The sequence below is a fragment of the Pseudomonas sp. S1_E05 genome, assembly GCF_056337105.1.
Genome location: NZ_JBFRHM010000001.1, coordinates 1,939,315 through 2,052,030, shown reverse-complemented (window position 1 = coordinate 2,052,030; position 112,716 = coordinate 1,939,315). Strand labels below are relative to the sequence as shown.

Below are 112,716 nucleotides of genomic sequence, written 5' to 3'. Positions count from 1 at the left end.
ACGCCCTTGCGCCTTGGCGGTATAGAGCGCCGCATCGGCCACCTCGATCACCCCTTGTAGAGGCTCCAGCTGGGCGCCCGTTGCCGTGACGATCCCAATACTCACGGTTACCCGTCCAAAAGGACTGGCGTCGTGGGCAATGTTCTCGAACTGCAATCGTTGGAGAATGCTGTGTGCCACGACCACGGCACCTTCTGTGCTGGTGTTGGGCATGATGACGGCTATTTCTTCTCCGCCATAGCGTGCCACCAGATCGGAGGGCCGCCTGACACACTCTTCAAGGATACGACCCACTGTCTGCAGGCACGCGTCGCCGGCGACATGCCCGTAGGCGTCGTTGAAACGCTTGAAGTAATCGATATCGAGCATCAGCAAAGCCAACGACGTGCCTTCGCGCTGCGCCCGCCGCGCTTCCTTGGCCAGGCTCTCGTCAAAACAGCGCCGATTGGCGAGGCCGGTCAGCGCGTCCTTCATCGCCAGCAATTCAAGCTGCCCGTTCGAGGAAAGCAATTGCTGCTGAGTCGTCAGCAGTTGGGCCTCTACCTGGGTTCGACGACGGATATCCAGGATCAAAAACCACCCGATGAGGCCGGTAAGACCCAGAAGCCCGGTCACGACGACTGCCGACAGCAAAGCCTCCATGCGCCACGCCGCCAGGGACTCTTGTTTACCAAGCGCGACAGTCGTGACCAGCGGCAATACGTCACTCTTTCGGAAGGCATAAAGCCGCTCTACGCCATCCAGGCTGGAGGTAAACGAGGCGGTGCCGACAGATTGATCGACAAGATACTTCGCATAGATGGGCGACTTGGAAAAGTTGCGGCCCATGTCCTGCTCTCGGAAGGGATAACGCACCAGCATCGTACCGTCGGTATAGGACAGCCCGATGGCCCCATCCTGGCCTACGTCGATCTTTCCAAACAGTCGAAGAAAGTTCTCGATGCCCAGGGTGACTGCGACGACTCCGGCAAACTGGCCTTGAGCATCATTGAAGCGTCGACTGACGGTGATGACCCATTCCTGGTTGGAACGGCTTTGGATCGGCGGGCCAATAAAGGTCTCACGGGAGGGATCGTTGCGATGATGAACGAAATAGGCCCGATCACGGCTGTTCGCCCCAGCCGGAATCGGCCTGTTGGAAGACATCAGCCAGTTTCCCTGATTATCGTAGACCGTCACGCCACTGAGCTGTGGCATCAGTGGCTGCTGTCGATTGATCAGCGAAGTGAATCGCTCTATCTGGGCCGGCCCGCTGCCTTCGGTTTCCAGGCGTTCGACGAGGCCAAGCAGCAGGAGCGAGCTCTGGCGGACAATGCCTTCGGAGTAGGTTTCCAGCGCCTGGGTGAGGTTCAACCCCTGGATGTTCACTGCTTCCAGCACTTTTTCTCGGGACGCTATTACCTTCCAGATAGTCAGCGACGCCAGAGAAAAACCGATCACCAACATCAAAAGCACTACAAGCCGGGTATCACGCTTCACGTCACTACCTTATGGAAAGTCCTTTTCACATCCCAACAACAGTATGGAACAGGTTAATAGCTGCGGCTGTTTGCCCTCATGTTGCCAAGGATACAAGCTGCGATACGTTGCTGCAGCAACAGATTCAGAGCAAGGCAAGTGCGCCCTGACTCATGCCTTGGTCGTTGTAACGAACGCCCCCCCACTTGCGCAATCCGATCGAATCCTTGCCTGATCCTATGAACATGCAGGGTAATGGATAGGAATGATGGGACTCAAAGGCTACAGTCTGGCCATCAGGAGTCCTTCATCATGCGCCATGTCAATCCCAGCCATGAATCTTCACTGGCCTTGAATATCGACCCGCGTGTCACTCACACGGGTGATTTTGCAACGTCGATTCCCGGGCTGGCTTTGTTTCGTCGCGACCAACCGATGGCACCTGCCGTGTGCATGGTCGAGCCAAGCCTGATTCTGGTGGCCCGGGGCGAAAAGCGTTTGTGGGTGGGCGGCGAGAGCTACCGTTACGACCGTAGCGGCTTTCTGATTACCTCTCTGGACTTACCGGCCAATTCCGAAGTGCTGGTTGCCAGCCGCGAGGAGCCCTGTGTCGGGCTGGTCCTGAAACTGGATGTGCCGATGCTGGCCGAAGTCATCGCCAAGGGCGGTATGCCTGCAACCCGCAGTCGTACGATCGACAAGGGCGTCGGCATCGGCACCATGACCACGGCGCTGGACGAGGCGCTCAATCGCCTGGTGGCGCTGCTCGATGAGCCCGAGGCGATTGCGGTGCTCGCGCCGTTGATCCTGCGTGAGGTTCATTACCGTTTGCTCAAGAGCGATCAAGCCGCGCGGTTGCGTCAGATCACGGCGGTGGACGGGCAGGGTTATCGCATTGCCAAGGCCATCGACTGGCTCAAGCTCAACTACACCATTCCTTTGCGGATCGACGAACTGGCGGCCCGGGTACAAATGAGCGCGCCGACCTTTCACCACCATTTCCGTCAACTGACTGCCATGAGCCCGTTGCAATATCAGAAATGGCTGCGCCTGAACGAAGCGCGGCGATTGATGCTCAGTGACCGCCTGGATGTGTCGCGGGCGGCATTTGCGGTAGGTTACGAAAGCCCGTCGCAGTTCAGTCGTGAGTACGGGCGGATGTTTGGCAGTGCACCCAGAAATGACATAGCCAGCCTGCGCGGCCAACCGGAGACCTTGTAGGAGCGAGCTTGCTCGCGATAGGGCCGTCAATTCCTGCAACAACATTGCCTGACACACCGCCATCGCGAGCAATCGAGCGTCGACCGGCTGCTCCTACAGTGGATTGGCGGTGTTTTAAAAACATAACTAGCCACACCAACCGATGATCAGCGGGTGAACCATGGAACTACGAATCAACCAGAAGACTTATCAGGTCGACGCCGACGCCGATACGCCCCTGCTGTGGGTGATTCGCGATGACCTGGGCATGACCGGCACCAAATATGGCTGCGGGCTGGCGCAGTGCGGTGCGTGCTCCGTGCTGGTGGACGGCAACGTCGTGCGCTCCTGCGTGACGCCGGTGGCCGGTGTGGTCGGTCGCGAAGTGACCACGATCGAGGCGATCGAGGCCGATGAAGTCGGCAAACGCGTGGTGGCGACCTGGGTCGAACACCAGGTGGCCCAGTGCGGCTACTGCCAGTCCGGCCAGGTCATGGCCGCCACGGCACTGCTGAAAAACAACCCCAACCCCAACGATGCCCAGATCGAGGCAGCGATGGTCAACCTCTGCCGCTGCGGCACCTATAACGCCATCCAGGCCGCCGTCCATGATCTGGCGGGCCAGCCTGCAACGAAGGGGGATGCCTGATGAACGCGCCTATCGATTCTGCACAAGCGTCCTTGCTGACCGACCCGGTCAACGTCTCCCGGCGCCGCTTCCTTGCCGGCACGGCCGTGGGCGCGCTGGTACTCGGTTTCGGCCTGCCGCTCGGTTCGGCGCGTGTTCAGGCGGCTGCCACTGTCGCCGGAGAACGTGGCACCCAGGTGCCGGCATTCCTGGAAATCCGTCCCGATAACACCGTGCGCCTGCTGTGCCCCTTCATGGAAGGCGGGCAGGGCACCTACACCGCCATGGCGCAGATCGTTGGCGAAGAACTGGATGCCGATCCGGCGACTTTCCTGGTTGAAGCCGCGCCACCGGGCGAGGCTTATGTGGTGATGGAAAACGGCATGCGCATCACTGGCGGCAGCATGTCGGTGCGCATGAGCTACCCGACGATGCGTCGCCTGGGTGCTTTGGCCCGGGCCATGATGCTGCAGGCCGGTGCCGAAAAACTCGGTGTACCGGTGGGCGAATTGACCACCGAGCCTGGCAAGGTGGTACACGCCGCATCGGGTCGGTCAGTGGCCTACGGCGAGCTGGCCGAGCGCGCCATGGACCTGCCGGTGCCGGATCCTGCGAGTGTGAAATTGCGCGACCCGAGCCAGTTCCGTTGGATCGGCAAACCCGTCAAGCGCGTCGACGCCTACGACAAGTCAACCGGCAAGGCGCTCTACAGCATCGACCTGAAAGTCGACGACATGCTGCACGCTGCGGTGCAACACGCGCCGCGCCTGGGCATGACCATTGGCAACCTGCGTAACGAAGAGCAGGTCAAGGCCATGAAAGGCGTGCACTCGGTGCATCGCCTGCCCGGCGCGGTGGCGGTGGTGGCCGAGCGCTGGTGGCATGCCAAACGCGCGGTGGAAGCGGTGCAAGTCGACTGGCTGGAACCGGGCGCCGACTCCAAGGTGCGGCCAATGCCGGCGGATTTTTCCAGCGATGATTACATCAAACGCCTGGCTGCCGAGAAGGGGCCGGCTCGTGACAGCGAAAACGAAGGCGATGTTGCCGGGGCTTTGGCCAGCGCCAAGAGCAAAATCGAGGCGACGTACCACAATCAGTACCTCAACCACGGTCAGTTGGAGCCACCTTCGGCGCTGGCACGCTATAACCCGGATGGCTCCCTGGAAGTCTGGCTTCCCAACCAGGCACCGGACATGTTCCGCGCCGACATCGCTAAGCGCACCGGCCTTGATGCTTCGCGCATCACCTTGCATTCGCCGTTGCTGGGTGGTTTTTTTGGCCGGCATTTCCTTTACGACTCGGCCAATCCTTACCCGCAGGCCATCGAGCTGGCCAAGGCCGTAGGACGCCCGGTCAAGCTGATCTGGAGCCGGGAAGAGGAGTTCGTCCGTGATGCACTGCGGCCCGTCGCGGCGGTCAACTTCCGCGCTGCGCTGGACGCTGACGGCCTGCCGATCGCCATCGAAGCGATCAGCGCCACCGAAGGCCCCACCGAAGCCCTCGCCGGCAAGCAGGGCGAGAAAAACGACCCGACGGCCCTCGAAGGCCTGGCCGGCAAGTCGTACGCGATCCCCAACAAGCGGATTGCGCAGATTTACGTCAAAGGCCCGATGATGCTCGGCTACTGGCGGTCGGTGGGCAATTCGCTCAATGACTTCTTCTACGAAGCGTTCCTCGATGAAATCGCCGACAAGGGGGGCAAGGACCCGTTCGAACTGCGCCTGCACCTGCTGCGCGACAACCAGCGCCTGACCACGCTGCTTAACGCCGTGGGCGAGTTGTCCGGTGGCTGGAAACGCGGCCCGTTCACCGCCGAAGACGGCAGCAAGCGCGCCCGTGGCGTGGCCATGGCTTCGCCGTTTGGCACGCAGACGGCTGTGATCGCCGAAGTATCGATCGAGAACGGCCAGGTCAGGGTTCACGATATCTGGCAGGCGATCGACCCGGGCAGCATCGTCAATCCGGCCATTGTCGAGGCCCAGGTCAATGGGGCGGTCGCATTGGGGCTGTCGCAGACGCTGGTGGAGGAGGCGGTGTACATCGACGGCAAGCCTCGTGCACGCAACTACGATTTGTATCCGATCCTGCCGCCTTCACGGATGGCCCGGGTGCACGTGCGCATTGTCGAAAGCGGGGAGAAAATGGGGGGCATCGGTGAGCCGCCGTTGCCGGCGGTAGCGCCGGCCGTGGCCAATGCGGTGGCAACGCTCACGGGGCAGCGTATCCGCAGCATGCCGTTAAGCCGATACACCTTCACTTGACCCGCCCGGAGCGCCCATGAATAACCGCCGATTCGCAAGAACCGCTTGCTGGTTGGCCGTGCCGTGCCTGATCGCGGCCGGCCTGCTGGCCTGGTATGTCACCCGCGAGCCTGCCTCGCCTTTGCCAAACGAGCCGGCCGCTGTGGCCGATATCGACCCGGCCCTGGTCACCCGTGGCGAGTACGTCGCCCGGCTCAGCGACTGCGTGGCCTGCCACAGCGTGCCCGGTGGCGCACCGTTTGCCGGCGGCCTGGAAATGGCCACGCCGCTGGGCAACATCCACGCCACCAACGTCACCCCGGACCGCGACACCGGCATTGGCGGCTACAGCCTCGCCGACTTCGACCGCGCCGTGCGCCACGGCGTCGCGCCGGGTGGTCGGCGGTTGTACCCGGCCATGCCATACCCGTCCTACGCCAAGCTCAGCGACGATGATGTACGCGCGTTGTATGCGTTCTTCATGAAAGGCGTGGCGCCGGTCAAGCAAGCGAATATCCCCAGTGACATTCCCTGGCCTTTGAACCTGCGCTGGCCCATCGCTCTGTGGAATGGCGTGTTCACCGACTCCGCGCCCTACGTGGACAAGCATGCCAAGGACGAACTGTGGAACCGCGGCGCCTACATCGTCCAGGGTGCCGGCCATTGCGGCAGTTGCCATACACCTCGTGGCTTGGCGTTCAACGAAAAGGCACTGGATGAAAGCGGCACGCCGTTTCTCGCCGGCGCCTTGCTCGATGGCTGGTACGCGCCGAGCCTGCGCGACGATCACAACACCGGTCTGGGTCGCTGGAGCGAGCCGGACATCGTGCAGTTCCTCAAGACTGGCCGCAATAAACATGCGGTGGTCTATGGCTCGATGACCGAAGCGTTCAACAATTCCACGCAGTTCATGAGCGATGACGATCTGGCGGCGATAGCGCGTTACCTGAAATCGTTGCCCGGCGACCCTCAGCGCGACGGCACGCCCTGGCAATACCAACCGGTGGCCGCCACCGCGCTCGAGACGCCGGGAGGCCATACCTATGCGACCCGCTGCGCGTCCTGTCACGGTGCCGATGGCAAGGGGCAGCCGGAGTGGATGCCGCCGCTGGCCGGTGCCACGTCCGCCTTGGCCAAGGAAAGCGCGTCGGCGATCAACATCACCCTCAACGGCTCGCAGCGCGTGGTCGCCGCCGGTGTGCCGGACGCCTACCGCATGCCGGCGTTTCGCGAGCAGTTGTCGGACCAGCAGATTGCCGAAGTCCTGACGTTCATGCGCAGCAACTGGGGCAACCAGGCGGGGGCGGTGGATGCACAGGCGGTCGGCAAGCTGCGCGAGCACACCGACCCGGCCAGCAGCACCCCGATCATCCTGCAGATGCGCTAAGGAGAGCGAGCTTGCTCGCGATGAACGATCAGGCACCGCGGGCGTTCAGGCATCCCGCGTCATCGTTGATGTCCAACGCGACGGTGCGACGATTCGACAAGCCCGCTCCCACAGTTGACCGCATTCCCCTGTAGGAGCGGGCTTGCCCGCGATGAACGCCCAGGCACCGCGTTGATTCAGGCATGCCGCGTCAAGGTTGGCGACCCTCGTGGCGGTGCGACGACTCGACAGGCTCCTCCCCGCAGGTCTGCGCCAATATGAGGTCGGCGGCGCGCTCGCCGATCACGACGCATGGCGCCATGGTGTTGCCGGCCGTGATGCGCGGCATGATGGATGAGTCCGCGATCCGCAAGCCTTCGATGCCATACACTTTGAGTCGATGATCAACCACGGACAACGCATCTCGACCCATCTTCGCGGTGCAGGACTGGTGCCAGTAGGTCACCGCTGATTGGCGGATGAACCGCTCCATCGCGCGTCGATCACGCTGGCCGGGGACCACCTCTCGCTGCACGAGGCCAGCGAGGGCCTGGCTGTTGCCAAGCTCGCGGCACAATTGGATGGACGCGAGCGCAGCGGTCATGTCCTCGGGAGCGCTGAGCGAGTTCGCCTCGATCAGCATGTCGTCCAGCGGGCCCGCACCGGACAGACGCAAGCGCCCCCGGCTCGCCGGGCGCGCAAGGCCGGCGAACATCGTCCAGCCATGCGCCGGCGCCTCGACACCCACCTCACGCGGCGAGGGAACCGCAAATTCCAATTGGCACTGCAGCAAATCCGGTGCATCCAGACGGGCATCGCTTTTCCAGTACAACGTTGTCTCGCAACCACTACCACCGATGGCCTGAGGCTGTCGATAAGCCCAGGTGCAGCCGAAGGCCACATGGTCCTGGTGATTCTGTCCGACCCCAGGCAGGTGATTGATCACTTCGATACCATGGGCGCGAAGCTCATCATCCGGCCCTATGCCCGATTGCATGAGCACCTTCGGAGTGTTCACCGCGCCCATCGACAGCACAACTTCGTGTTCAGCGTAGAAGCAGCGACGCTGGTTTGCGCTCACGACCTCCACGCCGATCGCTCGGGTCCCCCTGAACAGCACACGCGACACCAGTGCCCCGGTGAGGACGGTCAGGTTTGGCTGGTGCAGCCGAGGCTTGATGTACGAGTCATACACCGACTCGCGCTGGCCCTGGTTGATGCGCAGATCCGCAATCGCGATCCCGCCGTGGCCCTCCATCATCTCGCCGTTGGCACTGTCGAACCGAGGAATACCGAGTCCGCTCGCCGCCTCCAGGGTCGCCCAGGCCAGTGGCTGCGGGGCGGTTGGCTGAGACACATGAACCGGGCCTGTCGTACCCCGGCGCTGCGCATCGGGCCGGCCTTGCCAGTTTTCGATGCGAGCGTAATAGCGCAGTACCGAGTCATAGCCCCAGCCCAGGTCCCCCGACTCGGCAGCGAAGTGATCCCAGTCCGAGCGATGCCCCCGCGCCCAGACCATCACGTTGATGCTCGAACCGCCACCCAGTCCCTTGCCCATATTCAATGGCAGGCGTCGGCCATCCAGATGGGCATTGGGTTGTGCTTCGAACCCCCAATCGCGTTCCGTACCCAGGTTCAATGGCCATTGTCCAGGCTCTGTGACCTCGGGACCGAAGTATCCCTGTCCGGCTTCGATCAACAGGACCCGAAGGTCGGGTCGGTCGGCCAGTCGGGCGGCGACGACGCAACCGGACGTACCGGCTCCGCAGACGATGAAATCGTAATGGCTCATGCGTCACCTCCGCTGAAGGTGATGCTGATGCGTGTTGATCTGATTGTTTGCATGGTTGAGCTCCCTTTGAGGAAGCCCGGATTCTGCTGCCCCGTCTGGTCGCCCGGTATCGGTTGTTTATCCGACCCCTGGAGAGACCGGGTTGGCGCGTGCCAGGGCGGTGAATGCCTTGAGCGCGGCGCTGGGATTGCGTCGGTTGGGGTAGTACAGGCAGAGGTCGTCCCGGGGTGGCGTCCAGTCTTCCAGCACCCGCTCGAAGGTGCCGTTCTCGATTTCTTCCAACACATCCTGCTCCATGAAAAAACCCAGCCCCACACCAGCCTTCACGGCGGCCTTGGCCACGCCAGGCTCATCGAGCGTGAGGGGGCCGTTGACTTCAAGCCGGGTCACTTCACCTTCGTACTCGAAATGCCAAGGATAGATCGCACCGTTGGGTAAACGGATTCGCAAGCACGGATGGCTGACGAGATCGGCGGGTGTGCGAGGTCGGCCGTGTTCGGCGAAGTACGCGGCGGAGCCGACCACCGCGTAGCGTTGCCGTTGCCCCAGCGAAATCACGATCATGTCGCTGGGCACCAGGTTCGCGGACCGTACGCCGAAATCGAAACCCTCAGCGACGATATCGACCAGTCGGCCCTCGGTCACGATGTCGATGTGTACCTGGGGGTACTGCCGCAAGTACTCCAGCACCAGCGGCAGCAGTGCGGCGCGGGCGGCACTGGCAAAGGCGTTGATGCGCAGTACCCCCGAAGGTCCGGAACTGTGGGATTGCACCGCGTCGAGCGCGGCGCGCACATCCTGCAAGGCCGGGCCAACCTGCTCCAGAAACAGCCTGCCGGCTTCGGTCAGCGACACGCTGCGTGTGGTGCGATTGAACAGGCGCGTGGCGAGATGGGCTTCCAGACGAGCGATGGTGTTGCTCAACGCAGTCGTTGAAACGCCCAGGTCGATCGACGCCTGCCGAAACGATGCCCTGCGTGCCACGGCGATGACGGCGTCCAGGTCGTTGAGGCAGAGGCGCGGGTCTGACATTGGATAGTCCTGTCTGGCGGGATAGGTCATTCATATTTGTCCCAGTTGAGCAAACTATCCCGCGAGCGGCAAGATCCGGGGTATTCAATCAGTGAGACAGGAGAGCAAGTCATGAACCTCGAATTGAACGGCAAACGAGTCCTTGTCACCGGCGGAACACAAGGGGTCGGCCAGGCTGTCGTCAAGCTTCTCGTGGCCGAAGGTGCCAAGGTCGTGACGTCGGCGCGGCATCCGACCGATGAGGTCCCGAATGTTTTGTTCGTCCCGGCCGACCTCTCGACCCGCGAAGGTTGCGCCGCGCTGGTCACCGCCATCCAGCAACACCTGGGTGGTGTGGACATCATCGTCCACGTGCTGGGTGGCTCCTCATCACCCGGTGGCGGCTTTGTGGCGCTGGGCGAAGAACAATGGCAGCGTGAGTTCGACCTCAACCTGCTGCCGGCCGTACGCCTGGATCGAGCCTTGCTGCCGGACATGATCGAGCGCAAAACGGGCGTGATCATCCACGTGACGTCGATCCAGAGTCGCCTGCCGCTGCCCGAAGCCACCACCGCTTATGCCGCCGCCAAGGCGGCGCTGTCGACCTACAGCAAAAGCCTGTCGAAGGAAGTTTCGCCAAAAGGTGTGCGGGTGGTGCGGGTGTCGCCGGGATGGATCGAAACCGAGGCCTCTGTGGCCCTGGCGGAGCGACTGGCCCTGGAGGCCGGCACGGATTACGAGGGCGGCAAGCAAATCATCATGGACTCACTGGGCGGCATCCCGCTGGGCCGACCCTCGACGCCGTCGGAAGTGGCTGACCTCGTCGTTTTCCTGGCTTCGTCCCGTGCGGCGTCCATTACCGGGAGTGAGTTCGTGATTGATGGGGGGACGGTGCCGACGGTTTAACGGGAGACCTGCCACTGACTGAACGCCGTGTTCATCGCTTGCCACGTCTCACCATCAGCCGGGATCAAATGTTCGATACGCAACGACTCGACCGTAATGTCCAGCGGCATGCCGAACGTGGTGAACGTGGACAGGAAATTCAGCTCGCCGTAGCTCGAGCGCACGCGGGTCAGTACCACGGGCGCAGGCGTGGTGTTCAACGCCACGGCCGGCGCGCCCGGCATGTCCCGCAGCCGCCGCGCCAGCTCGGGGTTGCTCAGCGCCTCTCTGGCGGCGCGCTGCCAGGCGATGGCACGGATCTCGTCGGCGTTGACCAGATGATCCCCCAGGCCACCGGGGCGTAACAGCGTGTCCAGCAAGTTCAGGCCCGACAGGCCGTTGGCGTCGATACCCACCATCGCCAGCAGCAGGCCGGTGCTGGCATTGGCGGCGGTGACATTCCAGTGGCTGTCGATGACGATGGCGGGCGCCGGGTTGTTCGCCTGCAAAATGTGCTCGACCGCATCAGACACCATCTTCAGCGTCGGCGCGTTGGCCCCGGATGCGACGTAGCGCGGGGCAAAACCTGCCGCGAGGAAAATCTCATTGCAGTGCTCCAGCGGTACATCCAGCGCCGAAAGCAGGGCGTGCAGCGTGCTGGGGCTCGCCTTGGCGCGCGCGGTTTCCACGCAGCTCAAGTGGCGCTGGGAAACCCCGGCGAGCAGTGCGAGCTGCATTTGGCTCAGCCCCGCCTGACGACGCAGCCTGCGCAGTTGCTCACCCGCGCAGGTGCCTGTCGCCGGGCCGGTTGGGTGGAAAGGTAGGTGGCTCATGCTTGAACTCTGACTGTCCTTGTGAAGAGCGTCCATGACCTGTGAGGTCATTGAGGCATGGCGGACTCTAACACTACCTTGGCGCAACCACTCACCAGGGAGAACAGGATGAGAGTCAACTACCTCGCGCTGACCGTACTGATCATATTCACGCTCTATACCGGCTGGACGATGACGATCGCACAGCAATCGCTCGTGGCGTTCGGCCTTCAACTGCTGGCGCGCCCCGATACCGCACAGGTGGTCATCGACCTGTACTTGATGGCAGCACTGGCCTGTATCTGGATGGTTAACGACAGCCGATCGCGAGGCGGTAGCTGGCTCGGCGTAGTGCCGTATCTATTGATCACGGCAGTGTTCGTCTCGGCGGGCCCTTTGTTGTACATCGCGTTGAGGAAGCGCAGGCCATGAGCATCGTCCTGTCGGTCATCACAGTGCAAGTGTGTGAGGGACCTGTTCGGGAAGCTGTCGTTTGAGGCGGCTCAGAAATGCCTGAACACCGCCGCCGCCAACACCCCAGCAGCAATGGCCGGCAACGGTTTCTTCAACACCAGCATGGTTGCCGCCGTAGTCAGCAGTGCCAGGCGTGCGGCGTTGTCGCCTTCCAGTGCCATGGGCGCGAGGAGGGCGACCAGTACCGAGCCGGACATCGCGCCGATGAACTGCTTGACCCGATACCCGATGGGCACGAAGGACATCACATAGACGCCTCCCCAGCGGGTGGCCAAAGTCACCACGGCCATGATCAGCACGACGATGAAGGCGCCAGAGCCTGCGGTTTCAATGTTCATGCTTGTGCTCCGTCCACAGGGTCCCGGTAATGCCGCCGGCAACCGCGCCGACCACCACATGGCTGTTTTCCGGCAGGTACCGGTAGGCCAGCAACGACGCGCAGGCGGCGACGAACCAGATCACCAGCAGGCGCAGGTTCTTGTCGCCGCCCACCACCATCGCCAGCAGGAAGCAGCCCATCACCATGTCGAGGCCCAGCGCCTTGGGGTCGTGCAGGGTCCCGGCAAAAACCACGCCCAGCCAGGTGCCGATCACCCACGACAGCCACAATGCCAGCCCGCCGCCGAGTAACAGGCCCAGCCCAGGTTGACGGTTGCCGAAGGCTTGCATCGACAGCGCCCAGTTGGCATCGGAAGCCACCAGCATCACCGCGTAACGCTTCCTGGGTGGCACATGTTGCAGCCACTCATAGAGTGTGGCGCCCATGAGCAGGTGTCGGGCGTTGATGGCGAAAACGGTGATGGCCAGGGTGATCAGCGACACATCCGGCCCCCACAATTCCAGCGCGGCGAATTGCGAGGCGCCGGCAAACACCAGGGTGCTCATGGCCACGATGATCGACTCGCTGAGGCCCGCCTGGCTGGCCGCCAGGCCGAAAGCAGCGCCGAACACCACCACGAACAGGGAGATGGGCGCCAGTTTGGTGAATCCGACCCACACCATCTGGCGGTTGAATTCGTGCAGGTTGTCGTCGGCGTGTGTCATGCCGTGGGTATGTCCTTGTTGGGAGATTGTTCAGGGTCAATATGCCTGTTTCCCGGCATTAAGAAAAACGTATAAATCACTGATAAGCTATTCGCTAATCGAATAGTTGGGTGAGGCGATGAATTTCCAGGATTTGCAGATTGACTGGCTCAAATGCTTCGTGGCCGTGGTTGATGCGGGCTCCCTGTCGGGGGCAGCGCCTGAAGTGCATCGCAGCCAGTCGGCAGTCAGCATGCAGATCAAGAAGCTGGAAGCAGCCCTCACGTGTCAGTTGCTGGTACGCGGCCCGCGCCAGCACCAGCTCACGCCCCAGGGGCAATTGCTGCTCGGTTACGCCCGGCGCATGCTCGACCTGCATGCAGAAACCCAGGCGGCCTTTCATGGTGAAGAGCTGAGCGGGCGGATTCGCCTGGGCGTGCCCGATGACTACGCGGCACGTTACCTGACGCCGGTGCTCAAGCGCTTCGCACCGAATTTCGGTGCGGTGGAGATCGAGCTGAACTGCGAGCAGTCGACGTCCTTGATTCCCCGGGTCAGGAGTGGCGACCTCGATCTGGCCCTGGTGTCCCGCGACAGCCCGCGCCATGGCACGCTGCTGTTCCATGAACCGATGGTGTGGGTCGGTGACCCGCAGTTCCAGGTCTGGCGCCGTGACCCGCTGCCCATCGCCGTGTACGAGGACGCCAGCCTGGCCAAACGCACGGCCTTGCATTCCCTGGCGCTCCAGGGGCGGCGCTTCAAGGTGGTCTACAACAGCTCCAGCCTCGCCGGGCAGATTGCCGCCGTCGAAAGCGGCCTGGCCGTGGCCGTGCTGACCCATTGCAGCGCGCCGGCGCACTTGCAGATACTGGGCAGTGAACAGGGCCTGGGCCCGCTGGAACCCATGGAAGTCTCGGTGTTTCGCAGCCGCGCCTCGCGGGGCTCGAAGGCCGTGGACAGCCTGCATGACCTGCTGATCAGGACGCTGCGGCTGTCCGCGCCTGCCTGACCCAAATCGCAGCCAATCCACACTGCGCTCATGCATTCGGTCGCACCCCCGTGCCGTCCGGCCATTTGGCCGGTACAATGCGCAGTTCAACCGTGCCGAACCAGATAAAAAAACCTATGTCCTTGCCCAAGCATCACTTGGAACTGCTCAGCCCCGCCCGTGACGTGAGCATTGCCCGCGAAGCCATCCTGCATGGCGCTGACGCGATCTATATCGGCGGTCCGAGTTTCGGCGCCCGCCACAATGCCAGCAACGAGGTGAGTGACATCGCCGGGCTGGTGGAATTCGCCCATCGCTATCATGCCCGGGTGTTTACTACCATCAACACCATCCTGCACGACAACGAGCTGGAGCCGGCGCGCAAGTTGATCCACCAACTGTACGATGCCGGGGTCGATGCGTTGATCGTCCAGGACCTGGGCGTGATGGAGCTGGATATTCCGCCCATCGAGCTGCACGCCAGCACCCAGACCGACATCCGCACCCTCGAGCGGGCCAAGTTCCTCGATCAGGCCGGTTTCTCGCAGTTGGTGCTGGCCCGTGAGCTGAACCTCAAGGAAATTCGCGCCATTGCCGACGAAACCGAGGCGGCCATCGAGTTTTTCATCCATGGTGCGTTGTGCGTGGCGTTCTCCGGCCAGTGCAACATTTCCCACGCGCAGACTGGCCGTAGCGCCAACCGTGGCGATTGCTCCCAGGCTTGCCGCCTGCCGTATACCCTCAAAGACGAAAAGGGTGGCGTGATCGCCTACGAAAAACACCTGTTGTCGATGAAGGACAACAACCAGAGCGCCAACATCCGCGCCCTGGTCGAAGCGGGTGTGCGTTCGTTCAAAATTGAAGGTCGCTATAAGGACATGGGCTATGTGAAGAACATCACCGCCTATTACCGTCAGCGCCTCGACGCCGTGCTCGAAGACCGCCCGGACCTGGCACGAGCCTCCAGTGGCCGCACCGCACACTTCTTCGTGCCCGATCCGGAAAAGACTTTCCATCGTGGCAGCACCGATTATTTCGTCAGCGATCGCAAGATCGATATCGGCGCCTTTGATTCGCCGACGTTCACCGGTTTGCCGGTAGGCGTGGTGGAAAAGGTCGGCAAGCGCGACATGCAGGTCGTGACCACCGAGCCTTTGTCCAACGGCGACGGTCTCAACGTGCTGGTCAAGCGCGAAGTGGTAGGTTTCCGCGCCAACATCGCAGAGGCCAGGGGTGAGTTCGAGGAGGAGGGCGAGAAGCGCTATCGCTACCGCGTCGAGCCCAACGAGATGCCGGAGGGCATGTACAAGCTGCGGCCTAACCATCCGTTGAGCCGCAACCTGGACCACAACTGGCAGCAGGCTTTGCTCAAGACCTCCGCTGAGCGACGCATCGGTTTGAGCTGGGTTGCCCAACTGGATGAGCAACGCCTGCACCTGACCGCGACCAGCGAAGAAGGCATCAGCGCCAGTGTGTCGCTGGACGGCCCATTCGGCCTGGCCAACAAGCCGGAACAGGCGCTGGAGCAATTGCGTGACCTGCTGGGCCAACTCGGCACCACCGAGTACCACGCCACTGATGTGAAGCTCGATGCGCCGCAGGCGTTCTTCATTCCCAACTCGCAGCTCAAGGCCCTGCGCCGTGAAGTGATCGAAGCCCTGACAGCCGCGCGTCTGGCGGCCCATCCACGGGGTGGTCGCAAGGCGGAAACCAACCCACCGCCCGTGTATCCGGAGTCGCACCTGTCTTTCCTGGCCAACGTCTACAACCAGAAGGCCCGCGATTTCTATCATCGTCACGGCGTGAAGTTGATCGACGCAGCGTATGAGGCGCATGAAGAAACGGGCGAAGTGCCGGTGATGATCACCAAGCACTGCCTGCGTTTCTCCTTCAATCTGTGCCCCAAACAGGCCAAGGGCGTCACGGGTGTGCGCACCAAGGTCGCGCCGATGCAGCTGGTGCACGGCAACGAGGTGCTGACCCTGAAGTTCGACTGCAAGCCGTGCGAAATGCATGTGATCGGCAAGATGAAAGGGCACATTCTTGGCCTGCCGTTACCGGGGAGCGTTGCGGAACCGGTGGTGGGTTACATCAGCCCCGAAGACCTGCTCAAGACCATTCCCCGCGCTCCGCACTGATGAAAACAAACCGGCCGAAATGGCCGGTTTTTTGTGCCCCTGTGGTAGGGGTTGCCTGGATGCCTGCGGTGTCTGGACTTGCATCGCGAGCAGAGCCGCCGGACCTGTAGGAGCGGGCTTGTCGAGGCGTCGAACCGCCGCGATGGTCGTTAACGATGACGAGGGGTGCCTGGATGTAAGCGGTGCCTGGACTTGCATCGCGAGCAAGCTCGCTCCTACAGGTCCTGCGGTGGCTCGGCTTCACAACGAAGAAGGGGCAGATTGTCTTTCAACAAGTCTGCCCCTTTTTTCGTGTACTGCGGTGAAGCGATGCATTCACGCGACACGGCGTTCGATCAGGCGATCCGAGCCACCTTCGGCCACGGCATCACTGAACAGTTTGTCAGTTTCGGTTGCTGCAACGGCGTCGCTGAACAACTTGTCAGTTTCGGTCGCGGCAACAGCATCACTGAACAGTTTGTCAGTCTCAGCCGCCGCTACGGCGTCGCTGAACAGACGGTCGGATTCAACGGCGGCAACGGCATCGCTGAACAGCGGATCAGTGTTGGTAGAAGCAGCGAAGGCGTTAAGTGCGAAGATCGAGAAAGCGATGCCGATGATGGTTTGGCGTTTCATGGTGTGTGCTCCAAGCGGTGGTCAGTGGGTATGGAGCTGATGTTACGCCGACGCGCCGATAAGAGAACTTCATTGAATTAATGGCTGTTATTAATTCGATCAATGATTGTCAGGTATTCAATGACATGGGTTTCTCACCTCCGGACGGGAGCCCGAAGCGATGCCGGACGAAATTCAGGAACGCGCCATAAGGTCGCCCCAGCGCCAGCATGATCACCGTCACACCGAGCGCCCCACGCAGCAATTCGTCGACGTTGGCACCAGAAATGGCCAGGATGGCGGCATAGATCGGCACTTGGAAACTGACCAGCGCGAGGGAGTCCCATGCGATCTGCGAGAACCGAGTCGTACCGGCATAGTGCATGATCCAGTCACGCCACAACCCATAGGGGCGGCCCGAAACCACCATCAACGCGGCGCCCAGCAGGCGCGCGTGCAGCACCTGCTCCCAGCTCATGCCGGCCACGAAACGTTCGTTGAGGATGCCGGTCACGGTGAAGAAGAGGATCAATGCCAGTGTATCTGCAGCGAAGGATCGCCACGTGGTGTTTCCAGACAACCGATTGTTCCTCCCGGCAGATATGAGGGTGACGCCGCCTCAGCGAGCATCACCTTTACCACATTCAGCGAACTGAGGGTCGCCGATCACTCGTCAGGCATTCTTTTCTGCGTTGAAACCGTCGAAGTTCTCGAACACGCCCATGAATCCAGGAACGGTCGCCTCTCGTGCCCAGTCGCGTTGCAGTTCGCAATACATCTGCACTCGGCTGATAAGTTTTGCGCCGGCCTGTTCCATGCGACGCAACGCCGCCTCGTGCGCGGCGAGCGAAGTGCCGCCGACCGCATCCACCGGCACATAAACCTCATAACCTTCCTGGATGGCGTCGAGTACCGGGAACGTCAGGCAAGCTTCGGTCCATAGTGCGGTCATGATCAGCTTTTTGCGGCCGACCGCCTTCACCGCCTGCTTGAACTCGGTGTCTTCCCAACTGTTGATCGAGGTGCGGTCATAGGTGGGCAGGTGGCCGAGCACATCTTGCAATGGCTGAATCGGAGGCTTGTTGCGACCGGTAGCGACGTTCACGGTGGAGTGGATGATCGGAAGGTTGTAGTTCACCGCTGCCTTGGCGACGCTGGTGATGTTGAACACCAACTCATCGCGGGACATCGAGCGGATCGAGGAGACCTGGATGGGCTGGTAGTCGATGACGATGAGCATCGAGTTTTGCGGCGACAGCAACTGGTCTGTGTGCGGGTTGCGAAGAGTCTCGCTGGCCATGTGTACGTCCTTTTTTTTGGTTTTTTTTACGTCTTTTCCCAGGCGCCATCGCCCAGGGACTGGCATTGTGTCGTTGCCAAAATCGACACGGTAGTGCCATTCTCGGACTAACTGTGTTGCACAATGAGGAACCCTGATTTGGATATCGAAGAACTGCAGACCTTCGTGGAGGTGGCTGATAGCGGCGGTGTTTCATCCGCTGCGTTGCGGCTCGGGGTGTCCAAGTCGATCGTCAGTCGCAGACTTGCCAGACTTGAGCAGGAACTGGGCGTGCAACTGCTGGCGCGATCCACCCGGGGGGCTGCACTGACGGAAGCCGGCGCCACGTTTCGCGAGCATGCGGCCAAGGTTTGCACCGAGATAGACCTGGCCAGGGAAGCGATCCTCCCCACTGGCCCGCTTCGCGGTCGCCTGCGTATTGCCGCGCCTCTGTCTTTCGGCCCGACGCACTTCGCCCCGTTGATCGCGGAGATGGCGCGGCGTCATCCTGGGCTGCAAGTCCAGGCGTGTTACAGCGACCGCTTTGTCGATCTGATCGGGGAGGGGTATGACTGTGCGATTCGTGTCGGCTACCTTCAGGATTCCAACCTGATCGCTCGATGCATAGGCCCGATCAATGGCAAACTCGTGGCCAGTCCGACCTACATCCAGACGCACGGTTCACCGCAAGTGCCGGACGACATCATCGCCCATCAGGCGCTGATGCAATCCACAGAGGCCTGGCAGTTCATGGACGGTGACAAGATCATCTCGGTTCGCCCCCAGGGGCGATTCAAGGCCGACAATGGCACTGCGCTGGTGGCGGCTGCCGTCGCCGGACTCGGCGTCGCTTACCTGCCGGATTGCCTCACCCACGCGCATCTGGAATCGGGTGCGCTCGTGCCGATCATGACCCGCTACCCACCACCGCCGGCGGGCGCCTATGTGGTACGCCCTCCCGGACAGCATCCGGCGCGCAAGATACGCTTATTGACTGAACTGCTGATTGAGTATTTCGGCGAGGCCCCACACTTTGCCGGCGACGTACTCCCCCTATAGGAGGGAGCACGGTCGCGCTTGTGTCTACAGGTCATCCGGCAGGCTGAAATCGTTTCCTTCCAGGTGATGAACCGTCGGTTCCCCGCAAAAGTACTCCTCCAATGCCAGCATGAACACCCGATGGTCTTCACTCGCCTCGAAGCCTGGTGTGTGATCCTCAAGCGTTTGCCAGCGCACGATCAGGTTGAAGTGCTCAGGCGTTTCGATGCCTTGTGCAAGCACGTGGCCAAGGTAACCCTTCGCACGGCGAAGCAGTGGAACCACCTCGGCAAATGCTTCCCTGAAGCGTTCAACCTGGTGCTTGTAAACGGGGAGTACGGCGATCTCGTAAATCATGATGTTCCCTCGCGTGGGTTCAGACAGCCGACGGCTCGACGGCAATTGCAATTTTTCCTTGAAGGCCATTGTTAGGGCTCTCCAGGTGGGCATGGGCGGCGCCAATGTCGGCCAGTGAATAAACCGCACCCACATGCGGCCGCAACTGACCACGCTCTACCAGGGCACTCAACTCATCGAGCTTGCCGCGGTTTTGCCGGGTGAATACGAAGTGATAACTGGCGTTCTTGCCCCAGGCGTTGATCACGTTTTGCGGCTGGGCAATGTCAACAATCGACACCACGCGGCCCAGTTGTGCGAGCACGTCGGGGCTACGCGACAGTGTGTTGCCGCCGATAGTGTCGAACACCACATCGACGCCGTGGCCATCGGTTTCACGCAGGATAACGTCGACGTAATCTTCCTTTTCGTAGTCGATCATCACATCGGCACCCAGGCCTTTCACGAAGTCGAAGTTCGCTTCGCGCACGGTCGTGAACACCTTGGCGCCCATGGCTTTGGCCACCTGGATCGCGACATGCCCGACGCCACCTGCGCCACCGTGTACCAGAATGCTTTCGCCCACCCTGAGCACGGCTCTCACGGTCAGGGCCTCCCACACGGTTCCGCCCACCAGTGTCAGGCTTGCCGCCTCAAGATGGCTCAGGGAAGCAGGTTTTTTTGCAACGATGTTTTCGGCCGCGACGTGATATTCGGCGTAGCTGCCGGAACCTTCGAATATCTGCGGGGTGTACCAGACTTCGTCTCCTGCAGCGAAGGCGGTCACACCGGGGCCCACCGCCTCGACGACGCCGGATATGTCGTGTCCGGTAATCGCTGGCAAGGGGACCAGGTCAGCGTAGTCACCGCGTCGCACTTGATAGTCCAACGGGTTGATCGAGGTGGCGTGCACTCGCACCAGCACCTGTCCCGCGTGTGGCACGGGCTTGGGAACTTCGCGCAGTTCGAACGACTCGGGACCACCAAATGAGTTAAGGATCATTGCTTTCATGGGGAATTCTCGCTTCGGTAAAAAGGAATATCGGGAAAACTCGATGTATAAACTGAAAATTTTTACGACGTTTAGGCTAGGTCTTGATGGTCATGGCGGATCCTTGTTTCTGGAAAAAGGGATATCGGGAATTATCGATATAATAGGGTAAAAAAGTTATAGCTCTTTACCGATAATCTCGGCCAGGGCGCTGATGGTTGCTTCATTGCGTTTGTAGTACGTCCATTGGCCAATGCGCCTGACTTCAACCAGTCCCGCGCGTTGCAGGGTGGCCAGGTAATCAGACACCGTCGACTGAGACAGTCCGACGCCTTCTTGAATGCTGCTGACGCAGACACCCACGGTATGCACGTCCCCTTCGTCCTGCGCCGGGAAGCTGTTCACGGGGTCTTTCAGGCCTTTGAGGATGTCAAGGCGAGTCCGGTTCGAAAGGGCTTTGAAGATGTCGAGTAATTCCATGGAGGTGAAGATATCGGAATTTACCGATATGTCAATCCGTCAATGCATGAATGACCGACCAACGGTAAATCAGGGACTGTGAACTTGATCTCCTTCTGCCGAGGCCGACCGGTGGTGCCAATGGGCGAACGACCCGACCGAGTGCGCCCATCGCGAGCAGGCTCGCGCCTACAGGAGAATATTCGGATTCGCTGTATGACGTATTTAAGTGACGTCTGTGTCTATCGGCAGGAATATCACGACGTTAGCGTGTGTGCACCATCGATTGAATGAGGCCGCCATGGAGCTGACAGCTATCCCGTTTGGCACGACCGACTGGTCGAGCATTGAAGTCACCTCGCACCCGGGAGAGACCGGCACGGCCTACTGGCGCACATGCCAGTTCGGGAAGATTCGTGTTCGGCAGGTGGAATACAGCCCCGGCTACCTTGCCGATCATTGGTGCCACAAGGGGCATATCCTGCTTTGCCTGGAAGGCCGGCTGGAGACCGAACTGGAAGATGGGCGGGTGTTCACGCTGACCGCAGGCATGAGTTATCAGGTCGGCGACAACGCCGAAGCGCACCGCTCATCCACGCTCGTCGGTGCCAAACTGTTCATTGTGGATTGACCGGCCTGCTCAGTTCCCACCTATCCCGAGTGGCTGTTCTCGAGATAACAGCCAGTTGCCCAGTCATACCAAAGCATAAAAAGACAGCGTTGAAGTATGAGTGTCGGCCACTTGTTGAAGATTTAGAGTTTGCGGACAACAGTCCCCCAACTTGAGGTTGCCATGAACATCAAACAGATCTTGTGCGTGCTTTCCCTTGGAGTCTCCTTCATCGCCCAGGCGCAGTCGTTTTCCCTGACCAGCGACGACATCGCTCAAGGTGAATCGCTGACCCAGCGTGAGGTATTCAATGGCTTTGGCTGCGACGGCGCTAACCTGTCGCCGCAGCTTTCCTGGCGCAACCCGCCCGCAGGCACGAAAAGCTACGCCATCACTGTTTTCGATCCTGACGCACCCACCGGCAGTGGTTGGTGGCATTGGACCGTGGCCAATTTGCCGGTGACGGTCACCAGCCTGCCGCGGGGCGCGGGTTCAAACCTGCCTGTCGGAGCGGTCCAGGGGCGCACCGATTATGGCCAGGCTGGATTCGGCGGTGTTTGCCCGCCTGCGGGTGACCCACCTCATCATTACCAATTCACTGTCTGGGCATTGAAGGTCGATTCCTTGCCGGTGGATGCGCAGGCGAGCGGGGCGCTGGTGGGCTATTTGCTCAATGCCAACGTCCTGGCCAAAGCGACGATTACCTCAACGTATCAGCGGTGACATTGAGTGACGCACGACGAACCACTTCGTGCGATGCCGCCTGTCTCATGATGCACTGCGCGCTTGGCCGGGCAGGGAGAAACACATGTTCGTCCCGTGCCCCGGCGCGCTTTCAGTCCAGATGCGCCCTCCATGGGCTTCGATGATCGACCGACATATCGACAGGCCCATTCCCATCCCTTCCGGCTTGGTGGTGAAAAAAGGACTGAACAGTTTGGGCAGATTCTGCGCAGGGATGCCTGGACCATTGTCCTGAATGCGCAACAGCACGTCATTACCCGATGCCGTCTCCAGCAGGATGGAAATCCGTCGTCCTTTAGGTGGCATGCATGACAATGCCTGTAACGCATTCAACAGCAGATTGATGATGACCTGCTGCAACTGAATGCGATCACCCTGGACCCATAAACCGTCGTTCCGTGGCTGAAACTCGATGTTGACCTTGTGCCGCCTTGTCTCCCTGCGTGTGAGCAGCAACGCCTCTTGCAGCACTTCCTGCAGGTTGATCGGCAAGTACTGCGGTTCGGATTTTCGTGACAGTGCTCGAATGCCGCGAATGACTTCACTCGCGCGATGGGCTTCGCTCATGATGCGCTGGATGGCGCCGCAGGCTTCGGCAAAATTGGGGTCTTCGCGATTGAGCCAGCGCAAGCCTGCTTCTGCGTTGGTCGTCACCGCGGCGAGTGGCTGATTGACTTCGTGGGCAATGGACGCCGTCATTTCACCCAGGATCGTGATGCGGGTCACGTGGGCCAGTTGTGACTGAGACTGATGAAGCGCCTCTTCGGCACATTTTGCAGCGGTGACATCCATCAAGGCGCAGAGGTACTCGCAGCATCCGAACGAGTCGGCCCTGCGCTGAGCGAGCATGCGAACATGTTTGCAACGGCCATCGGGCATCAGCAACCTGAACTCCGCTTCCGGACATTCGTGCTGGGCATAGGCCCCCTCAATCAGTTTTTTCAGGTCGCCCGTATCCTCGGGATGAGTGCGAGAGATCATCTGTTGCAGGGTGGGCTGCTCAGGCCCCTCGAACTCGAATATCCGCCGCGCCTCTTCAGACCAGCTCAATTGCCCATCCGGCATTTTCAAGCCAACGCTGCCGGTGCGGCTCAGCCGCTGCGCCCCGGCCAGGCACGCTTCGCTGCGGTGCAAGAGCTGCACTTGTCGCTGCAAAGCTCCCCTGGCCGCTTTGTTCTTCAGTGCAAGGATTGCGCTGATGGTGATGGCCGCAAGGCTCACCAGGCAACGTTCGAAGGGGGGTACCTGCCATGTGTCGGCGTGAGAGACGTGGGAAAGCAGATACGCCGCGAGCGTCAGCAAGCAGCAAAGCAATGAGACCGTGCGCATGCCCCGGTAAGAGAACAGATCACTGGAGATCAGGATCACCGCAACGTAGAGCACCGCGATGGCCACATCCAGCGAGGTCAACCAGTCGACCAGGAAAATCACCAGCGTCAGCGCGACCGCTCCAAGCCTGAGCATCCATACGTGGGGCGTATTGATCAATGCACGGTACTTGGACATGACTGAAGGGACCCTTTTCATTCCGACGGATTTTTCTTGTGTGGGCACATTGGAATGTCAGTGAAAGCCTGCCGTTGCCAGGTCGCCATCTGCGAAGCATCCGGCAGCGGTCGGTGCTTTGTCAGGGGGATTCGCCGGACCGAGCTTGACTGGCCAAAGACCACTGCAAGCGGTTTCACCTACGCGTAGCGTTTTGCACAGGCCTCGGAATTTAACAGCCAGCCTACGGCGTACGATACTCATACCTTCGGTTAGTCAAGGTGTATGCCGCCATGGCGCGCCTTGGAAGGGCGCTGTAGCATCAGCGCAGAATGGTTATGGAGCTGCCCATGAATCTCACGACGCTGGCGATATTCCTGCCTGCATGCTTCGCGCTGAACATGGCGCCGGGGCCTAACAATCTGCTGTCGATCAGCAACGCCACACGCTATGGATTGCGCACGGCTTGTGTGGCTGGAATGGGGCGCCTGCTGGCCTTTGCGATCATGATCGCGCTGGCGTCGGCAGGCCTTGCGGTGGTACTGCAAACCTCGGAGCTGGTGTTTTACGGGATCAAAATCATCGGTGCGGTCTACCTGTTCTACCTGGCGTATCAGCTATGGAGGGCCGACCCGCAGGCCGAGGTCGAATCACCGGAGGAGAGGGCCGGCCTGTGGCAGCTTGCGCGGCAGGAGTTCTTCGTTGCCGCCGGTAACCCCAAGGCCATCCTGATTTTTACCGCGTTCCTTCCGCAGTTTGTCGACCCTGCTGCGCAAATCAGCGCCCAGTTCGCCGTGCTCGGCTTGCTGTTTCTGGTACTGGAATGGATCGCCATCGGCATCTACGCCTACATCGGCCTGCACATGCGCCGCTGGTTCGCGCAGCCTCGGGGCAAGAGAATCTTCAATCGGTGCTGCGCCGGCCTGTTGTCTGCGGCGGCTTCGATGCTGTTGATGGCGCGGCGGGCCTGATCGAGGGAGGTCGCGCCACCCACCACTTCCTGCAAGCGAGTGGCCGAAGAGGAGGGGGCGAGGATTTTAACCGGGGTTCCGGGAAGGTCCATGTCAACGGTCTGGGAGGCGTTCAAAGTGACTGGGACACTACTGCCACTCTCGAACTACATCGACGCCTGCCCAAAGACTTCGTACAACCCGGTGAACGCTTGGGCAAAACCAAAGGTAGCGATGGCGGCCGCGGAAATCGAAGAGATGACCCGCATGAATGAAACGGGCATTTTCTTGCGTAGCGCCGCCGTTAGCCCGCTCAGGCACAGCCACCACGCAGCGGACCCCACAAATACCCCGGGGAGTATGGAGCAGGTGGCGAACCACATGGCGCCATCGCCCTGCTGTTGCTCGCCGGACAGTGGGTCAAGTGCTGCAAAGATCGCGATGAAAGCCAATATTGTCATTGGGTTGGAGAGGGTTAAGCCGAGCGCTGTCAGAAAATCACGAGTGACCGCCACCGAGGCTTCCACCTGCGCGGCCTGCTTGGGCTTCAGCGCGTCACGGGCAATGCTCCACGCCAGCCACACCAGAAAGGCACCGCCCACCACTTTAAGCAACACCGCGAGCGAAGGTGCAGACAAGGCGATCCCGGTAAAACCAATCGCCCCGAGGAATCCATAGACCGTGTCGGCGCTTGCAGCCCCTAGCCCAGTGGCGAGCCCCGAACGGAAACCTCGCTTCAGACTTCGCTGCACGCAGAGCAGTCCAATCGGGCCCACGGGTGCGGCGATTGAAAAACCAATAACCAGTGATTTAACGAACAGCATGTTCCTCTCCCGGCGATACCCATTGATCACGGGGAGAATGGTAGGCGGCCCTTCCATTGTGCAGAATGGGTTTTTCAAGGAAAATTCACCTTCTACCTAAGGAATTAAGTCATATGGATGATATTGACTGGAAAATCCTTGAGCGACTCCAAGCCAATGGCCGTATGACCTATACAGAGCTTGCCCGGCATGTGCACCTCTCGGTGCCGGCCGTCACCGAGCGCGTCAAGCGACTGGAGGAAGGGGGAGTCATCGAGGGGTATGCGGCTCGGGTCAACCCGATAGCGGCGGGTTACCTGGTCGGCGCCATGTTGGCGATGACGGTGCCCCAAACGGCCAAGGCCAAATTTCTCAAGCTGCTGGAGACGATTCCGGAAGTTCTGGAGTGTCATCACATTACAGGAGCAGATTCCTACATCTTCCGAGTAGTCGCCGCCAGCATGAGCGATCTGGAGCGGCTGATCGAAAAGATCAACATCTACGGAGAGACGCGAACGTCGATCGTGATGTCGACTCCGATTCCTGCGCGGGCGATTGAACGGCCTGCTCGATGATGATCCATGTTGGGGCAAGGTAGGCCGCGTTTTGCCGATTTCTGCCGTTTGTGATGGGCAGAAATCGGCCAATTGCTGCCCCTCGGGTAGCACGCGAGAGGCTAAGACGGAACGTATCGGACGAGTATTATGACAAACAACGAAAAACCGCAATACTGCACGATCTGCGCACGCCTACTCGACAAACCGGAAGATCCGCTATCAGGCAATACGGGCGAGGATTGCTGGGGATGCATTGGCGTTATCGAGGCCGAAATGGGGTGTGCAGCGTCGCTCGACTACGTACGCCAAGAATACGAGGCAGGACTTCGGCCTGGCTGGATCGATCCGTTCAAGCCATAACTCGGAAGCTACATTACGACTGCTTCGGGTCGGTTGCTGCCCTTCAGACGTGACAACTACGGCACTCCGTAGCAAGTAAGCGTCAACGTGATCGTTCCCTCGCCTGGGAACGATCAGCCACTACCACTTACTCAATCGGGTCCAACTGATCCAACGCTCGATTAACCGCCAACTCCGCCAGCATGAGGACCTGAGTAATACCCAGCAGGGTGTTACGGTTGGTTCCTTCCGTATGATCCGCCACATCCATGGTCATGACGCTGGCAGATGCCAGTGATTCGCACGCGCTGCCGAGCAAGGTCTGTATGTCGACGTCGGGGTTGACGAAAAACATCGAGCATATTTTGCGGGGGGTAGCTTTGACGTCGGCGAAGAACCCGGGTTCGTAGTAGTCGGTGTCGGGTTGTTGTGAGTAGGACTTTTCGTTGGTGGATGCAGGATCGGCATCCGGTGCATCGGATTTTGACTTGGACATGAATGAAGCTCCTTACTTACAAAAAAGAGAGCCATCACACTCGCTACCAAACAAGGGTGGCGGCCATGCACAGGTTGGTAGACCGGACGTAAGGAAACCGGCGTGCCCGTAGACACCCTGTGCATGGTCACCATGAGGCAGGGTCGAATGAACACTGCGAATCATGCCGCTATGCACCTTACGAGAAGCCGGGCTACCAAACCCCATCGCTGTTTTTTCAGCGACAGGAAAACGATAAAACCCGCACCCAAGGTGCACAAGCCGGCGGATTCTGGCGTGGTGGTAGGCATCGGCGCAAGGTTGTGTAGCTTTCAGGAAGTAAATTGGCAGGCGATTAAACAAGCGGCCAGCGTCGAAAGCCAGGAGACGGACAAACGAGCCACGATAGGCGTCGTGACCACCCAATAAACTGCTCGGCAAGGGTTTCGGGGCATTGGGCTGAGCTTGCTCGCGATGGTGGCCCAGGCACCGCGGGGGATCAGATGCCCCGAGTCATCGTTGACGACCATCGCGAGTGAACTCGCTCCTACAGGTCTGGTGTGAACCGCATGATTTGGGCATGCCACGGTCCCTGTAGGAGCGAGCTTGCTCGCGATGGTGGCCCAGGCACCGCGGGGCATCAGGCGCCCCGCGTCATCGTTAACGACCATCGTGAGTGAACCGCATGATTTGGGCATGCCACGGTCCCTGTAGGAGCGAGCTTGCTCGCGATGGTGGCCCAGGCACCGCGGGGTATCAGATGCCCCGCGTCATCGTTAACGACCATCGTGAGTGAACCGCATGATTTGGGCATGCCACGGTCCCTGTAGGAGCGAGCTTGCTCGCGATGGTGGCCCAGGCACCGCGGGGCATCAGATGGCCCTTGTTATCGTTGACGACCATCGCGAGTGAACTCGCTCCTACAGGTCTGGTGTGACCCGAGAAGCACCGCGGGGCATCAGGCCTCCCTAATGCGATGACACATAAACCGAACCCGACGCCGGCGCCGGCAGCGCGTAGGTCGCTTTCATCCATTCAATCTCCGCCTGCGGCGTACGGCCAAAGAACCGTTTGAACTCGCGGCTGAATTGCGAGGCGCTTTCATAGCCGACATTGAACGCCGCCGCCGAGGCGGTCATGGCCTGGCGCAGCATCAGCAGGCGCGCTTGGTGCAAGCGCGTTGATTTCAAATATTGCATGGGCGAGGAGTCCGTCACGCTGCGAAAATGCAGGTGGAAATTGGGCACGCTCATGCTCGCTTCCTGGGCCAGTTGCTCGACATCAAGGCGTTCCTGGTAGCTGCTGTGGATCTTGCGAATGGCGCGGCTGACCTTCCCGAAATGGCCTTGGCGATTGAGCGCGGCACGCATTGAGCCACCTTGCTCGCCGATGAGAATGCGGTAGTAGATTTCGCGCACCAGCGACGGCCCCAGGATGGCCGCCTCGCCCGACACGCTCATGGCTTCGAGAAACCGCAGCGTCGAGCGGCGCAGGGAGTCGTCCATCGGCGAGGCGTACATGCCTTTGGGTGGGGCGTCGCTGGGACCGTGTATTTCATCGACTTGCAGCATCAGCTCGCTGGCCATCTGCAAATCCAGGCGCATGTAGATTGCCAGCATCGGCTCGGCCGCGCTGGCATCGGTCTCCATGGTGAAGGGCAGGGGCACGGACACCACCAGGTAGTGCTGGGCGTCGTAGACGTAGACCTCGTCGCCCAGATAGCCGCGCTTGCGTCCCTGGCAGAGGATGACGATACCCGGGTCATAGAGCACCGGCGTACGGCTCAGCGGCTGGTTCGAGCGCAGGAAGCGTACATCGTCCAGCGCGCTGAGGTTGTAACCTTCCACCGGCGCGAGTTGGGTGAGCAACTGCACCATGCGTGCGGTGTTCGGGTCGGCCCCTTTCATCCACTCATCCTTTGCCGGGTGCTTGATAGTCGGTAGAGCGGGTCAGCGCTTCCCATTGTTCAATCTCGGCGAGCGCGCCTTGCAGTTTGTCACGCACCAGACTCAGTGCGTCACTGCCCAGTAACAGGTGCCTGGGCGGGTTAGGACTGTCGATGATCTGCAGTATCGCCTGCGCAGCTTTGTGCGGGTCGCCCAATTGCTTGCCGCTTTTCTCTTCACGCCCCCTGCGCACCGGATCGAAACTGGCGTCGTAGTCGGCGATGCTGCGAGGCGTACGCTGCATCGAGCGGCCAGCCCAATCGGTGCGGAACGAGCCCGGAGCGACGGCGGTGACGAAGATGTTGAAGGGGTGCAGCTCTTTGCTCAGCGTATCGGAGATGCCTTCCAGGGCAAACTTGCTAGCGCAGTAATAGGCGATTCCCGGCATGGTGATGGTGCCGCCCATGGAGGTGATGTTGAGGATATGCCCCGCCCGGCGCTGGCGGAAGTAGGGGAGCAACGCCTTGGTCACCGCCACCGGGCCGAACACGTTGACGTCGAACTGGTGGCGCATGTCTCCCAGTGGTGACTCTTCGAAGATGCCTTCGTGGCCGTAGCCAGCATTGTTGATCAGCACATCAATCGGGCCGTGCGTCGATTCGATCTCGGCGACCACTCGGTCGATGCGCTCGAAGTCGGTGACATCCAACATCACACCGTGTGCGTTTTGCGGGGAGAGTGCTTGAAAGGCCAGCAGGTCGGATTCGCGGCGGACAGTGCCGATGACGCGGTGACCGCGCGCAAGCGCCTCTTGTGCCAACGCGTTGCCGAACCCGCTGCTCACACCAGTAACGAATAGGGTTTTGGTGCTGGTCATGGCGTACTCCCATCAATAGGTGAGGTGCCATGGTAGCCATCGCCGGATCACTGACCTATGCCGGTTTGTCTTCGAGCATTGCCTATTTCTATCAACACTTGGAATCAGGACACGAGCGGTGGGTGATCGAGTCATCAAGGTCTCGCCAGGGCGTGCTGGCGATCCCGGACTGTGTGCAGGAAGGTGCGTGAGGAAAACTTAATGCGCCCTCGCTTTCGGCTTGTGTCACTTCGCAAAACCGGCACACCACCACACCGCCTTTGAGCTGCCAATGTGCGTTCCAGGAAACGAGTTTTTCAGTCGGAGTCATGAGAAAACGGTTCGATTAACTGTACATTGAGATTGAAATTGTATAATTATTTTGAGGCCGCATCATTTAGTTCGACCGAGCGGCAATCCGTTTGAATTTTCAAAGACTTGAAGCATCACTTGCTTATGAGCAAAAGGAGACCCTCATGAGTCAAGTTGATCTTTTCGTTATTGAGTACAAGCTTCATGGGGAGCAAAAAAAGTTTGTCATTCGTACCGCCGAAATGAACAACGCGCATGCGTGGCAGTGGGCCAGTTGTGATGCTGGCGTTGCCCCCATTCCCAAGCCTGGCCGCAAGCCGCTGAAACCCATGACCAAACCGATGGCAGAGCGCTACGGCATTACCGATGTCCGGTGGCGCGCTACGCACTCGCTTGCATGGGATGAGGAGCATCAACATGGATAATCCGCAGCCGTCGTTGCATTGCGAGGATAGTTGGGAAGAAGCGCTGGCGAGTAATCGCCGGCTTTTTCGTGAGGCGGACAGATTGGAAGATGATGCCTATCGCATCATCGAGTCAGGGATGAATGATCCTGGGGTGCTGGCGCGTTTTTCCGAGGCAAAGGCATTGGCAGATGCGCAGCGAAGAGCTGCGTTTCTGGATTGGCTGCGGATCAAGCGCGAGAGGGCCGCTTCAAAGCAAGACGGCAATTAAGTCGCCCAGCATCATCGCGGCACCTGACACAAATATCAGGGTCCCCAGCAGGGGCAGCGGATGAGTCACCAGATTCGTAAACGTTGTCATGAAGTCTGCCTCGTAAAAAGCCCTTGAATGGTCGACGCGGATTATCCACGCCTTGCGTAGTGCTCGTCTGACAAGGGCAGCGCATTGGGGAGAAGCGTGCCAACACCGAATACATTGACGGCCATACACACCTTGAGCGCTCTGCATGCCTGCTGACAGTCGAACTCAAAGCCTGCATGTGCTTTTTCCATTTTTTGGGCGAAGTAAGTCCTGACATTCAATTTTCGCGTGGGTTTATTCACGGCTGTAGCTCCGAAATAACAGCGACCCCGTAAAGGGGTCGCTTCAGGTTGATCAAGCATTCTTGCCTTGCACGAAACCAGAGCCCAGATCGGCTCCCGTGACAGGTTCGCTGGTGGGGTCGGAAGCAGTTCGAAGTTTCATCGCTTCAAGTACGGCTTCATCCGCTTCAGGGAGATCGACTGCTGCCAGGCCGTCGCCACCGTCGACTGCCGGTTCGGGATTTTCGACGTATTCCCACTCGACACCTTCGTTCCATGGACCGCGAACATTGGGTTCGCCCGACATGTTGAAGTATGTGTTCGCGAACTCCGGAATCCCCGGGAGTTTGCCTTGCGGGAAGTTAGGCTGAATCGCATGAAGCGCTTTTTCGAACGATTTCTGGTGGGCAATTTCGCGGGTCATCAGGAACCCCAGCGCGTCCTTGATGCCTGGGTCATCGGTGACATTCATCAATCGCTCGTACACGATTTTTGCCCGTGCTTCCGCTGCGATGTTGGAGCGGAAGTCAGCAGTGGGCTCGGTGATGGAGTCCACGTAGGCGGCGGTCCAGGGGACGCCGGCGGAGTTCACCAAGGGCGCACCTGCTCCATAAAGCAGGCTGGTAATGTGGGAGTCATTACCGGCACCATTCATCGCGCGGTAAAGCTCTCCCTCTTCCTGCACGGCTTCGGCCAGTTGTCCCTTCGCACCCCGGTTGAGCATGACAATGATCGAGCCGACGATTTCGAGGTGACTCAGTTCCTCGGTCGCAATATCCATTAATAGATCCTTGCGGCCTGGATCTTCCTCGGCCAGTGCCTGGGTGAAATAGCGCGCTGCTGCTGCCAACTCGCCATTTGCGCCACCGAACTGTTCAAGTAGCAGGTTAGCCAAACCGGGGTTCGGTTCTGCTACGCGAACGGTGTATTGAAGTCGCTTGTTATGTAAAAACATTTTGATTTCCTCAGACCAGGTTTTATTCGCGTTCACCACTGTGGGTGTTGGCGTATGCCCTATTAGTGAGAGGAGGGAAGCTTCGAAATTTCCTTTTATTCGTGCGCGCCGTGACGAGCGGTATCGTTTCTAAAGTTCAAGTTTTTTTGCCAAAGACGCGGGTAAATGACGACAAAAAAAGGGAGTCATTCACCCACCCAGTTGTCTATAGCGTTAGCGGCTCGAGGCAATCACGCCACGGTTCGTATGAATTTAACGCGCACTCAATAACGAGGTAGTACTTATGAACAGCATTATTTATATCGTCGGCCTGGTCGTGGTGATCGCAGTTGTCCTGTCCTTTCTGGGCCTTGCTTGATCGTCCAACCACGAATACAGCGGACGTCTGATTCAGCAATGCGGTTGAACGGACGTCCTTTTAAAACAGGGGTTCTCGTTCGGTTTGCTCACCCAGTTTGAAAACTCGCCAACTTCCGAGGCCGTCTGTCGAAAGCTCTGTAAGTTTTTGAAGTTATCCAGAACTCCGGCGCTTCAGATGTGGGGTGGCGATCTTCGCGCATCTGCCGGGATCGCACTCACCCATTCTCTGAATAACAGGAGTTTCAAATGGCTCGCTCGAAGCGCACCGGGTTTGATCCAATACGTTCCAGCGTATTTGCCGCCACCATCGTTTCCTTTGAGCGTGAAGCTGCGCGTATCTCAAGAGGCTTGCTCTTCCATCAACCAGGCTCGGCGACCCGACGCCAGGGCCTGAATTAGGAGAAGCCATGTCGCAACCTTCATCTTCATTTCGTTTGGGGTCTCGCTCCTGGGTCAGGCATCTCAACCGATCCGGTTGGCTGGGTTGGTGTTTCTGGTTGATGGTCGTCGCAGTGGCGTTCCTGCTGTTGTTCAGCGGCTATGGCGCCTTCGTGGGTGCCAGCAGAGATTTTCTGCATCTCGCCGTTCTGGGAGGCCTCTCGGGCTTTGGAGCAACTGCGCTGGGCGCTTGCGTTGCATTGATCCTCAGGGAAATCTCGTCTCGCACTCAGGACACAATGTTGGGGTTCGCTGCTGGCATGATGCTGGCTGCCAGTTCCTTTTCGCTGATCCTGCCTGGCATCGCGGCGGCCAGGGATTTGCTCGACAACCAGTTGCTGGCGGCGAGCATCGTGGTACTGGGGCTCGGCCTGGGGGTCGCGCTGATGATCGGACTGGACCGATTTGTGCCCCACGAACATGTTGAAAGTGGCAAGCGCGGACCTGAAGCGAAGCGCATCAATCGGATCTGGCTGTTCGTGCTGGCGATTACCCTGCATAACTTGCCCGAAGGCATGGCCATCGGCGTGAGCTTTGCCTCTGGCGACATGAAGGTCGGGTTGCCGCTGACCACCGCCATCGCCATTCAGGACATTCCCGAGGGGCTGGCGATCGCGCTCGCATTGCGGGCCATTGGACTGTCGGCGAGCCGAGCGGCAATCATCGCCATTGGCTCAGGGCTCATGGAACCACTGGGGGCGATTATCGGCTTGGGTGTTTCCAGCAGTTTCGCCTTGGGATACCCGGTGGCGCTGGGCTTGGCGGCAGGGGCAATGATCTTTGTCGTGTCCCATGAAGTCATTCCCGAGACCCATCGCAATGGTCATGAAACGCCAGCCACGCTGGGACTGATGCTGGGCTTTGGGGTCATGATGTTTCTCGATACGGCACTGGGCTGACCTCTTGAATGGGGGCGTTCGTCCCGCGCGTAACAACCTCTTCGAACAGCCCCCCGATGGTTACCCGGTTAAACGCTCTTTGCTGGATTACGCAGGACGCTGGTGCTGTACCCGGTGGCGATGACGCGCTCTGCCGCACGCTGTCGACAGGCGTCGCCAAATGCGCGGAAGATGGCCAGGTAGTCCGGATGGCCCATTACCTGCCATTCCGGATGCCATTGGATTCCGAGGGCGAAGGCCTTACTGCCTTCCACAGAGAGTCCCTCTATCAACCCGTCTTCGGCTACCGCCTCGATTCGCAGACCCTGACCGACCGTTGCAATGCCTTGACCATGGACCGAGTTGACCTCGATGTTCTCCGCCAATCCCAGGCCCGACAGCACACCGCCCGACCGCACTTTAATCGCATGCGCGGGTGCGTACTGATCTTCGATGGGTTCGTTTCCGGATGGTTCGTGCTCGGCGCCCGCGTCACCGAGCTGTTGATGCAGCGTGCCGCCGAAGGCGACGTTCATTTCCTGAAACCCGCGGCAGATTCCTAACACCGGCACGCCTGCCTCCACCGCCGCGCGCCAGAGTGGAAGCGACACTTTATCCCTGGCAGGGTCGTGCATCATCCCCGGCGGGCTCGGATGGCCGTGGTAGTGATGCGGTTCGATATTGGACGGGCCGCCGGTGAATAGCAGCCCATCGAGACCATCGAGGATTTCCGCCGGGTCCAGCAACTCCGGTAACAACGGCAATATCAATGGCAGCCCCTGGGCGCCGGTCGCGACCGCACGCGAGTATTTGTCGTCATTGATCTGGACGGGATGTTTGTTGATTTTCCATGAACAGGCAGTGACACCAATGATTGGCAGACGAGACATGTGAACCCCCCGATTCACGGCGATATGCCGTTTACCCGTTGGATTGCCCAACGGGCGTGGACGTTCAGTCGAATGCGCAGCGAAAGGCGTTGCCGTTACTGATGCGAGTAGAGCGCCAACGCCTTGGCGAACCCCTGCGCACGAAAGATCGCGCTGCCTTGGCCGAGATCCCCATCGCTGGCCACCAGATACACCTCGTTCGTGCCCGGCTTGAGCGCCATGCTGGTAGAGCGCAGGAAATGCCCGTCTTCACGTCCCGGAATCAGAATCTGCCCGATGGGCTGACCGTTTGGGTTAAGCACCAGCACCCGTCCCTGACTGTACATGGCCACATACAGATTGCCGTCTTCATCGACGCGCATCGAGTCGGGTGAAGGACCGTTGAAGCGATAGACGACGGCTTCGCCAAAGGGGGCGATGGTCTGCGCATCCTTGAGCTCGATGCGGTGCAGCAGGCCCGTGGCGAATTCGGTGACCCACAACGTCTTGCCGTCGGGCGAAAGCGCAATCCCGTTGGCGATCGCCAGCTTGGGCAGGATCGGAACGATGGTGTCGCCGCCGGGCGCCACGTAGTAGACACCGCCACTGGGCTCGGTCGAGGTGCCTTTGAAATCGGTGAAGTAGAAACCACCCGCATTGTCGAAAACGAGATCATCGACCAGGTAATTTTTATCGCCGGCAATGATCACTTGCTTGCCGGAACCGTCGGCGTTGTAGGCAGTGAGGTTGCCGGTGTCCTTGAAGTTGCCCAGGCCCGCGACAAACAGACGGCCGTCCTTATGAATGGCCAGACCTGCCGAGCCCAACTCGTTTTTTGGCACGACAACGCGGAGCTTTTTCTGCGAGTCGAGCTTGAGCACCTGGCCACCGAACACCTCTACGAAGAACAGGTTGCCGTCGCGGTCGAACGACGGTCCTTCAAGTTGCAGTCCCTTGTCCGACACCTTGAACCACGGCTGCGCGGTGACGGTGGGCAGGTTTTTTTCAGGCGCTGGGATGGCCTGCAACTGCGGCCCCTCCTTGGTGTAGGCCAAGGTGGGAATCGGCGTTTGTGCCTGGACGAGGGTGGCACTCGAGGTCAACACGAACAGCATGGGAATGAGCGTTTTCTTCTGCACAGTAATCACCTGCTTTTTATTATGTTTGCAAAACCTCAAGCGCCCAACAGTGCAGCCAGCGCCGGCACCGTGAGCACGGCGGTGTAATAGCCCATGAATTGCACACCGATGTTGAAACCCAAAAAGCGTGACAGGAACCCGCCCAGCAAGCCGACGGTGACAATGACCGAGAGGCCCAGCAAGCCACCTTCCCAGATGCCGATCACCAGGATCAGGCCGACAAAGGTTGCGATCACCGCTTCATGGCTGATCTTGCGCGAGACAAACGCCGCCGCCCGGTGCGCGTAGTTCATGGTGAAGGGGTAGGCGACCAGGATTGCCACGATCACCGCCAACATGCCATAGCCGAAGAATTCCCAGGTGCTGAGCAGCGAGTGCAGGTTGTTCACTTGCCCCGTGGCTGAGTCCACAGTGAAGCGCGGGGGCGCATTGAACAGCGGCGCGGCGGGGCCCGCAGCCACCGGGCTCAAGGGCAGGCCAAAGGCAATCAGCGGGATCAGGGCTTCGGCAATGTAGGTGGATTCGGTAACGCCGTTGCGCGCGGTGATCACGGTGGTCAAGCGGTGGTAGACATGCTTGACGCGAGCACCCACCACTTCACCCATGATCACGGTCATGGCCACCGGGCTGAAGACGAAGGTCGCACTGGACACCGCAGCGGTAGCGGCAGTCCACAGGCTCTGTTTGCGATCCAGGACTTTGAGCGGGTTGGGAAAGAAGCCGCCCCAGCTCTTCACGTCAGGCGCCAGGGAAAAGCTGCGCACCGACTCACGACGCATGTTCGCTCGTTCGGCCGGCGCCATCATGGAAAAGAGCGCCGCGATCAAGGGGCCGATGGCGATACCGAGGAAATAACTGACGCTGAGCTTGACCCCATACTGTGCGGTGATGCTCTGCAAACCCACGATGATCATTACGAACGGGATCAACGCCAACACGGCTGCCAGGCGGCCCTTGGAGAACCAGGCAATGGCAATGGCTGCGGCCAGAAATACCCAGGGCGCCGCGTATTTGATCATGTCGCCGAACGGCGCAAGCATCACCGCGAACAACACGGCCATGGGCACCGCGATCAATGCGGCAATGACTGCACCGGAAATCATCTTGCGCAAGGCAATGTGTGGCACACCGAGGTTGCGCAGGAAGTTGGCTTCACGCATCAAGGGCGTCGCCATGGTGTCGCCCGGTATGCCCAGCAACGCCGTCGGCACCGCGTGGGTCATGTGCTTGGCCACGGCCCCCGCCAGGAAGAATGTCAGCACGCCCGGCGCGGGCACGCCCAGTAATACCACCAGCAAGGTCAAAGGGGCGAGGGTGGTGGTTTCGTCGCTGCCGGAAATCAGGCCGATGCCGGCGAAGATCACGGCACCGAGAAGGCCCATGCCCAGAGCGATGAGGACTTGATCCAACAGGGCCGGCATCATGGCTGGCCTCCATTGATCGCCACGGCCGCACGTTCGGTGACCGCAGGCTTGTCGCTGGCTCGGTCAGGCGCCGCTAACGTTCTTTCGTGCTCGGCGAACAGCTCGTAAAGGTCCATTTCGCGAAGCTCGGCGACCGTTTCCGGTGGCAGATCGCAGAGGCGCCCCAGATCGCCGAACTCGCTCTGCAATTCCTTCAGTACTTCAGCGCGCCAGGCGGGATCGGCTTGCTCCTCCACCACATGGCGCTTGGGCTTGAACAGCGCCGCACTGATGGCACCACCGGCCAGGCAGCCGACGATGCCCACCAGCATCGCGTAGGCGCGGGCCATCTGCGCCGAGGCGACCCAATGGGCCAGCACTTGTTGGGCGACGAAAAATGCGCCAAGGCTGACGATCGCGCCAATCGCGATGGAGTAGATCAGGTGACGACTGTCTACGGTGTCGCCCCAGACTTCGTACAATTGAGGTTTCAACAGAGTTCTCCCACGGCCCTAAGGGCTTTTATTGTTATGCACGTAGAGATGTGACGCGCGTCCGGCTTCCTGTCAATCGCCAACCCCGTGCAAGCCGCCCCGAGCGCCGACTTCGGCCAATCGCACGTTCTCTTCAGGCCCGGTCATCAGAGGGCGCGCTTTTGCTTGAGCAGTTGCTCGGCGTGATCGGCACGCACGTCCCGCGCCTCGACCATCTGCTTGACCAGCCAAGTGACTTCCTCGCCGCGAGCGCCCGCGGACAAGGCGATGTTTCGAGCGTGAAGCGCCATGTGGCCGCGCTGGATACCTTCGGTAGACAAGGCCCGCAGCGCACCAAGGTTTTGCGCCAGGCCGACGGCCACGGCAATTTCCGCGAGTTCCTGGGCCGTCTTGACGCCCAGGATGCGCAGTGACAGTTGCGCGAGCGGATGGGTTTTCGTCGCACCGCCCACCAGTCCCACAGGCATGGGCATTTCGAGGGTACCGACCAGATGGCCGTTGCTGTCTTTTTCCCAGGTCGTCAGCGAACCGTAGTGACCGTCGCGACAGGCGTAGGCGTGTGCGCCGGCTTCCACCGCGCGCCAGTCATTGCCGGTGGCCACAATCAGCGGGTCGATGCCGTTCATGATGCCCTTGTTGTGAGTGGCAGCACGGTAGGGGTCGATGGCGGCAAAGTTGTAGGCATCGAGAATACCTTCGATCACGTCTTCGCCCGGGTATTCGCGGGTGGTCAACAACTCGGGCGCAATGCGCACCTGGGCACGGGCCAGGCGCAGGTCGGCCAGGTTCGAGAGAATCCGCAGGCGCACCTTGCCGCCAGTGATCTCTTCCATCAGCGGAGCCACGGCCTCGGCCATGGTGTTGACCGTGTTGGCACCCATGGCATCGCGCACGTCGACAATCAGGTGCGCCACCAGCATCGGGCCCCTGGGGCTGTGGGGGAAAGTGTGGACCTCGACGTCCCGGCAACCGCCGCCCAGCTTGTTGAGCAACTGGTCCTTGCGGTTGGCCAGTTCGATGATTTCTTCCTTGCGACGCATCAGGCTCAGGCGGGCGTTGTACGGGTCGGCAATGTCGACGATCTGCACCTGGGCGCGCATCAGCGGCAGGCTGCTGGAAGTCATGAAGCCACCGGCATCGCGCGCCAGTTTGGCCATGAAGGACGCCGCTGCGACCACCGAAGGTTCCTCGACCACCAGCGGCACGATGACATCGCGGCCATTGATTTGGAAGTTACTGGCAACCGCGTAGGGCAGTTCAAATGTGCCAAGCACGTTCTCGATCATGCCATCGGCAATGTCCAGCCCCAAGGCGCCGGCATCACGCAGCAAGGCCACGTCGTCGGTGGGTAACGCGAGCACTTGTTGCAAGTGTTCAAGGCGCTGCGCAGGCGAGAGGCTGCGAAAATTCGGAAGGCGCGAATCGATACTCATGGATGATCCTGTAACGTTATTGTTTTCGAGTGAAACCACCCTAATGCGCTCTGTGCCTGCAAAGAAGGTACAGTTTGGACGGACAGTACCTAAGCTGTACCCTTGCGCATACATTCACTCGGGACGATGAATCATGGTGCGACTGACACTGGCCCAGCAGTTGACCGCCACACTGGTCGAGCAAATCGAGAACGGCACCTACCGCGAAGGCGACCGCCTGCCTTCGCTGCGCGAGTGCATGCGCTTGCTGGGCCATTCCAAGAACACCGTGATTAATGCCTACGAGGCGCTGGCGTCGCAAGGCCTGGTTGAGGCGCGCCACGGCCAGGGTTTTTTCGTCAGGCAAGGTGCGTCCATTCATCCCGAGCCGGAAGAACCGCCACCCTATGCCCGGGCCATGGACACCATCTGGTTGATGCGTCAGCAATTCGTTCGCGAGCCGGGGCACTCGCCATTGGGGGAGGGCTTTCCACCGGTCGACTGGTTGATGGACATGCGGCTGGATAAGTTCACCCGGCAGATCATGCGCACGGGTGTGTCCACGCTTTTTCGCTACGGCAATCGGTTGGGCAATGCCGGTCTTCGCCAACATCTGGTGCAAAAGCTGGCGAGCTACTCGATCACCGCCAATCCAAGACAAATCGTCACCACGCACGGCGCCAACCATGCGCTGGATCTGATCATCCGTCGTTTCATCGGTTTTGGTGACAGCGTTTTGGTCGAGGACCCCGGTTATTACCCACTGTTTGGCAAATTGCAGTTGCAAGGCGCGCGCATGCTTGCCGTGCCAAGGCTGGCGGACGGCCCGGATATCGACGTGCTGGAGCGTTTGCTGCAAGAGCACAGGCCCAAGTTGTTCTTCATCCAGTCCGTGGGGCATAACCCGACGGGCTCCGACATTTCACCGAGCAAGGCGCATCGCCTGGTGCAACTGGCGGAGCAATACAACTTCATCCTGGTGGACGACGATGCGCTCGGCGATTTCAAATCGGCGTCGGCGATCAAGGTGTCCGCACTGGATCAACTCAAGCGCTCACTGTACGTCGGCAGTTTCTCCAAATCGGTGTCGGCGGCGCTGCGGGTTGGGTTCATTGCCGGCAGCAAGGACGTAATCGATGAGTTGGGCGACGTAAAAATGCTGCTCCACACCAGCACCTCGGAGTTCTGCGAGCGCACGGTGGATGTGATCCTGGGCGAAGGGCACTTCTTGCGGCACCTGGTGAGGTTGCAGGAACGGCTGCGGACAGCGACGGCCGCCGGCTTGCGGATGCTCGACGAGATCGGCGCCGAAGTGTTCTCGCGACCGGAGCAAAGCCTTTATCTCTGGGCCAGATTCGCCCACGTGGATGATGCTCGTGAGCTGACCCGCGAACTGCTGCCAAGGGGCTTCATGATTGCTCCTGGGCATATCTTTTCCCCCGAGCAATCGCGCATCAGCCCCTGGACGCGTTTGAACGTGGCGTATCTGAATGATCCGTTGCTCAAGGCGGTATTGAAGCGCCCCAACCGTGGGCGCGAGCCTGCTCGCGATGAGTTTCAAAGGTGATGAGGGCCGCCTGGACGCCCCCGACACGTAAACCACTCCCCGACTTTTCCCGACTCAACTAGACTTGCGGCCAAAGTACATCTGCCGCGGCCAGTGAGACACCATGATTGCCCATACACCTACACTTTTTGCCTGCGTTGCCCTGGTCGCGACGATCATGGCGTTCTGTTTGATCCTGGTCGGCCAGTTCAACCGGCGTGACGGCTTGCTCACCATCGGCTCGGGCCTGTTGGCGCATGCCCTGGCCTATGTCGGTTACACCCTCTACGGGCATGCGCCGTTGTGGTTTACCTACGGCGCCGCCAACACCTTGCTGTCGGTGGCACTGGCGTTTTATGGGGCCAGCCTGTTCCGCATTGTCGAGTTGCCGGTGCCCTGGTGGCGGGTGTTCGCGCCGATGCTGTTGATGCTGGGGTCGATGATCAGTCTGATCGACACCCTGGAACCGCGCATGCTCGCGGCTACCATCGTGCTAATGGCGCAATGCACATTGATCATCTATTGGACGCTGCGCTACATACCCAAACAGGGAAGGGCGCGCATGCTGTTGATCATTGGCTCCAGCATCAGCCTGATCGGCCTGGGCATGCGGGTGGTGGCCATTCTCGGCGGCGGCGCTGCCGAGATGCGCTACGACATCAGCAACCTCAAGCAGACCATCTCGGTCAGTATCGGCACTTTTACCGCGATGATGATTTCCCTGGGCCTGGTGCTGCTGGCCAAGGAGCGCAGCGAATCGTTACTGCAACGCCTGGCCTTGCGCGATGTGCTGACCGGCATTCTCAATCGCCGCGCCATTCTGGAACAGTTTGCGAAGGAGCTCGAACGGGCGCGCCGAGACAACTCGTACCTGGCGGTGGCCATGGTCGACATCGATCATTTCAAGCAGATCAATGACGTGCACGGCCATCTGGCGGGCGATGAAGTGATTTGTCATTGCGTCAACCATCTCACCCGACGGCTGCGTCAATCGGACAGCATCGGTCGATATGGCGGCGAGGAATTCCTGCTGTTGTTGCCCGGCACCAGCCCCGATGGCGCCGTGGCGGTGCTCGATGATGTGCGTGCTTCGCTGGTTGAGTCACCGGCGCAGTATGATGAGTCGCCTATTGAGCTGCGTATCAGCATTGGCGTTTGTTGTGTCGTACCCGAGGTGGGCGACACCACCGCCAGCCTGCTGGCCAGGGCGGATGCAGCATTGTACGAGGCCAAGGGCATGGGCCGTAATACATTGCGACTGTCTCCACCGAGACCCCGGCCGAGTGATGCGGTGACCGGCGATGTTTCAGAATCAATGGGCGGGTGAATGCCTCGCTCTGCTCGACACCAACAGGGAGTTCGCAACATGACCGAAGATCAAAAAGTAAAAGGCCCGGCGTCCTACTTTCCATCGATTGAACAGAAATACGGGCAGCCCGTCAGCCACTGGTTGAGCCTGCTCGCCACGATCAACGACAAGAAACACATGGAAATGGTCACCTGGCTCAAGAACGAACATGCGATGGGCCACGGTCATGCCAATGCCTTGGTTGCGTACTATCTGGCGAGCGCTAAATAATCAGCGCAGGATGCCCTGACACCCAGGGTAGGTCATACCCATGGCACAAGGATCGTTCGATGCCGCTGCGCTTTCATAAAATGCACGCCAATGGCGATGACTTCGTGGTGGTGGATGCACGAAACGCCAGCAATCCAGTGACCAGTGAACTGGCCCGTCAGTTGGGAGACCGTAATCGCGGCATCGGCTTCAATCAATTGGCGGTGGTGCTCGATTGCGACGATGCCGATGCACGCGTGATCTTCTGGAACGCCGATGGTTCGGCCCTGGACGTATGCGGCAGTGCGACACGCGGTGTTGCAGATCGCTTGATGCTTGAGGTCAATGGTACCTCGGTGACGCTGCGAACCAATCGTGGCTTGCTCACCTGCAAGCGGATGACGGCCGAGACGATTTCGGTGGAGATGGGGCAGCCATTGTTTGATTGGTCTGAGATCCCGTTGGCCCGGGAGCTGGATTCGTCTGTGCTGCCACTGCCTGGTGATCCCGCCGCATGCAGCATGGGCAATCCGCACTGTACCTATTTCGTCGAGGACCTGAGCGCGGTGGACCTCGCCACAACGGGACCGCTCATCGAGGCCCATCCGCTGTTTCCTCTCAAGACCAACGTGCACTTTGTCCAGGTCATCGATCGCACGCACATCAGGTTGCGCATCTGGGAGCGCGGGGGTGGCATTCCGCTCGGGTCCGGTTCCTGCTGTTGTGGCGCGGTGGTCAACGGTATTCGGCGGGGTTTGCTGGATCCTGGCGTTGAGGTCGAATGCGATGGCGGGACCGTGACCGTCAATTGGGACGGCAACGGCCCGGTGTTTCTCAGTGGGCCGGTAGAAGCGACGTACTCGGGAACGCTGGCGGACAAACGCTGATCAGATGGCCCACTTCAGGTATCAAGAGGCCTCAGCGGGTTGCGCCGACAGCGGTAGACCGAACAGCTTGTCGAACACCAGGTTGAACGTGAAGGTGTACACCAGGAAAAACAACATCAAACCCACGTTCAACGCTAATGCCTCCAGCAGCGCAACGTGCAGGAAGTAGGCGAACAGCGGAACCAGCACGCCGAGCAGGCCAATCTCGAATCCTGTCGCATGCAGCACTCGGCGCCATAGCGTGCGGGTGCGGTCGACACGTCGAGCTTCCCAATATTCAAACACTGTGTTCCAGCAGTAATTCCAGAGCATGGCAACGGTCGAGCTGGCGATTGCCAGTCCTGTGGAAAGCTGAGTGTCATGGCCTAGTGCGGTGAGGATCAAGGTATTGAATGCGACGGCGATCAATTCGAAAGATGTCACGAAAACCAACTTGCGTTTGACGCCTTGCATGTCCAATGCCCCGTACTGCGAATGTGTGTGACCGCCTACTATGGCGAAAAACTGACCCTTCGGCCAGTTTTGTCGGATACATGTTGGTACAGATGACGCGAGAAAGTCAGCGAGCCCCGGATAGACTGGAGAGGGTTCGGTATTTCAACCTGATCTCACCGCCAGTTTTCCTGTTGCCGACAAACAGTAGTTGTCAAAAAACACAACTGGCGTAGCATCGTAACCATGACAAGGATGCCCATGGACATACTCACACCATCACGTTTCGACGACGCCGGGGTTGCGCACCCTAACGACAAGGCAGGCCTGGACCGCTGCCTACGTCTTTTGAAGGTGGCCCGACCAGAACAGTTCGCGGACCTGCAAAGGGTTTTCGGTACGCACAACGTTGACCTGTTCAAGCCCAGAGCTGCACACAATTGGGTGGTGATTGATGTAGGTGGCAATAACCTTCGGCTGATCGGCGGAGTCAATTACATCCGGCAAAAGTTTTACGTCAAACACGTCTACACCCATGCCGAGTACGACGTTGCCAACGCCTGGTATGCAAGAAACAAAGGGACAAAACGATGAACACCAGCCCAAACGATTTTCAAACCATGATTGCAACGCTTGGCGAGTTGCATGCGGTCATGGAGCGCCTGCGCGGTGAGTTCGTGCACGGCATCAAGACGCCGGCCGATTATGAGCGCGCGACCTGGTTGCTCGATGAGCTCACCGATGGCCGCGAACTGAACAAGGTCGAAGAGAAGATTCTCATTGAGCTGGAGGATGAAATGCTGGCCTACCAGCGCGACTCCGAACAGTTTCGTGAATCCAGCGCGGCATTCGAGGCCACTTGCACACCTGTGCAGTTGATCAGGGATCTGATGCAGACCCTCGGGCTCACCGGTTCGGACCTTCCGGAAATCGGCGATAAAACCGCGGTGTCCAAGGTGCTCAGCGGGGACCGGCCAATCAGTCACAAGATGGCCTATGCGCTGGCAGAGCGATTTGCAATGGAGCCAGGCGCATTCGTGTCACCGGTCGCGGGGAAGACGCGGAAAAAGCCAACCTGGCTGATGCCGATAAGACACCGGTTTCTTATCGCTCGCGGGACAAGGTGGCGTTGGTGGAGTGCGCATTGGAAGCGACTGGAGAATACAAATCCGTGGGTTCCAAGGCAGACCCAGCGAAGGGCTAGCGCAATGGCGGGCCCTTCGCTGATGCATCACTGATTGCGAGTCACCCGCCAGACCGTGTTGGAGAGATCATCGGCGATGATCAATGCACCTCGCGGATCGACCGTCACACCCACAGGCCGGCCACGGGTTTTGCCGTCATCACCGCGGAAGCCTGTGGCAAAGTCGATGGGTTCGCCCGTGGCTTTACCGTTGCTGAAAGGCACGAAAATCACTTTGTAGCCCACCGGGTTATCCCGGTTCCAGCTGCCGTGCTCACCGACAAACACACCGTCGGCGAATCGCTCACCCATTGCGGCCGTCGAGAAGTCGACTCCCAGCGCCGCCACGTGCGAACCCAGGCTGTAATCCGGTTTGATCGCCGAAGCAACCTTTTTGGGATCCTGGGGCCGCGCCCGCGTATCCACATTCTGGCCCCAGTAGCTGTAAGGCCAACCGTAGAATGCCCCTTCCTTGACGGAGGTGAGGTAGTCCGGCACCAGGTCGGGCCCCAGTTCATCCCGCTCGTTGACCACTGCCCAGAGCGTTCCGGTGCCGGGCTGGATCTTCAGCGCCGTAGGGTTGCGCAGGCCGGTTGCATACGGCTTGTGCGCGCCGGTTTGGGCGTCGATTTGCCAGACCATCGCCCGATCCACTTCGACCTCCATGCCGCGCTCGGTGATGTTGCTGTTGGAGCCGATGCCCACGTAAAGCGAGCGCCCGTCCTCGCTGATGGCCAGCGATTTGGTCCAGTGGTGATTGATCGCCGAAGGCAGCTCGGTGATTTTTGCAGGCATCCCGCTGGCCTTCTTCTGCCCCTCGGTATAGTCGAAGCGCACCAGTGCATCCTGATTGGCGACGTAGATTTTGCCATCCGCGTACGCCAGTCCGTAAGGCGCATTGAGGTGCTCGGCGAACACCGTTTGCAGCTCGTATTTGCCATCTCCATCCGCGTCGCGAAGCAAGGTCAGGCGGTTACCTCCCTTGACCTTGGTGTTGCCCTGGGCCTTGATGTAGCTGGCGATGACGTCCTTGGGCTTGAGCTTGGCCGCGTTGCCGCCCCGTCCTTCGGCCACCAGGATATCGCCGTTGGGCAGCACCAGCGTCTGGCGCGGAATTTTCAAGTCTTGGGCAATGGCAGTGACACTGAAACCTTCGGGAACCGTGGGCTTCTGATTACCCCAGGCCGCGGGTTCGGCGATTTTCATACTGGGCAACAGGCTGCGCTGCGGTTCCGGCATCTGAGGTTCAGGGCCACGAGCCTGAGGGCTGTCAGCTTCTCCACCGCAAGCGCTCAGGAGCATCGCCAGGGTCAGGGTGGCTACGGGGAAAACAGGCTTCATCGTGCACCTCCTGACCGCAAGTTGGTAAGGCCGATCCACGCCGAGGCGCCGCTCAGCACGGCAACGATGACCGACAGGATCAGGCCCGAAGGCATGACGGCCCACGCATCCTTGGCGTGCTCGAAGGCGTTGACCAGCCCCAGTACCCAAGTGATCAGCAGGAGCAGGAAATACAGTGCAGGCCGGCCGGCTTTCGGTTGGGCCCGCAGTAGATTGGTCAGGGCAAACAGCAACGCTAGCCCACAGAACACCAGGCCCCCGGCAATCAGCCACGAGGCGAAATTGCTCCATTGGATCTGGTAGGTCCTGGCGTAGGCGATATCACTCAACAGCGCCCCGAGAAACAGGGCAACGGTGCCGCCCAGCAGTATCGAATGCAGCGGCCCCGGCGTGATTCGCGCAAGGGGATAGGTGGTGTCGGTCACGGCAAATCCTCATCGTTTATCGACCCTTTACGGATGCCCAGCGCCAGGCACTGATCCATCAGGTTCGCGCTGACTGCGCGCAGTAAAGGTGATCACGATGAAGGGGGCGAAGTTCAAAGAAATACCTGGCAGACCTGATCTCGCAGACCCAGGCAAGGTGACCCGGGCCTGCGAGCGATACGGCCGTCAGGCGTAGTGCGGCAGCCAGAGGGCAATCTGTGGAAACATGATCAACAATGCGATCAACAGCAACAATACGAAACAGAACGGCAGGGCGCCGTACACTACATCGAGGAAGTTGCCCTTGTTGCGGATGCTCTGCACGACGAACAGGTTCATGCCGAACGGCGGGGTAATCTGGCCCATCTCGCACAGGATGATCAGGATCACGCCGAACCACAGTGGATCGAAACCCAGCGCGATAATGACCGGTACCACCAGTGGCGCGGTGGTAATCAGCATGGCCAGGGTGTCCATGAAGCACCCCAGGACAATGTAGAACACGATGATTGCCAGCAGCGTGCCCATCGGCGACATGTTGAGGTCGGTGACGAAACTCACCAGCGTTGAAGTGAGCCCGATGGACGCCAGTACGAAGTTGAGGAAAAACGCCGACAGGGTGATGAACAGGATCATCCCGGTCGTGCGCAGCGTCGACTCGAAAGCCTGGCCCAGGTTCTGCCAGGTGAAGGCACGTCTCCAAAGCCCCAGGGCGAACGCAGCGATCACCCCTAATGCGGCCGACTCGCTGGCGGTAGCAAAGCCGCTGTAGATGGCGCCCACCACCAGCACGAATATCGCCAATGGTGGCAGCAGGTCCCTGATGCTTTCCCGGCGTTCGGCCCAGGTGGCGTGTTCCTTGGTGCCGCCCAGTTCCGGGCGCAAGAGGCAGGCAATCACGATCATCGCCACGAACATCAAACTCAGCAAAATGCCCGGAATGGTGGCGGCCAGGTACAGCTTGGGCACCGAGAGATTAGCGATCAGCGCGAACAGAATCATGTTGATCGACGGCGGAATCAGGATACCCAGAGTGCCGCCAGCGGCGACCGAACCGAGAAAAAGCGGCGCCGGGTAGCCTTTGCGTTCCTGCTCAGGCAGGGCCAGGGTCGAAATGGTCGCGGCGGTTGCCACGCTGGAGCCACTGGTGGCAGAGAACAGGGCCGAGGCGCCGATGTTGGCGTTCATTAAACCCCCTGGCAGCCACGACAGCCATTTTGACACTGCACCGTACATGCGCCCGGCAACGCCTGAGCACACGAGCAGTTCGCCCATCAGGATGTAGAGCGGAATCGCCACCAGCAGGAATTCGGCGCTGGTGCTCCAGGCGATTTCCCCCATGGCGTTGCTCAAGGGCAGAGTGGAAAACAGCTCGGACAGCGACATGCCCAGCAGGCCGACACTGACCGCTGCGGCCACGCTCAAACCCAGCAGCGCCAGGAGGGTGAAGAGGGTAAAGGCGAGCATTCAGTGTTCTCCAGTGGTTGGCGAAGGCGTGAACCCCGGCGCACGGCGGTGGGTTTCCTCCTCGATTTCTTCCTCGACGGAATTGATGCCGATCAGCCCGCTGATCGAAGTCCGCCGGCGCAGGCGGCTCAGGCTGGTGCAAGCCAGCACCACAATGGTCAGGGCGAAAAAGACATAACCTGCGAGCCAGATCGATTGCGGCAGCCACAACGGAATCTGCAGTGGCGTGGTGGAGGTCGAATGGAACTTGAGCGTGGTCCACAGCACCCCGGATGCATGAAACAGCAAGGTCCCGACAAACAATGCCATGCACCCCAGCGCCAGCAGGTCGAGCGCGGCCCGGCTTTTGATGGACAGGCGTGAATAGACGATGTCGACCCGGATGTGCGAACGCTTGAGCAGGGCGACGGGGAACGCCCAGGTGCTGACAATGGCCAGCACATAACCGGCGATTTCGTCGGCACCGCCCATCGATACGCCAATGGTTTTACGCAGGATCAGGTCGACGCCGATCATCAAGGCGGTGCCCATCAGCGCGATACCACCGACCCAGGCACTGAGCCATGCGACGCTGTTCACAAGCCTGATGGCAGAAGATTCAGAGGGTTTCATCAGCGGTGTTCTCCGCAAACGGGGTGGATTCAAAACGCGAGGCCATTGGCCGGCGCTGTCAGGGTGTTTGCAGCTGCACGCCCAGGGTCGCTCCGGCTGTGGCATTCCAACGTTCCACGCACGGTGCACCGCAACGTTTGCCCCAGTCATTGGCGATGGCCAGCACGGCTTCTTGCATCGCCTGCCGTTCGGCGAGCGTCGGCGTGCTGACCTGCATATGTGCGGGGTGATGAATCTGGCAATCGGCTGCGCCGATGTTGCAGGCCAGGGCCGAGCGGTTCTCCCTGGTGGTTTCCTCCCACAACCGGTCTTCCAGTACCCGGGATTGCTGCTCGAGCAGGTGCTGTACCGTTTCTGGCAATGACTGCCAGCGCTTCAGGCCAATGGCATAGAAGCCGATCGACCAGTCCGTTGGCAGGTTATAGAGATGGTTGGCCACGTCGTACCAGCGGGCGGCATTGCCAGAACCGATGCCCGACACCGCGCAGTCGATGACCCCGGTTTGCATGGCGGTCACCACTTCAGCGAATGGCAGCGTCATGGGGGCGCCGCCGAGTGCCTTGACCATGTCGGACATGTTGCGTCCACGCACGCGAACTTTCCGGCCCTTGAGGTCTTGTACCGAGGCGACGGGCTCGCGGCAGAAGAACACCTGCGCCGTATAGGGGACGGTGGCCAACAGCTTGACGCCGTGACGCTCGGCCATGCGCGCGGCGAGCACGGGTTTGAATGCGCTCGATACGCGGTGGGCGGTCTCGATGTCGTCAGCCATGCCGGGCAGGTCGATACCTTCGAAAAACGGGTCGTCGCCGGCGACGAACGCGAAAACGCCCATGCCGATTTCAACGGCCCCGGAACGGATCAAACGCACCATTTCCGGCCCCTTGAGACCGCTTTCGGACAAGCCTCGCAGGCTCGCCGTGAGCTTGCCGCCGGAGTTGTCAGGTAACGTGGTGTTCCAGAACGGCGCTTCAACCGCTCGGTAGGTGTAATTGTGGCTGCCACCACCAATCACGTTGAAGTGAGTCGCTGGCACCGTATCCGCCAGGGCGGTCGGTCCAATCAGGCCACCGAGCACGGCCAGGATCCAGGGCGTTACAGGATGTAGTTTCATGGTAGTCCTGTTATTTTTTTGAAGGGGCTACATGGCAGAAACGAAAGATCGGTGATGCTGTTGTTCAGGACACGCGCTGGATGGCGGCGTCGATGATGGCTCTGGACCCGACCACATCGGGAAATTTCTCGCCGTTTGCAAGCCGGGCGAGTGTGGTTTTTTCCCGCTCCTGAAAGTCGATGGCCTGACGAGCCAGCGTTAATACCTGCCACGGCCTGAGCACCACGATGCCGTTCTCATCAGCGACCACTGCATCACCTGGGTGGATCACGACGCCACCACATTGGACCGTCGTACAAAACTCGCCTTCTTCACCCTTGAGTCGCGTGGTAATCGCACTCGCGCCCCACGACCAGATGGGCACGCCATAAGTGCGCAATTCACCCAGATCGGTGACGTGTCCATCGATGACGATCCCGGCGATGCCGGCCTGTTTCGCGGCGTAGGCCATGGCGCCGCCCATGGCGGCAGTCACCCGTTCGCCACAGCGATCGACGATCAGGAAATCGCCGGGGCGGGCGCAGCCCATGGCGTGATGCAGGATGCCGCCATCGGCACCGGGCATTTTCACCGTGACCGCCGTGCCCACGGCCCTGACATCCTGGAAGTGCGCCTTTATGTCCGTACTCAAAATGCCTTGGGTAATGAAGTGACCAATGGTTGCCGGTTCTGCTGCGAAAAGTACTTCAAGTTCTTCTCGTGGGATTTGTTGTGGTAGTTCTCGAATAATATACATGCCGGTTTTACTTGTTTTGAGGGATGTCTGTTACATTGAGTCCATCCTAACAAGCGCATTTTTAATGCGGTAATAAAAATAAGCGACTCAGCGGCGGGACAATTTTTATCATGAGAATTACCCTGATGCAGATCGAGGCCTTTTATTGGACGGCCCGATTAGGCGGCGTGCACGCGGCCTCTCGACATCTTCATTTGACCCAACCGGCCATTTCCTCGCGTATCCGGGAGATGGAGTCCTTGCTGAGTGTGAAACTGTTCGATCGCAGCAAGCAGCGCATGACCATCACCGCCGATGGCCTGATTGCCCTGCAGCACGCCGAACTGGCGTTGAACAACAGTGTCAAGCTGGAGCAATTTGCGGCCAAGCAGAAACAGAATCGCCGACTGCGCGTGGGCGCCGACGAGTGCTCGGCCATGGTCGGGCTGACGGCGGTAATCGCCGAAATCAAGGCACACTTTCCGGAAATCACCCTGGAAATTACCATTGATGTGGGCGCCGTGCTCAATCGCAAGTTGAATGACCACGAGCTTGATCTGGCGCTGCTGACCAATCCGATGACTCGTGATGATGTCACCGATATCTTCCTGGGGTGGATGACCTTTCAGTGGGTGGCGGCCGCGCACCTGGACATCGAAGGGGATACCTTTCTACCGGAACAGGCGTGCGCTCATCCCATCGTCACGCACTCGGCGCCGTCGACCCTGTATTCGGTGGTGGAGCGCTGGCTGAAGGAAGGTGGCGGAGTGTCCGAAGCCTTTCACTCCAGTAACTCCCTGGCGTTTATCGCCAAGATGATATCGGCCGGTCATGCCATCGGGATTCTCCCCGTTCCATTGATCCGCGATATGTTGGCCGTTGATTTGCTCAAGGTCCTGCCGTGCAATCCCCCGATAGAACCCGCCAGGTTTTGTTTATCTTATTTGACCGAAAGGCCCGATGTTCAACTTGAAGACCTGGTGTCGCTGACACGGGCTACTTTGATGAGACAGAACTTTTTGGTGAGTTGAAGTGCTCGGGTAACAGTAAAGGCCAAATCAGATTAGTTGATTTGGCCTTTAATCTTTAGGGTGATCCAATCACTTTTAGAAGAGGTAGTTATTTACCTTGAACACTTTTTTGAATGGACGAAATGTGTTGTCCCGCCTGATTCAGCCATGACAGGTCACTGCCCATCAGCAACATGTCAGCGCCCATTTGCAATAGGCGACTGGCCGTTTCGGTGTCCGCCGGGAAGCAGGGCACCATGACCTGAATGGAGCGCGCATGGCATTGCTCTATCAGCAGCGCCAGGCGATCCCGGACTTCGGGGTTGCCCAGGCGATAATCCACCGGCAACTGGCGCGACAACGAGTAATCGGCTGGGCCGAAATGCACCGCATCGATACCGTCGACGTCGAGAATCTCGTCGATGTTGTCGAAGAACTCAAAACTCTCGGCCATTGGCACGATAACGCTGCGGGCGTTTTCTGCCTCGGTGTAGCGAGCCCAGTCAAAGCCGGGCCCGGCGTAGTTCGCAGAGCGCACCGAACTGTCGCCACCTCGGCGCCCGAACGGCGGGAATTTGCTGTAGCGCACGATATCGCGCATCTGTGCAGCGTTGTGCACCTGCGGCACGATGACCCCCGAGGCGCCCATTTCCAATGCCTTGCGAATGTCCCATTCAAGGGTGCCGCGCACGCGAACCAGGCCATGGATACCGGCGTAGTGCGCCGACAGCAGCAGCTTTTCCATGTCCTTGTCGACGCCCAGGGCCGTGTGTTCGGCGTCGATGAAGACAAAGTCCAGCCCCCAATTGCCGGCCACTTCGATGGCCATGCCGGAGGTGCTGTAGATGTTCATCCCGAACGTCGGACCATTGGCCATGCGCTCTTTAAGGGTCGTGATCTTGTTATGCATTGCGATTTCCTGAGCAGCGTGATGGGTCGTCTCAGACGCGATAAGTCTCTGGCAGGCGGTCGCGGAAGGGGTGGATTTCGAACACGCCGGGGTCGCGAATCAATGATTTGTTGCGTGCCTTCGCAAGGTCGATCTCCACGCTGAACACGCCGTCCTCCTGTCCTGCGCGCGTCAGGGTCTTGCCCGAGGGTTCGATGATGTGGCTCATGCCGATGAACTGCATGCCGCCGTCCATGTCGTTTCGGTTAGGTGCGACGAAATAGACGATGTTCTCGGCTGCCCGCACGGTGCTGAAAATGTCCGGCAGCATACGTGCCTGCTCGGGCCAGGCGGCAGGGAGTACCACGATGTCGGCGCCTTCCAGGGCCAGCGTGCGGATGACTTCCGGGAAGCGAATTTCGTAGCAGATCGCCAGGCCGATGCGACCGATGTCAGTGTCGAATACCGGGGCAGTCCATTCTTCAGGGCGGTCGGTGAAGCGGTCGCCGATCATGAACGGCAAATGGCGCTTGCGATGCAGGCCGACGATACCGTCAGGGCCGATCAGTGCGGCGGTGTTGAAAACTGACTCGGCGTTCTGCTCGTAAAAACCGACCACCAGATAGATCCCGGTTTCAGCCGTAACCTTGAGCAGGGGCGCGAGTGCGTCGAGGTGGATGGCGCTTTTTTCCAGTTCTTCGCGGCTGTCGAACGCGCCACCGGTCAACAGGCACTCGGCAAATGCGATCAGGCGTGAGCCCTGGCTGGCAGCCTGGCGGGTGAGTTCGGCGACTTTGTCGATGGTTTGCGCCGAGTTACCGGCGACCGGGTGGATCTGTGCGACGGAGATTTTCATGAAGCGAGGTCCTTTGATTGTCAGGCAAGCGTGCGTTTGATGGGGCAGCCAGCGCAGTGCCGGCTGCCGGGATGGCCAGGGCTAATGCGGCTTGTAGTCCACCGCTTCGTAGACTTTCTTCACCAGTTCGGGGTTGATCTGCGCCGCGTATTTGTCGATCACCGGGCGGATCTTCTGCTGGATGCGTGCAATTTCCTCGGTGGGCAGTTCGTTGACTTTCATGCCCGAACTGCCCAGCTCGGCAATCGCCTTGCTGTCAGCCTCGCGGGAAATCCGGCGCTGCTCGAGGCGCACTTCCAGTGCAACCTCCTTGAGCAACGCCTTCTCGTCATCATTGAGCTTGTCCCAGAAGGGTTTGCTGATCAGGACGATTTGCGGGTTGTAGTTGTGGTGCGTCAGGCTCAGGTATTTCTGCACTTCGTTGAATTTCGAGGCGAGGATCAGGGCGGCCGGGTTTTCCTGGCCATCCACGGTGCCGGTCTCCAGGGCCGTATGCACTTCAGTGAAGGGCAGGGGCGTTGGGTTGGCGCCCAGCGCCGACCAGACATCGAGGAACAACGGCGACTGTTGCGCGCGGATCTTCAACCCGACGATGTCTTCCATCTTTTCGACCGGGCGCACGTTATTGGTCAGGTTGCGCACACCCAGTTCCCAAAACGCCAGGCCCACCAGCTTCTTCTCCGGCAACTGGTCCGTCAGCATCTTGCCAACCTCGCCATCGAGCATGGCATCGACCTTCGCGGTGTCGGTGTAGATGAAGGGGAAGTCGAGAATGCCGAAGTCGGTCACATGATTGATCATCAGTCCGGCGTTCCAGGTCATCATCTCCACCACACCACCCTGCAGGGACGACAGTACCTGTACGTCGCCGCCGAGCACGCCGTTGGGAAAGGTCCGAACCTTGATCTTGCCGCCGCTGCGCTCGTCGATCTTCTTGGCAAACAGTTCCATGCCAATGGCGGGGGGAGTGCCCTTGGGGCTGGTGGCTGCGAACTTGATGGTGTGGCTGTTGTACTCGGCGGCGAAGCTCATGCTGCTGGCCAGCAGCAGGGCGGCCAGTGCGCTCAAATGTGTTTTCATGGTCATTCCTGTTTCTTGTTGGATTTTTAGTGGGCGAACCATTGCGCTGGAACGGTGACCAGATCGGGGAACATCACCAGCAGGAACAGCACAATGATTTCCGCAATCAGGAACGGGAAAGTCCCCTTGAGCAGCGCTTCGTAACGCATGTTGCCGATGCCGCACACGACGTTGAGCACCGTGCCTACGGGCGGTGTGATCAGGCCGATGGAGCAATTGATCATGAACAGCACACCGAAGTAGATCGGGTCGATGTTGGCGGCGGTGACCACGGGCACGAGGATCGGCGCCAGCAGCAGGATGGTCGGCGTCAGATCCATGACCATGGAGATCGCCAGGATCAGTAGCATCAAAACAACGATCAGCAGTTTCGGGTTGTCCATGACCGGCTGGATGAGGTCGATGATCTGTCCCGGGATATCGGCGATGGTGATCATCCAGGCAGGAATCGAGGCCGCCGCGACCAGGAACATCACGGCCGCGGTGGTCTTGCCGGCGCGCAGCAACAGCTCACCCAGGGACTTGAGGCTCAGTTCACGGTAGATCAGCGACGACACCAGCAACGCATACACACTCGCCACAGCGCCGGCTTCGGTCGGAGTCACCACGCCAAAGCGCAGGCCAGCGACGATAATCACCGGCAGCATCAGCGCCCAGGTGCTGTCGACGAAAGCTTTCATGCGCTCCTTGCCGGATGCCTTGGGGCTCAGTTGCACATCGTTGTCGCGACGTGACACCAGCCACCAGGCGACTACCAGCGCCAAGGCAATCATCAGTCCTGGAGCAATGCCAGCCAGGAACAGCTTGGTGATCGACAGGCCCGAGGCGACGCCCAGGACCACAAAGCCGATGCTCGGCGGAATGATCGAACCCAGCACCGAGACCGACGCGATCAGGCCACCGGAACGGTTGCGGTTGTAGCCGGCGATCACCATCATCGGCAGCAGCAGCGCGGTCAGTGACGCGGCATCGGCCAGAGCCGAACCCGACAGGCTGGAAAGCAGCACGCCGGCAACGATGGTGACGTAGCCCAGGCCGCCGCGCAGGTGACCGACCAGGGAAATCGCCAGGTTGATGATGCGCTTGGACAGACCGCCGCTGTTCATGACCTCGCCAGCGATGATGAACAGTGGAATGGCCAGCAACGGAAAGCTGCCTGCCGAGTTGACGATGTTCTGCGCGATGATCTGGCCATCGAACAAACCGAGCAGTCCCATCAGGGCCACGCCGCAGAGGATCAATGCATAGGCGATCGGTACGCCGATGAGAATGGCGGCCATGAGCACGCCGACGAATAGGCCCAGTGCCATTATTTGAATACCCCGTGTGCGTTTTCAGGCGCTGGCTCAGCGGCTGGCGTGATCAGGTGCTTGCCCAGTTGGGCGCACAGCAAAACGGTACTCAATATCGCGAACACCAGACCGGCACCGTAGAACAGCGCCATGGAGACGCCGGTGGACGGGGCACCCACATGCAGGTTGATCAGGGTTTGTTTCCAACTGCCTTCGAGGAACAGCCAAGTGGCGTAGAGCATCGCCAGGTAGGCCAGGGTCATCAGGTGTTTGGCCACCTTGGCCGAGACCCGGCTGGTCAGGATATCGACACCGATGTGGCCGTTCTCGTGCAGCATGAGTTGCGAACCGGCAAAGACCAGCCAGACGAACGCCAGCCTGGAAATCTCCTCGCTGAAGAACAGCCCGGAATTGAAGCCATAACGCAAAACGACGTTGGCGAAGATCAGCACGGTAATGCAAACCAGACACGCCACAATCAGTGTTTTAAGTCCGAGGAAATACAGTCTGAGGAGTTCTTTCATGGCACTTGCACTCCATTGAAGTTGGGGAGGGCGAGCAAGTAAGTCGTTGGCGGGACAGGGTCGTGGACCCTAAGTAAACGCGTGCCGATAAAGTGAGGACGATGCATGAGAAAGACCACCTTTTATTATTAGTTATACGTCGTCGTATGACCTGAGTTGAGTTTTTCTTTTTGCCCTGATGATGTCAACGCAATAGGGCTGGATGGCTGAGTCAATGTTTTTATTAAGGGGATAACGGAATTTAATCAACGTGGTTAAACGGTTGCCGGAGGAGGGTCGAGGAGGCTTCTTCAGTTATTAGGGGATTGTTTTAAGTGCAGTTGTATGATGTCGTATAAATTCAATTGCTTCTCCCATGACAATAACAAGGTGATAACAAGATGACCCCTTCCGAGCTTCAATCTGTCCTGTCCTCCGGGCTGCTGTCTTTCCCGCTGACCGACTTCGATCAGCAGGGCGACTTCAATGCGGCGGGTTATGCGCGGCGTCTGGAATGGCTGGCGCCCTACGGCACCAGCGCGCTGTTTGCGGCGGGCGGAACCGGTGAGTTTTTCTCTTGCCGCCAGCGAATACCGTTCGGTGATCAAGACGGCTGTCGATACCTGCGCCGGCAGCATGCCGATCCTCGCCGGCGTCGGCGGCTCGACCCGTCAGGCAATCGAATATGCGCAAGAAGCGGAGCGCCTGGGCGCCAAAGGCTTGCTGTTGTTGCCTCACTACTTGACCGAGGCGAGCCAGGAGGGTGTGGCGGCACACGTCGAGGCCGTGTGCAAATCGGTCAAGATTGGTGTGGTGGTCTACAACCGCAACGTCTGCCGGCTGACCGCGCCATTGCTCGAACAATTGGCCGAGCGCTGCGAGAACCTGATCGGGTACAAGGACGGTTTGGGGGATGTCGAGTTGATGGTGTCGATCCGCCGTCGACTGGGTGATCGGTTCTCGTACCTGGGCGGCCTGCCGACCGCAGAAGTGTACGCCGCCGCGTACAAGGCGCTAGGCGTACCGGTTTACTCGTCAGCGGTGTTCAACTTCGTGCCGCAACTGGCGACCAATTTCTATCAGGCGATTGCCCGGGAAGACCACACAGCGGTCGGCAAAATGATTGACGATTTTTTCCTGCCTTATCTGGACATCCGCAACCGCAAGGCGGGGTACGCTGTCAGCATCGTCAAGGCCGGGGCAAAGATCGTTGGGCATGACGCCGGACCGGTTCGTACGCCGTTGACCGACCTGACGGGTGAAGAGTACGAAATGTTGGCTGCGTTGATTGAAAAGCATGGCAAATAACGGCCGCCCATGACTGGCAAGCGTCATGGATAGGCTGTGCCACGCCCCGCCAAAGCGATGCTCTGGCGGGGCGTTTTTCGTTACGATGCTGCGCTCATGGAGCGGGGTGATGTCAAGCGCCTGGCAATCTCCCCAAGCGATTCACTTCACACCATCAACCGCTGCCGGCAGCGTGAATTTGAACAAGGCTCCCTGGCCAAGCACACTCTCGGCCACGATGCGCCCACCGTGGGCCTCGACAATCCCCTGCGAGATATACAGACCCAATCCAGTGCCCGTTGGATTGCCTTCCTTCATCGTCCAGTAGCGGTCGAACACATGAGGCAGATGCTCCGCAGGTATGCCTTCACCGCTGTCGCGCACGGTGAAGACGATTTCACCGCCGCACGATTCGGCGTGCACGCCTACCGTGCCCAGGCGCGGGGTGAACTTGATCGCGTTGCTGACCAGGTTCGACAGCACCTGGAACAAGCGCTCAGGGTCCGCCTGGATGCGCAGCTCGGGATCAGCCTCGAAGGAAATGCTGATGTCCTTGTCCAGTGCCAGAGGGGCGAGCAGCGCTTGAGCTTCCTCGAACATCTGGGCGACATCGAGCTTTTGCGGCGTGATCGTATAGCGTCCCGCGTCGATCTTGGAGGTGTCGAGCAGGTCCTCGAGCAGCGTATTCATCCGCCCGGCGGCTTGTTGCATGGTGTCGATTGCGGTGGAAATGCGCCGCGAGGTGTGCGGGCCATCGGAGCTGAAGGTCTTTTGCATCATGCCGCATAGCATGGAAATGACGGTCATCGGATTGCGCAAGTCGTGGGACACCACGGCCACCAGTTCGTCGCGGGCGCGCACGGCTTCCTGCTCTCGACGCACCTGGCGAGCCAGGTCATTTTCCAGCGCCGAGCGGCGCAGGTCGTTGGCCGCGTAGAGGTCGCCGTGGCTCCACTTGGTGGAAATCCCGGCCATTTCGACTTTCCAGATTTCGAACGAGGTGCGCGGTCGCAGTCGCAGACCCGCGTTGGAGTTCTCAAGATCCAGCGGCTTTCGTGGGTCGCCGCTCCATTGGATGTTCTCTTTGACTTCCGGACGGAACCACATCACGCCATTGTCGACAGGTTTGGGCAGGCTCATGGCAAGCACACCGCTGGCCACTTGCTGATATTGCGCGGCGGGTGGGTAGACACTGGCCAGGTGATGACTGGCGAACACCGGTTTGCCACTCTCCTGCAACCATTTGTGCAACGCGCGGATTTCGTCGGGCTCCGGGCAACTGCCGTACCGGTGCAGTTGCTTGTCCTCGATGATGGCGATGCCACCCGCCCGGGCCAGCGCCATCAGTACTTGGGGTTGTTGGGCCAGGCCGTCGAAGACATTCTCTGGTGAGTCGATCATTGCCTGATTGAGCAACGCCAGCGACTCGAGCTTCTCATCACGCTGGCGGCTCAGTTCCAGCGCCTCCATCGCGTTGATCTGCAGCGACAGCACCTGGCCGATGGTCTGGCAGGCCGTGCGCAACTCGTGCGGGACATGCAATGGCTGGCGGTTGCCGCAACTGATCAGGCCCCACAGTTGGTCACCACGCATCAGGGAAATGCTCATCGATGACAGCACCCCCATGTTCTTCATGTACTGGCAGTGAATGGGCGAGACGCTGCGCAGGGTCGCGAAACTCAGGTCCAGCGGAGTCTGGGTGTCGGGTCGTAGCTTCGGCACCAGGGGCACCGGCTGGTAATCGGCGTTGGGGATGATCCGCAACCAGTTGGTGCGATACAACTCACGGGCCTGTTCGGGGATGTCCGATGCCGGGAAGAACAGACCGTTGAACACTTCCATCGACGGGTCGGAGGCCTCGGCGATGACCTGGCCGTGGCCTTCCTCTTCGAATCGGTAGATCAGTACCCGGTCGTAACCGGTCATGGCCTGGATTTCCTTGACGCTCACGTCGTACAACTCTTGCAGCGTGGTCGCCGCTTGCAGGCGCTGGAGCATCCGCCCCAGATTCGTCTGATTGCCGGCGACATTGCGCGGCTGGAAATTCTCGACATGAATCTCCAGCTCCAGGATCAGCACCCCTTCATGGCGATGCAGCAAGCCTTCGAACGCCGTGCCGTTGATTTTGAAGCGCAGGGGTGGGACGTCGAAGAGCGTAGGTTGCTGCAACGCTTCGCGTACGGCTTTGGCGTGTGCGTCACCGATGAGGCTTTGCAGCGGGCGCCCGATCAGCGTCTGCGGCTCTCGCGCCAATAGTGTGTCGACGTTGGCACTGACCTGGATGATCTCCAGTTCAGGCTCGGTCAGGGTCAGCAGCAGGCCGTGGGGCTGGATGGCGCCGGGAAAACGGATAGGTTCGTCGGCGCAGTTGGCCAGGAGTTCTTCAAACGCGTCTTTGTCTTGTGGTGTCATACCAGAACCTCCTGGCTTTGCAGCCAACGTTCGAAACAACTGAAAGTGGTGTGTGCTGCGGTGACGACGGCCTTGCGCTCGTCGGCGTCCATTGGGCGGCTGCCCAGGTAATCGATGAAGTCGCGCCAGCGGCGGCCGGTCGAGGCGCCATAGACATCGAGAAATGCGGCACCGTTTTCTGCGCCCAGGTCCAACCGTGAGGCGATTTCCCGACGCAGGATCTGCCCGCCGAGCGTTGCGCCTTCCAATACGTAGAGGACACCCAGGCACGCTGCGGCGCTATCGATCACCGGCAAGTCTCGGCAGGCGGGCAGATCTTCCAGTGCTTGCTCGGACAGGCCCATGGCTTGCAGGTCGCGGTCCAAGGTCATGGCTTTGAGTCGCATGCGCAAGTCAAAATCTTCCGGCATGTACGCGCTCACCTGCAATGCGGTTTCCAGCGGTCGATAAAAACCGTAATAGGCCTGCATCAGGCGTTGGAAAGCCTGGACATCAAGGGAGTCGGAGAAAAACGGCAGACGTTTCTCCAGGGCGATATGCATCACGGCGGTGCCGGTGCGCAGATCCTGAAGCACGGGTGGGACCTCACGGGTCTTGGGTTGCATGGTCATAAACTCTAATCCGACCTCGTTATGGCCATGACTGAAAAAATTCCGGTGTGCATACTACAGTTCTTGGGCAGAACTGGTTTGAGGGTTTTTGTAATTGCGATGGCTGGTCCATGGTTAACTGACCGCCATTTTCAGGGAGGGTTCGCGCAATGGATACTGCATTCAAACACCCACTGTTTGTTGTAGGGCTGCCTCTGCTTGCCATCGGCATCAGTACGGGGAACACCGGTTTCTGGTTGCCCGGACTGGTGTTCATGGTCATCGGCTGGTCGCAGCGGTCGAAGAAATAACGCAGGAAAGCGTTCGATGGAAGCGCAAAGCAAAATTCTGGTGTTCTTGAGGCGCCACCGATACGTGGTTCTGACATTGATGATCGTCGCGACTCTGGTCAACGCGTTCGCCCGTTTCACCGGGGATTGGGAGCGCTTCTGGACCGTCCTGATGCTGCAGGCACTGTTCGGGCAGGCAGTGTTCAACTACCTGCGTGGGGGCACGGTGCAGTTCGCGACGGGTGGTGGGCTGTCAAAGGACGCCAACCCAATGGGCCGTGCCGCCCTGGCAGCCTTCGCGCTGGCGGTTTATCTGGTGGCGTTCGCCTACGAGGGACAGCCGCGCGAGCCGTCCATTCATGATAAACGGCCAGGTGACTGGACGATGCCGACGCGGGCAGAGAACCGACCGTGAAGCCCGCCAGCGAAGTCCGGCCGCTAGGTGGACCATTCGACCGTGTTGCGCAGCCGCTGTGCATCCTTGCCCGGCGGCAGTCCAAACATGCGCACATAGTCGCGGCTGAACTGCGAAGGGCTATCGTAGCCCACGCGATAGCCGGCGCCGGCGGCATCGAACGCCTGCGCCACCATCAGGCGCCGGGCTTCCTGCAGGCGTAATTGACTGCGAAATTCCAGTGGGGTCATGGCGGTGACGGCCTTGAAGTGGGCGTGGAACGTCGAGCGGCTCATGCCTGCAACGTCGGCCATTTCTTCGATCCGGCAAGCTTCGTGGTAGTGGTTGCGTATCCACGCGATGGCACGGCCGATCTGGTTCAAGCGGCTATCTCCCCTGGCCATCTGCCGGACGATTCCGTTGGCGTTGCCGGTGAGCAGGCGATACAGCATCTCGCGAATGACCAAAGGCGCCAGCTCTTCGATGTCGGCTGGGATATCCAGGAGCCTGGCGAGCCGGACGGCGGCGTCCAGCATCGGCGCGGTGGTCGTGTTGAGCTCGATGCCCGATGTCGGCAGGTCGGTCGTGTCATCCGGTGCGCGATGGCGCAGGGCGAGCTCACTCAATACGCTCATGTCCAGATCCAGCACCAGGCACAGGTAAGGCGCCTGCTCGCTGGCCTCGATGACCGAGCCCATGACGGGAATGTCCACGGACGCCACCAGGTGCGTGGCAGCGTCGTAGACATACGACGCGCTGCCTGCCACCACATGTTTGCGACCCTGGGCAATCAGGCACAGCGTCGGTTCGTAGACCACGGGCATCGGGATGGTGGGTTTGCTGGAGCGAACAAGACTGACCCCGGGGATCGGTGTGTCATGAATACCGTCAGTGGGCGCATGGCGACTGATGAGGTCGATCAGGCTTTGCAAAGATTCCATGGGAACTCCGTTAAACGCCGGCTCGGATAATCATGCAAGAAGGAAGGACGATTCATCTATAAGCGTGCGGGCCTTGGCGGGCAGACTTGTTTCGTACCCGTCAGCATCCAATTCTGTAAGGAGGCCATAATGCCTGCAACCACAGCACTCGACCACTACCGCCTGCTCGGACGATCAGGTATGCGCGTTTCGCCCCTTGCCCTCGGCACCATGACGTTTGGCGCCGACTGGGGATGGGGGGCGGACGAAGCTGAAGCCCGGCAGATTTTCGATGCCTACGTCGATCATGGCGGCAACCTGATCGACACGGCGGTCAACTACACCAATGGCGCCTCTGAGCGCATTCTTGGCCAGTTCCTCAAGGGCAAACGTGACCGCCTGGTTGTGTCGACCAAGTTCACCATGGCCCGCGATCCCAGTGATCCCAACTCGGGTGGCAACCATCGCATGAACCTGATGCGCTCGGTGGAGACCAGCCTCAAGCAACTCGATACCGACCGCATCGAATTGCTCTACTTGCACGCGTGGGACTTCACCACCGGCGCCGAGGAAGTCATGCGCGCCCTTGATGATCTGGTGCGTAGCGGCAAGGTGCTCTACCTCGGTATCTGCAACACCCCGGCGTGGAAAATCGCCGAACTGCAAACCCTCGCCACATTGCGCGGCTGGTCGCCCCTGGTGGCATTGCAGATCGAGTACAGCCTGGTGGAACGCAGCGTCGAACATGAGTTGATGCCGATGGCGCAGTCCATGGGGCTGGGAGTCTTGCCATGGTCACCCTTGGGCGGCGGAATCCTCACCGGCAAATACGCTCGTGAGGATCTGGGCCAGGCCAGCGAAGCTAACGTCTCGGCGACGCGCAAGGGTGTGATCAGCTCTTCGGGGCATATGAATGAACGCTCCCTGCAAATTGCCAGCGTGGTGGCAGCCGTTGCCGACGAGGTGGGCGCCACGCCATCTCAGGTCGCCCTGGCTTGGACGCTGCTCAATCCGGCGGTGGCGGCCCCCGTGATGGGCGCCAGGACGCTGGCCCAGGCACGGGATAATCTGGGTGCCCTCAGTTTGCAACTGGCTGACGAGCACATCGCCCAGTTGAATCAAGCCAGCGCTCCCGAGCCTATCTTTCCGGGGCGCTTCGTCTCTCGGCCTATGGTCCAGCAACTGATATTCGGTGGCGCTCAATTGCAGCGCCGGGTGTGATAGTCGAAGGAGGCATATTAATGAGTTCCATCACCTTGCAACGCGTGCGCTCGATGACACTGGCTGTGCTGGTGGGCCTGGGAACAGGGTCGACCGGGGCCAGCGCCAACTCAATGATGGCTGTCGAAGCACGAAACAAACAGCACGTCACCGAAGCCTTTGACCGCTGGGCCGCCGGTGGCACCACATTCTTCAGCGACATCCTGACACCGGATGTCGTCTGGACCATCAAGGGCTCAGGCCCCAGTGCGGGTGAATATCGAGGGGTGGATGCATTCGTAGAACAAGCGGTACGCCCCTTCGTTTCGCGCCTGTCCAGCCCGGTCCGGCCCGTCCGCAAGCAGATATGGGCCGATGGCGATCACGTGATCATTCAATGGGACGGCGTTGGTACGGCGCGTGACGGGCAGGCGTATCGCAACAGCTATGCCTGGATCTTCCATATGCGCGACGGTAAGGCGTTCGAGGCCACGGCCTTTCTTGATCTGGCCCCTTATGACGACGTGTTGCGGCGTATCCCTGAACAGGCGGCGGATTAGTCAGAAGGCCGATCAAACTGAATCTCTCCGTGCCTGGCGGTTCTACAACAGAACAGACAGGCACGGAGAAAGGAAAATGAGCACATCATTGAAGGTCGGGGACGCGGTGCGCTGGAATTCCGAGGCCGGGATCATCCACGGCAAGGTCGTCAAAGTGCACGTCAAGGATGTCGAGTTCATGGGGCGCCATCGCCCGGCATCCAAGGATGCCCCGCAATACGAGGTCAGGAGTGACAAGACCGGTCACCTGGCGATGCACCATGGCGAGGCGCTGCATCGCACTGGATCATGAAGCGCAACGATTCACGCGACTGCGCACGGCGTCCAGCATACGCTGGCCGTAAAGACCGACACCCAGCCCCGCAACAATCAGCACCACCGCCACGATTTTGTTGATCGACAGCCTCTCATCGAAAATCATCACCGAACCCAGCAAACCGAACACCGGCACCAGCAAGGACAATGGAGCGACGGTGGAAACCGGGTATTGCTTCAGCAGTGAATTCCACACCCAGTAACCGAACAGCGTGTTGGGGTACACCTGGAACAGAATTGACAGCACGGCACGATAGTCCAGTTGGTGGACCAGGGCGCTGTAACCCGCCGAACCGTTCACGGCGTATTCCAGCGCAAACAGCGGGATCGGCGAAAACGCGCTGGACCACACGAGGAAGGCGAACACCTGGGTGGTTCGGGCCTTTTTGTTGATCACGTTGGCCGCACTCCAGGCCACTGCACCCAGCAATACCAGGATCAGCCCGGCGGCGGTAACGGTGCCGTCGACAATGGAAAGAATGCTCAACAAGCCGCATAACGCGATGGCCATACCCGCCAGTTGATAGCGTGAGACCGTTTCCTTGAACACCCACGCACCCAGCAGGATGGTGAAAAACGCGCTGAACTGCAGCACCAGCGAAGCGATGCCGGCAGACAGTCCGGCCTTGATCCCCAGGTTGACCACGCCCCACAGTCCGATGCCGAATACCAGACCGTAGCCAATGATGTAGCGCCATTGCACATCGGGTTTGGGGATGAAAAAGAGGGCGGGCACGGCGCAGAGGCTGAAGCGCAGGCCGGCGAGAATCAGCGGGTCGACGGTGCTCAGCCCCAGTTTGATCACCGAGAAGTTCAGCCCCCAGATGGCGGTGATGGAAATGGCGAGCAGCAAGTGCCGTGTCTTCATGCGCAGGGTCCTTGATCGATTGCGGGGAGTTGTCGGGTGAAAAACCACAGAAGCAATGCCGTTGCGCTGATCGACCCACCCACCAGGCTCACCGCGGGCCAGCCCCATAGCGCGTACACCTGGGTCGCGGCGGCGGCGCCAAGCGCGCTGCCCACCGAATAAAAGCACATGTAAGCGCCGACCATGCGGCTTTGCGCGTCGGGGCGCGCGGTGAAAATCAGGCTCTGGTTGGTGACGTGAACGGCCTGCACGGCGTAGTCGAGCAGGATCACGCCGACAACCAGCGCGAGCAGCGAGGTTTGCGCAAACGCGATGGGCAGCCACGACACTGTCAGGAGCGCCAACGACAGGCCGGTCACCCGTTGGCCAAAACCTTGGTCGGCCCAGCGACCGGCTCGCCTGGCGGCCAGGGCGCCGGCAATACCCGCCAGGCCAAACAGGCCGATGGCGGTATGGGAAAGCGACAGCGGCGGGGCGCTCAAGGGCAGGACCATGGCTGTCCAGAGCACGGAGAAGGCGGCGAAGATCAGCAGGGCAAACAGGCCTCTGATGCGCAGGGTCGGTTCGGTCAGGAACAACGCCAACAGCGAGCGGATGAGCGCTGGGTAGCTGTGCCTGACTCGGGGGGCTGCAGCGTCCGGTGCCATGTTGTAGAGCACCACCGCGAGGGCGAGCATGAGCCCGGATGAAACGAAATATACGGCGCGCCAACCGGCGAGATCGGCAATCAGCCCCGAGGTTAACCGGGCCATCAGGATGCCCAGGACGATACCGCTGGTGACGGTTCCCACCGCCTGCCCACGTTGTGCGGGTGTCGCCAGCACGGCAGCGTAGGCCACCAGCACCTGAACCACCACGGCGAGCAGCCCGACAGCGATCATCGACGCCAACAGCACCCACCACTGCTCGGCCGAGCCGACCGCCGCCAGGGCCACGGAAGTGGCGAGCACTTGCGCCAGAATCAGCCATTTGCGGTTCAGCAAGTCGCCCAGCGGGACGATGAACAACAAGCCCAGCGCATAACCCACCTGCGTCGCCGTCACCACCCTGCCAATCAGAGACGGCGCGACGTTCAGGTCTTGGGCCATGGTGTCGAGCAAGGGCTGTGCGAAGTAGATGTTGGCGACTGCAAGCGCACAGGTCATGGAAAACAGCAGGGTCAGTGATGGCGAAAGCCCCGCAGGCGAGTCGGCTTGGCGAACTGCGGTATCAGCTGTCATGTGCGGCTCCGTCGGTTAAACTGGTTTCAATTTAAAACCTGATGGGCAGGTTGCTGGATCAGGTTTCAAAATGCAACCAGATTTAAGTGCGATTTTGCGAGGAGCAAGCGATGGTGCAAGACACTTCACCGCAAGCCAACGAGTGCCCGGTCGCCAGGACACTGCAAGCCATTGGCGATCGCTGGTCGCTGATGATCATCCGCGACGCGTTTGACGACATTCGCCGTTTCAGTGATTTCCAGAAGAACCTGGGCGTGGCCAAGAACATATTGACTGCGCGGTTGAAAGCACTGGTGGAGGTGGGGGTGTTCGACGTGCGACCAGCCTCGGACGGCAGTGCCTACAAGGAATACGTGCTGACGGAAAAGGGACGTGAAGTCTTTCCGATAGTCGTCAGCCTGCGTCAGTGGGGGGAGCGGTTCCTGTTCGAGCCTGGTGAGACACGCTCGATGTTGCTCGACGACGAGGGCGGCGAGCCGGTGATGCCCATAGAAGTGCGCTCGGCCAGTGGCCGCAAGCTGGGGCCGGCGGATTGTCGGCGGGTGAGGGTTGTGGTCGAGTGAGGCAGTTCCCACCGTTCCCCTGCAGGAGCGCCGGTTGACGCTCGATTGCTCGCGATGGTCGTGAACGATGACGCGGCTGCCTGGACGCCCGCGGTGCCCGGGCCTCCATCGCGAGCGTGCTCGCTCCTACAGGGGCGCGGTGATCGGGGCGTCGTTGCGCTTGAACTTGATGCGTCGGCTCCAGGCGATGGCGGGGCGTTCGAACAGGCGGTAGGCAATGGCGGCCACGACGATGCAGCAGACGATGATCAGCACCGTCGCCAGGATGTCCGAGGCCAGGCCGTCGGGCATGAAACGCCGGTACACCCGCATTAATGTCCCGGTCACCGGGGAATGGAACAGGTACAGGCTGTAGGAAATCAGCGCCATCTTCTGCACCGGATAACTGGCCAGCAAGCCCAGTGTGACGGACCGATTGAGCAGCAGGCAAAACGACAGGCCGGTCAATCCGGCCGCCATGGCAAATGAATCGTCACCGAGCACCCCGATCAACAAAACCACGGCGCTGTACCCCATGGCGACAACCCGGCTCTGCAGCGTGCCGGACAGGGTTTGGGCGCACAGCACGCCTGTCATGAAGCTGTACCAGAACGCAATAAAGCCGCCTTTCCAGCCGATCGAATGGATGAGTTCGGTGGGCCACAGCAGCGCCAGCAGCGCACTGGCCCAAATGAAGTGATTGCGCGATTTGAACGTTTCACTGCCGGCGGCCTGGTCAGCCAGCCACATCAGCAATGCAAAGGCGATGTAGAACTGCACCTCGATGCACAGGGTCCAGAACACTGTGATGATGTTCCTGATGCCCAGGAAATCCTGGAGAAACAGCATGTGCGCGAAAATATCCGTAGCCCCGGGAAGAGCCACATCGGGTTGACCGAACATCCGTTTGGCGGCAATCACCGCCACACCCAGGGCGATGGCCGCATAGTAGGGCGGGGCCAGGCGCACCAGGCGGCGCGCGACAAAGTTGGCCGCGTTGGCATTGTTCATCGTCACCCGCGCCGTGGTGGTCGCCATGACGATACCGCTCAATACGAAAAAGATCGGCACGCCCAGGTGACCGGCATCGAACACCGCATACTTGACCCAGTGCGGGATGGCGGCAAGAAGGGTGGGGATGTGAGTGCCTTCGGACAGGTGGAACAACACCACCCAGAAGGCTGCGAAGCAGCGCAGGGCGTCGACCAGGGCGAGGCGATGCTTATCGTCAGTGGTGATTACACTCATTCCCGCGTCTCCATTGTCCAGCTACGGATTCTTATCGTTCTGTAATGCAACCACTGAGTCGCAGCTTAGCACCTGGCGGGGCTTGTCAACGGGGCAGAACGCCAACGCATGCACGCCGTCGATGACTTCCCCGCGAGACAGACGTATCTTTCCCGTTCGCTGATTCAAACAAGACAAACAACAAGGAGTCATTGATGTTACCGATCCGTCTCGGCCTGGTGGGTTACGGCAAGATCGCCCAGGATCAACACGTGCCAGCGATCAAGGCCAATCCCGCTTTCCAACTGGTGTCCGTTGCCACCCAGGGGCAGCCCTGTGCCGGGGTTGAGAACTTCAAGTCCCTGGACGAAATGCTGGAAAAGGGCCCGCAGGTGGATGCGATTGCCTTCTGCACGCCACCACAAGGACGATTCGCGCTGGTGCAACAAGCACTGGCCGCGGGCAAACACGTACTGGTAGAAAAGCCGCCGTGCGCCACCTTGGGCGAAGCGATGGCGCTGGCGGATCAGGCCGGCAACCAGGGTGTCAGCGCATTGTTTGCCTGGCACTCACGCTACGCGCCGGGCATCGAACCCGCCCGCGACTGGCTGGCCAGCCGCACACTGCAAAGTGTGCAGATCGACTGGAAGGAAGATGTACGCAAATGGCACCCCGGCCAGGCCTGGATTTGGCAACCGGGCGGCCTGGGCGTATTCGACCCGGGCATTAACGCCCTGTCGATCGCCACTCACCTGTTGCCGCTGCCGTTGTTTGTCGAATCGGCCGAGTTGCGGGTACCGAGCAACTGCCAGTCGCCGATTGCCGCTTCCATCAAAATGGCCGACGCGCGCCAGCTCGATGTGCGGGCCGAGTTCGACTTCGATCACGGCCATGACGAGCTCTGGAGCATCGAAATTCGTTGCAGCGAAGGTACCTTGCGCCTGGATAACGGTGGCGCACGGTTGAGCATCGATGGTGTGCGCCAATCGGTATCAGAGGAGGGTGAGTATGCCGCCGTGTATCGGCACTTCCAGCAACTGATCGGCGACAAGGCCAGCGATCTGGATTTGCAGCCGCTGCGGTTGGTGGCGGACAGCTTTTTCGTCGGCAGTCGTACGCTGGCTGAGCCGTTCTACGATTAATCGGGATCGGCACCGCGGCAGGTATCTGCCTGCCGTGGTCATTCCAGCCAGGTGTTCAGCACCCGACGATCCAGCTCTTCCCATTCGGCCATGCCCAGCACCCGCGTGGTATTCAAGCCGCGTAGATAGCCGCGTAACTGATTGGCGGTCGCCCGCACCTGCTCGGGATCGGGGGTGCTTTCGCGCACCAGGATGGTTTCGTACGGGACCAGGTACTCTGCCACTCGATCACGGTATTCGGGCAGTACGGCGTCGCGAATGAGGTCAAAAGTTCTCAAGCAGGGATCCTCGGCGAATCTTGGTTTTATTGGCTGTGCATCCGTTGGTACGGAGCGCACGTATTGCTAGAAATAATCCGTGGCATGACGAAACGCAAGTGCTGCTTTGGCGTGGGGCGGTGCGCGCTGCCCAGCCCATTGCTGTCGGCGCAACGCTGTATTGCCCGTTCGATGGATTCCGGGACATGCCCGGCGAGCCTACGCTGGCCTCCTTTATCAAAAAGGAGTCCGCCTACATGACCACGTCCCTGTTCGATCCCATTCAACTGGGTAACCTGCAACTTCCCCATCGTATCGTGATGGCGCCCCTGACTCGCTCGCGGGCCAGCCGTCCCGGTAATGCCCCGACCGACCTGAACGTTGAATACTATCGCCAGCGCGCCAGTGCTGCGCTAATCATCACCGAAGCCTCGCAAATTTCCCAGCAGGCGCAGGGTTATGCCTGGACGCCAGGGATCTACACCGATGAACAGGTGGCGGGATGGGCACGTGTGGCCGATGCCGTTCACGGCGAAGGCGGCAGGATTTTCCTGCAAATGTGGCATGTCGGCCGGGTGTCCCATCCTTCATTTCAACCAGGGGGTGGTTTGCCGGTTGGTCCGAGCGCGCAGCCTGTACCGGGCAAGACTTACGTCGAAGGTGCACAGGGCAACGGGGAATGGGTCGACGTACCGGTGCCCCGTGAACTGACAAAAGACGAGATCGCCTTCATCATCGACGATTATCGTGTTGCCGCCAGACGTGCCATCGACGCAGGGATGGACGGTGTCGAAATTCACGCAGGTAACGGCTATCTGCTGGACCAGTTCATCAATTCCAACAGCAACCTGCGAACCGACGCCTACGGCGGCTCCATCGAAAACCGGGCCCGTTTCCTCATTGAGGTGGCCGATGCGGTCGTCGCGGAAGTCGGTGCGCACCGCGTTGGCGTTCGCCTTACACCCATGGGGCGCTTCATGGGCATGGGCGATGCCACACCTGAGGAGACTTTCGGATACGTGGTCAAAGCACTCGACGCACGCACGCTCGCCTATCTGCACCTGGTCGAGCCGCAAATCGTCGGCACGGTCAAGGACGAGGAGGTCGATCCCGCGTGGGACCGTATCATTCTGGCGCTGCGTGCGGCCTGGCGCGGCACACTGATCCTGGCGGGCGGATACGACAAGCAAAGCGCGGAAAAGGCCTTGGCCAACGGCCGGGCGGATTTGATTGCGTTCGGGCGTTCATTCATTGCCAACCCGGACCTGCCACTGCGTCTGCGACTAGGCGCGCCTTTGAATCTTGCTGACGGTTCGACATTCTTCGGGGGTACGCAGGCGGGTTATACCGACTATGCGAAACTGGGCTGACCAGGGTGCAGCGTCATAAGTGATGGCAAAAAGCTCAATCACTCCATGTATCATCTCGCACGCCGTGTGCAGGGCTTAACTGGCCTCGCACGATTACCTGAGCGATACATGGAGTCTCTAATGGCTGTACGCCGCTTTACTGCTGCATTCCTGGTCTTGATCCTGGCAGGGTGTGCGACCAACACCCCGGAGAAACCCATCTCCCCAATGCCCGAAGCCGAATACGCGCAACTGATGGTGGCGCAGGCCACCGCAGGCGTTGGCTCCATTTCCGGCAAGCTCTACTTCACCGACCGCCGGGGCCGAGTGGTCCAGGGCAACAACAGCAACATGTTGATGTGGCCGGCCACGCCCTATACGGAAAAGCGCCAGCAGGCCGAACGGGCCGGCATCCGCTTGCCTGACCGCATGGACCCGCGGATCGACAAGCTGACCCGTCGCACGTTCAGCACCAGCACCGGCGAGTTCAAGTTCGATGCCGTGCCCGCTGGCACCTACTTCGTCTGGAGCTATGTCGACATGAATTCCATCGTCAGGCGGGTGGTTGTGCAGGAAGGCCAGGAAACCACGGTGTTCCTGACCAACGATTGATCAGGACCGAACGCAATTTCACCACAGGGAAACAACGGATGAACAAGTGGATGCTGGTGCTCGTCGCGCTGCTGTCGTTGGGTGGCTGCGTCAGCCCCTCCAACATGATCGAGCGGGCCGATGAGAACACCCCCATCGACCCCCGGAAAGCCATCATCGTCGGTTACGTGTCGGAGGGGTTCCTGACCCAGCCCCATGGCCTGCACGTGATGCTCAAATACCAGGACCCCAATCCGCAGGCCACGGCCACGCGCATCGAGTTGACCACGCTGGACCAGAACAACGAAGTCCAGGGTAGCCGCAATATCATGGGCAACACCTTCGTCTATGAAGTGCCGGCCGGCACCTATGAAATCACCCATTGGTTCTACCGCTTTTATGACGGCATGAGCGTCGACCTGAAAAAACCGCTTAGGTTTACCGTCAAGCCAGGAGACGCGGTCTACATCGGCAGCTTCCATGGCAATGCACTGACCCTGTGCCTGGCCAATCGCGACGACTTTGCCAAGGCGGTCGTCGATATCAAGAAAGCGCACCCGTTCCTGGCCAACGTGGCGATCACCGATCTGTCGCAGGACCTGCAATTTCCAGGCTGGCCCAGCAGCAAGGCCGAGGATGTTTTTGGAAAGGGGCTGTGCAAGTTTCAATAACGCGGGACAATGCGGGTTAGCCTGCTTGTTTCCAACGTTGAATGCCCGAGTAGAAAGACATGAATCGCCGCAAGAAAATCAATCAGATACTTAAAGCCAATGCCAAAAAGGCCAGTGCCAAGCTGGCGCCGAAGAGCAAACCCCAGTACATCAGCAAGGCTGACCGCGCGAAGTTGGCGGCCGAAGCTGGCGATGACGCCGTCACCCCGTCCGAGAGTTGATCGTCCGCCGTCAACGCCAGCTCCACGACACCCCGACATACGCCGCCAAACCCTCGCCTGGTGTGGAGCGGGCGGCGTCCAGGCCCTTGTCGTCGTAGCCCGGCGTCACCGTGGCGGCGTAGCGCTTGTCGGTCAGGTTGCGGATGTCCAGCCAGGTCTGCCAGTCACCCTTGGGGGCGTTGTAACCCAGGGTGGCGCCGAAGAGGGCGTAGGGATCGGCGTAGTAGCTGTTGGCGTAATCCACCGCGACCTTGGACACCCACTGCGTATTGATTGCGGCAAAGAAGCCTTGTGGCCAGTCGTAGCGCAGTTCGCCCTGGTAGTAATGCATCGGCAACCCCGGCAGGCGGTTGTCGCCGAAGCGATCGTCGTCGCGGTAGTGAAAATCGCTGAAGGTGTAGCTTTGGCGCAGGCTCAGCTCACCGCCATCGTCGCCTGACCACAGCGGGCTTTGCAGGCTGGCTTCCACGCCCTGATGCACCGTGGGGCTGGCGTTGAGCTCGTAAGGCGTGGTGGCGTTGGCGTCCGGCAGCACCGAGAGCAATTCGTGGCGGACTTGCGAGTAGTACCAGGAAAGGGTCCATTGGCCGACGGCGCTGTCGCCACGACCGCCCAATTCCAGGGTCGTCGCCGTCTGGTTTTGCAGCTCGATCGGATCGCGTTGGGTTCCGGTCGCCGGGCCGTTGCCGGGGGCGAAGCGTTGGTTGGCGCTGTAGATCAGCGACCACGGGTGCGGCCCTTCGACGGAGCGACTGAGGTTACCGAACACCTGCAAATCAGGGGTCACCTGGTAGCGCAGGCCCAGGCGTGGCGCGTAGTCCCAATCGCCCATGCTGGTCTTGCCGCCACCCTCGGGGTAGGTCACGGCACTTTCACGGCGGGTGTAGATGGCGGCCAGGCCGGTGGTCAACCACAAGTCATCGGCAATCTCCAGGTCATTGCCTGCATGCAGGACAGTGTCCGAACCTTGATAGGTAAAGTTGCGCATGTGGGTGCCCGGTGCGTAGCCCGCGGTGTTGCCACCGGGGATGCGCACCAGCTCGCTGGCCCCGGCATTGGGCAAGTGTTTGGTCACGCGCAGGCCCACGGTGCTGCGGCTTTGCAGGCCCCACAAGGTATCGCGCCGCTTGTAGTCGAACGTGCCGCTGACATCGGTGTAAGCCACCTTCAAGCGGTTGGGGCCTTCGCGCAGGTCCATCGGGTAGTCGTGCCAGACAAGGCCTGTCTCGATGCTGGAATCGTCATCGAGATAAAACGTGGTCTTGTTGCCGATGAAGGTGCTGCCTGGCTGTTTGCGTCGATCATCGCGCGACACGTAGGCGGGGTTGGCCGCCCGTGGGTTGTGCTCGATGGAGTGCTTGGTCACCCGGCCGGCGAGGTCGTTGTCAGTCTGGCGGTAGCGAAGGTAGAAGCGCGTTTCCAGGTTCGGGTTAAAGCGATAGCCGAAGTTGGCGATCACCCCCTGACTCTCGCTGGCGGTGTGGTCCTGATAACCATCGGCATTGGCGTCTGTCAGGGACAGGTAGTAGTCGAAGTTACCCAGTACCTGACCAGAGCTGACTTGCCGCTGTTGATAACCATGGCTGCCCGTGGCATAGCGCACCTGCAAGCGCGGCGCCGTGTAGCCGGTGTGACTGACGTAATCGATGGCACCGCCCAGCGCCAGGGCACCGCGATCAAAACCGTTGGCGCCGCGCAATACCTCCACATGCTCGACCCACAACGGTTCGAGCAATTCGTAGGGCGTGCCACCGGGACCGGTCAGCGGCAGGCCGTCGAGCATCGTGTACAGCCCTGACGCATGGGCGCCCGGCGCCCGGTTGATCCCAGAGCCACGGATCGAAATCTTCACCCCTTCATTGCCCGCCGATTGTGCGTAGACCCCGGGTTGATAGGCCAGCACATCCTGGTTGCTGGCCACCCGTCCCTGCAACGTGCGACGCATGTCCACCACATTGGTGCCGCCGGGCACCTCGGCCAGTCGGGCCTTGGCGTCTTCGATCGATTGCTCTTCGCTGCCTGGCTCTTCTGCGCCGATCAGCACTTCCCCCAGCTCCAGGCCCTGGGCTTCTGCCAGGGGCGGACACACGAGCGCCAGGCCCAGCAGCGCGGCGGGCAAGGATTTGGGCGAGGGCATTGAGAAAACTCCAGACGTGCGGGAAAAGGCAGTGAAAAACTGCGACGTAGGGAGGGACGAAGGAAACACATGGGAATTTTGTTTTTTTGCTGGCGTGAATCGCCAGGATGACGCGAGCACAGACACCCGCGCCACACCTGCCAGGCTTCAATCCACCCGCATGCCTGTGGTTTTGTCGAACACATGCAGCTGTTCGCAGCGCCCGCGCAACGTGACCTGCTCGCCCAGCGCCAGGGTGTCGCGACGTGACAATGACGCCACGACCTGGGCGTCACACGCCCGTCCATAGACGTGGCTGTCGGCGCCGGTCGGTTCGATCAGCTCGACGCTGAACGGCAGGGTAAACGTGGCGCCGTCCACCGAGGCGAGGGTGAGATGCTCCGGCCGGATGCCAACCACCAGCGCGGATAATGCAGGCCGGTCGACCTGGCGGCCGAGGGCGATCAGGTGTTCGCCAACGCGCAAAGACGACTCGCCGCCTTCGTGTTCGAGCACACCCTCGATCAGGTTCATTGCCGGGGAACCGATGAAGGTGGCGACGAACAGATTGGCCGGGCGGTCGTAGACTTCGATGGGCGCGCCCACCTGCTCGATGCGCCCGGCATTCATCACCACGATCAGGTCTGACATGGTCATGGCTTCCATCTGATCGTGGGTCACGTAGATGGCGGTCGTGCCGAGCCGGCGTTGCAGGGTGCGGATCTCGATGCGCATCTGCACCCGCAGTTTTGCGTCCAGGTTGGACAGCGGTTCGTCGAACAGAAACACCTGAGGCTGGCGCACGATGGCCCGGCCCATGGCGACCCGCTGGCGCTGGCCGCCGGACAGAGCCTTGGGATGGCGATCCAGGTAAGGCGTGAGCCCCAGCAGCTCGGCGGTTTCCCGTACGGCGTTGTCGATTCGTTCGGGGGATTCCTTGCGCAGGTGCAGGCTGAACCCCATGTTCTGCGCCACCGTCATGTGCGGATACAGCGCATAGTTCTGGAACACCATGGCGATGTCCCGGTCCTTGGGCGATATATCATTGATAACCCGCCCGTTGAGTTCGATGGTGCCGGCGCTGACCGATTCCAGGCCGGCGATCATCCGCAGCAGAGTGGATTTGCCGCAGCCGGATGCCCCGACCAGCGAGACGAATTGACCGTCGGCGATGGACAGGTCAATGCCGTGGAGCACGGGGATCGAACCATAGTTTTTACGTAGTTGCCGGATGTTGACCGTTGCCATAGCGAGAAGATCACCTGTGTCAGGACCCGCGGATTCAGGAGAGTTGCACGACCTTGGTCAGGTGGCGCGGTGCCGTGCTGTCCAGCTGTTTGTACTGGGCCAGGCGTTCGCCGAACAATTGCAGGGCGGGGAGGATTGCCAGGTTGCGATCCAGGCCTTGCTGTGCGATGTCGATCGACAAATCGCCGGGGCCGCCGATACCGATCACCACCGCGCCCTTGGCTTGTAACTCTGCGCACAGCGTGTGTTCTTCGTCGAGACTGTCGGGACTGTAAATGAGGACCACGCAGGTGTTGGCGTCGACCAGGCTGACCGGACCGTGGCGATATTCCAGCGGGTGGAATACCTGGGTGTAGGTCAGACTCATTTCCTGCAACTTCAGCGCACCTTCGCTCGCCAGGCCGAAGAAGGCGCCGCCGCCCAGGTAGACGAAGTGCGAACGCGACAGCACTGCAGAACTCAATTGGCTGTCGAGGGCGCGCATCGCCCCTTCGGCACTCTGGGCAATGTTCGGTTCGAGAGGGGCGCCGGCCAGGCGCAAACCGAGCAATAGCATCAGGCTGGCCGAGCTGCTCATCACAATGCCTTCGAGGGCGTGCGTCGGCGCGAACAACACCTCGTCGCTACGTTTTGCCAGGCTGCTGTCCTGCTCGCAGGTAATGCCCAGTGTCGATAGGCCGCGGGCGCGGCTGGCGTCGACGGCCTGCACGGTTTCAGTGGACTCGCCGCTACGCGACAACGCGATGACCTTAACGCCGGTCATGTCCGCCAGGTAAGCCTCGGGACGTCGAGCCCATTCACCACCGGGCACGGCAATGGCGCGTTGGCCCTGGAGGTTCAAGGCGCTGGCTACGCTTTGTGCCAGGTAATAGGAAGTGCCGCACCCGACCACCACCAGGGTGGCGGCACGGAAATCGGGCAGTGGCTGCGTCAACGCCGGCTGCCAGAAAGGGAATTGCTCAACGATGACTTGTTCAGTGATGTTCATGGCGTGAGTCCTTTAAACAGGGGCTATTTGGTCGCGCCGGCAATCAGCCCGCGCACCAGGAAACGGTTGAGGAAAATCACCAGCAAGACTGGAGGTAACATCGCGACCACACCGGCGGCGTTCATCAGGCCGTAGTCGACGTAATTGCGTGTGACGAACTCAGGGATCAAAACAGTCAGTGACTTGGTGGCCAGTGACGGCGAGAACACCAGCGGCACCATGAACTGACCCCAGGCACTGAGGAAGGTGAGGATCGCGGTGGCAATCAAGCCTGGCGCAGCCAGTGGCAAGACGATGCGCACCAGGGTGTAGGTGCGGCCTGCACCATCCAGCCACGCCGCTTCTTCCAGCGACACCGGCAACGACTGGTAGACGCTGCGCATCAGCCACAGGGCCAGCGGCAGGAAAGCCGACACGTAGATCAGCGTCACGCCCAGGTAGGTGTCGATCAGTTGCAGGCTGATCATCAGCCGATACAACGGAATCATCACCGTGTAGGCGGGCACCGCCATGCTCGCCACGACCAGCGCGAACAGCAGGTCGCGGCCGGGAAAGCGCAGGCGCACGAAGGCGTAGCCCCCGAACGCGGCCACCACCAGGGTCACTAAGGTTGCCGCCACCGAGGTCACCAGGCTGTTGATGAACGCCCGGGAAAACTGTGGCCATACCGATTGCACCTCATTGCCCTGGGACAGACTGCTGGCGCCGAACAACTTGGCGAAGTGTTCCAGAGTCGGGTGTTGCGGCCACAGGCTCAGCTCGCCGCTGAGCATGTCGCGCGGGTCGGTGAAGCTGGTGATGACCGCCCAGTACACCGGGCCCAGTGACCACAGCACCAGCGCCAGGATCGCCAGGCAGAAGCCGGCCTTGCTCAGGCCTTCGAGGAAATATCGGCGCATCAATCGAACCTCGTTTCGCGGTAGACCTTGAGCACGTAGATCATCGACACCAGTAGCGACGCCAGCATCGCCAGCACCGATAGCGCCATGCCATAGGAGAATTTCAGGTTCTGGAAGGCCGACATGTAGACCTGGATGATCAGGCTTCGGGTGTCCAGGCTCGCGCCGTTGAGAATCCAGGCTTCATCGAACAGGTTGAAGGCAAACACCGTCGATTGGCTCAAGGCAATGGCCAGGCCACCGGCTATGAGGGGGAGGGTGATCATGCGAAAGCATTTGAAGCGTCCTGCACCGTCAAGTTTTGCCGCTTCATACAGGTCGCCCGGAATAGCCTGCAACGCCGCCAGCAGGATAATCGCGGTCAACGGCAACATGCGCCACACGTGCACCAGTGCGATCAACAGCAACGCAGTGTGGTGATCGTTGAACCAGACCTGATTTTCGCTGATCAGGCCGATCGCCTTGAGCAGGTTGTTCAACACGCCATAGCTGGGGTTGTAGATCCACAGCCAGACCAACGCGTTGACCACCGGCGGCAGGCACCAGGGAAGGACCAGGATGGCCAGCAACCACTGGCGGCCATGACGCACCTTGTTCAACAGCAGGGCGGCTGCCAGGCCACCGAGCGTCTCCAGCACCACTGCAAGGACCACGTACACCAGGGTGTTCCAGGTGGCGTGCTGAACGTTGCTGTCTGCCACCAGGTTCTGATAGTTGAGCAGACCCACGAAAGGCGTGCCGGGGCGCATGGGGTCGATACGGTAAAGGCTGTCGAGTACCGTGGTCACCAGCGGCACGAATACCAGACTGGCCATCACCAGAATAATCGGCGCCACATACGCCAGACCCAGCCAGGTTTCACCCGGTGTGGGGCGCAAGCGCTCCCGGATCAAGGCTAGAGTCATCACGGCTGCATCGCGCTCTTGGCTTCGTCAGCAATCTGCGCGACAGCCTGATCAACGGTGAGTTGACCTTTGGCAGCCTGGTTCAAAGCGCTGGACACTGCACTGGTGAATTGGGGGTACCAGACGGGCGTGCCCTGCTTGAACAGCGGGTCGACCAACCCGGCCTGCTGCAGAATCACGTCTCCGCTCTTGAGCTTGCCTTCGCTGTTGAGTTGGCGCAGCACGCTGGTACGGGTTGGCAGATTGCCCAGGGTCTTGTAGCTCTCTATCTGGTTCTCAGGCTTGATGAACCAATTGATAAAGGTTTTGGCTCCGGCAGGGTTCTTCGCCGAACTCGGAATACCCATGGCTTCCGGCAGACCGATGGTTCGCGCGGTGCCAGTGGTGGTAAGCATCAGTGCGGCAGCAACATGCTCAGCCACCTGCGACTTGCTCGGGTCGCCGTACACCGCGACATTGCCGGCCCAGCCCGCCAGGTCGAACGTGGCATCGCCTTTCTTGAACAGTTCCTGGACTTCGACGTCTTTCAGGCCGGTAGCCGCCGGGCTGATCAGGCCTTGCTTGAGGGCGTCTATCTCGAACGCCATGGCCCGGTAGCCGGCGGAGTCAGGCTTGATGAATTGTGGTTCGAGCTGGTCGTTGAACAGTTCACCGCCGAATACCTTGGTCAGCAGATACCAGGCGGTTGCGCTGCCTTCACTGGCCGACAGGGGCAGGGCGATCGGGTACTGGCTGATGTTCTTCGCCTTGATCGCCCTGGCGTCCGCCAGCAGTTGTTCAGGCGTGGTCGGTGCGGCGCTGATGCCAGCACGGCTGAGGTGATCGCGGTTGTAGATCAGCACGCGAAAGTCGTTGGCGTAGGGCACTGCCAACAGCTTGCCATCGAACATGAAGAACTTCGCCGCCGGGATATCGGCAAGTGTCTCAGCGTCCACTGCATCGTTAAGCGGCTGGTACCAATTGGCCGCGCCGAATTGACCAACCCATGACCAATCCACTTCGGTTGTGTCGGCGGGTGGACTGCCAGCAATCATCGACGTCGCGACTTTGGTGAGTATCTGGTCCCAGCCCAACGTCTGCGCATCCAGCGTTACCCCGGTTTCGCTGCCCAGGCGATCGGTCATGGCCTTGGGCAGCGTCCCCCATGGCGGCAACAGCACTTCGGTGACATTGGCCGCATTGGCCAGGACAGCGAAGTTCGGGACCGCAAACGACAACGGCAACAGCGCGAGTGAAGCGAGCAAATGGCGTCGGAGCATGGCAAAACCTCTACATAGGGAAGGGGGAGGTTGACGGCAGTGCAAGTGAGGTACGAAGGTTCAGGGAAAGCTGTTCGATCCAGCGGTTATCGGGGTTCCATCCCGCGTTTTGCGCAGCACGCCACAGGGCACCGCCCACTGGCGGCAGACACGGTGCGCGCGCGACAGCGCCGAGACGACGGCCAATGGCGTCCATCATCAACGGGTTGGTGAATACTCCGCCGGCATAACTCCAGGTTGGCGAACCGCTGAGCCTCAGTCGTCCCCAGGCGGCAGTGATGTGTTCGGCCAAGTGCGCTGCGGCTTCGTCGAGAATGCGGTTGGCTGCCGGATCGCCTGCTGCTGCCCAGGCCGACACCTGCTCGGCAAGAGCAGCAATCGCTGGGCGACGATTGCTGATGCTGTAGACCCAGTCAGCCAATTGCTCCGGCTTCAGTCTCAGGTGATCGAACAGGGCCTGGGTCAAGCGCGGCTGTGAGTCGCGGCCATCGAGGGTACGACTGGCGAGAATCAGCGCCCGGCAGCCGATCCAGTAAGCGCTGCCTTCATCACCGAACACATCGCCCCAGCCACCGACCCGAACATGCTCGGCGCCTGGTTCGTTGCGGCTGGCCCAGGCCATTGAACCGGTACCGGCCAGCATCAGCACGCCGGCGCCCTGGCCGGCGAACGCGCCGTCGAAGGCAATGCGCACATCGTTTTCAACGATGGCCGCGCAGGGCAGCGCCTGGCTCACGACGTCGCGTTGGGCGGCCGAGCATTGGGCCAATTCACCGTGCAGTGGCAGGCCGACGACGGCCGCGCTTAATGAGGATCGAGCAGGGACTTGCAACAAAGCGTGCAATTGCGTGGACCACTGGGCGTTAGCCGTCGGGTCGAGACCGGCAGCCGTGTGCAGATGCAACACTCGACCTTGGCGATCGGCAACCGCGACCAGGGTTTTCGAGCCGCCACCGTCCAGGCCCAGCACGCAGTCTTTCATGCCTGACTGTCCCGAGCGGCGGCGCTTTGGCTGGACGCTTGCATTGTCGTGCAGCCTTGCTCGCGTAACCGGGTCCACCAACTGGCCGACAACTGCTCGTCGCTGATGACGGTTAGCGCGTTATCCAGTGGGGCCACGCGGTACGTCAGGCGTTGATCGAATTTGCTCGAGTCCACCAGTAACAACGTACTGGCCGCGCGGGCGAGCATTTTCTGGTTCAACTGCGCTTCGCTGGCGTCGAGGCTGTAGATGCAAGCGTCCGGGGCTATGGCGCCGGCACCGAGGAACAGTTGATCGAACCACAGGTTTTCGATCATCGCTTCGGCGAGGGCACCGACCATCGATGCATTTTCGGCACGCAACTGGCCACCGAGCAGGACGATCTTGATGCCGGGGGTGTTCATCAGCACCTGGGCGACGTTCAGGCAGTTGGTGAACACCGACAGAGGCAATGGATCCAGGCGCAACCGACGAGCCAGTTGCAACACTGTGGTGCCGGCGTCAAGGAAGACAGTCGAGCCGGGAGCGATCTGTTCATAGGCCAGGTCGGCGATGGCGCGTTTGGCGTACAGGTTCTGGTTCTCGCGCAGATCGAAGGCTACTTCGACTCCGGCGCTCTTGGCGATACGCGCACCACCGTGGGTGCGGTGGATGGTGCCGTCAGCCTCTAGGCTCAACAGATCGCGACGCACCGTGGCAAGAGAAGCATCCGCAACTTCGGCAATGGTTTGAATGGTGCTTTCGCCATGGCTGTAGAGGTGCTGACAGATGAGGGAAAGGCGCTCGTCTTTGGTCACTTTGAATGCTCGTTAGTGATTCATTGGAATGAAATATAAAGCCTAAAAAATCACTGTCAATCAACAAAATGATTGATTGTGATCGTTTTGCTCTCGTATGGTGATCTCCCACGTCAAATGAGAGGCACGGGTCATGCACGGACATTATCTTCAAAAACTGGCGGTTGCTCACGCCCAGGGCCACGCCCTGGGGATTACCTCGGTGTGCTCGGCTCATGCACTGGTCATCGAAGCAGCGTTGCTGGGGGCCAGGGACGCAGACACGCCGGTGCTGATTGAGGCGACGTGCAATCAGGTCAATCATGAGGGGGGGTATACCGGTATGACGCCGGAGGACTTCCGCCAGTTCGTGCAGCAGATCGCCGAGCGTGTCGGGTTCGATCCGCAGCGTCTGATCCTCGGCGGCGACCACCTGGGCCCCAATCCGTGGAAACACTTGCCGCCCCAGCAAGCCATGATCAACGCCGAACGCATGCTCGAAGCGTACGCCCGTGCCGGTTTTCGCAAGATCCACCTCGACACCAGCATGGCCTGTATGGGAGAGACCGAGCCGCTTGACAGTGAGTTGATCGCCGGCCGCGCCGCGCGTCTGGCTGCCGTGGTTGAGCGCACGGTGATGGAGGCTGGCCTGGAGTTGCCTTTCTATGTGATTGGCACCGAGGTCCCGGTACCGGGCGGTGCGTCCGAGAAAGTCGAAGACCTGGAGGTGACCACAGCACAATCGGCGCTCCACACCATCGAACTGCATCGCCAGGCTTTCATCTCCAAAGGCTTGAGCCAAGTGTTCGCCCGTGTCATCGGCTTGGTGGTGCAGCCCGGCGTCGAGTTCGGCAACGAAAATGTGGTCGTTTATCAACCGGAAAAGGCGCAGCAGCTCAGTGCGATCCTGCAAGGAGAATCACAGCTGGTGTTCGAGGCGCACTCCACGGATTACCAACCTGCCAACGCCTTGAAAAATCTGGTGCGCGACGGTTTTGCGATCCTCAAGGTCGGCCCCGGCCTGACCTTCGCCCTGCGCGAGGCACTCTACGCGCTGGACCACATCGCGGCTGCATTACGCTCGGTGCCGGAGCAGGAAAGCCTGCGCAAAACCATGGAAGCGCTGATGTTGGCCGAGCCACACTACTGGGACCGCTATTACCATGGCGATGACGCAGCGTTGCGCGTGCAGCGGCACTTCAGCTACAGCGACCGTATTCGCTATTACTGGCCGTTCGCGGCGGCCAGCCGTGCAGTGGAACAGATGTTCTCGGCCTTTGGTGACGAACCGATTCCGGAGACGCTGGTCAGTCAGTACCTGCCGCAACTGTATCCGCGGGTCACGAGCGGACAGGGTGATAACACCGCGCGCGGATTGGTGCTGGCGGCGATCGGGCAGGTGCTGGCGCAGTATGAGCAGGCGTGTGGCAGCCAAGGTGCGCGCTGACTTTCATCGTGCGTGGGATGGCACGCCTGCGCTCTGCGGCTTGAATGCCGACTTGCTGGCGTTCGTGCGCAGCTGAAACTCGCTGCAAGGCGGCACGTTGCTCATCGTTGCGGCTCGGCGACCAGCAGCAACGACTGCGGCATGGCGCTTTGCGGGTGCTGTGGTTCCTGCAAGCCAGTCAGCCTGAACCCCGCCATGTCCAGCGCATTGATCCAGCTGGAGAGGGTGCGCATGTACCACGGCATCGGTTGCCAGTTTCCCTTGAAACTGTCGAAGGTCTCTTCGCGCCAGCCATCCTGATAGTCCCCTGCGGCGGCTACCCAGGGGGTGGAGGGTCTGGATCACCAGTGCGCCACCTGGGGCGAGCAGGGCGTTCATCGCCGCGAGTAGCGCGATGATGTCCTGGTGCAGCAAGGCGAAGTTGGCGCAGATCAGGTTGTAGTCGCGGCCGATGTCCACCGTGGCCTCCACCAATTGCCGGTAGGTCGCCAGGTGCACCGCAGCTGAGCCCGCCGTCCGAGCCGCTTCGACCAATCTCGCGTCGCCATCCACGCCGACTGCCGTGATGCCGCGTTCGGCCAGCACCCGCAACAACCAGCCTTCACCGCAACCCAGGTCAAGCACCCGCTCGGGTTGCCGGCCCAGAATGGCCAGCAGAACGGCCCCGTCAGTGACCTGAACACGACTGTCGATAGCGCCACCACGAACAGCTTCGATCCAGGCCTGGGCGTTGTGCTGCCAGCTTTGTAAAAGAACAGATTCGTTAGAACTCATGGCGAAATCCCCTGTGAAAGGACTCCCACCAGAATAAGCGTACACCCCTGTGGGAGCGAGCACGCTCGCGAAAAAAAAGCCCGCCATAAAAACAAGTGGCGGGCTTTTGGGAAGTGTTGAATTCAGCCGATGGGGGCGCTTTGCTCGAGTCGCAGTCGGTTGAGCGCCAGCAACCGCATCACATAACCCAGCTTGATCGCGGTCGGGCCAAGGATCGTCAGGGCGTGGGCACCGATCAGCTGTGGCAGGCTCAGATAGGCATCAAAGTCATAAGCCAGGAAGATACCTGTAATCAGCATCACCAGCCCTCCAATCAGCAGCAAGTGAGACAGTTTCAACACCCGATGGGGACTTTCGAAAAATACATACATGCCGATCATCCCGACGCAGGTGTCTTGAGGCGTATTGCATGTCCGCAGCACGGTGCGATCCGCACTGCGGGCAGTCACAGGCAGGCGGCTCAGGCCACTGGAATCGACGGGTCGGCCGCGGCCAGGGCGGTGGCACGGTCGGCTGCCGGAGGGTAGATCCACACGGTGTTGATCTGAGTCTTGAGGTCCTTGGCTTCTTTGCCGACCAGCTTGACCTGACGGTCCCACCCTTCGGTGTACACGGCGCCCCAGGCACCCAGGTCCAGGCAAGTCACGTACTTGGGCTGGGTGTAAGGCGTTGGTTTGACACCTAGCAAATCCGCCGCGACGTTATTGCCGGCATAACGGCCCAGGGCGATTGCGTGCTGGCAGGACATGGCGGCATAGTTGCCGTCCGCATCGGTGGCGGCGTACGCCGTATCACCGGCCGCATAAACGTCATCGTGGCCGAGAACTTTCAGGTTGGCGTCAACGTGCAGGCGACCTTGGGGGTCTCGGGTGCCGGCCACCTGCTCGGTGAGCGGGCTGGCCCGGAAACCGACGGTCCAGATCACTGTATTGGACTCGATATGCTGACCGTCGGCCAAGGTCACGCCGCCAGCATCCACTGCAGCGACCGAGGCGTTAAGAATCCACTCGACACCCAATTCCCGCGATGCTTCGAGAAGCGATGGTCCGATACCGACGCCTAGCGACGCGCCCGGAGTTGGCGCCCGATCCACCACAATGACGCGGATCGGTGTGTCGTCACCCAGTGCGGCACGCAAACGGGCAGGCATTTCGGTAGCGGTTTCGATGCCGGTGAATCCACCGCCGCAAACGACCACGGTGTTACGCGCAGGTGTATAGGGCCGGTCTTTCAACGCCTTGATGTGTGTCTCAAGCTCGATGGCTGCTCCCATTTCGTCGACATCGAAAGCGTGTTCATTGACACCTTTCAACCCTGCAGGACGAATGAGCTTGCTGCCGGCAGCCACTACGAGGCGATCATAGCTGAGCGTCCCCTGAGTGCCGAACACGTCGCTGTAGCTGACCTGTTTCTTATCGGTATCGATAGTGTCCGCGGTGCCCTTGATGAATTTCACGCCTACGGCATCAAACAATTCGCCGAGTGGTGCGGCCAGGGTGTGTGCATCAGGCTCGTAAAAACGTGGGCGAATGCGCAATTCGGCCTGTGGCGCCAGGAGCGTGATCTGTACGTCGTTGCGGTCATGCTTGTCCAACAGACGGGCGGCGCTCAACGCGCTCCAGACCCCACCGAACCCTGCGCCAATAACAAGAATTTGCTGTTTCATCGGAAGACTCCAGGAGAAAAAATCGATCGTTTACCGGGTTGGCTGTTCGAGCGTGACCGTGTTCCTGATTGAATCGCGGAACGGTTCGATTCGCTGTTGGGAGATGCTATCGATCGGCCGAATGAAGAACACTTCTACATAGGGTCAATCACGCCACGCCTAGGTGTGATAGGGATATACGAAGGTATTAATTCGATCCTGCATTGCAGATCAGATCAGGTGATTGAACACGTCTTCGAGGCACGCAATGAGTTCGGCGCAGGAGAACGGCTTCGGAAAGTAGGCGATGGGTTCCGGGGAGTGGGGGCTGACGGGGGAGGGGTTCCTTGAAAGCCGGTGATGAATATCACCGGAATGTTCATGCCCCTGGCCGACAACTCGTCGTGTAATTGCGTGCCCGACATGCCGGGCATTTGAATATCGGAGATAAGGCAACGCGTATCATGCGGCCCGCTGGAAGCGAGGAAGGTTTCAGCGTCAGCATATGTCCGCACTGTGTAGCCGTTCGACCGCAGCAGACTGTCCAGTGCATTACGCACGGACTCGTCATCATCGACAACGGATACAACAGCGGCTTGGGGCATTGGTCTTCCTGGGGGGCGCAGAACCCAACAGGGGTGTCCGCCGTCCCCGCAAGATACGCCCTCCCGCCGCTTGTCATACTATACGTGCGTATAAAGGCTTCATCGGGCCTGGTCCACCCCGAGTGTCTGGGCCATACGAACCAGATCGGCGAAAGAGCGTGCGAACATTTTACGCATCGCCTGGCCGCGATGAATTTTTACCGTGATTTCGCTAAGGCCAATTTCGCTGGCAATCTGCTTATTCATCAGGCCGGATGCCGCCAGTGTCATCACGGTTTGCTCTCTGGGCGTAAGCGTTGCGTAACGACTGCGTAACTCATCGTTGCCACGTTCGGCCTCACGCCGTTGTTTGTCACGCACATGCGCTGCGGATACGGCGTCAATCAGATCCTGCTCCCGAAATGGTTTTGTCAGGAAGTCCACGGCGCCGGCCTTCATCGCTCTCACCGTCATCGCAATATCTCCATGTCCGGTCATGAAAACGATTGGCAGATTGATATTGGCCATCAGTAATTCATTCTGGAAGTCCAGGCCGCTCGTGCCTTGCAGCCGCACGTCCAGTACGAGGCAACTGGGGAGGTCAGGACGAGTGAAGTTCATGAACTCGGCGACCGAGTCAAATAACTCAACCTGCAAACCGACCGAGCGCAACAAACTGCCGAGCGCGTCACGCAGGGGGGCATCGTCATCGACGATGAAAACCATGGGCTCGAGATTGATGACTTTGTTCATGGGGTGCTGTTCGTTCATGGGGCATCCGTAGAGTGCTGAATCCTTGGATCGGCGACGCTGGGGCGGTCATTCAGCGCCCGGTGGTATTCGCCGATACGGGTATTGAAAACTTGAATGAGGTCCCCCGGCCGACCGTGCTGGTCGCCCATATTCGCCCGTCGTGAAAATTGATGATCGAGCGACAGATCGACAGACCCATGCCCAGTCCGGTCTCTTTGGTGGTGAAGAAGGGGGTGAACAGCGAAGGCATGACCTTCGCTGGTATGCCCATTCCCTGATCGGCCACTTCCACGACGGCCGCGCCGGCCACGACCCAGGTACGCACCCACAATACGCGATCGCAAACCTGCACTTGCTCCATTGCGTGGCAGGCATTAATGATCAGATTGATGATGACTTGCTGCAGCTGTACCCGATCGACGTTGACTTGACCTGAATGCGCCAGCAGCTCGACTTTCAGCGTTACGCCCTTGTGGGTCAGCTCTTGTTGAACCAGCGCGAGTGTCTCATTGACGATCTCGTCCACGAACTCGCTCTGGCGTAGAGGATCGCACTTTCGGGAGAGGGCCCGGATTCGACCGATGACGTCGCTGGCACGTCCCGCGCTGGCGACAATTCGGTCCAGTGATTGCAGCGCTTCAGGGAGGTCTGGCTCAGGCCGATCCAGCCAGCGTCGACAGGCTTCGCCGCTGCTGGTGATTGCAGTGAGGGGCTGATTGACCTCGTGAGCAATGGAGGCGGCGAGTTCGCCGAGTGACGTCACGCGGGTAACGTGCGCCAGTTGTGCGTGCGCGCAAAAGAGGGCCGATTCGGCTTCCTTGCTGGCTGTAATGTCCATCAGCGCGCCAATGTATTCGCAGCGGTCATGTTGCTCGAACAACGGGCTGGCAATCATATGCACGTGCTTGATCCGGCCGTCGGGCAACAGCACCCTGTGTTTGACTTCAATCAGGGCGTCGTGGCGGGCAGCCTTGGCAAATACTTCGTGCACCAGGTGCAAATCATCGGGGTGAGTGCGTGCCAGAACCATTTGCGCACTTAGCGGGACGTTCGCCGAATACTCGAAGATCCTCGCCGATTCGTCCGACCATGACATAGCCTTGCCATCACCGCTGAAACCAACGCTGCCCGTCTGGCTCAGTCGCTGCGCGCCGATCAGATACAGCTCGTTGTGGTGCAGCCGCTCCGCAGCGTATTTGCTGCGCAGCGCCAAAAAAGTAATCGCCGACAGGGCGGTCAAGCAGCGGAAAAATCCGGTAGTCGAATTCCAGTGTTGATAACCGCCGTTGTAAAGATAGGTTGCGGTCAGCAGCAATATGCACAGCAACGCGACGGAAATCACCACGTTGATCGAGAAGAGATTGGCCGCCATCAATAACAAGGTGATGTAAAGGATTGTCGGCGCAAAGTCGGTTTGCGTTTCAGAGTTGATTATCACGATCCCGCAGGCGACCACGAGTCCGATGAGCCATCCCAGGGCATTGAACCAGGGATTGGGGCTGATGTTTATCATGGTGTTGAGGGTATTCGGGCTGGAAGCGTGCGGTGTCTTGGCGAAGATGTTGGAGATAAAGGGTAACGCTTTGTGCGCACTGGCAGACCGATTCTTTTTCATTATTGCCCTGCACTTCGGATAGCGGGGAGAGGGTGCATGGGGCGATATCGTACAAAGCAATGGTTCTCATCCGATAGGACATAAACCCCTGAAATTCGGCCACTGACTTGCATCTTGCGATGGCGGATTTCCCGCCCTTATTGCCCGTCGCCATACTCAGGTATGAAACGCCACACCCATGGATGAGTGCCCTGTCCTGAGGTACGACATACGTTTGCCGGTCAGCGGCATAACCTGTTCACACATTGCGCATCGTTGCTCCGGACTGTTGATAGGGGGGCGAGATGGCACGCCGATACTCCAACCTGAAAGGCTTCAATGCCGGGCGGTTTACATGATGAACAGAAATGACCTGCGTCGTGCTGACATCAATCTGCTGGTTGTCTTCGAGTCGATGATGCACGAGCGAAATGTCAGTCGAGTTGGCGAGAAGCTTTTCCTCGGCCAACCGACGATCAGCAGTGCTTTAGGCCGCTTGCGCTTGATGTTCGACGATCCATTGTTCATCCGGTCAGGGCGGGTGATGGAACCGACTTCAAGAGCCGAGGAGATTTTTTCCAATCTGGCCCCTGCGCTTGACGGCATTGCCGCAGCCCTGAGTCGCTGTCAGGCATTCGACCCTGCTACCAGCGAGGCAACGTTCCACGTAGGCCTCTCGGATGATGTCGAATACGCGCTGTTGCCTTCGCTATTGCGTCGTCTACGCATCGAGGCTCCCAACATGACGCTGGTGGTGCGTCGCGCGGATCACTGGCAAATGCCCCAGTTGTTGACCTCTGGGGAAATTTCAATCGGGATCAGTCATACCCTTGAACTGCCCGCCAACGCGCGGCGCAAGGGACTGCGTACAACCCGTCCGATGTTGTTGCGTGCCGATTCTCAGTCTGGTGAGTTGGGCCTCGACGAGTTCTGCCGCCGTCCACATGCGGTGGTGTCTTCGATGGGGAATGTCATCGAGGAGGCCGATCGCACACTCAGCCACATCGGCCGCCAACGCAAGGTGGTGTTGGCGGTGCCACAATTCAGCGCGTTGCCCGTACTGATGGCCGACAGCGACATGATCGCTATCGTGCCCGATTACATTGCCCGTTCCATGGCCATGATCGATGGCCTGCGTGCTGAGTTCGCTCCGCTGGATCTTCCACAGCAGGAGCTTTCCATGGTCTGGCGCGGGGCGACTCACAACGACCCGGCAGAACGCTGGTTACGCTCACGATGCAGCGCGTTTCTGAGCGAACAGGACGAGCCGCTGATGCAACCAGCCTGTACTGCAAATAATCTTATGTCCGTCGCTTGAGCGGATGTCAATGGCCGGGAATACACCATGCTGCTCTTTCTCCAGACTCATCCCCTGATCACCGGAGCGCTTCTGGTTTTGCTGGACTTGTCACTTTGGCGTGGGCTCGGCGTCGGCCAGCCGGTGTGGCGCATGTGTTCTCGCATCACGGTTTTCGTCGGGTTTTCCTGGGTAATGACGGCGGCGGGCATCAGCCCGTTACAGCCTCCGCTATGGCCGGAAGACGCGATTCTCAACCTGATGGCAACCATTATCGGCATCGTTTGGTGGTTGTTTGCAGCCAGGACACTTACGGTGGTGCTTGGCGCCGGCCTGACCTCGCGCGGCGGGCACACCGCACGCTTGCTCCACGATGTGCTTGGAGCGGCCATCTTCCTCATGGCGATTGTCGGCGCCGCTGCTTATGTCTTGCAGTTGCCGGTCAAGGGGTTGCTCGCGACCTCAGGGGTGATGGCAATTGTCATTGGTCTGGCGCTGCAAAGTACGCTGAGCGATGTGTTCTCGGGCATCGTACTCAATACCACCAAACCCTACGAAGTGGATGACTGGATCGTTATCGACGGCGTTGAGGGCAGGGTGGTGGAGATCGATTGGCGTTCTACCCACCTGCTGACCAAGCTGGGCAGTACGGCCGTGGTCCCCAATTCACTCGCGGCAAAAGCCAAGATACTCAACCTCAGCCGACCCGGTAATGCTTACGGGGTCAGCATCGTGATGGCGATTCCCAGCAGCGTGCGTCCACGTCGAGCCATCGATGCCCTGGAAAAAGCCTTGCAAGGCACTCGCGCCTTGCTCCCCGGATTCAAGCCCAAGGTCTCGGTGAAAAGTTCGCACCTGGAATACAACGAATACGAACTGAAGGGGTTCATCGAGTCGTTATCCCACAAGACCGAGGTGCGCAACCTCATGTTCGATCTCGCTCATCGTCATCTCCAGGCGGCAGGCGTCACCTGGGAGGTCGCGCCGGGTAAGCAGGCGTGGAGTCGACCGCGCCATTTGTTGGAAGATGTGCGGATATTTCGCTCCCTCGGTATTGAGGATCGAGACCGGCTCGCCGACCATATGACCGCTGTTGACTACCAGGCTAACCAGGTGTTGTTGGCGTTCGACGCCGTGGCTGATTGTTTGATGATTATCAGCACGGGTGTGGTCTCGGTGTCGATCCACGACGGTGAGCGTCTGATCGAAGCCGGGCGCATGGGGCCGGGGGAAGTGCTGGGCGAGGAAGGTATCCTCAACGAAGGACGCTCGCGAGGTGAGTTTCGCAGCCTCACCAGCGGCCGGTTATTTCGCATTGAGCGCGACATGCTCGACCCCCAACTGGAGCAAAGCAGCGACCTGCATGTTGCCTTGGACAACCTGATACACCAGCGCGAGGAAATTCGAGAGTCGGTCGTGACGAAAAAAACGGTGCACGCCAAGCGCAGTGGTTTGCTCGGCTGGCTACAGAAGAAACGCCTGCCGTCAGCGTGAAAACCGGCTGCGATACTCGCGCGGCGAAATGGAAAGGTGGCGATGGAAGGTGTAGCGCATCCGCTCTTCATCGCCAAATCCGCACAACTGAGCGATTTGATCGATGTTGCGTTCGGAATCCTCCAGCATCCGCCGCGCGGCTTCCATGCGGAACATTTCCAAGGCCTTGGCCGGTGTGCGCCCGACCTTGCGCTTGTACACCCTGGAAAAGTTGCGCGGACTCATCTGTGCCTGGCGAGCCAGGGACTCAACGGTCAAATTGGCGTCGCCCAGGTTCGCGCTGATCCATAAATGCAAGTCGTCGAAGCTGCCTCCGTCATCCATCTGCGATTGCAACAGGTGGCTGAATTGCGCCTGGCCGCCAGGACGCTTGAGATAGATTACCAACTCCCGAGCCACCTCGAGCGCCACTTCGCGACCGCAGTCGGCTTCGACCAATGCCAGTGACATGTCGATGCCGGTGCTCACCCCGGCCGAGGTCCAGACCGCGCCTTGCTGGATGAAAATGGCATCAATGTCCACATCGATCGTCGGGAAGCCGCTTTTAAGCATGTCGCACATCGCCCAGTGGGTCGCGGCGCGCAAGCCTTCCAGCAAACCCGCCTGGGCCATCAGGAACGTACCGCTGCACACGGAGGCCGTACGTCTGGCGTTCGCCGCTGCTTCGCGTAGCCAATTCACCAGCGCAACCTCGTCGTCCATGGCCTGGCGGATGTTCGGCGCGCCAGGCACGATCAGTGTGTCTACCGGCAGTCCAGTGAAATCCTTGAGTGACGTGGTGTGCACTGACAGGCCTTCGGCCGTTGGAATAAGGCCGCCTTCAAGGCTCGCCGTGTGCATGGCATAGCCCGGCAGCCCGCGTGCGGCCATGGCCTTGGACGCGGCCCAGAACACAGTCTGGGCTCCTGTCAGGTCGAGCAGTCCCATTTGTGGGTACGCCAGGAAAACAACCGTGCGCGGTTGCGAGAGGGCGGTAGTTGGGCTGGCAATTGAATTCATGTCGGCATTACCACTCGTTTTTCGCCAATCAGTGGCGAGTCAGGACCTGTGTTGAGTATCGGGTTCAGTATCATCTCAGCGAGCTGACAACCCTTGATTATCCGAAGCTCAGGCTTGGCACGAGGTCGCGCGTGCCAGGCGCCTGAAAGGTGCTTGAGGTTGCTTGTGCCGCCGTGATCAGGGGCAGGGCGAACATGAATGTCGCGCCTTGACCTTCGAAGCTCGTCGCCCAGATTCTGCCCTCATGGCACTCGATGATCGAGCGGCAGATGGATAATCCCATGCCCAACCCCTCAGCCTTCGTCGTGTAAAACGCGTTGAACAGCGAGGCGAGCTGACCGGTTTCTATGCCCGTGCCGCTGTCCTTCACCGCGATCATCACTTCGTGGCCTTCCACCCAGGTTCGAATGTTCAGGTAGCGTTTTCGTTCGCCCAGATGACTCATGGCCTGGCAGGCATTCATTACCAGGTTGATGATCACCTGTTGCAGTTGGACACGGTCGCCTTTGATGATCGCACCGCCTGCCTGCAAGAATATATTCTGTTGTATGTGTTTGTGACTCAGCTCGTACTGAATCAGGGTCAGCGTATCTGTCACGATGGTATCGAATGGGTGATCCTGAGGCTGCGACACACACTTCTTCGAGAGTGAGCGCACGCCCGTGATGATTTCATTGGCGCGTCGCGCGCTTTGAATGATTCGATGGACGGACGCCTTCACTTCACCGAGGTCCGGTCGATCACGATCCATCCAGCGCAGGCATGATTCGCCGCTGGAGACAATGGCCGCCAAGGGTTGGTTGACTTCATGGGCGATGGACGCCGCAAGCTCTCCCAGCGAAGTCACGCGGCTGACATGCGCCAACTGCGCCTGCGAATCGAACAGCGCCTGTTCCGCTTTACGCGCCGAGGTGATGTCCATCAGGGCAACCACGTATTCCCGATCATGAGCGTTGCCCAGGTTTATTGCATTGATCAGCACCTGGACGTAGCGCAGGCTACCGTCTGGCATGATCAGGCGACGCTCAAGCTCGACGTTGCTCCCCAACTCGCCCGTGGCCAGCAGGCTTAACAGCTCTTCAGCGCGGGGACGGTCGTCCGGGTGCAGCCGGTCATCCATCAAGCGCCAGGAAGGCTCGATATCCGGGGGATATCCATAAATACGAAAAGCCTCCTCAGACCAATGAATTTCCTTGCATTGACCCCGAGCGAACCGCATACCCATGCTGCCGGTCTGGCTGAGTCTTTGCGCGCCGTTGAGAAAGGCTTGATTGCGGCGCAGTTCATTGGTTGACCATTTGCTGCGTAAGGTCAGCAATGTGATGGTGACCAACGACACAACACATCTGACGTAGCCAGCGATACTGCCTTGCGACTCGTAGAAGTATTCGATAACGAAGCCGCCGGTAATCAGGACGAAGCAGAATAACGCGATAATCAGAACAATTCTGATGGAGAAAACATGGGCAGACATGAACAACAGTGTGATGTAAAGCACTGCATGCGCCAGGTCTGAATCAAGCATCAGGTTGATGGTGGATATAGTGATGGCCGCCGAAAAGGAGGCTATGAAAGCCAGTCGGTCTGACGCCAGGAATCGTTTGCACAACCGGGTCAGCATCATCTTTTCGCCTTCTATACACATTTGAGGGTATTAACAGGAAAGAACCGCAGCATTCCGGGTCCTGAAAAAGCGCTCTTATGCAAGAGCGCCCTACAACCGTTTCGGTTGGAACTAACAAATTAGATGATGGATTTTGCGACCAATTGAGTCGTGGTCAGTCCATCGAAAAGTGCGCATTGATGGACATGGCAGAATCGTATGCTTGTCCCGCATATGCCACGCGACGTTCGATCAGGCGATCAGAGCCGCCTTCGGCCACGCGGCGTTCGATCAGGCGATCGGAGCCGCCCTCGGCCACGCGGCGTTCGATCAGTCGATCGGAGCCGCCTTCGGCCACGCGGCGCTCGATCAGGCGATCAGAGCCGCCCTCGGCCACGCGACGTTCGATCAGGCGATCGGAGCCGCCTTCGGCCACGCGGCGCTCGATCAGGCGATCAGAGCCGCCCTCGGCCATGCGACGTTCAATCAGGCGATCGGAGCCGCCTTCGGCCACGCGGCGTTCGATCAGGCGATCGGATCCGCCTTCGGCCACGCGACGTTCGATCAGGCGATCGGAGCCGCCTTCGGCCACGCGACGTTCGATCAGGCGATCGGAGCCGCCTTCGGCAATACGAGTAGGGGCCGATTTTGCACGATACTCTGGCTCGGGGGGAGAGGTGTCGTCTTGAGCACTATTCTCGCGGCCGGCGACGACATTGGATTCAACACAGGTCTCCCTGGCAACGGAATTCCCAGCGATCAAACCTGTTGCAGCAAGAAAAGCGATGGCGAGGCTAAAGTCGGAAGTCTTCATCATATTCACCCTACGTGGTCAGTTGGCTACGTCATGAACATTCCGGACATCCGATGCGCTATTCATGCTGTAGAGCGTTTAACTGGATAATGTGGTGTACCGGAATGAGTTCAATAGTAAAGGACTGAGCGGTCGCGTCACTTATGCAAACGGTTTCTTCAGCGGTATCTAGGTATGAATTATTCACACTTAAGTATGAGTGGCTGGAAGTAAGGTTGGGTGAGCGATTTCTTGGGTGGATTGAATATAAAAAGATTATGTGCAGGAACCTATACATATGTATGTTGAAACAAGTTTTGGCGGGTGACAGTCTTCAATCAGGTGGGGGCTTGTCAAATAGCTCCCAATGCATTGAAGGTTGAGTTAATTGTTAATCACACCAATAATTTCGATCGTTGATGACGACGACACCGTCCGTATTTCTTTGGACAGCTTGGTCAGGTCAATGGGCTACAGCGCGCGGACGTATGCCTGTGCGGAAGATTACCTGGCGGACAGCGCGAATGATCTGACGGCTTGTCTTATCTCGGATATCCGCATGCCCGGCATGAGTGGGTTTCAATTGTTTCAAGCCTTGCAGGCCAGGGGGCACTGTTTCCCAGTGATCTTCATCACCGCCTGCCAGCGTGAGTCTTCCGAACAGAAGGCCCAGGAACTGGGAGCTGCAGGGTATTTCCGGAAACCGTTCAGCGGTCATCAATTGATGTCCCGGGTGCAGGCCGTTCTCAGCGCCAGGTCGGACGGTTAGCGCCGCGTCCGGAAGGCGGTTCGGCCGACTATTGTTAGAAGTAATAGTGATCATCACCAAACGCAAGTTCCACTTTGTGAGCATTGATCGGAAAATGGCCCTCATCGAGAGCAGATCATGAAGTTGCACAGATACATCGGCGAATACCGTTATGGCGCAGCTTTCGAACTGATCAACCAAACTTTTTTTCAGGATGAGACCGATGCGTCGTTTATTTTTTTCTGCCATCGCGGTGGCCTCGCTCGCCGGTTGCGCTTCGGCGCCGAATGACCCGACCCTGACCCTGCAAACCAGCAAGACCCCGGCCGAATACTCCGACTGCGTTGTACCCAGGTTGCAGGGCGATGCGATGAACCCGACGGTCTCGCAGACCCAGCGCAGCTACCGGATCGTGGTACCGAGCAAAATCTCGGCCGACAACGTGGTGGAGGCCTACAAGGCTGGCAGTGGCGGCAAGGTCTTCATCTACGAACGACACTTGCTGGCATCGAACTTCTTGCCCTCGAGTTTTGGCCGCGTTGCCCAGGATTGCATCTGACTCCCGCTGTAAACGATTTGCCCTGAGCTCCTTTGGTTGGCCGCAACCAACCAATTCCTTTGCCCCACGCCTGATCGGATGTGGGGTTTTTTTTGCCTGTTGGTAGGAGCCAGTTTGTCGAGGCGTCCAATCGCGAGCAAGCTCGTTCCCACAAGCGAAACGACAACGCCCCCGACCGCAAGGCCGGGGGCGTTGTTGTCAAATCTGCGGATCAGTAGTCCCAGAACGCTGCAATCCAGCGGAACGCGTTGCCATCCACGGCCACTCGGCCCACGGAAGGAAACGGCAGGTGGGTAGCCACGAACAGCTCACCGCTTGCAGCGGCTTCCTGCATCAGGCGCACCCGCACGCGCACCGACTCTTCGGGGTCATGTTCGAAGCCGTTGTGCCAATCCGGGTGCTCGAAGGCAACAGGGAACAGCGCGTCACCGGCAAAGGTCAGCTTCTCGCCGCCGGAGTTCACATAGACCACGCAGTGCCCCGGAGTATGACCGCCTGTGAGTTTGGCCACTACGCCCGGTGCCACCTCATGCTCGTCATCGAATGTGCGCACGTTGCTGCGGTAATCGTTAATGAACTGATTGGCGGTCGCGCGAAGCACATCGGGCACCGGAGACGGCATGTCGGTGTGCTCGAAATCGGGTGATTCCCAGAACGCCACCTCAGTCGCGGTCACGTGGATGCGTACATCCGGACGCAGGCTGTTCTTCACCTCGTCGACCAACAGTCCGCCAATATGGTCCATGTGCATGTGGGTGATGATGATGTCGGTCACGGAAGCGAGGTCGATACCGGCGTTTTCCAGACGTTTGGGGAATTGGCCGGCCCTTGGAAAGCCGGGAAATTGTCCGCCCAGTCCGGCGTCCACCAAAATGGTCTGTTCACCGGTGCGGATCACGAGCACGTTCAATGCCCAGTCGAATGCGTCGGGTCCCACGTAGATGCTCTTGAACCAGGCTGCACGAGTGGCGGGGTCGACATTGGTGGACATGGTCGAAGTCGGCAGCGGCAGCACGCCATCGCTGACTACCAGCACGTCGATCTCGCCGACACGCAGGGCGTAGCGAGACGGCACCAACTCTTCGAATCCGGCGGTGCCGGGGTTGAACGCGCTGGTAGGTTCGATGGCTTGTGGGTGGGTATCCAGATGCAAGGTCATGGTCAGTCTCCGATGGTAGTGGATAATTTCAGATGAAATTTTCCTCTGCCCCACGGCTGTTCAGTAGTGACCAGTAAAAGTTGATTAAACTTTCACAGTGCAACTATTGGACGCCGCAAGTTCAGTCTATTTATTCAAGGCAGCAGCGGTTTGCTGTGAATTCATAGTATTGGCGCAGGGGCCAGGGTGCAGTTCTACCTCGGTTCAGAAAAACCATACGTCAGTGGCATTGGCCTATACGAAGGTTTGGTTTGGTGTTGCGAGGGCGCTCAGCGTGGCTGATGGAGGGCGGTTTCTATGCAGCTCAGAAGTTTAGTGGTTTCACAGGGTTTGGGCAGGTAGGCAATCAGCGTCGGCGAATCGGAGATCGTCGAAGGCAGGGCTTCAGGGTAAGCCGTGATGAAGATCGTGGGGATGTGATAACCCATGGCGAGCAGTTTCTGGTGCAACTCAAGGCCGCTCATGCCGGGCATCTGTATGTCGGAAATCAGGCATTGGGTATGCGCCGGATCGTTTGTTTCGAGAAATGCCAGGGCGCTGCAGTAAGTCTTTATCTTGTAGCCGATGGAGCGCAGCAAGTTTTCAAGTCCAAGCCGAACCGAATCGTCATCATCAACGATTGCAACGATTTGCAGATCTTGGGTCATCAGGTGTGCTCATGAAGTGTTCTATCGTGCGTACAACATACGCGAAGTGCGAGGGGGTAAAAGTATACCTACGTATGATCGGCTAAAACCAAAGCGTCGTTGTTCTGCTGGAAAGCACTGTGGAATCATTCGTTTTTTGTTGATGAGTTTTGCCCATTCAACAGCTACTCTGAATGACGGCATTTAAAACGCAGGCGGCAAAAAAATCAAAAGCATAAAAACGATGTGCTCCAGTCAATAACGTTTCTGTTGTTCCTGCCCCGATGGATGACCACATGCAGATACTCTGGAACGATGGTGAGCGTACGTTCGGTCGAGCGTCGGGCTCAGGGGGCAAAACGGCCGTCCTTTACTGATTGCACGACCGACTGCCGAGCAACCGCCACCGGCGTGCCTTGGCCGTTTCGCTCACGAGTTCGCCCTCAAGGACGAGCTGGATAGCACCTGGGCCCTGCGTCCACTGGAAATGGTCCGGGAAAATGGGCAGGTGTACCTGCTGCTGGAGGATCCGGGCGGCACGCCGTTGCTCCAATTGCTGAATGCGCCCATGGACACCGCGACTTTTCTGCACCTGTCGATCAGCATCGCCCAGGCGCTGGGCAAGCTGCACCAGCGCGGCCTGGTGCACAAAGACATCAAACCCTCGCATATCCTGGTGAACTGCGCCGATGGCCGCGCTCGGCTGACGGGCTTTGGCCTGGCTTCGTGGCTGCCCCGTGAACGCCATGCCGTGGAGACTATCGCAGGCACATTGGCCTACATGGCGCCTGAGCAGACCGGGCGGATGAATCGTTCGATCGACCTGCGCAGCGACCTTTATTCCTTTGGTGTCACTCTCTATGAAATGCTCACGGGTGCGCTGCCATTCATGGCCTCGGATCCGATCGAGTGGGTGCACTGCCACATCGCAAAAAAACCACAGTCACCGGCCGAGCGGGTCAGGTCCATACCCGAAGTGTTGTCCGCGATCGTCATGAAACTCCTGGCCAAGACTGCCGAGGAACGCTACCAGACCGCCGCCAGTATCGAGCAGGACTTGCGGGAATGTTTGGCGCAATGGCAATCCCAAGGCCGAATCGATGCCTTTGCATTGGGTGAGCAGGGCTCGTCCGACCGGTTGATGATTCCCGAGAAACTCTACGGTCGCGAGCTGGAAGTGAGCGCCCTGATCGCCGCGTTTGACCGGACCATCGCCAGCGGTTCCCCGGAGCTGATGCTGGTTACCGGTTATTCCGGGATTGGCAAATCGTCGGTGGTCAATGAGCTGCACAAGGCGCTGGTGCCTCCGCGCGGATTGTTTGCGGCGGGCAAGTTTGATCAATATCGCCGGGATGTTCCTTACGCGACACTGGTTCAGGCATTCCAAAGCCTGGTGCGCACATTGCTGGGCAAGAACGACACCGAGCTGGCGCAATGGCGCGATGCATTGCAGGGCGCGCTGGATGCCGAAGCAGGGTTGATGACTGACCTGATCCCGGAACTGAAGCTCATCATCGGTGACCCGCCGCCCGTGCAGGCCCTGGAACCACAGCAGACGCAACGCCGTTTCCTGCTGGTGTTCCGGCGATTCATCGGCGTGTTCGCCAGGGCTGAGCATCCGCTCGCGCTGTTTCTGGATGATTTGCAGTGGATCGATGCGGCAACGCTTGATCTGCTGGAAGATTTGTTGACCAGTTCCGACGTGCAGCACCTGTTGCTGGTGGGCGCTTACCGCAGCAACGAGGTCAACGACAGCCATCCCCTGACGGGCAAGCTGCACGCCATTCGCAATGGCGGCGGGCGCATCGACGAAATCACCCTGGTACCGCTGGCCAAAAAGCACATTGAGCGATTGATTGCCGATGCGCTGCACGACGAACCGGCGCATATCGAACCCCTGGCACAACTGGTGCTGGAAAAAACCGCCGGTAACCCGTTTTTCGTCATCCAGTTTTTGCACGCGCTCGCCGACGAAAAACTACTGACCTTCGACCATCAACAAAAACAGTGGTGCTGGAGCCCGGACCGCATCCATGCCATGGGGTACACCGACAACATCGTCGACCTGATGGTCGGCAAGCTCACACGCCTGCCTGCGCAGACCCAGCACGCGCTGCAGCAACTGGCGTGCCTTGGCAACGTGGCCGGGACGGCGGCGCTGTCCACCGTGCTGGGCATGAGCAAGGCCCAGGTTCGCGCGGTGTTCTGGGACGCAATTCGCCAGGAACTGGTGCATCGCCTGGAAGGCGCCTATGGCTTTGCTCATGACCGCATTCACGAAGCGGCTTATTCGTTGATCGCCAAAGACGAGCGCGCCGAGGCGCATCTGCGCATCGGTCGGCTGCTGGCGGCGCAAACGTCCCCCCAGGAACTTGAGGAGGCGATCTTCGAGATCGCCGGCCAGCTCAACAGAGGGGCTGCCTTACTCACCGACCCAGCGGAGCGCGAGCAACTGGCCGCTTTCAACCTGATGGCGGGCCAGCGTGCCAAGGCGTCCACGGCTTACGCCTCGGCGCACAACTATTTGACCATGGGCGCGCAACTGTTGGGGGAGGACTGCTGGAGTCGTCTGCATGATTTGAGCTTTGCACTGGAGTTGAACCGTGCCGAATGCGAAGTGCTGACCGGGCAGTTCACGGTTGCGCAAAAGCGTCTGGACGCGCTTTTACCGCGGGCGAGCACAACGGTTGAACGCGCCAGTGTCGTGTGCCTGCAAATGGATGATTACCTGCTCATGGACCGCAGCGATGGTGCAGTTGCGGCCTGTCTGGACTACCTGCGGTACGTGGGTATCGAATGGTCGGCGCATCCCGGCGATGATGAAGTCCGTCAGGAGTACGACCACATCTGGTCGTTGCTTGGGGAGCGCGAGATCGAGTCGCTGATCGACCTGCCACTGATGGAAGATGCGGCGTCGCTGATGACCGTCAATGCATTGGGCAAGCTGTTCCCGCCCGCGCTCCAGACGAATGCGAACCTGGCGTGCCTGTCTATTTGCAAAGCCATCAGCCTGTGCCTGGAAGGCGGCAACTGCGACGCCGCGAGCCTGCACTATGCCAACGCGTTCAGGGTTTTCGGCCGGCGCTTTGGCGATCATAAGGCCGGGTTCCGCTTCGGTCAGTTGGGTTGCGCACTGGTCGAGCAACGCGGCCTGAAGCGTTTTGAGGCCAGTACCTATCTCTGTTTCTCGATTTTCGCGGTGCGCTGGATGAAACCGGTCAGTGAATGCCGGGACCTGGTGCGGCGTGCGTTTGTGGCGGCCAACCGGATCGGTGACCTGCCGTATGGCGCTTACGCTGGCAATAGCCTCATTTCCGACTCGCTGTTTGCCGGCGATCCTTTACCCGAAGTCCGGGTCGAAGCCAAACGTGGCCTGAGTTTCGCGCGTAAGGTTCGCTTCGGGCTCGTGATCAATTTCATGAGCACGCAACTGGCGCTGATTCGCATGCTGCAAGGGGCATCGCCTGTTTTTGGCTCCCTCGACAATAACAAGTTCGACGAGGCGAGCATCGAGGCTCACTTCGCCAGCCACCCCGACCTGGCCCTGGCGGAGAGCAAATACTGGATACGCAAACTCCAGGCTCGCTACATGGCCGACGATTTGCCGATGGCCATGCAGGCCACCGTCAAGGCGAAGCCGTTGCTGTGGACTTCGTACCTGTTTTTCGAAGAGGCCGAGTTTTACTTCTTCGACGCATTGACCCGCGCTCGCTGGTGCGACGCCTTGCAGATCGGCGAGCGTTCGCAGCACCTCGACGCCATGGCGACCGCGTTACAGAAGTTGCGGACCTGGGCGCAGCAATGCCCGGAAAACTTCGCCAGCCGCGCCGCGTTGGTCGAGGCCGAAATCGCGAGGGTGGAAGGGCGCATGATGGAAGCCGAATTGCTGTTCGAACAGGCCATCCACTCGGCACAAAGAAGCGGCTTCGTGCACATCGAAGCGCTCGCCAACGAGCTGGCGGCGCGTTTCTATGCGGCCCGAGGGCTGGGCAAAGTCGCCAACGTCTACATGCAGGATGCCCGCTATGGCTACCTGCGCTGGGGCGCTGACGGCAAGGTGCGCCAGTTGGAGGCGCGATACCCCTCGTTACGCACCGAAACCCAGGCCCTCGCGCCAACCGTGACCATGGCGGCGCCCGTCGAACATCTTGACCTGGCCACGGTGATCAAGGTGTCCCAGGCGGTATCGAGTGAAATCGTTCTGGAAAAACTCATCGACGTGATCATGCGCACAGCCATCGAGCAGGCCGGCGCCGAGCGTGGTGTGCTGGTTCTTTCGGACGCGGGCGAGCATCGCATTGCCGCGCAAGTGATCACTGGCGCGGATTCGATGCAGTTGGGCGACGAGCCGATGACCCCGAAGCTGTTGCCCGAATCGTTGCTTTACCATGTCCTGCGCACCGGCGAGAGCGTTTCGATGGACGATGCCATGACCGAGCCGTCGTTCGCCGATGACCCCTACATTCGCCAGCGTCATGCGCGCTCGATCCTTTGCTTGCCGTTGATGAACCAGGCGAAGCTGACCGGTGCGCTCTACCTGGAAAACAACCTGGCCGCTCGGGTGTTCAGCCCGGCGCGGATTGCCGTGCTGAAACTGGTGGCCTCCCAGGCCGCCATTTCCCTGGAAAACGCACGCCTGTACCGGGAGGTGGCCGAGCGCGAAGGCAAGATCCGCCGTCTGGTGGATGCCAATATCATCGGCATCCTGGTGTGGAACGCCAACGGCGACATCGTCGAAGCCAACGATGCCTTCCTGCGCATGGTTCGCTTTGAACGCGCAGATCTCACTTCGGGGCTGCTGCGCTGGCGCGACCTGACGACACCGCCGTTTCGCGAGATGAGCGAGCGTCACCTGGCCGAGGCGATGCGCACCGGCTATGCACAGCCTTATGAGAAAGAGTACTTCACCAAGGACGGCGGACGTCTGCCGGTGATTGTCGGCCTGGCGATGTTCGAGGCCAACAGCAAGGAAGGGGTGGCCTTCGTGCTGGATCTGACCGAGCGCAAGCAGGCGGAAGAAAAGATTCGTGAAAGCGAGCGGCGCTATCGCGAAGTGCAAACTGAACTGGCCCACGCCAACCGCGTGGCGACCATGGGGCATCTGGTGGCCTCGATTGCACACGAGGTCAACCAACCCATTGCCGCCGCCATTCTCAATGCCGATGCGGCTTTGCGCTGGATGAGCCTGCAACCGCCGCAAATCGATGAAGTGCGCAACGTACTGGGCAGCCTGATCCTCGATGCCAATCGTGCTGCCGATGTACTGGGGCGAATTCGCCAGCATATTCGTAAGACACCTCCCGAAAAGGGCCCAGTGGACATCACCGCGGCGATCGGTGAAATGATCGAACTGAGCCGAAGCCAGGTCACCAAGAATGGTGCGTCGCTGCTGACCGAGATCAACGAGCAGCTGCCCCGGATCGTGGGGGATCGTGTCGAGCTGCAACAGGTGCTGCTCAACCTGATCATGAACGCCCTTGAAGCCATGAACGGCGTGGCAGAAGGGGAGCGCCAACTGCACATCAGTGCGCAGCTCGACGAGGCCGGTTGCGTGCGAGTCAGTGTCCGCGATTCGGGACCGGGGTTTTCCGCGGAAAATACCGAGCAGATCTTTGACTCGTTCTACACCACCAAACCCACCGGCATGGGCATGGGGCTTTCCATCTGCCGCTCTATCATCGAAGCCCACGGCGGCCGGTTGTGGGCCAGCGCCAACGCGCCCCATGGGGCTACGGTCCAATTCACGCTGCCAGTGGAACAGGGCCCAGGTAATACTTAGGTTTCAGCAGGGGTACATGAAGGGGCGTTTGAAGTAGCGGCAGGTTCAAATGAAGCCCCGCAACCCCGGCGGGGCGCTGTTGCATGACCCTCGTTACCCGTTTTCACTCATTTGTTCGTCGCAGCACTTCATTGCCTGACTACCCGCGTATTTGCAGCGGGTTCTCCGAAACTTGTGTGCTGGCCAATGTGAGATAAAGTGGTGTATTAAACTTTTTTCTCCAGTTGGGAGCTGTGCATGAGCGCCAATCCACCCAGCAATCAAGGCAGTAAAAGCCCTACGGTGTTTGTGGTGGATGATGATGCGTCCATGCGCAATGCGCTGAGCAACCTATTGCGTTCTGCGGGCATTCAAGTCGAAACCTTTGCCTCCACGGCGGAGTTCCAGGAACGTCCCAAGGACGACAGTGCCAGTTGCCTGGTTCTCGATGTCCGCCTGCAAGGGGCCAGTGGCCTGGAGTTTCAACGCCAGTTGGCCAGCAGCCATTCCAATATTCCAATCGTATTCATCACCGGGCATGGCGACATCGAAATGTCGGTCAAGGCCATGAAAGCCGGCGCGGTGGACTTCCTCGCCAAGCCGTTCCGTGAGCAGGATCTGCTGGATGCGGTGTCGGCGGCGCTGCAAGCGGATATCAAACGCCGCGAGACACAAGAGCAGTTTTCCGAACTGCACAAACACTATCAGTCGCTGACCGTACGCGAGAAGGAAGTGATGGCCCTGGCCGCCAAAGGGCTGATGAACAAGCAGATCGCCGGACAGATGAACCTCAGCGAAATCACCGTGAAGATCCACCGTGGGCATGCCATGAAAAAAATGAACGCCAAGTCGTTTGCTGATCTGGTACGCATGTCCGAGGCGCTGGGTGAACGGCTGCAGCATTGATCCCGCAAACTGCATCTTTCAAGGACGTCAACGATAACGCTGGGTCTCTGGCACCCGTTGCGCTCTCGGATTGATCGCGAGCCTGCTCGCTCCTACAGGGGGCAACGAACGTGCGCAGTTTGCGATATCCTGATTCTTTGATCGTCCACGTTAACGAGTGCTCTGAACCTTGATCGAACGTCGCCAATTCAGTGGAGGCATGAAGGGCAAGAACCTTCGCTACCTGAACGAAAACCCCGACCAGCCTGTGCAACTTTCACGGACAGGCTTCTTGCTACTTGAACATTTTTCGCTGCCGGCCTTCACACAGGCGCTCGATACTATCGTCACTGCCAACCTGCTGCGGCCCAAGCTGTTTTCCTCGCGCACCTTCGGCTTGAGTGATGGCGAGGTGGTCAGCGACCTGGGGCTGGTGATTCGCCCGGATGCGCGGATTGACGCCGCAGCCATCCACGACCTTGATTTGCTGGTCATCTGCGGTGGTTACCGTACCGAACTGAAGGCCAGTGAGGAGTTGATCAACCTGTTGCGCCAGGCCGCCGATCAAGGCATCAGCCTGGCCGGCCTGTGGAATGGCGGCTGGTTCCTGGGGGTCGCGGGCTTGCTGGACGGTTATCGTTGCGCGATCCACCCGGAACATCGGCCCGCCCTGGCGGAAATCGCCAAGGCCACGCACGTGACCAGCGAACCCTACGTGATCGATCGCGACCGGCTGACGGCGTCCAGTCCGTCGGGTGCTTTCCACATGGCGCTGGACTGGATCAAAGGCTTGTACGACAAAGCATTGGTCGAAGGTATCGAAGATATTCTGGCGTTCGAAGAGTCCCGCTACCGGCGTATCAAACCGTCTGAGAACATCTGCGTCAGCGCGCCACTGCGCGAAGTGGTGAAGTTGATGGACGCCAACCTCGAGGAACCGCTGGAACTGGAGCAACTGGCGGTCTATGCCGGACGCTCCCGGCGTCAACTGGAGCGATTGTTCAAGGAACAGTTGGGCACCACACCGCAGCGTTATTACATGGAACTGCGGATCACCGAAGCGCGGCGATTGCTGCAGCACACGGAACTGTCCCAGGTGGATGTGCTGGTGGCGTGCGGTTTTGTATCGCCGAGCCATTTCAGCAAGTGCTACAGCTCGTACTTTGGTTACCGGCCGTCCAAGGAAAAACGTATGGTCAAATGAAGTCCTTCCGAGTCGGCTCTCACAGCTGACTCACATTTTTACGCGATGTGCGTTGTCGTACGACAATATCCCGGGTTTCTGATGGCCATGGCGAACCCGCCACAGGCCCGCTTGATCACGATCAATTAAAGCTTGCAGGCATGACGAACGGTTATTTTCCTGATTGACGCCGGGTGGGGGAATCGCTATAAAAGGCGCAGTTGTACGACGACATATGATGTTACAAACCCAATAACAAAAAATCCGGGCCTCATCATGAACTCAATCCGCTTCTGCATTTCCCCAGCTTTTGCTCCCTGTGGTCCGGTCCTGACTGCTCCACCCGTGCCACCGCCCTCTGCGCTGCACCCGGCCCCTGCGCCGATCTCCTGAGTGCCCCTGTTCTAGCCTGACGCGACGCGCCTGGAGGCGTGCTGCGCGTAAGCACTGATCTCGATTGACCCCGAGAGATCATCACCCAACTCCAAAAATAAAAGTGATGCCATGAATCTGAACGAGCCTATCAATGCGCAACGTGTCGGCCAGGCGGTCGGTAAATACCGCTGGACCATCTGTGCGCTGTTGTTTTTCGCCACCACCGTCAACTACCTGGACCGCCAGGTGCTCAGCCTGCTGGCGCCGGACTTGTCCTCGCAATTTGGCTGGAGCAACACCGACTACGCCAACATCGCCTCGGTGTTCCAGTTTGTCTACGCGATTTCCATGCTGTTCGCTGGCCGTTTCGTCGACAAAATCGGCACCAAAAAGGCCTACGTCCTGGCGATCAGCATCTGGTCGACCGGCGCGATGATGCACGCCTTCTCCGTGCCGATGGGCGAGGGGATTGCGGCGGTGTGCGGTGCCTTCGGCCTGGCTGTCATTCCGGTGTCCATCGCCGGCTTCATGCTGTCACGTGCGGTGCTGGCCATTGGCGAAGCGGGTAACTTTCCCATCGCAATCAAGGCCACGGCCGAATACTTCCCGAAAAAGGAACGTTCGTTCGCCACGGGCATTTTCAACTCGGGCGCCAACGTCGGCGCTGTGCTGGCGCCGATCTGCGTGCCGCTGATTGCCAGTCTGTGGGGCTGGGAAGCAGCATTCATTGTGATCGGCATGCTTGGGTTCGTCTGGGTGACACTGTGGATTGCCTTGTACGAAAAACCGGAGAACCAGACGCGCCTGTCCGCTGAGGAACTGGCCTACATCCGCAGTGATGCACAGCCTATCACCGCCACGGAGCCGGGCGCGGCGAAGAAGAAGGTGTCGTGGTTCAAGCTGCTGACCTACCGCCAGACCTGGGCCTTTGCCTTCGGCAAGTTCATGACCGATGGCGTATGGTGGTTCTTCCTGTTCTGGCTGCCCACTTACCTGTCGGCACAATACGGCATGAAGGGCGCTGCCATCGTCTGGCCGCTGGCGGTGCTCTACAGCATGACCATGGTTGGCAGTATCGGCGGTGGCTGGTTCCCGAGCTACTTCATGGCCCGTGGCGATGCGCCGTATGACGGTCGCATGAAAGCGATGCTGGTGATTGCGTTCTTCCCACTTCTGGTTCTGCTGGCGCAGCCCTTTGGCTACATCAGCTTCTGGGTGCCGGTGTTGCTGATCGGTGTGGGGGCCTCGGCGCACCAGGCGTGGTCGTGCAACATCTTTACTACCGTTTCCGACATGTTCCCGCAGAAGACTATCGCTTCGGTCGTTGGTATCGGTGGTCTGGCCGGTGGTTTGGGCGGTGTGGTAATGACCAAGATCGGTGGTTGGGTGTTCGATTATTACAAGTCGATCAACGACATTCACACCGGCTACATGATCATGTTCGCCATCTGTGCGCTGGCCTACCTGGTCGCGTGGAGCGGAATGAAACTGCTGGTTCCGCGCCACAAGGAAATCACGGATCTCTAATGCGTCAACTGTAGGAGCGAACTCATTCGCGATGGATGACGCGGGAGATCTAAGGCCCCGCGGTGGCCCTGAGACCATCGCGACGGTTCGACGCCTCGACAAGCTTGCTCCTACAGGGACGGTTTGATCCCTGTGGGATTGCTGGTGTTTACCGACCGTGCGCCTGCGCCGCCAACTGCTCGGCGTCCACGCGCACGAATGTCGAATCGCCCACCGCCGTCAGCACATCCCCCGCATACACCTCGCAGATAACCCGGGTCTTGCGGCCGACTTCGCCCTCGACTTTCGCCTTGAGAACCAACGGTACGCCCATGGGCGTTGGCTTGATGAACTTGATGCCCAGGTTGCCGGTCACGCAGTTGATGCGCGGCAGGCTGGCGACTTGGCGGTTCTCCTGGCGATAGTGATAAGCCATCGCCGTCCAGTTGGAATGACAGTCCACCAGCATCGCGATCAGACCGCCGTAGACCAGATCCGGCCAGCCGCAGTATTTCGCCTCGGGCAAGTGCTCGGCGATGACATGCACGCCGTCGTCATGCCAGCGACTCTTGATGTGCAAACCGTGCGGGTTGCTGCCACCGCAGCCATAACAAACGCCATCTGGCGCTGCGCTGTCTTGCAGGGAGGTGTCGACGCTGGACATACCGGAAATCCTTGAAGTGAACCGAACCTGGCGGATTCTAACGCTGAACGGATCACCGTGAGCAGCGCAAAATCCGACTTCGCCGGATCACTTGTCGTTGGCTTCCGGTAGTTTGGCGATCACCTTGATCTCAAAGCGAAAACCCGCGAGCCAGGTGACACCGATGCAGGTCACCGTCGGGAACGGTGCACTGCCCCAGAACGGCGGCACGACGTTTTCCCAGATTTTTTCGAAGGTCGACTCCGGGTCAACGATGAACACGGTCACGTCGACCACGTCATCGAACGAGGCACCGGCAGCCGCCAGGATCGCGTTCAGGTTGGTGAACGCCAGACGAACCTGGTCATCCAGGTCTTCCAGAGGAGAACCGTCTTCGGTGCTGCCCACCTGGCCGGAGACGAACAGGAAACCATTGGATTGGACGGCCGGCGAATAGCGATAGCGCTCATAAAGTGCCTGGCGGCCCGCCGGAAAAACTACATTGCGTTGTGTCATTACTGCCTCCATCAAAGGGTCGGGGGTCGACTCGAATCAACCTTGGGAGAACTCTAGGGGCTTGCGCCGAGGCAATAAACGAGCAACCTTGGCGATCACTGTTTGGAAAATCCAAACAATTGAATCGATGAAAGAGGCCCACATGGACCGTTTTGATGCGATGCAGGCTTTCGTGCGAGTGGTGGAGGCGGGGAGCTTTACCAAGGCGGCCGACACCCTGCACATGAGCAAAACCACGGTGACCCAACTGATCCAGCAGCTTGAGGCGCGCCTGCGGGTCAAACTGCTCAATCGCACCACGCGCAAGGTCAACGTCACCGCCGACGGCGCGGTGTTTTACGAGCGGGCGACCAAGTTGCTGGCTGACATGGACGATGCCGAGACCAGCCTGTCGGCAGCCTCGGCCTTGCCGCGCGGGCGGTTGCGGGTTGATGTGCCGAGCCCGTTGGCCAGTACGATTCTGGTGCCGGCATTGCCTGAATTTTATGCGCGCTACCCGGACATCCAGATCGACCTGGGCGTGAGCGATCGCGTCGTCGACATGATCGATGAAAACGTCGATTGCGTGGTGCGCGGGGGTGAACTGAAGGATCTGTCGCTGATGGCCCGCAAAATTGCGGATCTGCCGCTGGGCATATTTGCCGCGCCGAGCTACCTGGCGCGGGTCGGCACACCTGCGCATCCCCTGGACATGGAAGACTCCGAGCATCGCGTCGTTGGTTTCCTGTGGGCGCGCACTGGCAAACCGGTGCCGTACGCCCTGCATAAACAGGGCGAGCGGGTGCAGGTCAAAGGTCGCTACGCCTTGGCGGTGGACGATGGCAATGCGTTTGTCGCGGCAGGGTTGGCGGGTCTGGGCATTCTCTGGTTGCCCAGGTATATGTCCGCCAGGTTCGAAGCCAGCGGTGAACTGGTGCCGCTTTTCGAGGATTGGAGCCTGGACACCATGCCGCTGTACATCGCGTATCCCGCGAACCGGCATATCAGCCTCAAGTTGCGCCTATTCATAGACTGGGTCGTTGAATTGATGGCACGGCATGCTCCGCTGACCGGCGGGCTGGGCACCTTCGATTGAGCCGCAACCGAGCTGTTTGCGCCTGCTCGGCTTGGGCTACACTGCGCCCAATACACCCAGGTTCTGGGGCGAGACATCGACCTCGTAGGGAACACGCGGAGCAATAATAGAAAATGCACGATCTTCGCCCCAATCCGCAGCTCAGCCTGGAATACTGCGCTGAACGTCCGATATTCGCGGACTTTCTCAAACAGGCGCAATTGACCCCGGATGCCACGGCGGTGGATTCCCCCTGGCGCACGATGCAGCTATCGCCAGCTGGAGTCCATCAGCCGCCATCTGGCGGGGGCGCTGGCTGAAAAAGGCGCCTCGGAATCCGACCGGGTGGTGATCGTCTCCAGCCGTTGTGCGGGGCTGGTCTACGCCATGCTTGGCGCATTACGCGGCGGCTTGGCCTTCACGGTGGCCGACGCGGCCTATCCCGCCGCGCGAGTGGGTCAGATCATCCGCACCCTCGATCCTGCTTTCGTGCTGCTTTGCGGCGACGCCTCGATTGATCTCACGCATGAAGCCACGGTCATTCGCATCCCGGAACACCCCGACGATGCGTTGCAGGCTTTCGTGAGCGATCGGCCAGACTTGCCGGAGGTCGATCCCGATCGACCCGCCTATATCACCTTCACGTCAGGCAGTACCGGCGAACCCAAAGGGGTCGTGACCCACCATGCACCGCTGGTGCATTTCATCCAATGGCACGCCCGGCTGCACGGCTTTACCCAGGACGACTGTTTTTCGCTGCTGTCAGGGCTGGGCCATGACCCCGTGTACCGAGACGTATTCACGCCGTTGTCCATAGGCGCGAAGGTGGTTTGCCCGGCCCAGTCGACGGTGATCGATCCGTTGGCGCTGGCCACCTGGATACAGGCCAACCGGATCAGCGTCATTCACCTCACGCCGCCGCTGGGCAAGCTGATTGAAACCGGCGCGAAACTGGCCGGGTTGACGTTCGACGCCCTGCGCTATTTTTTCTGGGGCGGTGATGCCCTGAGCAAAGCGCTCTACCAGCAAGTCCGCCTGATTGCGCCCGGTGCTGTCAGCGTTAATTTTTATGGCACCACGGAAACCCCGCAGGCCATGGCCTTTCATTGCATCGAACCAACGGCCAACCACGACAAAATCCCCTTGGGGCGGGGCATCGACGGCGCGCAGTTGCTGTTGGTCAACCCATCCAACCAACTGGCCGCAGAAGGCGAGGTCGGGGAAATCCTGATCCGCAGCCCATATCTGTCACTGGGTTACTGGAATGATCCGGTGCTGACCCGCGAAAAATTCGTAGTTAACCCGTTTACCGGCAATACCCAGGACATCTGTTACAAAACCGGCGACCTCGGCAGCTATCAGGTCGATGGCAGTGTCACGTTCCTGGGCCGGGGTGACAGTCAGGTGAAGATTCGCGGCCATCGCATCGAATTGAACGAGATCGAAGGGGTGCTGGCGCGCCATCCGCGTATCAAGCAATCGGTGGTGCTGGCCCACGCCGAGCAATCGACCCCGCGGCTGGTGGCCTATTGCGTGGCCACGGCAGGCGTAACCCCGCTGGAGTTGCGCGAGCACCTGGCCGGGGAGGTGCCGGACTACATGGTGCCGGCGCAGTTCGTGTTCATTGACAGCATCCCGCTGACGCCCAACGGCAAGATCGACAAGCGTGCTTTGCCAGCGATGGCGCAAACTCAGGTGACATCGCCCGCCACCACCCAGGAGTTGTCACCGCTGACGCTGGAACTGTCGCGCGCCTGGTCGGAAATACTCGAGGTCGCGCAGCTTGACGCCAACCTGTCGTTCGTCGAGCTTGGCGGGGATTCACTGTCGTTTGTCCAGGCGTCGATGGTGCTTGAAAAGTTGATCGGCCATCTGCCGGACCGTTGGGAAATGATGCCGGTGCGGGAACTGGGTGCGCTGAAACCGCAAACCCGATCTTCATGGTTTTCCCTGCGGGCCATGGAGTTGCCGGTGCTGCTGCGGGTGATTTCGATCCTGTTCATTGTGATCGGCCATTTGCATGTGTTCGCTGCCTGGCCGATCGTGGGCGAGACCAAATTGTTGTTTGTCGTCTCGGGGGTGGCACTGGCACGTTTTCAACTGCAAGCCATCCTTGAGCGCGGCAGTGTGCGTTCGTTGGGCAAATCCATAGCGGCCATTGCCGCACCGACGATTCTGTACACCATGCTGGTGCAGGTGATGTTCGACAGGGTCCACTGGCAATCTGTGCTGCTGATTTCCAACTGGTTCCCAGAGCGTGAGATCGGGGTGTTCACCTATTGGTACATTGAAGTGCTGGTGCAGATGATCGTACTGATTGGCTTGGCCTTGTCGTTCGAGCGAGTCAGGCAGTGGATCATGGCCAATCCGTTCCAGAATCTGGTCGTTGCCGCCTGTGGCCTGGCGGTGGCAGATATGGTGATCAGTGCGTTCCTGTTTGATGCCTCTGCCCTCTACAACCGGGTGCCGCAGCATCTGCTGGCGGTCGTGGTGTTGGGCATGGCCATTCATTACGCCGATTCCAGCACCCGCAAGTGGGTGGTCAGCGCAGTGGCGTTGATCATCATGGGAGGGGGAGGAGCTGCTGTACCTGTACAGGCACGGAACGCTGGTGAGGGAATACATCGACATCGCCGTGCCGGCGGTGCTCGCGCTGATCTGGATCAAGTCGATTGCCGTGCCGGGGTTGCTCTCGCGAGGGCTGGCGTTGATCGCTTCGTCAACGCTGTTCATCTACCTGACGCACTTTCAGTTCTGGTCCGTGGCCAAGCGCATTGCCGAGCAACCGATGCTGGGCGTGGTGTTGGCGGTCGTCGGAGGCGTCTGCGTGGCATATGCCTGGAACAAGGGTGTGCGGATATTGGTGTTGCTCTGGAATCGAGGGAAAAAGGGCCGCCCGGATTCAATCGAGCGAGTCGCCTGAAACACCAACCCTGTAGGAGCGAGCATGCTCGCGATGGACTCCATAACACCGCTGGCTGTCAGCCAGCCAGCGTCATCGTTGACGACCATCGCGAGCGTGCTCGCTCCTACAGGGGTTGGTGTTGGATGGATCAGCGGTTGAACCGCTCCACCAACGAGTATTGCGTCACCGCCGTCTGGGTCAGCTCCTTGCTCAAGTCCGCCGAATGCCGGGCCTGCTCGGACGTCTGGTCAGCCAGGGTGGCGATGGTGGTGATGTTGCGGCTGATTTCCTCGGCGACGGCGGTCTGCTCCTCGGTTGCGGCAGCAATCTGGGTGGTCATCTCAGTGATGTTGGCCACCGCGTCACTGATACCCACCAGGGCCTTGTCCGCTTCAAGCACCCAATTCACACCTTCTTCGGCCTGGCGATGACCGCTTTCCATGATTTTCACCGCGTTGCTGGACGAGACCTGCAACCTGGAAATCAGGTTGTGGATCTGCGCGGTTGACTCGGTGGTGCGCTGTGCCAGTTGCCGCACTTCATCGGCGACCACGGCGAAACCACGCCCCATCTCGCCGGCGCGCGCAGCCTCGATGGCGGCGTTCAGGGCCAACAGGTTGGTCTGGTCGGCGATGCCTTTGATGACGTCCACCACCATGCCGATTTCGTTGCTGTCCCTGGCCAGTTGCGCGACAGTTTCCCCGGTCTCGCCCACAACAGTCGAGAGGCGCTGGATGGCTTCGCGGGTATCGCGGGCCACCTCGCGTCCACGCCCGGTCAACACATTGGCTTGCTGGGTGGCATCCGCCGTGCGTTGGACATGGCTGGCGACTTCCTGGGTGGTCGCGGCCATCTGGTTGACCGCCGTCGACACCTGCTCGGTCTCGACCCGCTGGCGTTCCAGGCCTCGGGAGCTGTCGGTCGCCAGGCCGTCGGACCTGCCGGCCAGGCCGGTGAGTTGTTCGGCCGTGTCCTGCAAACGGGTCAGGCAGGTCTTCAGGCGCGAAGCCTGGC

Annotated in this window: 109 protein-coding genes and 4 pseudogenes (2 of these 113 cut by a window edge); 48 read left to right on the top strand and 65 right to left on the bottom strand. The window is 59.9% G+C overall.

The window, feature by feature from the left end; all coding sequences use genetic code 11:
* Positions 1 to 1,479, bottom strand: the 5' portion of a protein-coding gene (locus AB4N33_RS09395; protein ID WP_476457091.1) for a sensor domain-containing diguanylate cyclase. It extends 45 nt beyond the left edge of the window; 1,479 of the gene's 1,524 nt are visible here — the first part of the coding sequence; the start codon lies at positions 1,477 to 1,479; its stop codon lies off the left edge, out of view.
* Positions 1,480 to 1,770: 291 nt separating this feature from the next.
* Between AB4N33_RS09395 and AB4N33_RS09390 the strand changes: the two genes are divergently transcribed.
* The 4 genes from AB4N33_RS09390 (at position 1,771) to AB4N33_RS09375 (ending at position 6,913) form a co-directional block, all read left to right on the top strand.
* Complete coding sequence (locus tag AB4N33_RS09390; protein ID WP_476457090.1) at positions 1,771 to 2,679, top strand: AraC family transcriptional regulator; 909 nt, start codon at positions 1,771 to 1,773, stop codon at positions 2,677 to 2,679.
* Between the two features lie 160 nt (positions 2,680 to 2,839).
* A complete protein-coding gene (locus tag AB4N33_RS09385; protein ID WP_460125944.1) occupies positions 2,840 to 3,307 on the top strand; it encodes a (2Fe-2S)-binding protein in 468 nt (155 codons plus the stop codon).
* Positions 3,307 to 5,547 carry a xanthine dehydrogenase family protein molybdopterin-binding subunit gene (locus tag AB4N33_RS09380; protein WP_476457089.1) on the top strand — a complete coding sequence of 747 codons (2,241 nt, stop codon included), beginning with the start codon at positions 3,307 to 3,309 and terminating at the stop codon, positions 5,545 to 5,547. Before AB4N33_RS09385 ends, AB4N33_RS09380 begins: the two co-directional genes overlap by 1 nt.
* 16 nt (positions 5,548 to 5,563) lie before the next feature.
* Positions 5,564 to 6,913, top strand: coding sequence for a c-type cytochrome (locus tag AB4N33_RS09375; RefSeq protein ID WP_460125940.1), 1,350 nt, complete (start codon positions 5,564 to 5,566; stop codon positions 6,911 to 6,913).
* A 190-nt stretch (positions 6,914 to 7,103) separates the two neighbouring features.
* Here AB4N33_RS09375 and AB4N33_RS09370 read toward each other — a convergent pair whose 3' ends face one another.
* Together AB4N33_RS09370 and AB4N33_RS09365 are read right to left on the bottom strand one after the other, a co-directional pair.
* Entirely contained in the window at positions 7,104 to 8,684 is a 1,581-nt protein-coding gene (locus AB4N33_RS09370) for a GMC family oxidoreductase (protein WP_476457088.1), read from the bottom strand.
* Positions 8,685 to 8,801: 117 nt separating this feature from the next.
* A complete protein-coding gene (locus AB4N33_RS09365) occupies positions 8,802 to 9,716 on the bottom strand; it encodes a LysR family transcriptional regulator (protein WP_460125936.1) in 915 nt (304 codons plus the stop codon).
* Positions 9,717 to 9,827: 111 nt separating this feature from the next.
* On the opposite strand from AB4N33_RS09365, the gene AB4N33_RS09360 reads away from it, so the two are divergent.
* Positions 9,828 to 10,601 (top strand): SDR family oxidoreductase, encoded by a 774-nt coding sequence (locus tag AB4N33_RS09360; RefSeq protein ID WP_460125934.1) that lies wholly within the window; start codon positions 9,828 to 9,830, stop codon positions 10,599 to 10,601.
* Here AB4N33_RS09360 and AB4N33_RS09355 read toward each other — a convergent pair.
* Entirely contained in the window at positions 10,598 to 11,413 is an 816-nt protein-coding gene (locus AB4N33_RS09355) for a helix-turn-helix domain-containing protein (protein ID WP_460141983.1), read from the bottom strand. The two genes, AB4N33_RS09360 and AB4N33_RS09355, sit on opposite strands and share 4 nt — an antisense overlap.
* 108 nt (positions 11,414 to 11,521) lie before the next feature.
* Here AB4N33_RS09355 and AB4N33_RS09350 point away from each other — a divergent pair, with 108 nt between their 5' ends.
* Positions 11,522 to 11,824, top strand: coding sequence for a DUF2834 domain-containing protein (locus AB4N33_RS09350; RefSeq protein ID WP_460141982.1), 303 nt, complete (start codon positions 11,522 to 11,524; stop codon positions 11,822 to 11,824).
* Positions 11,825 to 11,895: 71 nt separating this feature from the next.
* On the opposite strand, the gene AB4N33_RS09345 is transcribed toward AB4N33_RS09350, so the two are convergent.
* The gene (locus AB4N33_RS09345; RefSeq protein ID WP_368558079.1) at positions 11,896 to 12,204 is read right to left on the bottom strand and encodes an AzlD family protein; all 309 of its coding nucleotides are present in this window, start codon (positions 12,202 to 12,204) and stop codon (positions 11,896 to 11,898) included.
* Positions 12,194 to 12,910 (bottom strand): AzlC family ABC transporter permease, encoded by a 717-nt coding sequence (locus AB4N33_RS09340; protein ID WP_460125928.1) that lies wholly within the window; start codon positions 12,908 to 12,910, stop codon positions 12,194 to 12,196. The genes AB4N33_RS09345 and AB4N33_RS09340 overlap by 11 nt, the downstream gene beginning before the upstream one ends.
* Positions 12,911 to 13,028: 118 nt before the next feature.
* Here AB4N33_RS09340 and AB4N33_RS09335 point away from each other — a divergent pair, with 118 nt between their 5' ends.
* Both AB4N33_RS09335 and AB4N33_RS09330 read left to right on the top strand, forming a co-directional pair.
* A complete protein-coding gene (locus AB4N33_RS09335; RefSeq protein WP_476457087.1) occupies positions 13,029 to 13,898 on the top strand; it encodes a LysR family transcriptional regulator in 870 nt (289 codons plus the stop codon).
* 116 nt (positions 13,899 to 14,014) lie between these two features.
* Entirely contained in the window at positions 14,015 to 16,015 is a 2,001-nt protein-coding gene (locus AB4N33_RS09330; protein ID WP_460125924.1) for a peptidase U32 family protein, read from the top strand.
* Between the two features lie 315 nt (positions 16,016 to 16,330).
* Here the strand turns inward: AB4N33_RS09330 and AB4N33_RS09325 are convergent, their stop codons facing one another.
* From AB4N33_RS09325 to AB4N33_RS09315, 3 genes are all read right to left on the bottom strand, one after another.
* Positions 16,331 to 16,630 (bottom strand): hypothetical protein, encoded by a 300-nt coding sequence (locus AB4N33_RS09325; protein WP_476457086.1) that lies wholly within the window; start codon positions 16,628 to 16,630, stop codon positions 16,331 to 16,333.
* A 109-nt stretch (positions 16,631 to 16,739) separates the two neighbouring features.
* Positions 16,740 to 17,189, bottom strand: a complete 450-nt coding sequence (gene alaE, locus AB4N33_RS09320) for an L-alanine exporter AlaE (protein WP_476457085.1) — start codon at positions 17,187 to 17,189, stop codon at positions 16,740 to 16,742.
* 93 nt (positions 17,190 to 17,282) lie between these two features.
* Positions 17,283 to 17,909, bottom strand: a complete 627-nt coding sequence (locus AB4N33_RS09315) for a hydrolase (RefSeq protein WP_460125918.1) — start codon at positions 17,907 to 17,909, stop codon at positions 17,283 to 17,285.
* 138 nt (positions 17,910 to 18,047) lie between these two features.
* Here AB4N33_RS09315 and AB4N33_RS09310 point away from each other — a divergent pair, with 138 nt between their 5' ends.
* The gene (locus AB4N33_RS09310) at positions 18,048 to 18,947 is read left to right on the top strand and encodes a LysR family transcriptional regulator (RefSeq protein ID WP_476457084.1); all 900 of its coding nucleotides are present in this window, start codon (positions 18,048 to 18,050) and stop codon (positions 18,945 to 18,947) included.
* Positions 18,948 to 18,971: 24 nt separating this feature from the next.
* Here AB4N33_RS09310 and AB4N33_RS09305 read toward each other — a convergent pair whose 3' ends face one another.
* The 3 genes from AB4N33_RS09305 to AB4N33_RS09295 form a co-directional block, all read right to left on the bottom strand.
* Positions 18,972 to 19,283, bottom strand: coding sequence for an antibiotic biosynthesis monooxygenase family protein (locus AB4N33_RS09305; protein ID WP_460142143.1), 312 nt, complete (start codon positions 19,281 to 19,283; stop codon positions 18,972 to 18,974).
* Between the two features lie 19 nt (positions 19,284 to 19,302).
* Positions 19,303 to 20,274, bottom strand: a complete 972-nt coding sequence (locus tag AB4N33_RS09300; RefSeq protein ID WP_460125914.1) for a zinc-dependent alcohol dehydrogenase family protein — start codon at positions 20,272 to 20,274, stop codon at positions 19,303 to 19,305.
* Between the two features lie 156 nt (positions 20,275 to 20,430).
* Positions 20,431 to 20,733, bottom strand: a complete 303-nt coding sequence (locus AB4N33_RS09295) for an ArsR/SmtB family transcription factor (protein WP_476457083.1) — start codon at positions 20,731 to 20,733, stop codon at positions 20,431 to 20,433.
* A gap of 280 nt (positions 20,734 to 21,013) precedes the next feature.
* Between AB4N33_RS09295 and AB4N33_RS09290 the strand changes: the two genes are divergently transcribed.
* Entirely contained in the window at positions 21,014 to 21,343 is a 330-nt protein-coding gene (locus AB4N33_RS09290) for a DHCW motif cupin fold protein (protein WP_476457082.1), read from the top strand.
* 162 nt (positions 21,344 to 21,505) lie between these two features.
* Complete coding sequence (locus AB4N33_RS09285; RefSeq protein ID WP_476457081.1) at positions 21,506 to 22,045, top strand: kinase inhibitor; 540 nt, start codon at positions 21,506 to 21,508, stop codon at positions 22,043 to 22,045.
* A gap of 45 nt (positions 22,046 to 22,090) precedes the next feature.
* Here the strand turns inward: AB4N33_RS09285 and AB4N33_RS09280 are convergent, their stop codons facing one another.
* On the bottom strand, positions 22,091 to 23,572 hold the full coding sequence (locus AB4N33_RS09280; RefSeq protein WP_476457080.1) for a sensor histidine kinase: 1,482 nt from the start codon (positions 23,570 to 23,572) through the stop codon (positions 22,091 to 22,093).
* A 329-nt stretch (positions 23,573 to 23,901) separates the two neighbouring features.
* On the opposite strand from AB4N33_RS09280, the gene AB4N33_RS09275 reads away from it, so the two are divergent.
* Entirely contained in the window at positions 23,902 to 24,522 is a 621-nt protein-coding gene (locus tag AB4N33_RS09275; RefSeq protein WP_460141979.1) for a LysE family translocator, read from the top strand.
* A 146-nt stretch (positions 24,523 to 24,668) separates the two neighbouring features.
* Here AB4N33_RS09275 and AB4N33_RS09270 read toward each other — a convergent pair whose 3' ends face one another.
* Complete coding sequence (locus AB4N33_RS09270; protein WP_476457079.1) at positions 24,669 to 25,325, bottom strand: LysE/ArgO family amino acid transporter; 657 nt, start codon at positions 25,323 to 25,325, stop codon at positions 24,669 to 24,671.
* A 113-nt stretch (positions 25,326 to 25,438) separates the two neighbouring features.
* Between AB4N33_RS09270 and AB4N33_RS09265 the strand changes: the two genes are divergently transcribed.
* Together AB4N33_RS09265 and AB4N33_RS09260 are read left to right on the top strand one after the other, a co-directional pair.
* Positions 25,439 to 25,879: an Lrp/AsnC family transcriptional regulator gene (locus tag AB4N33_RS09265; protein WP_476457078.1), complete on the top strand. Its 441-nt coding sequence runs from the start codon at positions 25,439 to 25,441 to the stop codon at positions 25,877 to 25,879.
* Positions 25,880 to 26,008: 129 nt separating this feature from the next.
* Complete coding sequence (locus tag AB4N33_RS09260; protein ID WP_476457077.1) at positions 26,009 to 26,221, top strand: hypothetical protein; 213 nt, start codon at positions 26,009 to 26,011, stop codon at positions 26,219 to 26,221.
* Between the two features lie 127 nt (positions 26,222 to 26,348).
* Here AB4N33_RS09260 and AB4N33_RS09255 read toward each other — a convergent pair whose 3' ends face one another.
* The 3 genes from AB4N33_RS09255 to AB4N33_RS09245 form a co-directional block, all read right to left on the bottom strand.
* A complete protein-coding gene (locus tag AB4N33_RS09255; RefSeq protein ID WP_460125894.1) occupies positions 26,349 to 26,696 on the bottom strand; it encodes a DUF6124 family protein in 348 nt (115 codons plus the stop codon).
* A gap of 947 nt (positions 26,697 to 27,643) precedes the next feature.
* On the bottom strand, positions 27,644 to 28,582 hold the full coding sequence (locus AB4N33_RS09250; protein WP_476457076.1) for an AraC family transcriptional regulator: 939 nt from the start codon (positions 28,580 to 28,582) through the stop codon (positions 27,644 to 27,646).
* Between the two features lie 4 nt (positions 28,583 to 28,586).
* Positions 28,587 to 29,438: an oxidoreductase gene (locus AB4N33_RS09245; protein ID WP_476457075.1), complete on the bottom strand. Its 852-nt coding sequence runs from the start codon at positions 29,436 to 29,438 to the stop codon at positions 28,587 to 28,589.
* 29 nt (positions 29,439 to 29,467) lie between these two features.
* Between AB4N33_RS09245 and AB4N33_RS09240 the strand changes: the two genes are divergently transcribed.
* From AB4N33_RS09240 to AB4N33_RS09230, 3 genes are all read left to right on the top strand, one after another.
* The gene (locus AB4N33_RS09240) at positions 29,468 to 29,629 is read left to right on the top strand and encodes a hypothetical protein (RefSeq protein ID WP_476457074.1); all 162 of its coding nucleotides are present in this window, start codon (positions 29,468 to 29,470) and stop codon (positions 29,627 to 29,629) included.
* Between the two features lie 264 nt (positions 29,630 to 29,893).
* Positions 29,894 to 30,154: a DUF6555 family protein gene (locus AB4N33_RS09235; RefSeq protein WP_460125886.1), complete on the top strand. Its 261-nt coding sequence runs from the start codon at positions 29,894 to 29,896 to the stop codon at positions 30,152 to 30,154.
* Positions 30,147 to 30,404: a hypothetical protein gene (locus tag AB4N33_RS09230; protein ID WP_460125884.1), complete on the top strand. Its 258-nt coding sequence runs from the start codon at positions 30,147 to 30,149 to the stop codon at positions 30,402 to 30,404. The genes AB4N33_RS09235 and AB4N33_RS09230 overlap by 8 nt, the downstream gene beginning before the upstream one ends.
* Positions 30,405 to 30,535: 131 nt before the next feature.
* Here the strand turns inward: AB4N33_RS09230 and AB4N33_RS09225 are convergent, their stop codons facing one another.
* Together AB4N33_RS09225 and AB4N33_RS09220 are read right to left on the bottom strand one after the other, a co-directional pair.
* Positions 30,536 to 30,736, bottom strand: a complete 201-nt coding sequence (locus AB4N33_RS09225; protein WP_460125882.1) for a hypothetical protein — start codon at positions 30,734 to 30,736, stop codon at positions 30,536 to 30,538.
* A gap of 52 nt (positions 30,737 to 30,788) precedes the next feature.
* Positions 30,789 to 31,670: a manganese catalase family protein gene (locus AB4N33_RS09220; RefSeq protein WP_476457073.1), complete on the bottom strand. Its 882-nt coding sequence runs from the start codon at positions 31,668 to 31,670 to the stop codon at positions 30,789 to 30,791.
* Positions 31,671 to 32,437: 767 nt separating this feature from the next.
* On the opposite strand from AB4N33_RS09220, the gene AB4N33_RS09215 reads away from it, so the two are divergent.
* A complete protein-coding gene (locus AB4N33_RS09215; RefSeq protein WP_476457072.1) occupies positions 32,438 to 33,367 on the top strand; it encodes a ZIP family metal transporter in 930 nt (309 codons plus the stop codon).
* Between the two features lie 68 nt (positions 33,368 to 33,435).
* On the opposite strand, the gene AB4N33_RS09210 is transcribed toward AB4N33_RS09215, so the two are convergent.
* The 5 genes from AB4N33_RS09210 to AB4N33_RS09190 form a co-directional block, all read right to left on the bottom strand.
* The gene (locus AB4N33_RS09210; protein ID WP_476457071.1) at positions 33,436 to 34,236 is read right to left on the bottom strand and encodes a gamma-glutamyl-gamma-aminobutyrate hydrolase family protein; all 801 of its coding nucleotides are present in this window, start codon (positions 34,234 to 34,236) and stop codon (positions 33,436 to 33,438) included.
* 95 nt (positions 34,237 to 34,331) lie between these two features.
* Positions 34,332 to 35,354 carry an SMP-30/gluconolactonase/LRE family protein gene (locus AB4N33_RS09205; protein WP_476457070.1) on the bottom strand — a complete coding sequence of 341 codons (1,023 nt, stop codon included), beginning with the start codon at positions 35,352 to 35,354 and terminating at the stop codon, positions 34,332 to 34,334.
* A gap of 35 nt (positions 35,355 to 35,389) precedes the next feature.
* On the bottom strand, positions 35,390 to 36,778 hold the full coding sequence (locus tag AB4N33_RS09200) for a tripartite tricarboxylate transporter permease (RefSeq protein WP_460125864.1): 1,389 nt from the start codon (positions 36,776 to 36,778) through the stop codon (positions 35,390 to 35,392).
* Positions 36,775 to 37,251: a hypothetical protein gene (locus AB4N33_RS09195; protein ID WP_476457069.1), complete on the bottom strand. Its 477-nt coding sequence runs from the start codon at positions 37,249 to 37,251 to the stop codon at positions 36,775 to 36,777. Before AB4N33_RS09195 ends, AB4N33_RS09200 begins: the two co-directional genes overlap by 4 nt.
* Before the next feature lie 146 nt (positions 37,252 to 37,397).
* A complete protein-coding gene (locus AB4N33_RS09190; protein ID WP_476457068.1) occupies positions 37,398 to 38,684 on the bottom strand; it encodes a hydroxymethylglutaryl-CoA reductase, degradative in 1,287 nt (428 codons plus the stop codon).
* Between the two features lie 133 nt (positions 38,685 to 38,817).
* On the opposite strand from AB4N33_RS09190, the gene AB4N33_RS09185 reads away from it, so the two are divergent.
* The 4 genes from AB4N33_RS09185 to dapF all read left to right on the top strand — a co-directional run bounded on the left by AB4N33_RS09185 (position 38,818) and on the right by dapF (position 42,654).
* Positions 38,818 to 40,230 carry an aminotransferase-like domain-containing protein gene (locus AB4N33_RS09185; protein WP_476457067.1) on the top strand — a complete coding sequence of 471 codons (1,413 nt, stop codon included), beginning with the start codon at positions 38,818 to 38,820 and terminating at the stop codon, positions 40,228 to 40,230.
* 103 nt (positions 40,231 to 40,333) lie between these two features.
* Positions 40,334 to 41,536, top strand: coding sequence for a GGDEF domain-containing protein (locus tag AB4N33_RS09180; RefSeq protein WP_476457066.1), 1,203 nt, complete (start codon positions 40,334 to 40,336; stop codon positions 41,534 to 41,536).
* Between the two features lie 39 nt (positions 41,537 to 41,575).
* Positions 41,576 to 41,788, top strand: coding sequence for a DUF4287 domain-containing protein (locus tag AB4N33_RS09175; RefSeq protein ID WP_460125854.1), 213 nt, complete (start codon positions 41,576 to 41,578; stop codon positions 41,786 to 41,788).
* A 59-nt stretch (positions 41,789 to 41,847) separates the two neighbouring features.
* Positions 41,848 to 42,654 (top strand): diaminopimelate epimerase, encoded by an 807-nt coding sequence (gene dapF, locus AB4N33_RS09170; protein ID WP_476457065.1) that lies wholly within the window; start codon positions 41,848 to 41,850, stop codon positions 42,652 to 42,654.
* 21 nt (positions 42,655 to 42,675) lie between these two features.
* On the opposite strand, the gene AB4N33_RS09165 is transcribed toward dapF, so the two are convergent.
* A complete protein-coding gene (locus tag AB4N33_RS09165) occupies positions 42,676 to 43,107 on the bottom strand; it encodes a PACE efflux transporter (RefSeq protein WP_460125850.1) in 432 nt (143 codons plus the stop codon).
* Between the two features lie 240 nt (positions 43,108 to 43,347).
* On the opposite strand from AB4N33_RS09165, the gene AB4N33_RS09160 reads away from it, so the two are divergent.
* Both AB4N33_RS09160 and AB4N33_RS09155 read left to right on the top strand, forming a co-directional pair.
* Positions 43,348 to 43,680 (top strand): type II toxin-antitoxin system HigB family toxin, encoded by a 333-nt coding sequence (locus AB4N33_RS09160; protein ID WP_476457064.1) that lies wholly within the window; start codon positions 43,348 to 43,350, stop codon positions 43,678 to 43,680.
* On the top strand, positions 43,677 to 44,324 hold the full coding sequence (locus AB4N33_RS09155) for a helix-turn-helix domain-containing protein (protein ID WP_476457063.1): 648 nt from the start codon (positions 43,677 to 43,679) through the stop codon (positions 44,322 to 44,324). The genes AB4N33_RS09160 and AB4N33_RS09155 overlap by 4 nt, the downstream gene beginning before the upstream one ends.
* Here AB4N33_RS09155 and AB4N33_RS09150 read toward each other — a convergent pair.
* The 6 genes from AB4N33_RS09150 to AB4N33_RS09125 all read right to left on the bottom strand — a co-directional run bounded on the left by AB4N33_RS09150 (position 44,318) and on the right by AB4N33_RS09125 (position 49,964).
* Positions 44,318 to 45,610 (bottom strand): PQQ-dependent sugar dehydrogenase, encoded by a 1,293-nt coding sequence (locus AB4N33_RS09150; protein ID WP_476457062.1) that lies wholly within the window; start codon positions 45,608 to 45,610, stop codon positions 44,318 to 44,320. The two genes, AB4N33_RS09155 and AB4N33_RS09150, sit on opposite strands and share 7 nt — an antisense overlap.
* Entirely contained in the window at positions 45,607 to 46,035 is a 429-nt protein-coding gene (locus AB4N33_RS09145) for a DUF2231 domain-containing protein (protein ID WP_476457061.1), read from the bottom strand. The genes AB4N33_RS09150 and AB4N33_RS09145 overlap by 4 nt, the downstream gene beginning before the upstream one ends.
* Before the next feature lie 186 nt (positions 46,036 to 46,221).
* Positions 46,222 to 47,502 carry a TRAP transporter large permease gene (locus tag AB4N33_RS09140; RefSeq protein ID WP_460125840.1) on the bottom strand — a complete coding sequence of 427 codons (1,281 nt, stop codon included), beginning with the start codon at positions 47,500 to 47,502 and terminating at the stop codon, positions 46,222 to 46,224.
* Positions 47,503 to 48,114, bottom strand: coding sequence for a TRAP transporter small permease subunit (locus tag AB4N33_RS09135; protein ID WP_460125838.1), 612 nt, complete (start codon positions 48,112 to 48,114; stop codon positions 47,503 to 47,505).
* A 58-nt stretch (positions 48,115 to 48,172) separates the two neighbouring features.
* Positions 48,173 to 49,228, bottom strand: a complete 1,056-nt coding sequence (locus AB4N33_RS09130; protein ID WP_476457060.1) for a TRAP transporter substrate-binding protein — start codon at positions 49,226 to 49,228, stop codon at positions 48,173 to 48,175.
* A 64-nt stretch (positions 49,229 to 49,292) separates the two neighbouring features.
* Positions 49,293 to 49,964, bottom strand: coding sequence for an RraA family protein (locus AB4N33_RS09125; protein ID WP_476457059.1), 672 nt, complete (start codon positions 49,962 to 49,964; stop codon positions 49,293 to 49,295).
* A gap of 110 nt (positions 49,965 to 50,074) precedes the next feature.
* Between AB4N33_RS09125 and AB4N33_RS09120 the strand changes: the two genes are divergently transcribed.
* Positions 50,075 to 50,974: a LysR family transcriptional regulator gene (locus tag AB4N33_RS09120; RefSeq protein ID WP_476457058.1), complete on the top strand. Its 900-nt coding sequence runs from the start codon at positions 50,075 to 50,077 to the stop codon at positions 50,972 to 50,974.
* 88 nt (positions 50,975 to 51,062) lie between these two features.
* On the opposite strand, the gene AB4N33_RS09115 is transcribed toward AB4N33_RS09120, so the two are convergent.
* The 5 genes from AB4N33_RS09115 to AB4N33_RS09095 form a co-directional block, all read right to left on the bottom strand.
* Positions 51,063 to 51,863, bottom strand: coding sequence for an HpcH/HpaI aldolase family protein (locus tag AB4N33_RS09115; RefSeq protein WP_476457057.1), 801 nt, complete (start codon positions 51,861 to 51,863; stop codon positions 51,063 to 51,065).
* A 31-nt stretch (positions 51,864 to 51,894) separates the two neighbouring features.
* On the bottom strand, positions 51,895 to 52,698 hold the full coding sequence (locus AB4N33_RS09110; protein ID WP_460125828.1) for a carbon-nitrogen hydrolase family protein: 804 nt from the start codon (positions 52,696 to 52,698) through the stop codon (positions 51,895 to 51,897).
* A gap of 81 nt (positions 52,699 to 52,779) precedes the next feature.
* Positions 52,780 to 53,778 carry a TRAP transporter substrate-binding protein gene (locus tag AB4N33_RS09105; RefSeq protein ID WP_476457056.1) on the bottom strand — a complete coding sequence of 333 codons (999 nt, stop codon included), beginning with the start codon at positions 53,776 to 53,778 and terminating at the stop codon, positions 52,780 to 52,782.
* 26 nt (positions 53,779 to 53,804) lie between these two features.
* Positions 53,805 to 55,088, bottom strand: a complete 1,284-nt coding sequence (locus tag AB4N33_RS09100) for a TRAP transporter large permease subunit (protein ID WP_460125824.1) — start codon at positions 55,086 to 55,088, stop codon at positions 53,805 to 53,807.
* Positions 55,088 to 55,594, bottom strand: coding sequence for a TRAP transporter small permease (locus tag AB4N33_RS09095; protein ID WP_460125822.1), 507 nt, complete (start codon positions 55,592 to 55,594; stop codon positions 55,088 to 55,090). The genes AB4N33_RS09100 and AB4N33_RS09095 overlap by 1 nt, the downstream gene beginning before the upstream one ends.
* Before the next feature lie 380 nt (positions 55,595 to 55,974).
* Between AB4N33_RS09095 and kdgD the strand changes: the two are divergent.
* Positions 55,975 to 56,881: pseudogene (kdgD, locus tag AB4N33_RS09090) on the top strand (5-dehydro-4-deoxyglucarate dehydratase).
* 141 nt (positions 56,882 to 57,022) lie between these two features.
* Here kdgD and AB4N33_RS09085 read toward each other — a convergent pair.
* Positions 57,023 to 59,272 carry an ATP-binding protein gene (locus AB4N33_RS09085; RefSeq protein ID WP_476457055.1) on the bottom strand — a complete coding sequence of 750 codons (2,250 nt, stop codon included), beginning with the start codon at positions 59,270 to 59,272 and terminating at the stop codon, positions 57,023 to 57,025.
* Positions 59,269 to 59,877: a biliverdin-producing heme oxygenase gene (locus AB4N33_RS09080; protein ID WP_476458802.1), complete on the bottom strand. Its 609-nt coding sequence runs from the start codon at positions 59,875 to 59,877 to the stop codon at positions 59,269 to 59,271. Before AB4N33_RS09080 ends, AB4N33_RS09085 begins: the two co-directional genes overlap by 4 nt.
* Before the next feature lie 155 nt (positions 59,878 to 60,032).
* Between AB4N33_RS09080 and AB4N33_RS09075 the strand changes: the two genes are divergently transcribed.
* Entirely contained in the window at positions 60,033 to 60,173 is a 141-nt protein-coding gene (locus AB4N33_RS09075) for a hypothetical protein (RefSeq protein WP_476457054.1), read from the top strand.
* Positions 60,174 to 60,189: 16 nt separating this feature from the next.
* Complete coding sequence (locus AB4N33_RS09070) at positions 60,190 to 60,567, top strand: hypothetical protein (protein WP_476457053.1); 378 nt, start codon at positions 60,190 to 60,192, stop codon at positions 60,565 to 60,567.
* Between the two features lie 23 nt (positions 60,568 to 60,590).
* Here the strand turns inward: AB4N33_RS09070 and AB4N33_RS09065 are convergent, their stop codons facing one another.
* Complete coding sequence (locus AB4N33_RS09065; RefSeq protein WP_476457052.1) at positions 60,591 to 61,487, bottom strand: AraC family transcriptional regulator; 897 nt, start codon at positions 61,485 to 61,487, stop codon at positions 60,591 to 60,593.
* Between the two features lie 129 nt (positions 61,488 to 61,616).
* On the opposite strand from AB4N33_RS09065, the gene AB4N33_RS09060 reads away from it, so the two are divergent.
* From AB4N33_RS09060 to AB4N33_RS09050, 3 genes are all read left to right on the top strand, one after another.
* Complete coding sequence (locus AB4N33_RS09060) at positions 61,617 to 62,687, top strand: aldo/keto reductase (protein WP_476457051.1); 1,071 nt, start codon at positions 61,617 to 61,619, stop codon at positions 62,685 to 62,687.
* Positions 62,688 to 62,707: 20 nt separating this feature from the next.
* A complete protein-coding gene (locus tag AB4N33_RS09055; RefSeq protein ID WP_476457050.1) occupies positions 62,708 to 63,226 on the top strand; it encodes a nuclear transport factor 2 family protein in 519 nt (172 codons plus the stop codon).
* Positions 63,227 to 63,302: 76 nt separating this feature from the next.
* Complete coding sequence (locus tag AB4N33_RS09050) at positions 63,303 to 63,518, top strand: hypervirulence associated TUDOR domain-containing protein (RefSeq protein ID WP_460141955.1); 216 nt, start codon at positions 63,303 to 63,305, stop codon at positions 63,516 to 63,518.
* Here the strand turns inward: AB4N33_RS09050 and AB4N33_RS09045 are convergent.
* A complete protein-coding gene (locus AB4N33_RS09045) occupies positions 63,513 to 64,409 on the bottom strand; it encodes an EamA family transporter (protein WP_460141954.1) in 897 nt (298 codons plus the stop codon). The two genes, AB4N33_RS09050 and AB4N33_RS09045, sit on opposite strands and share 6 nt — an antisense overlap.
* Positions 64,406 to 65,629 (bottom strand): MFS transporter, encoded by a 1,224-nt coding sequence (locus AB4N33_RS09040; protein ID WP_476457049.1) that lies wholly within the window; start codon positions 65,627 to 65,629, stop codon positions 64,406 to 64,408. The genes AB4N33_RS09045 and AB4N33_RS09040 overlap by 4 nt, the downstream gene beginning before the upstream one ends.
* Before the next feature lie 110 nt (positions 65,630 to 65,739).
* Here AB4N33_RS09040 and AB4N33_RS09035 point away from each other — a divergent pair, with 110 nt between their 5' ends.
* Positions 65,740 to 66,192, top strand: coding sequence for a winged helix-turn-helix transcriptional regulator (locus AB4N33_RS09035; protein ID WP_476457048.1), 453 nt, complete (start codon positions 65,740 to 65,742; stop codon positions 66,190 to 66,192).
* 126 nt (positions 66,193 to 66,318) lie between these two features.
* Here the strand turns inward: AB4N33_RS09035 and AB4N33_RS09030 are convergent, their stop codons facing one another.
* Positions 66,319 to 67,419: an acyltransferase family protein gene (locus AB4N33_RS09030; protein ID WP_476457047.1), complete on the bottom strand. Its 1,101-nt coding sequence runs from the start codon at positions 67,417 to 67,419 to the stop codon at positions 66,319 to 66,321.
* Positions 67,420 to 67,613: 194 nt separating this feature from the next.
* Between AB4N33_RS09030 and AB4N33_RS09025 the strand changes: the two genes are divergently transcribed.
* Entirely contained in the window at positions 67,614 to 68,540 is a 927-nt protein-coding gene (locus tag AB4N33_RS09025; protein WP_476457046.1) for a Gfo/Idh/MocA family protein, read from the top strand.
* Positions 68,541 to 68,578: 38 nt separating this feature from the next.
* On the opposite strand, the gene AB4N33_RS09020 is transcribed toward AB4N33_RS09025, so the two are convergent.
* Positions 68,579 to 68,818, bottom strand: a complete 240-nt coding sequence (locus tag AB4N33_RS09020; protein WP_460141949.1) for a hypothetical protein — start codon at positions 68,816 to 68,818, stop codon at positions 68,579 to 68,581.
* Positions 68,819 to 69,054: 236 nt separating this feature from the next.
* On the opposite strand from AB4N33_RS09020, the gene AB4N33_RS09015 reads away from it, so the two are divergent.
* From AB4N33_RS09015 to AB4N33_RS09000, 4 genes are all read left to right on the top strand, one after another.
* Positions 69,055 to 70,167, top strand: coding sequence for an alkene reductase (locus AB4N33_RS09015; RefSeq protein ID WP_476457045.1), 1,113 nt, complete (start codon positions 69,055 to 69,057; stop codon positions 70,165 to 70,167).
* Between the two features lie 120 nt (positions 70,168 to 70,287).
* Complete coding sequence (locus tag AB4N33_RS09010) at positions 70,288 to 70,758, top strand: hypothetical protein (protein WP_476457044.1); 471 nt, start codon at positions 70,288 to 70,290, stop codon at positions 70,756 to 70,758.
* A 38-nt stretch (positions 70,759 to 70,796) separates the two neighbouring features.
* Positions 70,797 to 71,408 carry a hypothetical protein gene (locus AB4N33_RS09005; protein WP_476457043.1) on the top strand — a complete coding sequence of 204 codons (612 nt, stop codon included), beginning with the start codon at positions 70,797 to 70,799 and terminating at the stop codon, positions 71,406 to 71,408.
* Positions 71,409 to 71,467: 59 nt separating this feature from the next.
* On the top strand, positions 71,468 to 71,629 hold the full coding sequence (locus tag AB4N33_RS09000) for a DUF2986 domain-containing protein (RefSeq protein ID WP_460125776.1): 162 nt from the start codon (positions 71,468 to 71,470) through the stop codon (positions 71,627 to 71,629).
* Positions 71,630 to 71,639: 10 nt separating this feature from the next.
* On the opposite strand, the gene AB4N33_RS08995 is transcribed toward AB4N33_RS09000, so the two are convergent.
* The 8 genes from AB4N33_RS08995 to AB4N33_RS08960 form a co-directional block, all read right to left on the bottom strand.
* Positions 71,640 to 73,766, bottom strand: coding sequence for a TonB-dependent receptor family protein (locus AB4N33_RS08995; protein ID WP_476457042.1), 2,127 nt, complete (start codon positions 73,764 to 73,766; stop codon positions 71,640 to 71,642).
* Between the two features lie 147 nt (positions 73,767 to 73,913).
* Positions 73,914 to 74,993: an ABC transporter ATP-binding protein gene (locus AB4N33_RS08990; protein ID WP_476457041.1), complete on the bottom strand. Its 1,080-nt coding sequence runs from the start codon at positions 74,991 to 74,993 to the stop codon at positions 73,914 to 73,916.
* Between the two features lie 34 nt (positions 74,994 to 75,027).
* Positions 75,028 to 75,981 carry an SIS domain-containing protein gene (locus AB4N33_RS08985; protein WP_476457040.1) on the bottom strand — a complete coding sequence of 318 codons (954 nt, stop codon included), beginning with the start codon at positions 75,979 to 75,981 and terminating at the stop codon, positions 75,028 to 75,030.
* Between the two features lie 23 nt (positions 75,982 to 76,004).
* On the bottom strand, positions 76,005 to 76,880 hold the full coding sequence (locus AB4N33_RS08980; RefSeq protein ID WP_476457039.1) for a carbohydrate ABC transporter permease: 876 nt from the start codon (positions 76,878 to 76,880) through the stop codon (positions 76,005 to 76,007).
* A complete protein-coding gene (locus AB4N33_RS08975; RefSeq protein ID WP_476457038.1) occupies positions 76,880 to 77,785 on the bottom strand; it encodes a carbohydrate ABC transporter permease in 906 nt (301 codons plus the stop codon). Before AB4N33_RS08975 ends, AB4N33_RS08980 begins: the two co-directional genes overlap by 1 nt.
* Entirely contained in the window at positions 77,785 to 79,044 is a 1,260-nt protein-coding gene (locus AB4N33_RS08970; RefSeq protein ID WP_476457037.1) for an extracellular solute-binding protein, read from the bottom strand. The genes AB4N33_RS08975 and AB4N33_RS08970 overlap by 1 nt, the downstream gene beginning before the upstream one ends.
* A gap of 10 nt (positions 79,045 to 79,054) precedes the next feature.
* Entirely contained in the window at positions 79,055 to 80,026 is a 972-nt protein-coding gene (locus AB4N33_RS08965; protein ID WP_476457036.1) for an N-acetylglucosamine kinase, read from the bottom strand.
* Positions 80,023 to 80,823, bottom strand: a complete 801-nt coding sequence (locus AB4N33_RS08960) for a DeoR/GlpR family DNA-binding transcription regulator (RefSeq protein WP_476457035.1) — start codon at positions 80,821 to 80,823, stop codon at positions 80,023 to 80,025. The genes AB4N33_RS08965 and AB4N33_RS08960 overlap by 4 nt, the downstream gene beginning before the upstream one ends.
* A 133-nt stretch (positions 80,824 to 80,956) precedes the next feature.
* Here AB4N33_RS08960 and AB4N33_RS08955 point away from each other — a divergent pair, with 133 nt between their 5' ends.
* Positions 80,957 to 82,249, top strand: a complete 1,293-nt coding sequence (locus AB4N33_RS08955; RefSeq protein WP_476457034.1) for a D-tagatose-bisphosphate aldolase, class II, non-catalytic subunit — start codon at positions 80,957 to 80,959, stop codon at positions 82,247 to 82,249.
* Positions 82,250 to 82,350: 101 nt separating this feature from the next.
* On the opposite strand, the pseudogene AB4N33_RS08950 reads toward AB4N33_RS08955, so the two are convergent.
* From AB4N33_RS08950 to AB4N33_RS08925, 6 genes and pseudogenes are all read right to left on the bottom strand, one after another.
* Positions 82,351 to 83,023, bottom strand: a pseudogene (locus tag AB4N33_RS08950) (class I SAM-dependent methyltransferase).
* A 122-nt stretch (positions 83,024 to 83,145) separates the two neighbouring features.
* Entirely contained in the window at positions 83,146 to 83,394 is a 249-nt protein-coding gene (locus AB4N33_RS08945) for a transmembrane sensor/regulator PpyR (RefSeq protein WP_460125770.1), read from the bottom strand.
* A gap of 89 nt (positions 83,395 to 83,483) precedes the next feature.
* Complete coding sequence (locus tag AB4N33_RS08940) at positions 83,484 to 84,689, bottom strand: NAD(P)/FAD-dependent oxidoreductase (protein WP_476457033.1); 1,206 nt, start codon at positions 84,687 to 84,689, stop codon at positions 83,484 to 83,486.
* 215 nt (positions 84,690 to 84,904) lie between these two features.
* The gene (locus AB4N33_RS08935; RefSeq protein ID WP_476457032.1) at positions 84,905 to 85,273 is read right to left on the bottom strand and encodes a response regulator transcription factor; all 369 of its coding nucleotides are present in this window, start codon (positions 85,271 to 85,273) and stop codon (positions 84,905 to 84,907) included.
* 99 nt (positions 85,274 to 85,372) lie between these two features.
* Positions 85,373 to 86,023, bottom strand: a complete 651-nt coding sequence (locus AB4N33_RS08930; protein WP_460125764.1) for a response regulator transcription factor — start codon at positions 86,021 to 86,023, stop codon at positions 85,373 to 85,375.
* Positions 86,024 to 86,075: 52 nt separating this feature from the next.
* Positions 86,076 to 87,518: a sensor histidine kinase gene (locus tag AB4N33_RS08925; RefSeq protein WP_476458801.1), complete on the bottom strand. Its 1,443-nt coding sequence runs from the start codon at positions 87,516 to 87,518 to the stop codon at positions 86,076 to 86,078.
* Between the two features lie 436 nt (positions 87,519 to 87,954).
* Between AB4N33_RS08925 and AB4N33_RS08920 the strand changes: the two genes are divergently transcribed.
* The gene (locus tag AB4N33_RS08920; RefSeq protein ID WP_460142141.1) at positions 87,955 to 88,917 is read left to right on the top strand and encodes a LysR family transcriptional regulator; all 963 of its coding nucleotides are present in this window, start codon (positions 87,955 to 87,957) and stop codon (positions 88,915 to 88,917) included.
* 27 nt (positions 88,918 to 88,944) lie between these two features.
* Entirely contained in the window at positions 88,945 to 90,390 is a 1,446-nt protein-coding gene (locus AB4N33_RS08915) for a mechanosensitive ion channel domain-containing protein (RefSeq protein WP_460125760.1), read from the top strand.
* Here the strand turns inward: AB4N33_RS08915 and AB4N33_RS08910 are convergent.
* The 3 genes from AB4N33_RS08910 to AB4N33_RS08900 form a co-directional block, all read right to left on the bottom strand.
* On the bottom strand, positions 90,382 to 91,389 hold the full coding sequence (locus AB4N33_RS08910; protein WP_476457031.1) for a GlxA family transcriptional regulator: 1,008 nt from the start codon (positions 91,387 to 91,389) through the stop codon (positions 90,382 to 90,384). The two genes, AB4N33_RS08915 and AB4N33_RS08910, sit on opposite strands and share 9 nt — an antisense overlap.
* A gap of 97 nt (positions 91,390 to 91,486) precedes the next feature.
* Positions 91,487 to 93,013: a sensor histidine kinase gene (locus tag AB4N33_RS08905; RefSeq protein WP_476457030.1), complete on the bottom strand. Its 1,527-nt coding sequence runs from the start codon at positions 93,011 to 93,013 to the stop codon at positions 91,487 to 91,489.
* Between the two features lie 154 nt (positions 93,014 to 93,167).
* Complete coding sequence (locus AB4N33_RS08900; RefSeq protein ID WP_476458800.1) at positions 93,168 to 93,623, bottom strand: phage infection protein; 456 nt, start codon at positions 93,621 to 93,623, stop codon at positions 93,168 to 93,170.
* Between the two features lie 628 nt (positions 93,624 to 94,251).
* Between AB4N33_RS08900 and AB4N33_RS08895 the strand changes: the two genes are divergently transcribed.
* Entirely contained in the window at positions 94,252 to 94,554 is a 303-nt protein-coding gene (locus AB4N33_RS08895; RefSeq protein ID WP_460126725.1) for a response regulator transcription factor, read from the top strand.
* A gap of 202 nt (positions 94,555 to 94,756) precedes the next feature.
* Entirely contained in the window at positions 94,757 to 95,092 is a 336-nt protein-coding gene (locus AB4N33_RS08890) for a hypothetical protein (RefSeq protein WP_476457029.1), read from the top strand.
* A gap of 211 nt (positions 95,093 to 95,303) precedes the next feature.
* Here AB4N33_RS08890 and AB4N33_RS08885 read toward each other — a convergent pair whose 3' ends face one another.
* Both AB4N33_RS08885 and AB4N33_RS08880 read right to left on the bottom strand, forming a co-directional pair.
* Positions 95,304 to 96,251 (bottom strand): MBL fold metallo-hydrolase, encoded by a 948-nt coding sequence (locus AB4N33_RS08885; RefSeq protein ID WP_460125750.1) that lies wholly within the window; start codon positions 96,249 to 96,251, stop codon positions 95,304 to 95,306.
* Between the two features lie 269 nt (positions 96,252 to 96,520).
* Positions 96,521 to 96,898: a response regulator transcription factor gene (locus tag AB4N33_RS08880; RefSeq protein ID WP_460125748.1), complete on the bottom strand. Its 378-nt coding sequence runs from the start codon at positions 96,896 to 96,898 to the stop codon at positions 96,521 to 96,523.
* A gap of 275 nt (positions 96,899 to 97,173) precedes the next feature.
* Here AB4N33_RS08880 and AB4N33_RS08875 point away from each other — a divergent pair.
* From AB4N33_RS08875 to AB4N33_RS08860, 4 genes and pseudogenes are all read left to right on the top strand, one after another.
* Positions 97,174 to 102,656, top strand: a pseudogene (locus tag AB4N33_RS08875) (trifunctional serine/threonine-protein kinase/ATP-binding protein/sensor histidine kinase).
* 237 nt (positions 102,657 to 102,893) lie between these two features.
* A complete protein-coding gene (locus tag AB4N33_RS08870; protein WP_460125744.1) occupies positions 102,894 to 103,541 on the top strand; it encodes a response regulator transcription factor in 648 nt (215 codons plus the stop codon).
* Between the two features lie 169 nt (positions 103,542 to 103,710).
* Positions 103,711 to 104,724 (top strand): GlxA family transcriptional regulator, encoded by a 1,014-nt coding sequence (locus tag AB4N33_RS08865; RefSeq protein WP_476457028.1) that lies wholly within the window; start codon positions 103,711 to 103,713, stop codon positions 104,722 to 104,724.
* Positions 104,725 to 105,207: 483 nt separating this feature from the next.
* Positions 105,208 to 106,605 (top strand): MFS transporter, encoded by a 1,398-nt coding sequence (locus AB4N33_RS08860; protein ID WP_476457027.1) that lies wholly within the window; start codon positions 105,208 to 105,210, stop codon positions 106,603 to 106,605.
* Positions 106,606 to 106,753: 148 nt separating this feature from the next.
* Here the strand turns inward: AB4N33_RS08860 and AB4N33_RS08855 are convergent, their stop codons facing one another.
* Positions 106,754 to 107,248, bottom strand: coding sequence for a PaaI family thioesterase (locus tag AB4N33_RS08855; protein WP_476457026.1), 495 nt, complete (start codon positions 107,246 to 107,248; stop codon positions 106,754 to 106,756).
* 87 nt (positions 107,249 to 107,335) lie between these two features.
* Positions 107,336 to 107,743, bottom strand: a complete 408-nt coding sequence (locus tag AB4N33_RS08850; RefSeq protein ID WP_460125737.1) for a RidA family protein — start codon at positions 107,741 to 107,743, stop codon at positions 107,336 to 107,338.
* Positions 107,744 to 107,885: 142 nt separating this feature from the next.
* Here AB4N33_RS08850 and AB4N33_RS08845 point away from each other — a divergent pair, with 142 nt between their 5' ends.
* Together AB4N33_RS08845 and AB4N33_RS08840 are read left to right on the top strand one after the other, a co-directional pair.
* A complete protein-coding gene (locus tag AB4N33_RS08845; RefSeq protein ID WP_476457025.1) occupies positions 107,886 to 108,818 on the top strand; it encodes a LysR family transcriptional regulator in 933 nt (310 codons plus the stop codon).
* 113 nt (positions 108,819 to 108,931) lie between these two features.
* Positions 108,932 to 111,720, top strand: a pseudogene (locus tag AB4N33_RS08840) (amino acid adenylation domain-containing protein).
* Between the two features lie 130 nt (positions 111,721 to 111,850).
* On the opposite strand, the gene AB4N33_RS08835 reads toward AB4N33_RS08840, so the two are convergent.
* Positions 111,851 to 112,716, bottom strand: partial view of a methyl-accepting chemotaxis protein gene (locus AB4N33_RS08835; protein WP_460155229.1) — the 3' portion only. The gene runs 226 nt beyond the window's last position; the window shows 866 of its 1,092 coding nt (coding positions 227-1,092); its start codon lies beyond the right edge, outside the window; the stop codon is at positions 111,851 to 111,853.

Bases quoted from the DNA above. Each gene is read 5' to 3' on its own strand.
- AB4N33_RS09390 (WP_476457090.1), top strand. From the start codon at position 1,771: ATGCGCCATGTCAATCCCAGCCATGAATCTTCACTGGCCTTGAATATC.
- AB4N33_RS09385 (WP_460125944.1), top strand. From the start codon at position 2,840: ATGGAACTACGAATCAACCAGAAGACTTATCAGGTCGACGCCGACGCC.
- AB4N33_RS09380 (WP_476457089.1), top strand. From the start codon at position 3,307: ATGAACGCGCCTATCGATTCTGCACAAGCGTCCTTGCTGACCGACCCG.
- AB4N33_RS09375 (WP_460125940.1), top strand. From the start codon at position 5,564: ATGAATAACCGCCGATTCGCAAGAACCGCTTGCTGGTTGGCCGTGCCG.
- AB4N33_RS09370 (WP_476457088.1), bottom strand. From the start codon at position 8,684: ATGAGCCATTACGATTTCATCGTCTGCGGAGCCGGTACGTCCGGTTGC.
- AB4N33_RS09365 (WP_460125936.1), bottom strand. From the start codon at position 9,716: ATGTCAGACCCGCGCCTCTGCCTCAACGACCTGGACGCCGTCATCGCC.
- AB4N33_RS09360 (WP_460125934.1), top strand. From the start codon at position 9,828: ATGAACCTCGAATTGAACGGCAAACGAGTCCTTGTCACCGGCGGAACA.
- AB4N33_RS09355 (WP_460141983.1), bottom strand. From the start codon at position 11,413: ATGAGCCACCTACCTTTCCACCCAACCGGCCCGGCGACAGGCACCTGC.
- AB4N33_RS09350 (WP_460141982.1), top strand. From the start codon at position 11,522: ATGAGAGTCAACTACCTCGCGCTGACCGTACTGATCATATTCACGCTC.
- AB4N33_RS09345 (WP_368558079.1), bottom strand. From the start codon at position 12,204: ATGAACATTGAAACCGCAGGCTCTGGCGCCTTCATCGTCGTGCTGATC.
- AB4N33_RS09340 (WP_460125928.1), bottom strand. From the start codon at position 12,910: ATGACACACGCCGACGACAACCTGCACGAATTCAACCGCCAGATGGTG.
- AB4N33_RS09335 (WP_476457087.1), top strand. From the start codon at position 13,029: ATGAATTTCCAGGATTTGCAGATTGACTGGCTCAAATGCTTCGTGGCC.
- AB4N33_RS09330 (WP_460125924.1), top strand. From the start codon at position 14,015: ATGTCCTTGCCCAAGCATCACTTGGAACTGCTCAGCCCCGCCCGTGAC.
- AB4N33_RS09325 (WP_476457086.1), bottom strand. From the start codon at position 16,630: ATGAAACGCCAAACCATCATCGGCATCGCTTTCTCGATCTTCGCACTT.
- AB4N33_RS09315 (WP_460125918.1), bottom strand. From the start codon at position 17,909: ATGGCCAGCGAGACTCTTCGCAACCCGCACACAGACCAGTTGCTGTCG.
- AB4N33_RS09305 (WP_460142143.1), bottom strand. From the start codon at position 19,283: ATGATTTACGAGATCGCCGTACTCCCCGTTTACAAGCACCAGGTTGAA.
- AB4N33_RS09300 (WP_460125914.1), bottom strand. From the start codon at position 20,274: ATGAAAGCAATGATCCTTAACTCATTTGGTGGTCCCGAGTCGTTCGAA.
- AB4N33_RS09295 (WP_476457083.1), bottom strand. From the start codon at position 20,733: ATGGAATTACTCGACATCTTCAAAGCCCTTTCGAACCGGACTCGCCTT.
- AB4N33_RS09290 (WP_476457082.1), top strand. From the start codon at position 21,014: ATGGAGCTGACAGCTATCCCGTTTGGCACGACCGACTGGTCGAGCATT.
- AB4N33_RS09285 (WP_476457081.1), top strand. From the start codon at position 21,506: ATGAACATCAAACAGATCTTGTGCGTGCTTTCCCTTGGAGTCTCCTTC.
- AB4N33_RS09280 (WP_476457080.1), bottom strand. From the start codon at position 23,572: ATGTCCAAGTACCGTGCATTGATCAATACGCCCCACGTATGGATGCTC.
- AB4N33_RS09275 (WP_460141979.1), top strand. From the start codon at position 23,902: ATGAATCTCACGACGCTGGCGATATTCCTGCCTGCATGCTTCGCGCTG.
- AB4N33_RS09270 (WP_476457079.1), bottom strand. From the start codon at position 25,325: ATGCTGTTCGTTAAATCACTGGTTATTGGTTTTTCAATCGCCGCACCC.
- AB4N33_RS09265 (WP_476457078.1), top strand. From the start codon at position 25,439: ATGGATGATATTGACTGGAAAATCCTTGAGCGACTCCAAGCCAATGGC.
- AB4N33_RS09260 (WP_476457077.1), top strand. From the start codon at position 26,009: ATGACAAACAACGAAAAACCGCAATACTGCACGATCTGCGCACGCCTA.
- AB4N33_RS09255 (WP_460125894.1), bottom strand. From the start codon at position 26,696: ATGTCCAAGTCAAAATCCGATGCACCGGATGCCGATCCTGCATCCACC.
- AB4N33_RS09250 (WP_476457076.1), bottom strand. From the start codon at position 28,582: ATGAAAGGGGCCGACCCGAACACCGCACGCATGGTGCAGTTGCTCACC.
- AB4N33_RS09245 (WP_476457075.1), bottom strand. From the start codon at position 29,438: ATGACCAGCACCAAAACCCTATTCGTTACTGGTGTGAGCAGCGGGTTC.
- AB4N33_RS09240 (WP_476457074.1), top strand. From the start codon at position 29,468: ATGGTAGCCATCGCCGGATCACTGACCTATGCCGGTTTGTCTTCGAGC.
- AB4N33_RS09235 (WP_460125886.1), top strand. From the start codon at position 29,894: ATGAGTCAAGTTGATCTTTTCGTTATTGAGTACAAGCTTCATGGGGAG.
- AB4N33_RS09230 (WP_460125884.1), top strand. From the start codon at position 30,147: ATGGATAATCCGCAGCCGTCGTTGCATTGCGAGGATAGTTGGGAAGAA.
- AB4N33_RS09220 (WP_476457073.1), bottom strand. From the start codon at position 31,670: ATGTTTTTACATAACAAGCGACTTCAATACACCGTTCGCGTAGCAGAA.
- AB4N33_RS09215 (WP_476457072.1), top strand. From the start codon at position 32,438: ATGTCGCAACCTTCATCTTCATTTCGTTTGGGGTCTCGCTCCTGGGTC.
- AB4N33_RS09210 (WP_476457071.1), bottom strand. From the start codon at position 34,236: ATGTCTCGTCTGCCAATCATTGGTGTCACTGCCTGTTCATGGAAAATC.
- AB4N33_RS09200 (WP_460125864.1), bottom strand. From the start codon at position 36,778: ATGATGCCGGCCCTGTTGGATCAAGTCCTCATCGCTCTGGGCATGGGC.
- AB4N33_RS09190 (WP_476457068.1), bottom strand. From the start codon at position 38,684: ATGAGTATCGATTCGCGCCTTCCGAATTTTCGCAGCCTCTCGCCTGCG.
- AB4N33_RS09185 (WP_476457067.1), top strand. From the start codon at position 38,818: ATGGTGCGACTGACACTGGCCCAGCAGTTGACCGCCACACTGGTCGAG.
- AB4N33_RS09180 (WP_476457066.1), top strand. From the start codon at position 40,334: ATGATTGCCCATACACCTACACTTTTTGCCTGCGTTGCCCTGGTCGCG.
- AB4N33_RS09175 (WP_460125854.1), top strand. From the start codon at position 41,576: ATGACCGAAGATCAAAAAGTAAAAGGCCCGGCGTCCTACTTTCCATCG.
- dapF (WP_476457065.1), top strand. From the start codon at position 41,848: ATGCCGCTGCGCTTTCATAAAATGCACGCCAATGGCGATGACTTCGTG.
- AB4N33_RS09165 (WP_460125850.1), bottom strand. From the start codon at position 43,107: ATGCAAGGCGTCAAACGCAAGTTGGTTTTCGTGACATCTTTCGAATTG.
- AB4N33_RS09160 (WP_476457064.1), top strand. From the start codon at position 43,348: ATGGACATACTCACACCATCACGTTTCGACGACGCCGGGGTTGCGCAC.
- AB4N33_RS09155 (WP_476457063.1), top strand. From the start codon at position 43,677: ATGAACACCAGCCCAAACGATTTTCAAACCATGATTGCAACGCTTGGC.
- AB4N33_RS09150 (WP_476457062.1), bottom strand. From the start codon at position 45,610: ATGAAGCCTGTTTTCCCCGTAGCCACCCTGACCCTGGCGATGCTCCTG.
- AB4N33_RS09140 (WP_460125840.1), bottom strand. From the start codon at position 47,502: ATGCTCGCCTTTACCCTCTTCACCCTCCTGGCGCTGCTGGGTTTGAGC.
- AB4N33_RS09135 (WP_460125838.1), bottom strand. From the start codon at position 48,114: ATGAAACCCTCTGAATCTTCTGCCATCAGGCTTGTGAACAGCGTCGCA.
- AB4N33_RS09130 (WP_476457060.1), bottom strand. From the start codon at position 49,228: ATGAAACTACATCCTGTAACGCCCTGGATCCTGGCCGTGCTCGGTGGC.
- AB4N33_RS09125 (WP_476457059.1), bottom strand. From the start codon at position 49,964: ATGTATATTATTCGAGAACTACCACAACAAATCCCACGAGAAGAACTT.
- AB4N33_RS09120 (WP_476457058.1), top strand. From the start codon at position 50,075: ATGAGAATTACCCTGATGCAGATCGAGGCCTTTTATTGGACGGCCCGA.
- AB4N33_RS09115 (WP_476457057.1), bottom strand. From the start codon at position 51,863: ATGCATAACAAGATCACGACCCTTAAAGAGCGCATGGCCAATGGTCCG.
- AB4N33_RS09110 (WP_460125828.1), bottom strand. From the start codon at position 52,698: ATGAAAATCTCCGTCGCACAGATCCACCCGGTCGCCGGTAACTCGGCG.
- AB4N33_RS09105 (WP_476457056.1), bottom strand. From the start codon at position 53,778: ATGAAAACACATTTGAGCGCACTGGCCGCCCTGCTGCTGGCCAGCAGC.
- AB4N33_RS09100 (WP_460125824.1), bottom strand. From the start codon at position 55,088: ATGGCACTGGGCCTATTCGTCGGCGTGCTCATGGCCGCCATTCTCATC.
- AB4N33_RS09095 (WP_460125822.1), bottom strand. From the start codon at position 55,594: ATGAAAGAACTCCTCAGACTGTATTTCCTCGGACTTAAAACACTGATT.
- AB4N33_RS09085 (WP_476457055.1), bottom strand. From the start codon at position 59,272: ATGACACCACAAGACAAAGACGCGTTTGAAGAACTCCTGGCCAACTGC.
- AB4N33_RS09080 (WP_476458802.1), bottom strand. From the start codon at position 59,877: ATGCAACCCAAGACCCGTGAGGTCCCACCCGTGCTTCAGGATCTGCGC.
- AB4N33_RS09075 (WP_476457054.1), top strand. From the start codon at position 60,033: ATGGATACTGCATTCAAACACCCACTGTTTGTTGTAGGGCTGCCTCTG.
- AB4N33_RS09070 (WP_476457053.1), top strand. From the start codon at position 60,190: ATGGAAGCGCAAAGCAAAATTCTGGTGTTCTTGAGGCGCCACCGATAC.
- AB4N33_RS09065 (WP_476457052.1), bottom strand. From the start codon at position 61,487: ATGGAATCTTTGCAAAGCCTGATCGACCTCATCAGTCGCCATGCGCCC.
- AB4N33_RS09060 (WP_476457051.1), top strand. From the start codon at position 61,617: ATGCCTGCAACCACAGCACTCGACCACTACCGCCTGCTCGGACGATCA.
- AB4N33_RS09055 (WP_476457050.1), top strand. From the start codon at position 62,708: ATGAGTTCCATCACCTTGCAACGCGTGCGCTCGATGACACTGGCTGTG.
- AB4N33_RS09050 (WP_460141955.1), top strand. From the start codon at position 63,303: ATGAGCACATCATTGAAGGTCGGGGACGCGGTGCGCTGGAATTCCGAG.
- AB4N33_RS09045 (WP_460141954.1), bottom strand. From the start codon at position 64,409: ATGAAGACACGGCACTTGCTGCTCGCCATTTCCATCACCGCCATCTGG.
- AB4N33_RS09040 (WP_476457049.1), bottom strand. From the start codon at position 65,629: ATGACAGCTGATACCGCAGTTCGCCAAGCCGACTCGCCTGCGGGGCTT.
- AB4N33_RS09035 (WP_476457048.1), top strand. From the start codon at position 65,740: ATGGTGCAAGACACTTCACCGCAAGCCAACGAGTGCCCGGTCGCCAGG.
- AB4N33_RS09030 (WP_476457047.1), bottom strand. From the start codon at position 67,419: ATGAGTGTAATCACCACTGACGATAAGCATCGCCTCGCCCTGGTCGAC.
- AB4N33_RS09025 (WP_476457046.1), top strand. From the start codon at position 67,614: ATGTTACCGATCCGTCTCGGCCTGGTGGGTTACGGCAAGATCGCCCAG.
- AB4N33_RS09015 (WP_476457045.1), top strand. From the start codon at position 69,055: ATGACCACGTCCCTGTTCGATCCCATTCAACTGGGTAACCTGCAACTT.
- AB4N33_RS09010 (WP_476457044.1), top strand. From the start codon at position 70,288: ATGGCTGTACGCCGCTTTACTGCTGCATTCCTGGTCTTGATCCTGGCA.
- AB4N33_RS09005 (WP_476457043.1), top strand. From the start codon at position 70,797: ATGAACAAGTGGATGCTGGTGCTCGTCGCGCTGCTGTCGTTGGGTGGC.
- AB4N33_RS09000 (WP_460125776.1), top strand. From the start codon at position 71,468: ATGAATCGCCGCAAGAAAATCAATCAGATACTTAAAGCCAATGCCAAA.
- AB4N33_RS08995 (WP_476457042.1), bottom strand. From the start codon at position 73,766: ATGCCCTCGCCCAAATCCTTGCCCGCCGCGCTGCTGGGCCTGGCGCTC.
- AB4N33_RS08990 (WP_476457041.1), bottom strand. From the start codon at position 74,993: ATGGCAACGGTCAACATCCGGCAACTACGTAAAAACTATGGTTCGATC.
- AB4N33_RS08985 (WP_476457040.1), bottom strand. From the start codon at position 75,981: ATGAACATCACTGAACAAGTCATCGTTGAGCAATTCCCTTTCTGGCAG.
- AB4N33_RS08980 (WP_476457039.1), bottom strand. From the start codon at position 76,880: ATGCGCCGATATTTCCTCGAAGGCCTGAGCAAGGCCGGCTTCTGCCTG.
- AB4N33_RS08975 (WP_476457038.1), bottom strand. From the start codon at position 77,785: ATGACTCTAGCCTTGATCCGGGAGCGCTTGCGCCCCACACCGGGTGAA.
- AB4N33_RS08970 (WP_476457037.1), bottom strand. From the start codon at position 79,044: ATGCTCCGACGCCATTTGCTCGCTTCACTCGCGCTGTTGCCGTTGTCG.
- AB4N33_RS08965 (WP_476457036.1), bottom strand. From the start codon at position 80,026: ATGAAAGACTGCGTGCTGGGCCTGGACGGTGGCGGCTCGAAAACCCTG.
- AB4N33_RS08955 (WP_476457034.1), top strand. From the start codon at position 80,957: ATGCACGGACATTATCTTCAAAAACTGGCGGTTGCTCACGCCCAGGGC.
- AB4N33_RS08945 (WP_460125770.1), bottom strand. From the start codon at position 83,394: ATGTATGTATTTTTCGAAAGTCCCCATCGGGTGTTGAAACTGTCTCAC.
- AB4N33_RS08940 (WP_476457033.1), bottom strand. From the start codon at position 84,689: ATGAAACAGCAAATTCTTGTTATTGGCGCAGGGTTCGGTGGGGTCTGG.
- AB4N33_RS08935 (WP_476457032.1), bottom strand. From the start codon at position 85,273: ATGCCCCAAGCCGCTGTTGTATCCGTTGTCGATGATGACGAGTCCGTG.
- AB4N33_RS08930 (WP_460125764.1), bottom strand. From the start codon at position 86,023: ATGAACGAACAGCACCCCATGAACAAAGTCATCAATCTCGAGCCCATG.
- AB4N33_RS08925 (WP_476458801.1), bottom strand. From the start codon at position 87,518: ATGATAAACATCAGCCCCAATCCCTGGTTCAATGCCCTGGGATGGCTC.
- AB4N33_RS08920 (WP_460142141.1), top strand. From the start codon at position 87,955: ATGATGAACAGAAATGACCTGCGTCGTGCTGACATCAATCTGCTGGTT.
- AB4N33_RS08915 (WP_460125760.1), top strand. From the start codon at position 88,945: ATGCTGCTCTTTCTCCAGACTCATCCCCTGATCACCGGAGCGCTTCTG.
- AB4N33_RS08910 (WP_476457031.1), bottom strand. From the start codon at position 91,389: ATGAATTCAATTGCCAGCCCAACTACCGCCCTCTCGCAACCGCGCACG.
- AB4N33_RS08905 (WP_476457030.1), bottom strand. From the start codon at position 93,013: ATGATGCTGACCCGGTTGTGCAAACGATTCCTGGCGTCAGACCGACTG.
- AB4N33_RS08895 (WP_460126725.1), top strand. From the start codon at position 94,252: ATGGGCTACAGCGCGCGGACGTATGCCTGTGCGGAAGATTACCTGGCG.
- AB4N33_RS08890 (WP_476457029.1), top strand. From the start codon at position 94,757: ATGCGTCGTTTATTTTTTTCTGCCATCGCGGTGGCCTCGCTCGCCGGT.
- AB4N33_RS08885 (WP_460125750.1), bottom strand. From the start codon at position 96,251: ATGACCTTGCATCTGGATACCCACCCACAAGCCATCGAACCTACCAGC.
- AB4N33_RS08880 (WP_460125748.1), bottom strand. From the start codon at position 96,898: ATGACCCAAGATCTGCAAATCGTTGCAATCGTTGATGATGACGATTCG.
- AB4N33_RS08870 (WP_460125744.1), top strand. From the start codon at position 102,894: ATGAGCGCCAATCCACCCAGCAATCAAGGCAGTAAAAGCCCTACGGTG.
- AB4N33_RS08860 (WP_476457027.1), top strand. From the start codon at position 105,208: ATGAATCTGAACGAGCCTATCAATGCGCAACGTGTCGGCCAGGCGGTC.
- AB4N33_RS08855 (WP_476457026.1), bottom strand. From the start codon at position 107,248: ATGTCCAGCGTCGACACCTCCCTGCAAGACAGCGCAGCGCCAGATGGC.
- AB4N33_RS08850 (WP_460125737.1), bottom strand. From the start codon at position 107,743: ATGACACAACGCAATGTAGTTTTTCCGGCGGGCCGCCAGGCACTTTAT.
- AB4N33_RS08845 (WP_476457025.1), top strand. From the start codon at position 107,886: ATGGACCGTTTTGATGCGATGCAGGCTTTCGTGCGAGTGGTGGAGGCG.